This window comes from Streptomyces sp. NBC_01618 (assembly GCF_045209435.1).
Lineage (GTDB): Bacteria > Actinomycetota > Actinomycetes > Streptomycetales > Streptomycetaceae > Streptomyces.
In genome coordinates this window covers 5376285-5490990 of record NZ_CP109297.1, presented here as the reverse complement: position 1 = coordinate 5490990, position 114706 = coordinate 5376285, and the positions used below count along the sequence as shown (strand labels likewise).

The window sequence follows — 114706 nt, the reverse complement described above, 5'->3', positions numbered from 1 at the left end:
GACGCACGGTCACATGTGAACGAGCGCCCCCGACCGCTGGTACGGCTTCTGACCATTCCAGTGCTTTTGAGAGGGGGGCGCGCATCAACCACTCCGCCACCTGAACGAGTGAACATCACTCCCGAGTTGACGAACAAGTCTCCCCTCGGAGCGCGTCCGGCACACCTGGCCCGTCGGCTGGAACTTCCGCCCGGGCTTTGGCAGGATGCCCGCCCGCACGCCGTACGGAGCCATTCCTTCCACTCCTGGCATCCACCTGACCTGCCGGTACAGGCCAATACCGGACCGTGCAGGGCTCGTGAAGGCGTCGTGCAGACTGACTGCATGCGCATGGAACTCGCGACCGCCCCCGGCAGCCCCGACCGCCCGAACGAGGACTGGGCCGCGACCGCGCTGCCCGCTTCCGGCCAGGGTGGGACGCTGGTCCTGCTCGACGGAGTGACTCCGCCACCGGGTGACGACGGTTGTGTGCACTCGGTCCCCTGGTTCACCGCACGGCTGGGTGGCGCGTTGGTCGAACTGTCTGGATCGCGACGGGATCTGACCCTCCAGGAGATCCTGGCCGAGTCCATCCGACGCACCGCTGGCGCACACCGCTCCACGTGTGACCTTTCTCACGTGCGGACGCCGCAGGCGACGGTCGTCGTGGCGCGCTGGGACGAACGCGAGATCGAGCACCTGGTGCTTTCCGATTCCGTACTGCTGTTCGAGGCGCCCGACGGGACCGTGCGTCCCCTCCTCGACGACCGGCTGGACCGCCTGCCGCCGGGCTCGTTGGCCAGTGACGCGATCGCCGACACCACGGTGCGGAACAAGGAGGGCGGCTTCTTCACGGCCGCCGCCGATCCCGCCGTGGCGGCCCGCGCGGTCAACGGGCGCACCCCGCTCGACCGGGTGCGGGCGCTGGCCGCGATGACCGACGGGGCGGCCCGATGGACGGAGATGTTCCGCGAGGGCGACTGGGCGGACTGCCTCGGCATGCTCCACAAGGAGCGGCCCCAGGCGCTGATCGACCGGGTCAGGGCGCTGGAGGACGCGGACACGGAACGCGCGTTTCTGCGCCGCGGCAAGACGCATGACGACGCGACGGCGGTCTACGCGCTGCTGTGACGGGCCGCGGCCGGGACCCGGGTCGAACCGGGGCCGGGGTGGCGGCCGGAGCCCGAGCGGGGGACGGCGCCCGGGCCGGGGCCGGGGATCAGCCCTCCGCGCGGGCGTTCAAGTGGTGCAACAGCCGGGCCAGCTCGGCCACCTCGGCCCGGTCCCAGTCGGCGAGCTTGCGCGCATAGCGGTCGCGGCGGGCGTCGCGGACGCTGCGGTAGCGGGCCAGCCCCTCGGCGGTGAGGTGGACGAGAAAGGCCCGGCCGTCGGCCGGATCGGGCTCGCGCGCCACCAGTCCGAGGTTCTCCAGGGCCCGTAGTTGACGGCTCATCGTCGCCTTGCCGACCCCGAAGTAGGCCGCGAGCTCGGTGGCCCGCTGCCGCCCGGCCGACTCCAGCCGTACGAGAAGTCCGTAGGCGGCGGCCTCCAGTTCGGGGTGGACCTCGCGCGCCATTTCGCCGGAGTTGGCCCGCGCCCGGCGCAGAAAGACGGCCAACTCCCGCTCCAGGGCAAGGAATGCGTGGTCCACACCACTTTCTCCGGTGGCGCCGGGTTCACTACCGCTTTCGCTCCCGTGCACGTCAACACCCCTCGTGAGCTTTCCTGCCACTGAAAGTTTCTTCCGCCGCTGGTCATCGCCGCAGCTCGGCCAGTATTTCGCAGGCGTAGACCAACGGCAGCCCCCAGGCCCCCTTCCGCAGCACGGGTCTACGTGCGTAGCGTCATACATGGCATGTTCACACCATGTCATGCCGACAGGGGTACTCCCCGTGCCCCTGGGATCAGCACGTCCCCCCACCAAGGCCCTCGGAGGCACTCACATGCCGGTGCTCAGATCCGCTTCCAGAACATCCCGTCGCTCGCGCTTCGCGGCAGCCGGGACCCTGCTCGCAGCCCTCTCCCTCCTCCTCACCCTGCCCGGCGCGGCGAGCGCCGCGGGCACCCACGACGCCGCCGCGGCGGCCAAGAAGCCCGCCCGGGGCACGGCCACGATGGGCATGGGTGTCATCGCCCACGACGGCCAGGGCGCACTGCCGGGCGAAACCCTCGCCGTCCAGACCGAAGGCGTCGACGTCTCCGGCTGGCAGGGCAACGTCGACTGGGCGACCCTCTGGAACAGCGGCGTGAAGTGGGCCTACACCAAGGCCTCCGAGGGGACGTACTACACGAACCCCTACTTCGCCCAGCAGTACAACGGCTCATACAACGTCGGCATGATCCGGGGCGCGTACCACTTCGCGACCCCCGACACCACGAGCGGCGCCACCCAGGCCAACTACTTCGTGGACCACGGGGGCGGCTGGTCGCGGGACGGCAAGACGCTGCCCGGCGTGCTGGACATCGAGTGGAACCCGTACGGCGCCCAGTGCTACGGCAAGACCCAGGCCGGCATGGTGTCCTGGATCCGCGACTTCGTGAACACGTACAAGGCACGCACCGGACGTGACGCGGTCATCTACACCGCGACGAGCTGGTGGCAGACCTGCACCGGTAACAATTCGAGCTTCGGCACCACCAACCCGCTGTGGGTGGCCCGCTACAGCTCCACGGTCGGCGAACTCCCGGCCGGCTGGGGCTACTACACGATGTGGCAGTACACCTCGTCCGGCCCCTACGTCGGCGACCACAACCACTTCAACGGCGCCCTCGACCGCGTACAGGCGCTCGCCAACGGCTGAGCCCGCCGCGCCCGCACCGGTCACCCCCGTCGCACGGCCGAGCTCCCGGTGACGCACCCAGTCACCGGGGGCTCCACCCTGTTCACGCCCCCGACCAGGAACTTCGCCCTCCGGGCTGAACCAAGGACCCCTATGCACTCGGTGTATACCCCGTGTGTACAGTCCTCCTCTGCCGCACATCGCGTGCCTTGTTCAGCCACGGAGGAGTGACCCGCCTTGTCCATGAAGACGAAGTCGATCGGTACGGGGTTGGCCGCCGCCCTTGTGACAGCGCTCACCCTGACACTGAGCGGCTGCTCCATGCAGACCACCGCGCCGGCCTCGGCGCGCGGCGACGCGGGCTCCGACGCCAAGGGTTCCTTCGGTCCGGTGGACTGCCGCAAGGCGAAGTGCATAGCGCTGACCTTCGACGCGGGACCGGGCGAGGACACCCCGCATCTCCTGGACATCCTCAAGGAGAAGAAGGTGCACGCGACCTTCTTCCTGCTCGGCAAGAACCACGTCAAGAAGTACCCCGACACCGTGCGCAGGCTCGCCGCCGAGGGGCACGAGGTGGCCAACTACACCTGGACCCACCAGATCCTGACGGACAGGAAGCCCGCCGAGATACGCGCCGAGCTGGAGAAGACGCAGGACGCGATAGCGGAGATCACCGGCAAGAAGCCGCGTCTGATGCGTCCGCCGCAGGGCCGCACCGACGACACCGTCTCGGACATCAGCAAGGACCTGGGGCTCTCCCAGATCCTGTGGAGCGCCACCGCCAAGGACTACTCCACGAACGACTCGGCGCTGATCAAGAAGCGCATCCTGGACCAGGCGAGCAAGGACGGCGTCATCCTGCTGCACGACATCTACAAGGGCACGGTGCCCGCCGTGCCCGGCATCATCGACGCGCTGAAGAAGCAGGGCTACACCTTCGTCACCGTCCCCCAGCTGATGGCACCCGCCGAACCGGTCCCGGGGACCGTCTACCGCCCCTGATCGCGCTTTCCGGCCGGAACACGGAAATGGCCCGCCCCGGACCCGTAGGCCGGAACGCGAGAACGGCCCGCCCACCCGTTGCCGGGAAGGCGGGCCGTTCGTACCGGTCGCGCACGTGAGGCCACGTCCGTCACGCCGTGGCCGCTACGCCGCGGCCGGGATCCTCTCCTCGGGCCTGGCCGCGGCGGCCGGGGCGAGGGCGATCTCCAGCACCTGGCGCACATCCGTCACGGGGTGGACCTCCAGGGTGTCCAGGACCTCGGCCGGGACATCGTCCAGGTCCGCCTCGTTCCGCTTCGGGATCACCACGGTCGTGATTCCGGCCCGGTGCGCGGCCAGCAGCTTCTGCTTCAGGCCGCCGATCGGCAACACCCGCCCGGTCAGCGAGACTTCACCGGTCATCGCCACATCCGTACGGACCAGCCGCCCGGAGAGCAGCGAGGCCAGCGCCGTCGTCATCGTGATGCCGGCGCTCGGGCCGTCCTTCGGGACCGCGCCCGCCGGGAAGTGAATGTGCACGCCGCGGTCCTTCAGATCCGCGACCGGCAGCTCCAGTTCCGCGCCGTGCGACCGCAGGAAGCTCAGCGCGATCTGCGCGGACTCCTTCATGACGTCGCCGAGCTGACCGGTGAGGGTCAGTCCGGACCCCCCGGTCTCCGGGTCGGCCAGCGACGCCTCCACGAACAGCACGTCGCCGCCCGCGCCGGTCACCGCGAGCCCGGTGGCCACGCCCGGCACCGCGGTGCGGCGCTCGGCCGGGTCCTGGGCGGACTCGGGGACGTGGTGCGGCCGTCCGATCAGACCGCGCAGATCCGCCTCGGTGACCGTGAACGGCAGCTCCCGGTCGCCCAGTTCGTGCTGTGCCGCGACCTTGCGGAGCAGCCGGGCGACGGCCCGCTCCAGGTTCCGTACGCCCGCCTCGCGGGTGTACTCGCCGGCCAGCTTGCGCAGCGCGGACTCGTCGAGCGTCACCTCGTCCTTCGCCAGGCCGGCCCGCTCCAGCTGGCGCGGGAGCAGGTGGTCACGGGCGATGACGACCTTCTCGTCCTCGGTGTAGCCGTCGAGCCTGACCAGTTCCATCCGGTCGAGCAGGGCTTCCGGGATGGCTTCGAGCACATTGGCCGTGGCCAGGAAGACGACGTCGCTGAGGTCGAGTTCGACCTCCAGGTAGTGGTCGCGGAAGGTGTGGTTCTGCGCCGGGTCGAGGACTTCGAGCAGGGCGGCCGCCGGGTCGCCCCGGAAGTCGGAGCCGACCTTGTCGATCTCGTCGAGCAGGACGACCGGGTTCATCGAACCGGCCTCCTTGATGGCCCGGACGATACGCCCCGGCAGGGCGCCGACGTACGTACGCCGGTGACCGCGGATCTCCGCCTCGTCCCGCACCCCGCCGAGCGCGACGCGGACGAACTTGCGGCCCATGGCGTGCGCGACGGATTCACCGAGCGAGGTCTTGCCCACGCCCGGCGGCCCCACCAGCGCCAGCACGGCACCGCCGCGCCGCCCGCCGACGACGCCCAGGCCGCGGTCGGCACGCCGCTTGCGGACCGCCAGGTACTCGGTGATCCGCTCCTTCACGTCCTGCAGGCCCGCGTGCTCGGCGTCGAGGATCTGCTGGGCGCCGCGGATGTCGTAGGCGTCCTCGGTCCGCTCCGTCCACGGCAGTTCCAGGACGGTGTCGAGCCAGGTCCTGATCCAGGAGCCCTCGGGGCTCTGGTCGGAGGAACGCTCCAGCTTGTCGACCTCCTTGAGCGCGGCCTCGCGGACGTGCCCGGGAAGGTCGGCGGCCTCGACGCGCGCCCGGTAGTCGTCGGACTCGTCCTCCGGGTCGCCGTTGAGGTCGGCGAGCTCCTTGCGTACGGCGTCGAGCTGGCGCCGCAGCAGGAATTCGCGCTGCTGCTTGTCGACGCCCTCCTGGACGTCCTTGGCGATGGACTCGGCGACATCCTGCTCGGCGAGGTGTTCACCGAGCCACTGGATGGCGAGCTTCAGCCGGGCGACCGCGTCGACGGTCTCCAGGAGCTGCACCTTCTGGGCGGTGGTGAGGAAGGGTGAGTAACCGGAATTGTCGGCGAGCGCGGAGATGTCCTCGATCTGCTGGACCCGGTCCACGACCTGCCAGGCACCGCGCTTCTTCAGCCAGCTCGTGGCGAGTGCCTTGTACTCCTTGACCAGCTCGGCGGCGGCCCCGGGGAGTGGATCGGGGACAGCCTCGTCGACCCGCGTCCCCTCCACCCAGAGCGCCCCGCCCGGACCACTGGTCCCGGCCCCGATCCGCACCCGGCCACGGCCGCGGATGAGCGCGCCCGGATCCCCGTCCGAAAGCCGTCCGACCTGTTCGACGGTGCCGATGACACCAGTGCCGGTGTACGTACCGTCTACCCGTGGCACAAGCAGCACCTCGGGCTTGCCGCCGCCCTCGCGGGCTGCGGCCTGTGCGGCTTCCACGGCGGCGCGTACATCGGCGTCGGACAGGTCCAGAGGCACCACCATCCCGGGCAGCACGACCTCGTCGTCGAGCGGCAGCACGGGCAGGGCGAGCGGAGTGACCGCATTGGACTCGGTAGCCATGATCTCCCCTTCGGCAGTCAAGTTGAGCTATGCAGACTCAATGCTTGTGAGCCGCTCATTGTTCCCCGCGGTGTGTTCGCTGTGAGCGATCAGCTGAACGCTGTGCGCACGCCCGGCAGGCCGGGTCCGGTCCTGCGCACATGCACGCAGCGGTGAACCCTGCGCGCGTCCGTTTTGATCCGAGCCGCTCCGGCCTCCGTCGATCCGAGCCGCCCGGCCTGCGAAAACCGGTCGGCAACCGGCCGGAACGCGGGCAGAGTGACCGCATGAACGACTACGGCGACGACAGCGGCGGCCGGGGGCTGAATCCGGACGGGACGATCCGGCGGGAAGGCTCGCTGACCCGGGTGCCGGCGGTGTTCGCCCCCGTGGTGGACGCGGCCCGCGCCCGGATCGCCGAGACGTTCGGCGGCGCCAGGCTGCACAGCGCGTACATCTACGGCAGCATTCCGCGCGGCACGGCCGTTCCCGGCGTCTGCGACCTGGACCTGCTGCTCGTCCTGCGCGCCGAGCCCACCGAGGCCGACCTGGCGGCGGCCCGGACCATCGAGGCCGAGCTGGACGGCTCGTTCGGCCAGATCGACGGCGTCGGCATCCTCCTGGGAGCCGCCGACACCGTCACGAGCGAACTCGAACGCAACGACTTCGGCTTCTTCCTCGCCTGCCTGTGCACCCCACTGCTGGGCGAGGACCTCGCCGCGCGGCTGCCGCGCTACCGCCCCACCCCGCTGCTCGCCCGCGAGACCAACGGGGACCTGCATCTCTCGATCCCCCGCTGGCAGCGACGGGCCGCCGAGGCCACCACGGACGCCGAACGCCGAAGCCTCAGCCGCGGCGCCGCCCGGCGCATCGTCCGGTCGGGCTTCACGCTGGTCATGCCGCGGTGGGGCGGCTGGACCAGCGACCTGGCCGAGTCCGCCGAGGTGTTCGCCGGCTACTACCCGGACCACCCGGAGCGCGTCGAACAGATGCGGACGGCCGCGCGCACGGGCCGTACCCCGTCCGCCGACCCGGCCGTTCTCGCGATGCTCATCGACGACCTGGCTCCCTGGCTGGCGGCCGAGTACCTCGCGGTGCACGGCGAGAAGGCCCCACGTTCCTGACCACCGCACCCCCGGTCACCGGGCCCCGGCCCTGCGCAGCAGTGGCCAGCAGGCCACGCCGAGCACCAGCGCCAGGGAATGCCCCCAGCGCGGTCAGCACGAGAGCGAAACCGAAGACGTACGGGGAGCCGAGCCCGCCGACTACCCACAGGGCGCTGGCGGCTAGATCCTTCGACCATCTGGAGACGTTTGAGCCACCGGCCGATCCGATCCACGCCGCACCGCCCGTCCCTGTCCTCTATATCCGCTCCCGCGCCCTTCCCCTCACCGCCGTCGCCCTGACCGGCATCGTTCTCGTGGCCGCCGGCGCGGCCCACTGGCTGGAAACCAGGCCGTACTCCGACCACACCGCCCGCATCCCGGTCGTCGTACTGGCCCCGCTGCTCGCCTCCGCCGCGATCGGCACCAGCCTGCACGCGGACAGCGACGAGCTGGACCGGACCGCCGTACGCCGCTGGTGGCCGCGCCGGCTGCTGGCCCTGACCGTGCTGACGACCGTGGCGCTCGCGCTGGCGGTCCCGGGGCACCCGGAGGCGTTCGGCGGGCCGGCCATGGTGCGCAACGTGCTCGGCGCGACCGGGGTGGCCGTGGCCTCCGCCGCGCTGATCGGTGCCCGGCTGAGTTGGCTGCCGATGACGGTCTACGGCGGCGCCGTCCATCTGGCGGCACCCCGCACCCACGGCGGCGCGGCGGCGGTGTGGGCGTGGCCGATGCAGCCGGGCTCGCAGGCCGGGGCGTGGGCGGTGGCCCTGACGGCGTACGCGGTCGGCGCGGTCCTCCTCGCGGTGCGCGGCGCACGCCCGGAGGGCGCGTAACGCGCGACCTCGCGCGCCCCCGGACAGACGGGAACAGGTCGGACGGATCCGGCAGTCCGCCGGCCTCCGGCGGCACCGACCGGCCGTGTCGGACGGATCAGGCAATCCGGCGATCCACCGACCCCCGACCACGCCGACCGGCCAACCGCACGGATCAGGCAATCGATTGGCCTCCGGCCTCGTCGACCGGCCAGGATGGCGGGGGCCTTATCCGTCAACCGCATCCGTCATCCACCGGAGACCCGTACCATGCCCGAAATCCACGGCCCCACGTTCCACAGCCCCGTGATCCATGGCCTCGGCACCCTCGCCCCCGTCACCCTCGACCGCCGGGAAGGACCGTGCGGCGAGGTCGTCCTGCGGGAGCGGGGTGACGACTTCGAGATCATCGCCAACGGATGCTTCCTCATGGACACCTCGGACGGGCGGTCCGAGCGGCTACTGATCGACGCGGCGCTGGCCGCGCTGCCCGCGGGCCGGACGGCGCCGTCGGTGCTCATCGGGGGGCTCGGGGTCGGGTTCTCGCTCGTGCGGGCCGCCGCCGAGCCGCGGTGGGGGCGGATCGCCGTCGTCGAGCGGGAGCAGGCGATCGTGGACTGGCACCGGAAGGGGCCGCTGGCGCGGATCTCCGGTGCGGCGCTCGCCGATCCGCGGACCGCGATCCTGACGACGAATCTCGTCACGTACCTGCGCACGACTACGGACCGTTACGACGCCCTGTGCCTGGACATCGACAACGGGCCGGACTGGACCGTCACCGAGGACAACACGAGCCTGTACTCCCCCGCCGGTCTGGCGGACTGCCGGAAGCGGCTCACGCCGGGCGGCGTTCTCGCGGTCTGGTCCGCACAGCCGTCCGCCGACTTCGAACAGAGCCTGCGGAATGCCGGATTCGGCGGGGTAAGGACCGAAGAGATCCCCGTTGCCCGAGGTGTTCCCGACGTGGTGCATCTCGCACTTCGGACAGACTGAGAGCCCCCACCGGGTATCCACGGCCCCCGGACGCCCGGGGGCCAAGCGCCACAAGGCCGACACTCCGCCACTTCGTCGCACCCAAGCCGATACACCCTGCGTAGCCGAGAGCACTCCGCTGCCTTTACGCTGCTGACCGGTGACGGGATCACCCATGACATTCACAAGCGAAGACCGTGCGTCCGGGGGAATGGCCCCCGTGAGAACGGGCAGGGGCGGGGCGATGGAACAGACACACACCACCCACAACGGTGTCGCGGCCACCCCGGGCGCGCAGCGCCGGGTGCTGGTGGTCGAGGACGACGTCACGATCGTCGATGCCATTTCCGCCCGGCTGCGGGCCGAGGGCTTTCTGGTGCAGACCGCACTCGACGGCCCCGCGGCAGTGGACGCGGCCGAGGCGTGGCAGCCGGATCTGATGGTGCTCGACATCATGCTTCCCGGCTTCGACGGCCTGGAGGTCTGCCGCCGCGTGCAGGCCCAGCGGCCGGTGCCGGTGCTGATGCTGACCGCCAGGGACGACGAGACCGACATGCTGGTCGGCCTCGGGGTCGGCGCCGACGACTACATGACCAAGCCGTTCTCGATGCGCGAGCTGGCGGCCCGGGTGCATGTCCTGCTGCGCCGGGTCGAGCGTGCGGCGCTGGCCGCGGTCACTCCGCGCAGCGGCATACTGCGCCTCGGTGAGCTGGAGATCGATCACGCGCAGCGCCGGGTCCGGGTGCGCGCCGATGACGTCCACCTCACGCCGACCGAGTTCGATCTGCTGGTCTGCCTGGCCAATACGCCGCGTGCGGTGCTCTCCCGGGAGCAGCTGCTGGCCGAGGTCTGGGACTGGGCGGACGCCTCCGGCACCCGTACCGTCGACAGCCACATCAAGGCGCTGCGCCGGAAGATCGGTGCGGAGCGGATCCGTACCGTGCACGGGGTCGGCTACGCCCTGGAGACCCCGTCGCCATGACCCGGACCGGTTCCGGATTGCGTCCCTTTTCGGTCAAGGCCAAGCTGGGCACGCTCGTGGTGGTCTCGGTGTTCATCACCACCGGGCTGCTGATGGTGGCCCTGCGCACCAGGACGGAGCTGCGCTTCATCACGGTGTTCTCGGTGATCGCGACCCTGCTGATCACCCAGTTCGTGGCGCACGGCCTGACGGCGCCGCTGGACGAGATGACGACCGTGGCCCGGTCGATATCGCACGGCGACTACACCAGACGGGTGAGCGGCGCCGGGCGGCGTGACGAGCTCGGCGACCTGGCCCAGACGATCAACCTCATGGCGGACGATCTGGAGGCCGTGGACCGGCACCGCAAGGAGCTGGTGGCCAATGTGTCCCATGAGCTGCGGACACCCATCGCGGCGTTGAGAGCCGTGCTGGAGAACGTCGTGGACGGGGTGTCCTCGGCCGATCCGGAGACCATGCGCACGGCCCTGAGGCAGACCGAACGGCTCGGCAGGCTGGTGGAGACGCTGCTGGACCTGTCCCGTCTGGACAACGGTGTGGTCACGCTGAAGGCCCGCCGTTTCGAGGTGTGGCCGTATCTCTCGGGCGTGCTGAAGGAGGCGAACCTCGCCGCCTCGCACCGCCGGCTGCCCTCCGGTTCCGGGAACCACACCCGCAAGGACGTCCATCTGCATCTGGACGTGTCGCCGCCCGAGCTGACCGCGCACGCGGACGCGGAACGGCTGCACCAGGTGGTGGCCAACCTCATCGACAACGCCGTCAAGCACAGCCCACCGCACGGCCGGGTCACCGTCCTCGCCCGGCGCGGGGCCGGGCCGGAGTCCCTGGCGCTGGAGGTCCTGGACGAGGGGCCGGGCATTCCGGAGGCCGAGCGGCACCGGGTCTTCGAGCGTTTCAACCGCGGCGAGGTGCCGTCCCCGCACGGTCCCGGCAGCGACGGCGGTACGGGTCTGGGCCTGGCGATCGCCCGCTGGGCGGTGGATCTGCACGGCGGCCGCATCGGTGTGGCCGAATCCGCACGCGGCTGCCGCATCCAGGTCACTCTTCCGGGGATCCCGCAACCGCGAGGTTGACATAGGGTTCGAACCGGAAGGGCACGTTCTGCGTGTTCTCTTTCAGGGGTACGGTCCAAGGGGCCGTAGCTGCGGCCCTGCGTACCCGAAGTGCAGCGGAACCATGGTTATTTCCCGCCATTTCTTGCGCCGAAACCCGCCTTCTGATGTGACTTGCACGACGAAGACCGGCCCGGCCTGCATGGAACGGCTCGGGAGGCGTAGCCTTGATTTCCGCTGTCCATCACCTTGTGAAGCGGAAGAGGGCGGTTGCCGCCGTGTCGTCTCAGTCCCCCAGTAACTCGAGCATCTCGACCGACCAAGCCAGCCCGGGTTCCGACCCGGCTGCGGCTTTCGGCCCCAATGAGTGGCTCGTCGACGAGATCTACCAGCAGTACCTCCAGGACCCCAATTCGGTCGATCGCGCCTGGTGGGACTTCTTCGCCGACTACAAGCCGGGTACGTCCGGCACGGCGGACAAGCCCGTTCCCGGCGCCGCAGCCGCTGGGGCTGCGGTGACCCCGGCCCCGGCCGCCACCGCACCGACCACCACGCCCCAGGCCCCTGGGGCGCAGGTCCCGGCGCCCGCGGCTCCGGCGCCCGCACAGGCCGCCCCCGCCGTCGCTGCCCCGGCAGCACCGGCGAAGGCCGCGCCGGCCGCGAAGCCCGCCGAGGCCCCGGTGAAGGCTGCGGCGGCTCCGGCCACCGAGGCCCCGGCCGGCCCGGAGTACGTGACGCTGCGCGGCCCGTCGGCCGCCGTCGCGAAGAACATGAACGCCTCGCTGGAGCTGCCGACGGCCACGTCCGTCCGCGCCGTTCCGGTGAAGCTGCTCTTCGACAACCGCATCGTCATCAACAACCACCTCAAGCGTGCCCGCGGCGGGAAGATCTCCTTCACGCACCTCATCGGGTACGCGATGGTGCAGGCCCTCAAGGCCATGCCGGCGATGAACCACTCCTTCGCGGTGAAGGACGGCAAGCCGACCCTCGTCAAGCCGGAGCACGTCAACCTCGGTCTGGCCATCGACCTCGTGAAGCCGAACGGCGACCGCCAGCTGGTCGTCGCGGCCATCAAGAAGGCCGAGACGCTCAACTTCTTCGAGTTCTGGCAGGCCTACGAGGACATCGTCCGCCGCGCCCGCAACGGCAAGCTCGGCATGGACGACTTCACCGGCGTCACCGCCTCGCTGACCAACCCCGGCGGCATCGGCACCGTGCACTCCGTGCCCCGCCTGATGCCCGGCCAGGGCCTCATCATGGGCGTCGGCGCGATGGACTACCCCGCCGAGTTCCAGGGCACCTCCCAGGACACCCTGAACAAGCTGGGCATCTCCAAGGTCATGACGCTGACCTCGACGTACGACCACCGGGTCATCCAGGGCGCCGCCTCCGGCGAGTTCCTGCGGATCGTCGCCCAGCTCCTGCTCGGCGAGAACGAGTTCTACGACGAGATCTTCAAGTCGCTGCGCATCCCGTACGAGCCGGTCCGCTGGCTCACGGACATCGACGCCTCGCACGACAACGACGTGACCAAGGCCGCACGGGTCTTCGAGCTGATCCACTCCTACCGGGTCCGCGGCCACGTCATGGCCGACACCGACCCGCTGGAGTACCGCCAGCGCAAGCACCCCGACCTGGACATCACCGAGCACGGCCTCACCCTGTGGGACCTGGAGCGGGACTTCGCGGTCGGCGGTTTCGCCGGCAAGTCGATGATGAAGCTCCGCGACATCCTCGGTGTGCTGCGTGAGTCGTACTGCCGCACCACCGGCATCGAGTTCATGCACATCCAGGACCCGAAGCAGCGCAAGTGGCTCCAGGACCGGGTGGAGCGCCCGCGCGCCCAGCAGCCCGAGCGCGAGGAGCAGCTGCGCATCCTGCGCCGGCTGAACGCCGCCGAGGCGTTCGAGACGTTCCTGCAGACCAAGTACGTCGGCCAGAAGCGGTTCTCGCTGGAGGGCGGCGAGTCCGTCATCCCGCTGCTCGACGCGGTCATCGACTCCGCCGCCGAGGCCCGCCTCGACGAGGTCGTCATCGGCATGGCCCACCGCGGCCGGCTGAACGTGCTGGCGAACATCGTCGGCAAGTCGTACGCGCAGATCTTCCGCGAGTTCGAGGGCAACCTCGACCCCCGGTCGATGCACGGCTCCGGCGACGTGAAGTACCACCTGGGCGCCGAGGGCACCTTCACCGGTCTGGACGGCGAGCAGATCAAGGTCTCGCTGGCCGCCAACCCCTCGCACCTGGAGGCGGTCGACCCGGTCCTGGAGGGCATCGCCCGCGCCAAGCAGGACATCATCAACAAGGGCGGCACGGACTTCACCGTCCTGCCCGTCGCGCTCCACGGCGACGCGGCCTTCGCGGGCCAGGGCGTCGTCGCCGAGACGCTCAACATGTCGCAGCTGCGCGGCTACCGCACCGGCGGCACGGTGCACGTGGTGATCAACAACCAGGTCGGCTTCACCGCCGCCCCGGAGTCCTCGCGCTCCTCGATGTACGCCACCGACGTGGCGCGCATGATCGAGGCGCCGATCATCCACGTCAACGGCGACGACCCCGAGGCCGTCGTCCGGGTCGCCCGGCTCGCCTTCGAGTTCCGGCAGGCGTTCAACAAGGACGTCGTGATCGACCTCATCTGCTACCGCCGCCGCGGTCACAACGAGGGCGACAACCCGGAGTTCACCAACCCGCAGATGTACACCCTGATCGACAAGAAGCGCTCGGTGCGCAAGCTCTACACCGAGTCGCTCATCGGTCGCGGCGACATCACGCTGGAAGAGGCCGAGCAGGCGCTCCAGGACTTCCAGGGCCAGCTGGAGAAGGTCTTCGCGGAGGTCCGCGAGGCCACCTCGCTGCCCGCTCCGGCACAGACCCCCGAGGTCCAGCCCGAGTTCCCGGTCGCCGTGACCACCGCGATCTCCCAGGAGGTCGTGAAGGTCATCGCGGAGTCGCAGGTCAACATCCCCGACCGGATCACCGTCCACCCCCGTCTGATGCCGCAGATGCAGCGTCGCGCGGCCTCGGTGGAGAACGGCACGATCGACTGGGGCATGGGCGAGACCCTGGCCATCGGTTCACTGCTGATGGAGGGCACCCCGGTCCGGCTCGCCGGCCAGGACACCCGCCGCGGCACCTTCGGCCAGCGGCACGCGGTCCTCGTCGACCAGGTGGACGGGGAGGACTACACCCCGCTGCTCTACCTCGCCGACGACCAGGCCCGTTACAACGTCTACGACTCGCTGCTCAGCGAGTACGCGGCGATGGGCTTCGAGTACGGCTACTCGCTGGCCCGTCCGGAGTCGCTGGTCATCTGGGAGGCCCAGTTCGGTGACTTCGTCAACGGCGCGCAGACCGTCGTCGACGAGTTCATCTCCTCGGCCGAGCAGAAGTGGGGCCAGACCTCCGGCGTCACGCTGCTGCTGCCGCACGGCTACGAGGGCCAGGGCCCGGACCACTCGTCCGCCCGCCCGGAGCGCTTCCTCACGCTGTGCGCGCAGAACAACATGACGGTCGCGATGCCGACCCTGCCGTCGAACTACTTCCACCTCCTGCGGTGGCAGGTGCACAACCCGCACCACAAGCCGCTGATCGTCTTCACCCCGAAGTCGATGCTTCGCCTCAAGGCGGCCGCGTCGAAGGTGGAGGAGTTCACCACCGGCGGCTTCCGCCCGGTGATCGGCGACGACTCGGTGAACCCGAACGACGTCCGCAAGGTCGTCTTCTGCGCCGGCAAGGTCTACTACGACCTGGAGGCCGAGCGTACGAAGCGCGGCGTCACGGACACGGCGATCATCCGCCTGGAGCGCCTGTACCCGCTGCCGGGTGCCGAGCTGCAGGCCGAGATCGCCAAGTACCCGAACGCCGAGAAGTACCTCTGGACCCAGGAGGAGCCGGCCAACCAGGGTGCGTGGCCGTTCATCGCCCTGAACCTGATCGACCACCTGGACCTGGCCGTCGGCGCCGACGTCCCGCACGGTGAGCGCCTGCGCCGCATCTCGCGGCCGCACAGCTCGTCCCCGGCGGTCGGCTCGGCCAAGCGCCACCAGGCCGAGCAGGCCCAGCTGGTCGCCGAGGTCTTCGACGCCTGACCGGTCGCCGTACGCACGCCCAGGGTCTTTCGTCAGGCACGATCCGGACGAAAGACCCGAAGGGCCCGGCCCCGCGAACAACTCGCGGGGCCGGGCCCTTCGGCGTGTGCGGTCGGTCTCAGATCATCTGCGGTTCGAAGTCCCAGTACGGACGGTTGCGGGAGCGCGCCGAGACCGTGTGGACGTGCTGGTCGCCCAGGGTCGCCTTCAGGTCTTCCAACGCCTCCGTCTCGACCTTGTCCGCGCGCTGCCGGTCGCGCATGCCACGCAGGTCCGCGGCGTGCGCGATCCGGGCGGAGAGCGTCAGCGGATGGGTCCGGCCGAGAACCTCGGTGGCGCGGACGACGACCGATTCCGTCAGCGCGGCCGCGGATTCCGGGTCGCCCACCAGGTTGCGCAGCGCCGAGGCGTTGACCGCGCAGCCGAGGGTCCAGGGGTGGTTCTCGCCCACGGCCTCCGTCATGTCGGCGAGCGCCTCCTCCAGGAGGGTGTGCGCGTGGTCCCGCTCCCCCACGTTACGGAGGATCAGCGCATGGTTGGCGCGGGTCCCCGCCACGTAGGGGTGTCCCTCGCCGAGCATGTCCACGTAGCCTGCGACCACCTTTTCGCTTATGTCCCTGGCCTGGTCGATGTCGGCGTTCTCCCGGGCGAAGAAGCTCTGGCTGGCGGCGAACATCATCGTCAGCGGGTCGTTCTCGCCCAGCACCCGCTCGGAGCGTTCCAGAACCCGGGTGAACAGGTCCGCCGCCTTGGCGCGCTCCCCCGAGCGGTACTGGCACAGCGCGAGGTTGTGCTCGGCGCGCAGGGTCTGCGGGTTGTCCTGGCCCATGACCCGCCGGTGCAGCACGACGCTCGGGTTCTGGAGCGACAGGGCTTCGCCGTACCGTCCGAGCAGGCGCAGGTCGGTGGCGTAGTTGATCTCGGAGTAGAGCGTCCAGCTGTGCCGCGGGCGCAACAGCTTGCGCCGGGCGTCCAGGGTGCGCCGGTCGAGTTCTAGGGCCTCCTCGTACCGGCCCAGCAGACGCAGCGAAACGCCCAGGTTGTTCTGCGCGTTGAGCGCGCGCGAGTCCTGGTCGCCCAGCAGTTCGCGGTAGGTGCCGAGGATCCAGCCGGACATCTCCAGCGCCTCGTCGTACCGGCCGAGGCCCCGCAGGTCTGCGGCGAGGCCACTGGCGGCACGCAGGTGTTCCAGGTCCTGCGGGCCGCGTTCGGCGCGCAGATGCTCGACCGCGGCCCGTTCGATGGCTTCCGTGCCGACGTAGTCGCCGACGGCCCGCAGCAGGTTGGCGTAGTGGTACCTGAGGTCCCAGACCCTGGAGTAGTCGTCGCCCAGGAGTTCCTGCCACGCCTTCATGGCGCGTGCGCCCAGTTTGATGCCGGCCCGGTACTCCCCGGAGAGGTACATGTAGCGCAGGCAGTGGAGCACCAGGGTCTGCACCGCCGGGTCGGTGCTGTTGAGGACGTCCGCCCATTTCAGGTGCGGGGTGATCTCGGCGTAGGCGGGCCACAGACGGGTGTCGGTGGGCCGGCCGGGGTCCGCGGCCGCGAGGGCCCGGCGGACCACGTCGATGAACTCCTGGCGGTCCCGTTCCGGCATGTCCTTACCGATGATCTGGTGGACCATGCGGTGCATGTAGAGCGATTCGCCGGACGACGCCTCGTCGGCGACCGATTCGTGGGACTCCAGGCGGACCACGGAGTACTGCCGGAGCTGGCCGATGGCCTTGTTCCACAGCAACGGGTCGTTCATCAGGCCGGAGAGCTGTTCCGGCAGTTCGCCGGGGGGCATTTCCTTCAGCAGCCGTACGGGGATGGAGCCGGGTGCGAAGAAGCTGCACAGGCGCAGCAGGTCGACGGATTCGGGGACGGTGTCCTTGAGCTTGTTCAGCAGTATCGACCAGGCGGTCTGGAAGGCGAGCGGGAAGTCCGCGGAGACCTTGACGACGTCCTGGTCGATGCCGCCTTCGAGGAGATCGATGTACTCCTCGACCGACATGTCGGAGTCGTTGAGCCAGCCGGCGGTCTGGTCGAGGAGCAGCGGGAGGTCTTCGAGGGCTTCGGCGAGCTGGTCGGCCTCGGGCGGGGTCAGGCGCGGGGCCCGGCGGCGGATGAAGGCGACCGATTCCTCGCGGGCGTAGACCGGGACCTCGACGAGGTTGCTGTTGTGCTCGCTCCACTCCGGGTTGCGGGAGGTGATCAGGACGTGTCCGGGGCCGGTCGGCACCAGGTCCCAGATGTGTTCGGGTTCGTCGGCGCCGTCGAGGACGAGGAGCCAGTGGGAGTACGGTTCGCCGCGGCGCAGCGCGTCCCGTACCGCGCGCAGCCGTTCGCCGTACTCGGCGCCGGTGGACAGGCCCAGTTCGGGGGCGAGTTCGGCGAGTTTCTGACGGTAGAGGGCGCGGCGGTCGGCCGGCACCCACCAGACGACGTCGTACTCGGAGCCGAAGCGGTAGACGTACTCGGCGGCCAGCTGGGTCTTGCCCACGCCGGACATGCCGTGCAGAGTCACGACCCCGGCTCCCGGTCCGGCGTCCTGGAGCGCCCGGTACGCCTTGCTGAGCAGCTCCTCGCGGCCCGTGAACCGGGTGTTGCGCCGGGGCACCCCGCCCCACACCTCGGGGGTGTCGGCCGGATACCGCAGTCCCGGCCCGGTCTCCGCGGAATGGGGCAGCGGGTCGGCGTCCAGGCCCAGGCGGACGAGGAGCCGCCGCTCGGCCTCGTCGGCGCCCACGTTGGTCAGGTCGGCGGCGCCGAGGACCGAGGTCGCACCGGGCAGCGCGGACGTGGTGACGGACACGGCGGCGAAGCGGTCGGGGTCGGGGGCGACGACCTCGCGCAGCGCCCTGCTCCACTCGTCGTGGCTGCGGGGGCCGAGCTGGAAGTACCAGTCGCTGAGGACCACCAGGACCCGGCCGCGCGACAGCGTCAGATCCCGCAGGGCCTCCTCCAGCGGGAGTTCCACCGGGGGGTCCCAGCGCTGCTGGACGACCGTCACGCCACGTCGCTCCAGACGGTCTGCGATCCACGCCGCCCAGGCGCGGTTGAAACCGGCGAAACTGATGGTGACGGTCTGCGCCCCGGTTGCCCCAACTTGCTTACGCGTTCCGGGCATTCAACCATCTCCCTGCTTCGGTACGAGCCTTGTCAACATACACCGGAGCATGGTCGCTCCGATCGATATCGCGGGGTCACTCACTGCCTTCGCGAGCCGTTCCTCTGCTGCCATATCACCTTCGCGGTGGACACGTACGCCTGCGCGCGCGCGAGATGCCCCGTGGGGGGCGGACAATCGTCCAGACGGTGGTAGACCGTGATCATCTCGTCGACGAGGACCCGGCCTTCGCGGGTGAGTGCAGCCGATCCGGCCAGCACCGGCAGTACGGCCCCGACCTGTTCGCGGCAGCGGGCGTGTTCGGACCAGGCCAGGTCGCGGTGGGTGACACGCCACGCGCCGAGCGCGGATCGCTGCCAGTGGTCGGCGAGCGCGAGGTGCGAGTAGGCGCCCTGGAGCAGGCCGTCGAAGGGCCGGGGGTCGGGGCGCCAGGGGGCGAAGTGACGTGGTGTCGTGTCCTCGTGGTGCAGTGGTACGAGGGAGCCGAGCGCGGCCAGTTTGGTGTGCTGGAGTTCGTGGACGAACGTGGCGGCGAAGTGGGCGGCGGCGGCCGGTCTGCTGCTGAGGACGGCGCCGAACGCCTCGCGCCTGGTGCCGCTGCAGTGGGCCGCGCTCTCTCCGGTGGGCCCGGAGCCGGGTGGTGGGCCGAGCGGTACCAGGCAGCGCAGGAGGACGGCCGTTTCGGTGAGGCGGTGTTCGCCGCCGATGCGGAGCAGGGGCTCCGTTGCGGACCAGAGCTCGGCCCAGATCTTGCGTTCGTGGTCGTCGAGGTGGATGGCGGCGCTCAGCCCGTGGCGCCGGAGGCCGCCGCCCTCGGTGCGGTACGGGTCGACGTCGTCCAGGGGTACGGGACCGGCGCCGGGCCGTACGGCGGGCAGGGCCAGCACGGGCAGCCAGCGCGGGTCGGCCGAACCGGCCGTTCCGTCCGGTTGGATGCGTACGGTGAGGAGCGGCCGGCCGCCTGTCCCACGTACCGTCAACTCACCCTCGGTGAAGGCGATGTCGACCCGGCCCGGGACGGTGTGGAGGGCGCCCAGGGTGGGCAGCGGCACGAGCCCGTCGTGTGCGGTGAGCCGGGCCGCGAACGGGACTCCCGCACGGATCGCGGCCGCGGCGGCGACGGCGCTCAAGTGGTCGAGTCCGGCCAGGAGTTCGGGAGCGGAGACGGTACCGGACAAGGCGCGCAGGCAGCGTTGGGCCCAGGGGCCGGTGAAGGGGTGGAACAGGACGGTGCGCACGGCGGTCCGGTCGGTGCGCTCCGCCGTCTCCAGCAGCGCCCAGTCCTGGCGCAGCCGGTCGAGCGCGCGGGGCGGGCAGACGGTCGTGGGGGCGGCCTCCGCCGCGTCGAGCAGAGCGCGCAGGAGGAGGAGCCGGCGGGTGTCCTGGTCGCGTACGAGGACGCGGAGGGTGTCGGCGTCGCCTTCGGTGCGGCCGAGTTGGCGCAGCATGTGGTCCGGGAGCGGGGCGCGGGGCGGGGAGACGGGTGGGGAGACGGGTGGGGGGACGGGTGGGGGGATCATCGGTGTGCTCCTGCGGTTGCGTCGGACAGCCGGCCCGCGATGTGGCGCACCAGCCGTTCGAGATCGGCGCAGTAGACGGACGGGTTGGTGAAGCCGTTCTCTGCGCGGTAGCGGTGCGCGTAGTGGCCACCGCCGCAGACGGTCAGCAGTGGGCAGGCGCGGCAGACGGCGGCGAGCGCGTCGGCTCCTGCCTGGCGGGCGGCGACGCCGGGGTGGTGCAGGGCGTCGTCGAAGGTGTGGCGGAATATGTCGAGTCCGGTGGCGGCGGCCGTGTCGTAGGCGGACTTGAGGGAGTCCACCTGCTCGATCGTCCCGTCCGTCTCGACCACGATCGCGTTGAGGGGGTCGAGCCCGAGGGATTCGGTGGCGGCGGGCAGACCCAGCAGCAGGGCGATGCACTCCTCGAAGAGCCGGATCCGGGTCTCCCGTCGGCCGGCCTGCCACCAGCGGTCGAAGACGGTGGTCAGCCAGTCGCCGTACGGGGTCGGGCGCCCCGGTCCGGGCCCCGTGGGGGCCGGCTGCGCGGCGGCGAGTCCCGGCGGGGGGTTCGTCCAGTTGCCGTGCGGCAGCAGCAGGTCGAGGGCCGGTGGGCGCAGGGCGAGCAGCGACTCGTACAGCTCGACCGGGCCGGTCCGCGGGTCGACGACGGTGAGGATGCCCGCGTACGCGTCGGGGTGCCGTTCGGCGAGGAGCCGGGCGCCGCGTGAGGCGGCGGGCCAGGAGGGGCGTCCGGCGTGGTCGGTGCGCTGGGTGTTGTGGGCGGCCAGACCGCCGTCGAGGCTGATGCCGATGCGTATGCCGTGCCGGGCGAGGGTGGCGATACGGGTGTCGGTGAGCAGGGTGGCGTTGGTCTGCACGGTGGTGTGGAGGGTGCAGCCGTCGGGCAGCAGGCCGCGCACCCGGTCGGTGAAGGCGGCCAGCCGGGCGGCGCCCGCGAGGAGGGGTTCGCCGCCGTGCAGCACAAGGGCGACGTCCCGCAGTCCGTGGGCTGCCGCGTGTTCGGCGATCCGGGCGGCGGTGCGGTCCAGGACGGCCGGTGCGGCGGCGGCCGGGCGGGTCCGCCAGGTCCGGTCGGGGCCCTCGTAGAGGTAGCAGTAGCGGCAGGCGAGATTGCAGCGGCCGTGCGCCTTGACGATGAACTGCCCGAAGGGAACGGGAAGCCGGCCGTGGGCGCCGTCGCCGGGGCGCCGGGGTGTGCACGGCGTCGTCTGTCGAGACACTCCCGCACCCCCGTGCCGTACGTCCGCCGGGACGGCCCCCGCTGCCGGCCCGAGGCGAGTATCCCTGGGCTGCCGTGCGGGCAAACCCGTCCAGGGCCATGATGTCCTGTTCAACCGGGACCCGGACCGAAACCGTGCGGCTGCGACTCCGGATCCGGCCCCGTCCTGCGGAGCCGTGGGGCACCCCGCCTCAGAAGGCGCTTTGGAATCCCCACAGCATCTCCCGCGGCTGCTCGGCCCGGCCGCGCAGGTCCGCGACCACCTCGCTGAGCACCGGGTGGTCCATCGTCCGCAACGCCTCCAGATCGATTTCCAGCAGATCGGGCAACGCATCCGGCCCACCGGACGCCCCGCCGCCCGGACCGCCGTCGCGTATCGACTCGCTCATCACGCCTCCCCGTACCACGTACTGCCGCATCGAGCCCGCGGTGACTCGCTCGCCGTTGAGCGCATCCCGCCCGGCCCACGTCCCTGACACACGTATCTCCGCTCGCGCAGCCGTGCGGCCCGCGCGAGCCGCGCCGCCCGCACCGGTCGCCTCTGTACCGATGCCCCGCACAAGCCGACATACGCCTTCTTGAGCCCGTCGTCGACCGGCGTCGGTCGTACACCGGTCGTACACGGCGCGCACCGCCCGGTTCGCGGCACAGCCGGAGGCGCTCCGCCCGAATGCTCGCCGCCCGGTGTCAGCGCTCCAGCTCCGCCAGCCGCTCGGCGGTCGACTCACCCGCCGAGCCGCCGCCGTCCGGCAGTTTGCTCCATTGCCGGACGGCCGCCCGGTACGCCTCGCGTGCGGCCCGGGGGCGGCCCGCCCTCTCGTATGTCATACCCCGCCAGTGGTTGGCTGTAGCACCCAACTCCACGGCTTGCTGGAGTTGTTGTGGAGTGTCCAGCTCCGCTTCCGCCGTCCCGGCCGCCTCGGCCGCGTCCCGGAACGCCTCGGCCGCCTCGTCGAGCCGGGCCGGACGGTGCAGCACCCGGGAGGCGTCGAGGTGGGAGCGGCCCAGCTCCAGCCAGCAGCGCGCCTCGGTCAGCGGGTCGGTCGCCTCCTGGGCCGCGAGACCGAAGAGGTGCTCGGCCTCCCGCAGGTCGACCCGGTCCTCGGTGGCCCGGTGCCGCAGCATCAGCGCCCGGCCCAGCATCAGCAGCCGCTCGGCCTGGCGTCTGCCGCCCGCCGCCGTCTCCGTACGGCAGTCGCGCAGCACCCGCACCGCGGCACCGATGTGCGCGCGCCCGTCCGGCAGTTGGGCGCGGCGCAGCAGGGTGCCGCCCCACTCGGCGAGCAGATCGGCGTGGGCCTGCGAGTCGCGCGGGACGCCGCGCGCGGCGCGGGCGAACCAGTCGGCCGCCGCCACCAGTTCGTCCGGATTTCCGGTGTGCTCGTAGCGGGCGACACGGACCCGGGCCGCCCGGGTCTGGAGCGAGGCGCGCAGCCGCTGTTCCCGTACGGTCTCCAGGGCATGCTCGATCAGGGCGCCCGCCTCGTCCGGCTCCTCACCGGAACCGAGCAGGGCGTCCACCAGGTCCAGCAGGATGCGTACCTCGGTGCCCATGGTGTGCCGCCCGCCGCCCTGTTCGAAGGCAGTACGCAAGGAGCGCGCGGCCTGACCGGCGTAGACGCGGGACTGTTCGGCGTCGGCGGTGGCACCGGCCAGTTTCAGGAGCGTACGGCCGTGCGCCAGCGGCAGGGCGGCGGGGCGGTTCTCCTGGTCGGGCCAGACGTCGGCGAATGCCTCCAGCATGCCGCACGCGGCCTGCAGCAGGGCGGTGTCGCCGTCGAGCCGCCACTGCGCCTCCAGGGCCCGGACCCGTTCCAGGGTGAGCCGGAGGGCCTCGGCGGGTTCCAGCCCCGGGTCCGAGCAGGCGGCCGTGTACTCGCGGTCGGCGCGGCGCAGCAGTTCCAGCGCGCCGCGCCGGTCGCCGCGGCGCCGACGGTCGTCGGCCGCGGCGTGCAACACCTTGGCCAGTACGGCCCGTTCGCGTACCGCACCGGGGTGTGCGGCGGCCCGTTCGGCGGCGTACTCGGCCTCACGGAGCAGTTCGACATCGCCCTGGACCTCCCACAGGCGCAGGACGCAGCGCGAGTACTCCGCCCACAGCTCGGGGTCGGCGTCCGGCTGCTCCTCGCGCTCGGTGGCGCCCCGCAGCAGCTGCACGGCGTCCATCAGGTACTGCACCATGTGGTCCGATTCGAAGTGCCGCAGCAGGACGCGGGCGCTCTCCACCGCCGCGTTCGGTGTCTGGACGGGGCCGCGGTGTCCGTCCCGGTCGACCTGGACGACGAACTGCTCGGGCAGGGGCATGAATCGCTCCAGTACGCGGACCGCGACCTCGGCGAAGGGGTGGGGGACGCGCGGCCCGCCGCTTGCGCCGCCCTCCCCGTTCTCGTCACCCTCTTCGATGTCCTCGTCGGGTGCGCCGTTCGCCAGGGTGTCCGTGGTGGGGGTGGGCCGCGACGGCCCGTACCGGCCCTCGCCGAGCTGGGCGAAGGCCAGGGCCGGGAAATTCGGCCCGCCCTTCCCGAACCGCTGCTCGATGTACTGCGAGCAGTGTTTGAGTACGAGCAGTGCCTCGTCACGGCCCAGTGGGCCGAGCAGCGCCTCGCGGACGCCGGGCGCGAACTCGTACCACTGACCGCCGTCCTCGCCGGCGCCGCTGCCGTCCTGGCCCCTGCTCCGGGTCAGCAGTCCGCTCAGCAGCACCTCGGCGAGTTCGGACGGTCCCGAGTTCGGCAGCATCGTGCGCTGCACCAGCTGCATCACCGGCAGATACAGCGGGGCCGCCGCGAGGTAGACGGCCAGTTGCCCGGCGGCCGGGGAGGCCGCCGAACGGAAGCGGCTGACCAGCTGGAGCGAGGACAGCCCGTCGCCGGGGCGCTGTGCGGCCGCCGCCGGCTGATCGGCCCGTACCCAGCCGACGGCGCCGGAGATCTGCCCGGCGCCGGTGCCGGAGAGCAGTCTCGCCCAGGCCGCCAACGCGCCTTTTACCGGCGGGAGTACGGGGATCGCGAGCGCGCCCGGGTGCACGGCGGGCCCCGATCCGGCGTGCTCCGTGACCTTCAGCACGGCGGCTCCGCCGGGCCCCTCGCCCCGCGACAGCGAACCGTAGGTGACCGGCAGCCTGGTCCGGTTCCACATCCGCTGCGGCAGGGGCTGGAGCACGGCGGCCGGGGCCTGCCCGGCCAGCTGGTGCAGCAGCCGGTGGGCCCGGCCGCTGCGCCAGAGCGGACCGGCGCAGTCGCTGACCAGGACGGTGATCCGACGGCCGGTCGGATCGCTCAGCCGGTCCGCGGAGTTCAGCGGCGCGGCGGCCGGATCGGGGCTGCGGCTCACCGCTGCCGCGCCGTCGGGCCCCTGGTGCAGATAGCGGACCTGGACATCCCGGAAGGCACCCAACTGACCGAAGATCTGCTGAAGTTCACCGAACAGCCGGTCCCATACCAGCATCGAGGACGAGGCGTCCATGACGCACTGCAGGAGCGCCTCGCCCCGGGACGCGCCCCGGAACACCGGCATGATCATCCCGCCGGCCCGGGCGCTGAGCTCCGCGGTCGCCGTCTCGTCGAGGGTGCGGCGCAGTGGTGGTACGGCCGGTCGATAGCGCTGCAACGGACGCAGGGCCCGCTGGAGTTCGAGCGGTGCGGGCAGCGCGGGGGCGGCGGGCACGCCCAGGGTGAGGGCGCTCGCCCGGCCGCCCCGGCCGGTGCTCCGCCCCCGCCCGGCCGCGTCGTCCGGGCGGGGGACGCCGGACGGCGCGGTACGGGGTACGGGGTAGAGGGCGATCCGCCGGTCCGCGTCCCCGTGGTCCTGCTGCCGCACGGCGTCGTCGCCGTCCGGCGCGGGGTCCGGGACCTCGTCGCCCCCGGCCTCCGGCTGCGCGGGACGTCCGCCCGGCCGGCCCTCCTGCGCCGGGTCGGCGGGCAGCGGTGGCGCGGCCTCGGCGCTCTCGTCGTCCGGCGCGTCGGGGTCGCGGGTCCAACGGGCCAGCCAGAGGGCGTCGCAGAGCTGCTCGACGTCGGGGTCGAGCCCGGCCTCCCGTAACCGGGCGACGAACGCGGGCAGCAGACCGCCGTCGTACGGCGGTGCGCCTTCCGCAACCGGCGCGTCAACCGGTGCGTCGCCCGCAACCGGTACGACTCCCGCCGCCGATCCGTCGCCCGCAAACGGTTCGACTCCCGCCGCCGACCCGTCGCCCGCAACCGGTGCGCCTCCCACCGCCGATGCGTCGCCCGTCGCAGGTGTACCTCCCGTAACCGATGCGTCGCCCGACGTACCGGCTCCGTCCAGGACGTCGTGGTCGCGAGACTCCGGAGCCTCGCCCGCGCCGCTGTCGTGGCCGCCTTCCTCGTCCGGGCCGTGGCGTGGCGCGCCCCTGGACATCAGCGCATCACCTCGGCCGGTCGAGTCGCTGGATGAGCAGGTCGGCGAGGCGGTCGCGGCCGGCAGGGGCGGCGGCGTCGGTGAGGTAGATCGCGTTCAACAGCTGGTCGGTGGCGAGGAGTTCGCTCCGGGAGCGTTCCAGGAAGTGCGCGATGAGATCGTCCCCGGAGCGCGCCGCCTCGTCTCCGAGGTGGGCGCGTACGAAGGTCGCGAGCCGCTGGTGGTCGGGGCGTCCGAGCTCCAGGTGGATGCAGCGGCGCATCAGGGGCGCCGGGAAGTCCCGCTCGCCGTTGCTGGTGAGCACCACGAACGGGAAGGCCCGGCACTGCACCCGGCCGCCCCGCACCGTCACCTTGTTGCCGTCGTCGTCGAGGACCTCCGCCTCTCCGCCGGGCAGCCGGTCGGCGATCCGCTCCAGCTCGGGAATGCCGAACTCGCCCTCCTCCAGCACATTGAGCAGGTCGTTCGGCAGATCGATGTCACTCTTGTCGAGCTCGTCGATGAGCAGGACGCGCGGCCGGTCCGAGGGCAGCAGCGCGGTGCCGAGCGGCCCCAGCCGGATGTAACTGCCGACGCTCTGTGCCGATTCGACGCCACTCGCCCCGGCCGCCGCGCTGTGCGCGGCGATCTGCACGTCCTGGAGCCGGGCGATCGCGTCGTAGTGGTAGAGGCCGTCCTGGAGCTCCGAGCGGCTGACGATCGGCCAGCGCAGGACCCGGCCGAGCCCGAGCTCGTGGGCGACGGAGTGCGCCAGCGTGCTCTTTCCGGCGCCGGGGCTGCCGGTGACCAGCAGCGGACGCCGCAGATAGAGCGCGGCATTGATCATTTCGAGCTCTTCGGCGCCCGGCCGGTGGAGTTCGGCGATGTGCCGGTAGCCACCGAGACGGCGGTCGGCGGAGCCGTCCCCGTCCTGCTCGCCGGGGGCCGGGGCGCCACGGCCCGCGAAGTCCCGCCAGGGCGGCGGGGGCGGCAACTGCTCGATGCCTTCGTGCGGCTCGCCGGCCCCTCGGTAGATGAGCCACTCGCTGGGTTCACTCATAGCGTGTTCCTCGTCGTCACTCGTCCGCCAGGGGGCAGCAGTCGAACGCCATCACGGTAACGATCCGCCGTATGCCCCGTAAGGGGCCGGCCGGCCCGGTCGTTCACGGCGCCTCCAAGAACTCGTCGCCGGAGCCGGGCAGCGGATGATGTGGATCTTGGTACAGCAGGGCGACGCCGTCCGACCAGAACATCTCCGCACGCCCCGCGTGCACCCCCTGCCTCAGCCTGTGGATCTTCCGCGGCAGCTGATCGGCCGTGCCGGCCTCGGTGACGGATCGGGCGGCGCTCCGGTGGAACTCCGTGCAGACCGCGACCGGTTCGGCCGCCCGGCGCCGCCACAGGGCCACTCCGAAACCGGCGTCGAGCACCCGTCCGAGACCGGCTGCGGCCTCCGGATGGGCCGGGTCGCCAGGACGGCAGAGCACCGGGACGGTCTCGTACGCCAGTCCGCGCAGTTCCTCCACCACCGGTACGGGTACCCGCATTCCGTCCTCGCAATCGACGACGGCGGCCCGCATCGCGGCGGACACGGTCCGGTTCCAGCGCGCCTCGCGCTCGTCGGTCCCGTCGTCGGCCGGCCACCGACCGCGGTCCCGGCAGCGAATGACCACGGGGCGCAGCACCCCGAGCGGCCGCCCGTCGGGCGGTACCCGCCACGCGTCGACCTCCAGCTCCATCAGGCTCCGGTCGACGACGACCTGGAGCATCGCGCGGCTGTCGGGTTCGTCGCACCGCCGGAACGCCTCCGCCAACGGGCCGGCGAGCCGGGCGGGGAGGGCGTCCAGTGCGGTGCCCCGGCTGTCCTCGGCGACGGGCAGGACGTCGCCGGCGTGCCGGTCGACGCCGATCCGCCAGTCGTAGCGGTCCGGTTCCCAGCCGCGCGGCTCCAGCTCCAGCAGGACGAACGGGGCGCTGCGGGTCCTGGCGGGTTCGAGCGTCGGCGCCGGGGTGCGCGCGTGTTCCCGGCCGGGGGCGTGCCGGTCGTTGTACCGGAGCCCGGCGAGCTCGTGCCGGAACTTGCGGGAGAGCCGCTCCTCCGCCATCCGCTTCACCCAGTCCCACAGGGACGCCTCGGCGTCCTGGGTGGACGGCAGGACGTAGGGACGTTCGGCGGAGATGGCGCTCATGCAGTAGCGCAGGATCAGTTCCAGCGCGCCGTCGCCTCCGGGGGCGTCGTACAGCGCCCCCAGGCCGTCGCGCCAGCCGCGCGGGGCGGCGTGGTACTCGCTCGGGTGGGTGTCCGGCAGCCGGTCCAGGAGGCCGAGGAGGCTGCGGGTGCTGAGCGGGGGCGGGAGTTCGGCGAGCCGGCCGAGCAGGTCGGCCCGTTGCTGGGGGCTGAGGGCGAGCCCGGCTCCGGCACCCAGTTCACGCTGGACGTCGGCCCAGGTCCGCTCGGTACCGACGGAGCTGGTGTGCCGGTCGGCGTGGTAGCGGTCGTGGGCGTGGAACACCGCCTGGTACGGGTCGTCGGACTCGGCGGCGACCGCGCCGGGCGGCACGGGCAGCGTACGCAGCCGCTCGACGCCGATCGAGGTCCCGCCGGTCGCGCCGTCGGAACGCGACTTGAGTACGCCGACGACCTCGCCACGGGCCAGATCCACCACGGGTCCGCCGGACAGGCCGGGGTACATTCGGTCGCCGTCGAGCCGCATCTGTTCGTCGTCCTCGGCCCAGTCGCCGAAGGTGCCCATCACCTGGCACCGCCCGCTGAACCGGGTCAGCTGCCCCGACCCGCCGTCGGTCCAGCCGGCGTAGAGGACCGAGCCGCCGCCGAACATGCCCGCCGGGCGCTCGGTGACGTACACACAGGGGTGCGCGACGGGCCGCAGCAGCCGGATGAGCGCGAGGTCGGGCGCGGGCCAGCCGCCCGCCCCGGACGCACCGGACCGGCTCTCGGGCAGGGCGGCGACCACGGTGCCCTCGACCGCGGTCTCGGCGCTGCCGGGGTCCGGCTTGAAGACCACGTTCACGTGACGCCCCTCCCCCTCCATCGCCACGTGCGCGCACGTGAGGACCCAGCTCGGGGCGATGAAGAAGCCGCTCCCCAGAAAGCCTCTGTCGGATCCGTCCGGGACATACCCGCGCTCCGGCCGATGGATGCGTACGGTCGCCGCCATCACGAGGCCCACCAGCGCACGGTGGGCACCCTCCGAGCCGCCCCCTGCGCCCCTGCCCGGCGGCTGCGTCATGACCCGCTTCCGGCGCCGGTCCCGGCCCCGTCCGGACGCGCCGGTGCGCCGGTGGATGCCCCGGCGCCCGGAGTGCCCGCGGACGGGCCGGTGCCCGGAGTGCCCGCGGACGGGCCGGTGCCCGGAGTGCCCGCGGACGGGCCGCCCGGGGGCGCCGAGGAGGACGGGGGCGTCGTGGGGGCGGGCGGGTGCACGGGTGGCGAGGCGGGCGGGGGCGGCATGTGCGGAACGGGGCGCGGTGGCGTCGACCCCACCGGGTGCCCGGTGGCCCGCGCCCCGGAACCGTGCTCCGGCGCGGCCTGTCCCGCCCCGCGCGCCCCGCTCTGCGCCGGGATCGCCGGGTCGGCGGGCGGGCCCCCGCCGTTCCACGTCAGGGTGACCTTGATGCCGCCCTTGGCCTCGCCGTCGGCGAGGAGGCCGACGACCTTGCCCGCCTTCGCGGTGAGCTCGATGCCGAATTCGACGCTGACCTCGTCGGGCCGCACCGCCCGCAGCGGCTCGGCGAGCGAGCGCGCGACGCTGGTCACGACGGCCTGCAGGCTCTCGACCCGGGCCTGCACCTGCTCGGCGAAGTCCCCGTACCCGATGTCCGTGAACGCCGGACCCCGGGCGGGCTTCGCCAGCTCCTCCGCCCCGGAGATCCGCGCCCAGACCGGTGTGCCGTCCGGCATCTCGATGCGCGTGATGCGGGCCCCACTGTCGCCCATGAACTCCCCCATTCCCCCAACTACCCGCAGGCTAACGGCAGTACGCGGCCGATGCGAGATACATGGACCATGACGCCGCCACCCCGCCGGCCGGTTCTCGGCCGGTCGGCGCGTCCCTCACGGACCGCACCAGGACCTTGCCGGACCGCAGCACCGGCCACCGCAGTGCTGTCACCAGGCATTAGGCTTTCGGGCATGTACTTCACCGACCGCGGTATCGAGGAGCTGGAAAAGCGGCGAGGCGAGGAAGAGGTCACTTTCGAGTGGCTCGCCGAGCAGCTCCGTACGTTCGTCGATCTCAACCCCGACTTCGAGGTGCCGGTCGAGCGCCTCGCCACCTGGCTGGCCCGCCTCGACGACGAGGACGAGTAGTCACTCGCGCCCGCCCCGGTTCCGGCGCCCTGATCCGTTCGTAGGCAAGCCCGATCGCCCCGAGCGCCGGCAGCAGCCGTCCCCGCACGCACCCATCCGCCGCCGCTGCGCCGATCCCCCAACGCCGCGCCAGTGCCCACTGATCATGCGTGGCCTTCGTGATCGCACCGGCGATCCGCGACGACGACAGCGGCGTCAGGTCCCGCTTGCGCGACGCCCAGGTCTCCTTGTTGTGCTCCAGACCATCCGCACAACGAACCCTGAGGTCGCGGGAAGCCAGACGCCCCTGATGCTCACCGACCGCACGCAGAACCTTCTCGTCCTGGGGCATGAGGTGCTTGAGACGGTCCCGGACCGCCACCCCACAAGGCCCGGGCACCACGAACGGTGCCGCCAACTCCCGCACACCACCCAGCACAACACCCCCTCCCACGAGACCCGACAACCACTACCCAGCCCAACGAGCACCAGCCGCCAAGCTCACCCATTCGGCCCCAGAACCCCCGTTCCCACCCCATGAAGCCACCGACAGGACCCACTTCCTGCTCACTACAACTCACTTCAGCTCAGCAAACCGACAGCAGCTCACAACCCCTTGACTTCCCCGATCCGCGATATATCGTGTTCCGCAAGAGACGCGATATGTTGTGTCATTCCGTGCTCCCCTGGAGGTCAGATCCATGCCTGTGTCGACATGGGCCATCGCCGAGCCCCGGAAGCTGACCTTCGACGATCCTGTGACGTCGCTCAATGTGCGCATCGTCGGGGGCGCGGTCAATGTCGTCGGTACCGATGAACCGACCGCCCGACTGGAGGTCTCCGCGATCGAGGGCCCGCCGCTGATCGTCACCCAGGAGGGCGGTACCCTCACGGTCGCGTACGAGGGCCTGCCCTGGAACGGCTTCCTCAACTGGTTCGACCGCAAGAGCTGGCACCGCAGCGCGGTCGTCTCACTCGCCGTGCCCGCCGGGTCGGCGGTGGAGGTCGGCGTGGTCGGCGCCGAGGCCGTCGTGTCCGGAATCCGGGGGCGTACGGACGTTCGGGGCGTCAGCGGCGACTCCACGCTCGTCGGGCTCGCCGGTCCGGTCCGGGCCGAGACGGTCTCCGGCAGCGTGGAGGCCCAGGCCGTCACCGGCGACCTGCGCTTCCAGACGGCCTCGGGCGACCTGACGGTCGTCGAGGGCGCCGGGGCCTCGGTGCGCGCGGAGTCCATCAGCGGGAACATGGTGCTGGACCTGAACCCGAGCGGGAAGCCCACGGACATCCGGTTGACCACGGTGTCCGGCGAGGTCGCCATCCGGCTGCCGCACCCGGCGGACGCGACGGTCGAGGCGAACACCACGAGCGGCGCCGTCTCCAACGGCTTCGAGGATCTGCGGGTCAGCGGCCAGTGGGGGGCGAAGAAGATCACCGGCACGCTGGGCGCCGGGACCGGGCAGCTGCGGGCGACGACCGTCTCGGGCTCGATCGCCCTGCTGCGCCGCCCACCGGCCGAGGACGACGCGTACGAAGCCGAGCCGACCGGAAAGGTGCTCTGACATGCCCCCCGTATTCGCCCACGGCCGCCTCCGCCTCTATCTGCTGAAGCTGCTCGACGAGGCCCCTCGCCATGGCTACGAGGTGATCCGGCTCCTGGAGGAGCGTTTCCAGGGGCTGTACGCGCCCTCGGCGGGCACGGTCTATCCGCGGCTGGCCAAGCTGGAGGCCGAGGGCCTCGTCACCCATGTCACCGAGGGCGGTCGCAAGGTCTACTCGATCACCGACGCGGGCCGCGCCGAGCTGGCGGGCCGCACGGGCGAGCTGGCCGATCTGGAGCTGGAGATCAGGGAGTCCGTCTCCGAACTGGCCACCGAGATCCGGGACGACGTCCGCGGCGCCGCCGGGAAGCTGCGCAGCGAGATGCGGGCCGCGGCGCACGAGACCAGGCAGACCTCCGCCGGTTCCACCGGCGGCCGGGGCGACCGGGACTTCCCCTTCGGCGACTTCACGGACTTCGGCGACAAGGAGTCGTGGCGGGCCGCGAAGGAGGAGCTGCGCAAAGCCAAGCAGGAGTGGAAGGAGCAGGCCCGCCGAGCGAAGGACGAGTCCCGCCGCGCCCGCGAGGACGCCCAGCAGGCCCGCCGTCAGGCCAAGGAGGCCCAGGACACGGCGCGTGAGCAGATGCAGAACGCCGCCCGCCAGGTCCAGGAGCACTTCGCGCGGGGCGACTGGCCCTCGGGCGTACGGGAGGGGCTGGCCGAAATCACCGGCCAGCTGGGCAACTTCGCCAGGACGGGCAGCTGGCCCCCGTACATCAAGCCGGAGCCCGCCGACGCCGACCCGGAGTGGGGCAAGGACACCGCCCGCACCGGCGACCCGGCCCGCGACCTGGACCGCCTGCTCGACCGCTTCCGCGACGACATCCGCGACGCGGCCCGGGACCGGGGCGTCACGGAGGAGCAGCTGACGGAGGCCCGCCGTCAGCTGTCCACGGCGGCGGCCCACATCGGGGCACTGCTGAGGAAGGACGACGGCGGGGAGCGGTGAACCGGGGCCCCGCCCCGGCTCACCGGCTCTCGGCCCTCAGATGACGGACGGGGCGGTGTCGCCCCCGTCCCCGCCCCCGTCCCCGTACAGCGCGCGGTCCACCGCTTCGTACGTCGCGCCATGGGCGGCGAGTACGTCGGCGGCCACACCGGGGCAGGCGGTGAGCGCCAGCAGCAGATGCTCGTCGCCGATGAAGCGATCTCCGCGCCCCACCGCGATCCGCAGTGTCCTCGCCAGGACGTCCTTCGACCCGCGGGTGAACGGGCGACGTCCCGCCCCGCGCCGCCGGGCCCTGTCCAGCGCACCCACCCCATGGGCCTCCTCGACACGGGCGACGATCTCGGTGACGTCGATGCCGATACCGGCGAGTGCGTCCGTATCGGCTCGGGTCAGCCCGCCACGGCGGCGTGCGGTGGCCAGATCGGCCTCGACCGCCGCGCGCCGGTCGGCGAGGCCCAGCGCGGTGACGGCGAAGGAGGCCCTGCCGTCGTGCTGGTCCAGCACGGCGAGCAGCAGATGCTCCTCCGTGATCGATGCGGCGTCGGTCCGTTCGGCGTGGGTCGCGGCGCCGCTCAACAAGGGTGCCGCGAGGACCACCAAGAATGCCGCGAGGACCGCTCAGCCGCGCGCCGCCTGCGTCACCGTGACCGTGACGCGAGCCCCTTCGCGGGCCCGGACACTCACCTCTCCCCCATGCCTCCGGACCGTGGCACGGCCGTCCACCGAGACCCGCCACTCCCCGGGCGTCGGCGGCAGGGAGACCTCCGTGCTGCCGCGGCGGCCCGCCGTGTAGGAGAGCCGGTAGACGCCGGTGGTGTCGTCGTAGGTGTCCGAGTGGACGGTTCCGGCGACGGCGGGTGCGTACGGTGTGGCGGTCCGCTCCTTGTTCTTCGCGAACGCACCGTCCTTGTCCAGCGCGCAGTAACCGCCGCCGTAGCACCACGCCCAGCCGGCCCAGCCCGAGGTGTAGCGGCTCAGGGAGGCCATCGCGTCCTGGTAGAAACGGCCCATCTGGGGAAGTGTGTTGTTCAATGGGCCCCACTCGCCGACGACGACCGGAATGTGCCGCTGCTCCGGGTACGTGGTGACGGCGGCCTCGTACGACTCGATCCAGCCCGCCGACGGGTCGTAGTCGGCGCCCGCCTCCATCGCGGTGTTGTAGAAGTGCGGTGCGTAGACGGTCCGGTGGTCCTTGATCACGCCCAGCCCGGTGGGGACACCCTCGCCGACGGCGGGGGTGGGTTCGACGAACAGCCAGGTGGAGCGGTCCACCGAACGAATTGCGCGGGCCAGCCTGTTGTACATCGGGGTGAGCTGACGGGCCTCGATGCGCCGGGCAGCCGTCGGCAGGTCCTCCCCCTCCTGGAGCTCCCCCATCGGCTCGTTGATCAGGTCGTAGCCGAGGACGGCGGGGTGGTGCGCGTAGCGGTCGGCGACGACCTTCCACATCTGCGCCTGGGCGCGCTGGAGATCGGGGTCCTCGTAGAGATGGGTGAAGGCGCGTTGCACGGCGGGCTCGAAGTACTCGGAGAACCAGTCGTCGGGGTGCGGGGTGAAGGGCAGACCGTCGGTACGGGTCGCCCAGGCCGGGATGCCCCGACTGCCGAACGCCGGGCCGAAGACGTCCTGGTGGGCATCGAGCACCACCCGGATGTCGTATTTCCGCGCCCAGTCCAGGACCCGGTCGATCTTGCGCAGATACGCGGTGCTGTACTGGCCCCGGCGCGGCTCCAGGTCGTCCCAGAAGATGAGCAGCCGGGCGAAGTCGAAGCCCTTCGCGTGCAGATCGCGGAAGTGTTTCTCGGTGATGGCGGTCAGCGCCTGGTCACCGCTGTTCGCCTTGTCCGCGACGCTCCATCCGCGCAGGGTGAGGGTGCGGCCCTCGTCGTCGGTGAGGCGGGGGATGCCGGTCCGGTCCGGTGGTGCGGGCCGTGCGTCGGCGGCGGGGGCGAGGGCCCCCGCCGCGAGCACGGCCGAAGTGACGATCGAGGTGAGTACGCTGCCCATTCGCGTCCGCATTCGCATGGCGCAGATGAGAACAGCTCACCCCGAACACCTCAAGAGCAGGTGAGCACAATCTTTCCGAACTGGTCGCCCGCGGCCAGCCGTTCGAACCCCTCGCGGGCCCGGTCCAGCGGCAGCACCTCGTCGATCACGGGCCGTACGCCGGTCGTCGCGCAGAACGCCAGCAGGTCCTCCAGCTCGTCCTTGGACCCCATGGTCGAGCCGACGACCTTCAGCTCCAGGAAGAAGATCCGGGTCAGCTCGGCGTGCGAGGGCCGGTCGCCGCTGGTCGCACCGGAGATGACGAGCGTGCCGCCGGGACGCAGGGACTTCACGGAGTGGGACCAGGTGGCGGCGCCGACGGTCTCGATGACCGCGTCGACGCGCTCCGACAGCCGCGCGCCAGGCTCGTACGCCTCGATCGCGCCGAGTTCGATGGCGCGCTTGCGCTTGGCCTCGTCGCGGCTGGTGGCGTGGATCCGCAGCCCGGCGGCCCGGCCGAGCACGATCGCGGCGGTGGCGACGCCGCCGCCCGCGCCCTGGACGAGGACCGAATCGCCCGGGCGCACGCCGGCGTTTGTGAAGAGCATCCGGTACGCGGTGAGCCAGGCGGTCGGCAGGCAGGCGGCCTGTTCGAAGGTGAGCTCCTTCGGCTTGGGCAGCACATTCCAGCTGGGGACGGTGACCTGCTCGGCGAAGGTGCCCTGGTAGCGCTCGGTGAGGATGGACCGGGGTTCCTTCGGGCCGACCCCGTGCCCGGTCTGCCCGATGACGGAGTGCAGGACGACCTCGTTGCCGTCCTCGTCGATCCCCGCGGCGTCGCAGCCGAGAATCATCGGCAGTTTGTCCTCGGCGAGGCCGACGCCGCGCAGGGACCAGAGGTCGTGGTGGTTGAGTGAGGCGGCCCGGACGCTGACGGTGGTCCAGCCGGGACGCACCTCGGGGGCGGGGCGCTCACCCAGCTCAAGGCCGTTCAGGGGCTGGTCGCGGTCGATACGGGATGCGTAGGCGGCGAACATGGCCTCGACGATAGGCCGGGGCACGGACCGGCGTAACCGGCCACGGGTGTGACGCGCACCGCGCGCGGGCTCCGGCGATTGAGGAACGGGGGTCCGGGGGCAACGCCCCCGGACACGGGAAGGGGCGGGTAGGGGGACGAAGCCGGCCGCAGGCACCCCTCGCCCGTTCCTCACTCCGCCCCGCCCCGCCACCGGCTCAGCGCCGGGCCACGCCTTCCGCCCGCGCCGCCGCGGCCACGGCGGCCGTCACCGCAGGCGCGACGCGCTCGTCGAACGGCGACGGGATCACGTAGTCCGCCGCGAGCTCATCGCCCACGACATCCGCCAACGCGTTCGCCGCGGCGATCTTCATGCCCTCGGTGATCCGGGAGGCCCGGACCTGGAGGGCGCCCGCGAAGATGCCGGGGAAGGCCAGCACGTTGTTGATCTGGTTCGGGTAGTCCGACCGCCCGGTCGCCACGACGGCCGCGTACTTGTGCGCGATGTCGGGGTGGACCTCGGGGTTCGGGTTGGCCATGGCGAAGACGAACGCGCCGGGCGCCATCGACGCGACGGCCGCCTCGGGGACCGTACCGCCGGAGACGCCGATGAAGACGTCCGCACCGGCCAGCGCGCTCTCCAGCGGACCGGAGATCCCGGCCCGGTTGGTGAGTTCGGCCAGCTCGCGCTTGACGTCCGTCAGGTCCTTGCGGTCCCGGCTGACGACGCCCTTGCGGTCGGCCACGGCGACGTCGCCGAGCCCCGCCTCCAGCAGGAACTTGGCGATGGCGACCCCGGCCGCACCGGCGCCGGAGATCACGGCGCGCAGGTCGCCGAGGCTCCGGCCGGACAGCTTCGCGGCGTTGCGCAGGGCCGCGAGCGTCACGACGGCGGTGCCGTGCTGGTCGTCGTGGAAGACCGGGATGTCGAGCCGCTCCTGGAGCTTGCGCTCGATCTCGAAGCAGCGCGGCGCCGAGATGTCCTCCAGGTTCACGCCGCCGAAGGACGGCGCGAGCCGGACGACGGTCTCGACGATCTCGTCCGCGTCGGTGGTCGCGAGCGCGATCGGCACCGCGTCGACGCCACCGAACTGCTTGAACAGGATCGCCTTGCCCTCCATCACCGGGAGGGACGCCTCGGGGCCGATGTCACCGAGGCCGAGCACCGCGGTGCCGTCCGTCACGACGGCGACGACCTGCGACTTCCAGGTGTAGTCGTGGACCAGCTCGGGATTCTCGGCGATGGCGCTGCACACCTTGGCGACGCCGGGCGTGTACGCGAGGGACAGATCGTCCTTGTCACGGACGGGCACGGTGGCCTGCACAGCCATCTTGCCGCCGCGGTGGAGTGCGAAGGCCGGGTCGAACGGCGCTTCGGTGGTGCCTTCTGTGGTGCTGTCAGTCGTGCTGTCAGTCGTGCTGTCGCTGCGAGGATTGACGATCTCCGCTGCCATGGTGTTGACCCCTTAAGTCTTCATCGTTTGAGGGTGGCCACTCCTGGTTGAGGAGGGGTGGGCGGGCACCGCGTACGTCACCTGCGCCGGGCGGTTGGCCCGCCCCGGCAGGGGGAGATACGTACGCGCGGGCGCGCCGCACACGCGCCCTGAGCCCCGGATGAGGGGTGTAAAGGTCTTTCTTACCGGACGGACCGCATTACGGACGAGTTCAAATCGGCGCGGTGACGTGGCTCATAGTCGAATACCTGGACAAGTCGACCAAGCGACGAAAAACGCCCACCTGCCGAGACGCGCCGCAGATCCTCCGGCGCGAGGATGAATACCCCGCAGATGGTCCGGCCTTGGTGTACCGGCCCTCGAGGTTCGGGGATCGCCCGTTACCTGATTTTGACATGACCAGCCCCCTGAATGGGCCAGTCCGAATGGCAAGATGCCCTAATCGAACAGGGCGGCGGCATCCGACGTCGTGTGTCCGCACCGCCTCGCATCGCCACCCTCATCTGCCGGAGGAACCCGATCATGACCGCAAGCACCACTCGTCGTACGGCCGCGAAGTCCCGGATTGCAGCGGTCGGCGCCATCGCGGTCGCCGGCACCATGCTGCTGACCGCCTGCGGCGACCAGACGAAGAGCGACGACACGAAGAAGAGCACGGACTCCTCCAAGTCCGCCGCACCGCTCGCCAACCTGCTGCCGGCCGACATCAAGGCCAAGGGCAAGATCATGGTCGGCTCCGACATCGCGTACGCGCCGGTCGAGTCCACGGACGCCTCGGGCAAGACAGTGGGCATCGACCCGGACATCGCCGAGGCCCTCGGCAAGCAGCTCGGGGTGACGTTCGAGTTCCAGAACGGCAAGTTCGCCGACCTCATCGCCGGTCTCGCGGCAAAGCGGTACAACATCGCCATGTCGGCCATGACGGACACCAAGGACCGTCAGAACGGCATCGACGGCGACACCAAGAAGAAGGTCGGCGCGGGCGTCGACTTCGTCGACTACTTCACCGCCGGTGTCTCGATCTACACCAACAAGGGCGCCGACAACGGCATCAAGACGTGGGACGACCTCTGCGGCAAGGCGATCGGCGTGCAGACCGCCACCTTCTCGCAGGACCTCGCCAAGGCCCAGGCCAAGAAGTGCACCGCGGCCGGCAAGAAGACCGTGAAGATCGAGGACTTCCCGACCAACCCCGAGGCCGAGACGCGTATGCGCTCCAAGGGCGTCGACGCGGTGTCCGCGGACTTCCCGATCGCCGCGTACTCGGTGAAGCACTCCGGCGACGGCAAGTACTTCGAGATCGTGGGCGACCAGGTCGAGGCGGGCCCGTACGGGATCGCGCTCGCCAAGGGCAACGACAAGCTGCGGGACGCCATCCAGGCCGCTCTGCAGGCGATCATCAAGAACGGTGAGTACGACAAGATCATCGCCAAGTGGGGCGTCGAGGCCGGCGCCAACCACGACGCGAAGATCAACGGTGGCTCCTGACCCGCGTTCCGTACCGCTCATCAACGGGGGAACTGAAAGGCACCATCGGTGACTGTTGACGTCAGCAAGACGGACGGCCCCGCCGACACTCCGCCGCCCGCTGCCGGACCGGAGGCCATCAAGGCCGTCCCAGTCCGGCACCCGGGGCGCTATGTGTCCGCGGCCGTCGCGATCGCCCTCCTCGTGGGGATCGTGTACGCCTTCTCGCAGGGAAAGATCAACTGGGGCACCATCCCCGACTACTTCTTCAACGACCGGATCGTCACCGGCGTGTGGAAGACCCTCGAGCTGACCATGCTCTCCATGGCCATCGGCATCGCGGGCGGTCTGCTGCTCGCCGTGATGCGGATGTCCAAGAACCCGGTGACCAGCTCCATCGCCTGGTTCTACATCTGGTTCTTCCGCGGCACCCCGGTCCTGGTCCAGCTCTTCGTCTGGTTCAACCTGGGTCTGGTCTTCGAGTACATCAACCTCGGACCGCTCTACAAGGACTACTGGGCCAGCTTCATGACGCCGCTGCTGACGGCGCTGCTGGGGCTCGGGCTCAACGAGGCCGCGTACATGGCCGAGATCTGCCGCGCCGGTCTGCTCGCGGTCGACGACGGCCAGACCGAGGCCGCCCATGCGCTCGGCATGAGCCACTCCAAGACCCTGCGCCGGATTGTGGTCCCGCAGGCGATGCGGGTGATCGTGCCGCCCACGGGCAACGAGGTCATCAACATGCTGAAGACGACCTCGCTCGTCTCGGCAGTGCAATTCCTCGATCTGTTCAAGGTGGCGCAGGACATCGGGCAGACATCGGGGTCCCCGGTGGAGATGTACTTCCTCGCCGCCGCCTGGTACTTGGTGCTGACCTCGATCTTCAGCATCGGCCAGTACTACCTGGAGCGGTATTACGCACGCGGCTCGACCCGCGCCCTGCCGCCCACCCCGCTCCAGCGACTGCGCGCCACGCTCGGCCGCCGCTCCGCCCGCTCCAAGGGAGGCATCGCATGAGCACCCACGCGATGGTGAAGGCCGAGGACGTCCACAAGTCCTACGGCAGCGTCGAGGTCCTCAAGGGCATCGACCTGGAGGTCGCCCCCCAGGAGGTCTTCTGCCTGGTCGGCCCGTCCGGCTCCGGCAAGTCGACGTTCCTGCGGTGCATCAACCACCTGGAGCAGATCAACGCCGGCCGGCTGTACGTCGACGGCGAGCTGGTCGGCTACCGGCAGAAGGGCGACAAGCTCTACGAGCTCAAGGACAGCGAAGTCGCCCTGAAGCGCCGGGACATCGGCATGGTCTTCCAGCGTTTCAACCTCTTCCCCCACATGACGGCGATCGAGAACGTCATGGAAGCCCCGGTCCAGGTCAAGGGCGAGGCGAAGGCCGTGGCCAGGGCCCGGGCGGAGCGGCTGCTGGACCGGGTGGGCCTGGCCGACAAGGCGAAGAACTACCCCTCCCAGCTCTCCGGCGGCCAGCAGCAGCGGGTGGCCATCGCCCGCGCCCTGGCCATGGAGCCGAAGCTGATGCTCTTCGACGAGCCGACGTCGGCGCTCGACCCGGAGCTGGTGGGCGATGTCCTGGACGTCATGCGCGGGCTCGCGGAGGACGGCATGACGATGGTCGTCGTGACCCATGAGATGGGCTTCGCCCGTGAGGTCGGCGATGCGCTGGTCTTCATGGACGACGGCGTGGTGGTCGAGTCGGGCCACCCGCGCGACGTACTGACGAACCCGCAGCACGACCGGACGAAGTCGTTCCTGTCGAAGGTGCTGTAGGAACACCTGGGAAGGGGCGGTACGGACCAGGTCCGTACCGCCCCTTCTCCACACCCCCTTCTTTCGCCCTCGCAGCTACTTCAGGGCGAGCACCAAGCTGTCCGACGGGGACGCCCAGACGGCGCGTGCCTCGCCGAACCCCGCCTCGCGCAGGGTCTCGACGTGCCACCGCACGGACGGCATGTCGCCGTCCGCGTGCTCGCCGTAGATCGTGTATCGCTCGGCGGTCGGCCCGGCGAGGACCGGGTCCTTCGCGGCGAGCGCCCACCAGTCCGCCCAGTCGAGAGCGCCCGCGGCCTTGGCACGGTCCATGGCCGCGTGCCGGTGGGCGCGCTCGGCCGCGTTGATACGGGGCGTCTCGGTGTCGATCATGTGGTCGGCGTTCATGAACACGCCGCCGTCCCTGACGAGTCCGCCGATCCACCGGTAGAGCGCGGTGAGCGGTTCGGTGTGCAGCCAGTGCAGGGCGGTGGCGGTGAGGACCGCGTCGTACGACTCGTACGGCAACTGCCCTGCCCAGCCGGGGTCCTTGAGGTCGGCGGTGACGAAGGTGACGCGCTCGTCGCCGTCGAAGTGGCCACGGGCGATGGCGAGCAGCGCCGGGTCGAGGTCGACGCCTGTGCTGGTGGCCTCGGGGAACCGCTTGAGGAGCCGGTCCGTAATACTTCCCGTACCGCATGCGAGATCGAGCGCTCTCGGCCTGGGGCCCACCACGGCCTCGACCATGTCCAGCATCACCCGGAACCGTTCCTCACGGTCGGGCATGTACCACTCCTGCTGGCGGTCCCAGCTCTCCTGCCAGGCCGCCCAGTCGGTGCCGGTCGATGTCTCCGCCACAAGAAACCTCCCATGTAATACCCTGGAACCCGAAAAGCCCATTACATCATTCGCTGCATCACTTTAGACCGACGCCGTAAGGACTACAAGTGGAACTGGCCTATTACTCGGACTATGCCGTGCGTCTGGTCAACACCGAGGAGCCGACCCGGAACAAGGACTCCCTGACCTCCGTCGAGGCGGTCCGTGAGCTGTTCGGTCTCAACCAGCAGGCGGCCCGGCGGGCGACCGACGCGGATGTGACCCGCTTCCGGTCCGTACGGGCACGGCTGCGCGCGGTCTTCGAGGCGGCCGACGGCGGTGACGAGACGCTCGCCGTCGACCTGCTCAACTCACTGCTGCTGGAGTTCCCGGTAAGCCCGCAGATCTCCGGGCACGGCGTACGCGACGAGGACGCCAAGCCGGACTGGCACATGCACTTGGCCGACCACCCGTCGAACGCGACGGCCGGGTACGCCGCCATCGCGGCGATGGGCCTCGCCTTCCACCTCACCTCGTACGGAGTGGACCGGCTCGGCCTGTGCGAGGCGGCGCCGTGCCGTAACGCCTACCTCGACACCTCGACCAATCGCTCCCGCCGCTACTGCTCGGACCGCTGCGCGACCCGCGCCAACGTGGCCGCCTACCGGGCCCGCAAGCGCCTGGAAACGGAACGCGCCGCCGACACCGGCCGCAGCGCGGAGACCGCCCAGGTCACCACGCCCCACACCGACCGCTGATCCTTCTTCAGCGGCCGGTAGCGCGCCCGGACCCTGGCCAGTACGAGCTCCTCCGGCACCGTCCCGTAATCCGTGCTGTCGCCGCCGGCGAAGATGTTGTCGGCCAGCACCCACCAGCCGCCCCGGCGGCGTTCGGCGGCCCGCTTGACGACCAGCAGATCCTGCTGGAACGGATGACGCAGAATCACCACGTCCCCGGGGCGCACCGTCGCCCCGTACTGCACGAGCAGCCAGTCCCCGTGATGGAGCGTGGGCACCATCGACGGCCCCGTCACCTCCACCACCTGGAAGGGCACGCGCCCGGCCAGCCCTCGCCCCCGCTGCTCCTGCGTCAGCTCAGGCACCTCCGGCACCTCCCGCATCTCTCCGGCATCTCCCCGGTCCGTCCAGTACACCGTCCCGTACAGCGTTTCGTACATTCGGCCACCGGACCCATCCGCACCCTGGACTTTTGGCCTAAGCCCATGGGGGCAGCCGCTAAAACCCGTCACTCACGGAGTAATGTCCCACCTGAGAAGACGATCACGAGGAAGGACAGCTCAATGCTTTCCCGCCTGTTTGCCCCCAAGGTGAAGGTCAGCGCGCACTGCGACCTGCCCTGCGGCGTGTACGACCCGGCCCAGGCCCGCATCGAGGCGGAGTCCGTCAAGGCCGTCCAGGAGAAGTACCAGGCCAACGAGGACCCGCACTTCCGGGCCCGCGCGGTGGTCATCAAGGAGCAGCGCGCCGAGCTCGCCAAGCACCACGTCTCGGTGCTGTGGAGCGACTACTTCAAGCCCCCGCACTTCGAGAAGTACCCGGAGCTGCACCAGCTGGTCAACGACGCCCTGAAGGCGCTGTCGGCCGCGAAGGCCTCCACGGACCCGGCGACGGGCCAGAAGGCGCTGGACTACATCGCTCAGATCGACAAGATCTTCTGGGAGACCAAGAAGGCTTGATCCAGGCCCCGGGCCGCCTGACCCGCGCACTCGCGGGTCGCAGAGCCCACCTTTCCGCACCCGGTCCGAGGGCCGCCGAGAACGGCGTCCATGACGGACCGGGTGCGGTCTTCTTCTCCAGGCCACAAGTGGGCGTAGATCCCCAAGGTGATGACCGCGGACGCGTGGCCGAGGACGAGCTGTACCTGCTTGACGCTCGCCCCGCCGCCGATGAGCGCGGAGGCGTAGAAATGCCGCAGGTCATGGATCACCATGTGCGGCAGCTCGACGGGCCTGCGGCCCTCGCGCTCGGCCGCCTCGTTCTCCGCCGCCTGGAGCGACCGGGCGGTCGTCGTCCGCATGCAGAAGCGGAAGCCCGGTGAACGGATCACTCCCTTCCGTTCCCGCTACTCGGTGCCCGAACTGAACGCGCTGCGCGACCGGCTGACCGCTTGGCTGACCCCACTGCGAAGCACCGCCGCGGGCTTGGTGCCGCGGATGCCGGTCGAGGACCGCGCGGCGGACACGTGGGAGCCACTGGTCGTCGTCTCCGATCTGGCCGGCGGCCACTGGCCCGCGCAGGTGCGTGCCGCCTGCCTGGCGATGACGCGCAACGAGGTGGTCCAGGACGAGCAGACGACGCTGAAGACGCGGCTGCTGCGTGACATTCGCCGCGCCTTCGACCAGGAGGCAACAAAGCGCGACCAGGAAAAGACCATCCGCTTCACGCGGACCGCGGTCCACGTGATCAGTGCCGCTGCCCACCAGCGTGGTCAGAAGTTCGCCGGATTCGTCCGCGACGCCGCGCTCGCCGTTGCCCTCGGTAAGGCGGGGCCGGCCGGCCTCACCGGCTTCGCGCTCCACCTCCTTCGAGACCTCGACGCCGTCACAGCAGGACCCAGTCTGCAATGGAGTTCTGGTGGGACCGAAGGCTCCGTGAACCGCATCAAAAAGATCAAAAGGCAGCTCTACGGACGAGCCGGATTCGAACTACTCCGCAAGATGATCCTGCTTCAGCAACCCTCCGCGATCGCTCCCCAGGATCAGCGCCGAACCGGGAAACGCTTGCCCATCAGTTGGAAGAGTGCGGCCGCAGCTGCTCTATCTGTTGCTCGGCTTCAACTGCGGATCATCGACATCAGCAGCTGGTGGGTTTCGCCGTCCGCGGCCACTACAAGTCCGCGGCCTGCCTGTCCGATCGGGCCGCCGTCGATCCCGGTGACTACGCAGCCAGCGGCCTGGCACAGAGCGATGTCGGCAGCGAAATGCACGCTCCCGGACAGGTCGCCGCCATCCGTGACGTATGCGGCGCGCTTGCCAGCGGCGACCCAGGCCAACGCCAGAGTCGTGGACACGACCCGGGGCCGGAACCGTTCTACGAACCGGTGCTGGGCCAGCAAGTCCACAGCCCGGAAGTCGGGCGCACTGGGGAACGGCGGATCCAGATTGACAAGCCCCGGCCACAAAACTCAGTGGAACGGCTGGCAACCTTCCTTCTGACCCGGCCCCTTCCTGCAATGAGCCTCCGGCGCATGGTGCCGGGCGGTCCGTTGTCCGATCTGCTGCCTATGCTTCGCCACATGCCGAACGAACTTGCGCCACGTCATGGCGTCGACGGGCCAACCTCCTGGCCGGCTTCCGAGATGGTGGTCCACTACTCTGTCGCCGCTCCGAGTGAAGCGGACGCTCGTTCAGTGGCTTCGGCACTGACTCAACGCGGACACCGGTGGGTGACCGTGCGCCCGGTATATCTTCCGCATCTGGACCCCGGGAACCGCCTGTTCGGCAAGCCCGAGTTCTCCCGGCCTGAGCTGGAGGGTTGGTGGAGCGTCGACAGCCTCGTGGACGAAGAAGCCCCCAACCCGACCTCGGAGTTCCACCAGCACGACTGCGAGAAGGCAGCTGTCGAGGCCATCGGTAGAGCGCACGGTGGTTTCTGGAACGGCGGATCCCTCGCTAACCGAGAGACCATGCTGCCCAGATTCGACCACCAGGGGCTGGTCCATGAACTCGACCAGAAGCACGCCCATCGCATTCGGCGCGACGTGATCTCAAGCTTCCCTCCACCGACGGAGGAACCAGCTCCGGCCACCCCGCTCCAGTGCACCACCATCGAACGTCCATTCCCACCCGTGCTTGAGTGTGCGCGACAAGTTGCCCGCGATCAGGAAGCTCAGCAGGGCAAGCTGCCTGACGGAACTGCCTGGTGGCTCACCGGCGAGGCCGACGGCTTCTCCGACGATCGCGAAGTCATCTTCGAATTGGCCGACTCGGTCATGCATCAGGGCACCTGCTACCCGCACACCGCCGACGAGATTCCCTTGCTGGTCGGTCTCGCAGCCCTCGAGGACATTCGTCCCGCCCATCGAGCCGTCTTCACCACGTTCCTGTTCGAAGCAGCCACCATCGGGCAGCGCCTGGCTGCTTCCGGGGCCGACCGCAGAGTCGCCCTGGGCCTTCCACTGGAGGAGACAGCGGACGAACTCGCCGCCCGCCATGCGGTCGAAGCCGCAGCACCGTACCTCCTGGGCCGCTGGGACAGCGAGGACGAAGCCGTACAGTTCACCCTCGCCGCCCTCGCGGCAGCAACCCAGCACAGCGCCTCGAGAACACGCATCCGGCACTTGGCCGAGCGCTGGGCCACGGGGCCCCGGACGGATGCTCTACGTCTTGCAGCTGCCCTGGCCGAAACCGACGACGCCGAGGTGGCCACCGTTCTCCGCAGCATCGTCGAGAGCGGTGTCATTCCTCCCAGCAGGGTCCCGAGTCCCCTCGCGCCCACACGCGGCGCGGCGCTCAACCTGCTCAAACCCCTGGTCGAGCGGGAGATGTCTCCTCTGCTGGCCCAATGAGGCAGCGCTGCTGGCTTCGCCCTGATCCGCAGCCGCGCCGGCAGTCCGCCCGCAAACCTGCTCGGTGCGACAGAGAATCCCCAAAGCGTTCCGGCGAGCAACGCACCCATGACCCCCCTCCGCCCGGCCGACGGCCCCTCAGCCGCGCCAGTCCTCCGGAAGCTTCAACCGATCGCGATCAGCAGGCCAATGAGGGAAGACGGCACGCCGCAAGGCTCGGGGCGTGACGGCGAACAGGAGGCAGCCACCTGCCCCGACAAGCCCGGACCCGGCACCGACGACACAGGCGCGGCTCAGCCAGACGTGTCCGTGGTCCTCGGCCCAAGCACCGAGTACGGCCGAGCCGAGGAAGAGCGCCGTGCAGACGAGGCCGGCCAGGGCGAAGAGGAGACGCTGAACCATGCGGCGAGCATCGCACATGCGTGCGATGCTCTGTCCACATGGTGTGCCTGCGCGCACGCAGAGGGTGACGTCTCGCGGAGCTCGCGCAACTGTGCCGACCGAGACGCGGAGTGGTCCGGTCGCTTCGCTGACTTCAGAGGGTGCGGGTACGCGGAAGACTCTGCCTGTACAGGCGACTCTTGCCGCAGCGGAGACGGCGGCAGGCAGTAAAGACCACCTCGCCGACCGGCGAAACCATCACCAAGGCGTACGACAAGCTCGGCCGCCAGATTCTCCGACGCCGACGACGGCACCACCACCGAGTACGACCTGCGGCGCCGCTCGCCGGCACCAGCGCAACTGCGAGCACGGGCACACAACTGCGGGCGGGTTCGGCGAGGCCGACCAGGTAGGCACCGAGGCCGGCCGAGGCATACGGCTCACGAACCACGACGAGCCAAGACCTTGCGGTGCCTGATGCGCCGGCCCTGACTCGTACGCACGAGCTGATCCTCGTAGGTGAAGCAGACACATCGCCGTCCCGTCGCCGGACCGGCTCGGGTCAGTCCTCGGGCGTCACGTAGGCGCCGAACTGCCCCAGCAGCTCTTCCTCCTGCAGCAATGTGGACCGCGCCTCCAGGCCCCGCTCCTGGGCGACGCCGGTGGCCAATGCCTGGGCGAGAGAGGTGAAGGCGGTCATGGAACGCAGCACGGAAGGGCCGGCCGCATCGACGTAGAAGGTGTAGTGGGCCGTGGTCGCCAGGGGTGACGCGGGATTGTCCGTCAGGGCCAGACAGCGGGCGCCACGGCTTCGGGCCCATCGCAACGCCTTGACGGTTTCGGCGCTGTAGCGGTGGATGGAGACGGCCACGAAGCAGTCGTCGGGTCCGACACGGCGCAGTTCATCGGTGAGGTTCCCGGCCGCCGCGGTGACGGTATGGACCTCTTCGCGCAGCATCCCCAGGAGGTAGCCCAGGAGGTAGGCCGGAGCGTGGCACTTGCGCAGCCCCATCACGTGGACGCTCGACGACTTGGCCAGCGTGGATACGGCCTCCTGCCAAGTGGCGGACGGGATACGGGCGAAGGTCCGCGCGATGTTGGCCTGGTCGAACGCGACGGCCCGTTCGAGCGGGTCGCCGCCCTCTGCGGCGAGCTGCTCCAGGTTGTTGTAGCGGTGCAGCAGTTGGGCCTGTTCACGCAGTTGCTGCCTGCACAGGCGGGACAGGCCGGGGTAACCGTCCAGGCCGAGGCTGGAGGCGAACCGGACGACGGTCGCCTCGTTCACGCCTACGGAGTTTGCGAGTTCGGAGACGGTCATGAAGGCCACCCCTTCGGGGTCGGCCATGACCTGGTCGGCCAGACGCCGCTGCGAGGGGGTGAGCGAGGTCGCCCGGCTGCGAAGCTCGGCGAGAAGCTCGTCGAATGTCTGTGGAGCGGAGGGAGACGTGGAGGCCATAAGAGAATTCTCTCCCCATGTGCGCCCCCGCGGGTGTGACGGTGGATCCGTTCCTCGTGTGCACCGCGCGGTGGTGATGCGTCCGCGGACTCGGTCCGAGCCGCCGGGAGCCGATGCGTGGTGCCGGCTGGCGCGCACGGGACGGCCCCGGAACCGGACCGATCCCGGCTCCGGGGCGCGCAAAGTGACGTGGCCAGGCGACGAGCGCGTCCTGCGGGACGTGCACCCGTCTTGTCCATCGGGGAAATTCCTTCCGTTGACGTGGGCCGGCCGGTTCAGCCCCGACCGAGGCCGGTCAGGGCATCGCGCAGGTGGTTCAGGGAACCCGCGATCCATGGCAGCTCCATCGGGTCGTCGCTGCGCAGGGCGGTCCAGCGCTCGTCGGCCGACTCCCCGTACAAAAGGCTGGTGGCGACCCGGGCGCGTAGTCCGCGTGACTCGTCGCCGAAGGCTTCCCCGGCCAGGACCCCCACGCCGTACCGCTCCAGCAGGACGTTCGCCAGCTCGGCCCCCGTGGTGATGCCCCGGCGGGCGAGGTCGTCGCGAACCGGCTCGAAGTCGGGGTAGAGGTAGAAGCCGGCCCGGGGGAGGCGGCAGGCGGCACCGGCACGGGTGAACTCGCCGTGCACCGCGCGGGCCACCGTGGCATGCAGGCGGCGCGCGGCGGCGATGTGGCCGGTGACCTCGTCGGGGTCGGCCAGGATGTGCGCCGCGGCGGCCTGCATGGGGGCGGCCAGGCTGGACCACACCTCGCTCGCGATGCCGACCAGGTCGCGCATGAGGCCGGCGCCCCACCGGTTGTCCGGGACGCGGGCGAATCCGATGCGCCAGCCGCCCAAGGCCATCGACTTGCTCAGTCCGCTGGTCACCACGGTGCGCTCGGGCAGGTACGCGGCGGCGCTGGGGGCGGGCTGTCCGTCGTGACAGAGCTCGGCGTAGATCTCGTCGGACACGATCGCGAGGCCGTGGCGCTCGGCGATGGCGCACACCTCACGGACGTACTCCGGGGGCGCGATCGTGCCGGTGGGGTTGTCGGGCACGGTCAGCAGCAGCACGCCGGGGTTCGCGCCGGCGGTCCGGGCCCGGGTGAGGGCCTGCTCCAGGAGCGCGGGGTCCGGGACGCCGCCGCACTCGGCCGGAATCGGCACGTCGATGACCCGCTTGCCCACGATGGCCGCCTGGGCGGCGTAGCTGACCCAAGCGGGACAGGGCAGCACGAGGTCGCCGGGGAGCGCGGCCAGCAGCGCGAACAGCAGGGCCTTGCTGCCCGGGGCGAACAGCACCTGGTCCGGCTCGGTCGGGAGGCTGCGGCGGCCGAACCATCCGGCGGCGGCCTCCCGCGCTTCCGACGAGCCGACGACGGCGCCGTAGCTGTTGCGGCCGGCGGCCCGGGCCAGAAGGGCGGCAATGCCGTCGGGGACGGGCAGCCCGGCTTCGCCGAAGCCCAGGTGGAGCACCTTCTCGCCTGCCGTCTTGCGGGCCTGGATCGTCTCGTTGATCGCCAGGGTCGCTGAGTGCATGGCCACGGATTCCACTCTCCTTGGGTGAGTGATGGGGTGACTGACGAGCAATGCCAAGATACATTGCATCAGCCGATCTTCATGCAAATTTGTTTGCACGAGGGTGGCCGGGACAGCGCCCCGGATGTGGTCCGGGAGGCGGGACGCGCGACCGGCCGCGGAGGCGGCGGACTGCGCGATTCCGTTGCGGTCGGCGTAGGGTCGACGCCCGGCATGGGCCCCGCGTTCACCCGGCGCCAGGCCGTACGGCCCGACAGCACCTCCGGTACCGCCATGAACCTGCCGGTGCTCGACGGGTCCGGATCTCCGTTCGACAGGACGCCGCCGATACCTCTCAAATTGCGATCGATGAGTTTCCGGGACGGGATCAGTCGGTATGGGTGGACATGTGCAGACGACCGGCACGCGCTCACGACAGGAGACAGCGATGACCAACGAGGGCTTCACCACATGTCTGTGGTTCGACGGCCAGGCCGAGGAGGCGGCGGAGTACTACCTCTCGGTCTTCAAGAACTCCCGGCTCGGCAGGATCGGCCGCTACACCGAAGCGGGCCCCGGGCCTGCCGGATCGGCGATGGCGGTCGAGTTCGAGATCAACGGCCAGAAGTTCGTCGGGCTGAACGGCGGGCCGCAGTTCAAGTTCAACGAATCCATCTCGTTCCAGATCCACTGCTCGGACCAGGAAGAGGTGGACTACTACTGGAACCGTCTCGTCGACGGGGGCGAAGAGGGGCCCTGCGGCTGGCTGAAGGACAGGTACGGCGTCTCCTGGCAGGTCGTCCCGGAGCCGCTGATCGATCTGATCGGCGACCCGGACGCCGAGAAGGCCGCCCGGACCACCGCGGCGATGATGACCATGAAGAAGCTGGACATCGCCGCGCTGCAGAAAGCGCACGACGAAGGCTGACACCGGAGAGGCGCCGGAGGGACGACGGGGGGACGGGGACGGGGACGGGGACGGGGACAGGGACAGGGACAGGGACGGCCAGCCGGCCGGGTGGGCGCTCAGCAGGGCGAAGAGGCGGGCGGCCTCTTCCGGGATCGCCCGGCGGGAGGTCAGTCCGTCCCGAGCAGATGACGGTAGCTGTCCGGATGCTCCCTCAGATACGTGGCCAGGCCCATCGCCGGATGCCCGGTGAGGTTCGGTACGGTGTCCGAGACCGTGGACATCTCGCCGGTGGCGATGGCCTCGTACGACGTCACCCAGCCGGCCACCTCCCAGTCCTCCGCGCCGTAGTGCGCCCGTGAGGCGTAGGCCTCCTCGCGGGTCTCCGGTACGTAGGTGACGGTCCGGCCGGTGGCCCTGCCGAGCTCCTCGGCCGCTTCGGCGAGGGTGAACGCCTCGGGGCCCGTGAGGTCGTACGTGGCCCCGTCGTGACGCATGGTGTCGGTCTCGGTGTCGGCCAGCAGCACGGCGGTCGCGGCGTCCGCGATGTCCTCGTGCGCCACCGCCGCCACCCGGCCGTCGCCGCCCGGACCGCGCAGCACCCCGTCGGCGCCGGTCATCGCCGGGATCCCGGCGAGGTACAGGCTGTCGCGCAGGAAGGTGTAGCGGACCTCGGCGACCCGGATGTGCGCCTCGGTGTGCCAGTGGTCCCGGGCGAAGGTGAACGTGGCGTCCGGGGCCGCTCCGAGGAAGGAGAGGTACACGATCCGCTCGACGCCCGCGGCGACCGCCGCGTCCACGGCCGTCGTGTGCTGGCGCACCCGGTCGGGACTCTCGTGCGCCGAGACGAGGAACAGGGTGTGTGCCCCGGCGAGGGCGCGGCGCATGGCCTCCCCGTCGCCGTAGGGGGCGGGCGGTGCGGCGACGGCGCCCGGCAGTTCCGGCAGCAGGGACGGGTCGCGGCCCAGGAGCCGCACGGGTACTCCGGCGCGCACGAGGCGCTGCGCCACCCGGCCGCCGACCGCACCACCGGCGCCGGTGACGGCGACGATCGGGGCGGCCGGGTCCGTGGGGGGTGCGGGGTTCATGCGGGGTCGCCTTCCTTGCTCGGCCAGGGGCGCACCTCCACGACCGCGTCCACCGGGACGGGGCCGTAGACGTGCGGGAAATCCTCGCCGCCGGGCGCGACGGGCTCGTACCGTACGGGGACCGGGAGCCGGGCGGGATCGATGACGAGGACCACCAGATCCTGGTCGGGTGCCCCGGCCCGGCTCCCGGCGCCGTACAGCATCTCGGCAACGCCGTCGAGCTGGTGTGGCAGCGAGCAGTGGATGAAGCCCTCTTCGTGCAGGGTGCGGCCGCGGGTGGACATCTCGTACGTCCCGATCCCGCGGGCCGCCTCCCACAGGGGGCCTTCGGTGAGGTGCAGCAACAGTTCGGCCATGGGCCAACGCTAGCCGCGTCGACGCGTCCTACGGGCCATCAGCGTGGCCGCCGATCCGGCGGCGAGCAGAACCTCCGCGATACCACACCACGCCGGGTTGAGCCCGATACGCCCGGATACTCCGGGGCCGCGTCGGGGTACAGCATGCGCGCGGGCGCGCGTCAGGCCGTTTCCGCGAGCAGGCGGGCCTCCACCCGTGGGTCCAGGCCGACCGGGGGCCGGTCGGGCCGGTGCGGCGCTTCGCCGCCCAGTCCCTCCAGCCATTTCCAGGTGTCCGCGACCGTCTCCTCCACCGGCCGGCAGTACAGCCCGGCCGCGTACGCCTTGCCGACGTCACCCTGGTGCAGGGTGTCGTACAGCTCACCCGGCGGCAGCCAGACCGGCAGATCGCTCCAGGGCTCCACACCTGCCGCGAGGATCACCTCGGCGGGGATCCAGCGGAGCGCGGCGTCGGAGCCGGTGGTGCGTACGCAGGCGTCGAGCAGTTGCCCCATCGTGGCGTGACCCGGACGGCTGACCAGGTTGTACGGCCCGTACAGTCCGTCACGCGCCGCGTCCAGGAGCCAGTTGGCCAGGTCACGGGCGTCGATGTACTGAAGTTTCAGATCCGGAGTGCCCGGGGCCGCTACGGTCCCTCCGCAGGCGATCCGCGAGAGCCACCAGGGCAGCCTGCCGACGTTCTCCCAGGGGCCCAGGATCAGTCCCGCGCGGGCCAGGAGGGCCCGGTCGCCGAAGGCGTCGAGCGCGGCCAGTTCGCCGCCGCGTTTGGCGAGGGGGTACGGGACGTCCCCGTCCGCGTCGGGCGAGGCACCGGCCACCAGCGGGCCGTCCTCGGGCAGTCCGGCCGGGGCCGGATAGTCGTACACGGAGCGGCTGGAGACGTACGTGTACCGCCCGGCCCGGCCGGCCAGCAGACGGGCCGCGTCCCGTACGGCCGTGGGGGCGCCGCTCCAGGTGTCGACGACCAGGTCCCAGGCGTACCCGCCCGCGCGGCGGCCGGCGGCTGCCGCTGCCGCTTCGGCCGGCGTGGCAAGTCCTTCGCCGGTGGTGCGGTCGCCGAGGAGTTCCGTCACGCCCGGCGGGGGCGCGTGGTGGCCGCGGTGGAACACCGTGACTTCCCAGCCGCGCGCGAGCGCCGCCTCGGTGACGGCGCGGCCGACGAATTCCGTACCACCCAGCATCAGAAGCCTCATGGGGCCGACTCTGCCCGAGGGGCGACCGGGCCGGTACCGGCCCTCGCTCTCGGCGTAATGGGGCGGCGGCCGTCACTCCCGGCGTACGAGGACGACGGTCGTCACTCTTGGCGCAAGTCGGCGGCGGTCGTGACTCGTTCGCCGCGCAGCCGGATGCCGGTCCGTCACGGCGTGCGGGCGAGCGGGCCGCGGTTGCTGTGGCAGAACGGTTTCGCGGCCGCACTGGCAGGCAACGCCTCCAGACCGCACTCCCTCCCCCAGCACCACGGGGGGCCACCTCGTAGGACGGGGTGGCCCCTTGCGCCTTCGACGGGTGGCGGAACGCCCGCCGCACCGGGTCCGGGACGGCCCGCGCCGGTCTACGAGCTGCCCAGTGCGGTACGGACGAGGGCCAGCAGTTCGTCCTCCGTCAGCCCCAGCTCGCGCGCGTCCGCGACCACCTCGCGTACGCGCTCCTGAAGCCGGGCCCGGTGCGGGGACGCGCCGCCGGTGACGACCGCGCCGCGCCCCCGGCGCAGCTCGATCAGTCCCTCCTCGCGGAGCTGCTGGTAACCGCGCAGCACCGTATGGACGTTGACCCCGAGGGACTCGGCAAGCATGCGGGCGGCGGGCAGACGCTCGCCCGGCACCACCGCACCCTCGGCGACGGCGCGGCGCACGGACGCCGCGATCTGATCACCGAGCGGCACGGTGGAAGTGGGATCGACCCGGAAGAGCATGGTCAGCGCTCCGCCTGTCGCCGGTCGATCAGGGTGTTGAGGAGCGCGGCCCCGGTCGCCGAGTCGTCGACGGTCACCGCGAACACCCGGCCGCCGGCCAGTGTCGCCACGATTCCCTCACCGGAGCGGATCAAGAGACCGCTCCGCCCCGGGCGGATCCGGTAGCCCCAGCCGCCGTACTCCGCAAGGGGGTTGATGTCGCGACTGGTCGCGGTCTCGATCCGGTCGAGCGGCACCCTGAGACGCGGCCAGGGGAGCATCCCCGAGATGGTGATGCCGCGCCGGTCCACCACGACGTACGGCCGGGCGAACACGGCCAGCAGCACACCGAGGATCAGCGGAGGCAACGCGGCCACCCAGCCCGAGCCGAGCAGCAGCACCACCCCGCCGGCCACGAGCACGAGGGCGATCAGCGGCCGCCACCAGCCCCCGGCGCTGCGCGCCCATCCGGCGACCTCCCCGTCGGCGAGCGAGATCCGCGCTCCGTCGCCGGCCTGCCCGGTCACAGCCGGCTGCTCCGGTGCGGGACCGAGCGCGGCCAGGCCCAGCCCCAGTCCTCCGGCGAGCACGGCGACCCCCAGGGCGACGGCGAGCTGCCACATCGGGAACGACGCACCCTGCGTCTCCCCGTTCACGACGTCACCGGCATCCACATTGGCGAGCAGCACGGCGGCCATCACCCAGCCGAGGAATCCGGCAAAGGCATACCCACCGGCGATCAGCCAGCGGTAAGCCCGCCCGTAGAACATTCCCCGCACCACCGTGAGGGCCCACAGCGCACCGGTCACGGCGAACAGCAGGACGTTGGCCACGCCGAACCACACCTGACTCATGTGCCCGTTCTCCCGGCCATCGGCCTGGAAGTGGCTGGCCAGTTGTTCGGGCAGCCGGTCCCGGAAGACGGCGAACAGCACCAGATCGGCAACGAGCGCGAGCAGGAACGGCAGGGTGGCGAGGGCGGCTCTGCCCAGATTCTTACGCATCACGAAAACCTCCATTGTTCGCATGGTAGTAGAACAATAGAGTTACGGCAAAACCTTGTCGGCATGCTGACGCCTACCGGCCGACCGGTCAGTCAGTCAGTCGGCAGGCAGGCAGGCAGGCAGGCAGGCAGGCAGGCAGGCAGGCAACGCTCCGGCCGGCCGAGAACGTCAGGCCAGTTCGAGCGGGAACGCGCCCCGATGCCCCGTACCGGCACCATGGTCCGGGCGGGGTTCGTACTCGCGGCAGCTCCAGACCTCCTGGACGAATCCGGTCCGCCGGTCCCACAGGTCCAGGACATCGCCCTCACCGGCCGCCCCGCGGTAGGCGTCCTTGGCGCCCCGGAAGCACGCGAGGCCGCCGGAAAGGCCGCGGCCCGGGGCCGGGAAGTAATCGGAGAAGGCGCAGGCGATGCAGGTCTGGAGGCGCACCCCCGGTGGCAGGACGCGTTGGATCGTGGCGAGCGCGGAGGCGAAGTCGCTCTCGGCGCGGCGGGATCCGTACGCGGCCCCGCCGAACTGCAGCTCCAGGTAGAGATACGGATCGGGGCGGCGCAACGACAACAGGCAGCTGAGCGTGGCCTGATGAACGGCTCCGTCCCAGAGGACCGGGAGCGGCAGGTCCCACTCCAGGACACAGTCGCCCAACGCACCGTCCACCAGGGCGAACAGGCCGTCGGTCGGCGGCGCGCCGGCCACCGGGGCGAGACCGTCGAAGCTTTCGCCCTCGAAATCGATGCCCCTGATCCGGAGGCGGAGTTGCTGTCCGTCGGTGGTGAGGATGACGGCGTCGGAACCCTGTCGGTCCCGGTACCACCCTGCCCATGACTCGTCTGTCATGGGCACGGACTGTAGCCCGTGCCCATGACAGTCGCTCTGCCGCCCTCCTTTTCGTCTCACGAGCCTTGTGACCTCGGCACCTTGCCCTGTTCTCCTTTCTCCGCCCCCTTCGCCGTCATCGGCTCTCCGCCCCCTTCCTGGTGCCCCCCTCCGGTGCCATCGTGTGTGCCGATTCCTCCTTTCCGCGCTCAGTGCGTCCGGCGGGTGACGAACTCCGCCAGGGTCAGGAGATCGCCCGCCGGAGCCAGGTCGGGGACCGCCCGGGACAGGTGGTGGACGGCGCGGGCCATCCGGTCCGCCGCGCAGACCTGCGCCCAGTCCCGGCCGCCGGCCCGGTCGACGGCGTCGGCGGCGCGGCTCACGTCACCGGGGGTGTTCATGGCTCCCCGGTAGAGCGCGGCGAGTTCGGCCGCTGCCGGGGTGCCGGAGGTCAGCGCGGCGACCACGGGCAGGGACTTCTTGTGTGCGACGAGATCCGCCCCCACCGGCTTCCCGGTCTGTGCCGGATCCCCCCAGATGCCGATCAGATCGTCGATGAGCTGGAAGGCCAGGCCCGCTTCCCGGCCGAATCCGTCCATCGAGCCGACCGCCCGCTCCCCCGCTCCGGCGTACAGCCCTCCCAGCGCGCAGGCGCAGCCGAGCAGGGCGCCCGTCTTGGCGGTGGCCATGGTCAGGCACTCGTCGAGCGAGACCTCGTCCGGGTCGCGGTCCTCGAAGGCGCAGTCCGCCTGCTGGCCCGAGCAGAGCTCGATGACGCAGGTCGAGAGCCGCGCCGAAGCGCGGGCCGCGGCCGGACCGGTGTCCTCGGCCAGCAGTCGCTGGGCGAGGGCCAGCATGGCGTCGCCGGCGATGATCGCGTCCGGGATGCCGAAGACCGCCCAGGCCGTGGGCCGGTGCCGACGGGTCCGGTCCTCGTCGATGACGTCGTCGTGCAGCAGGGTGAAATTGTGGGCCAGCTCCACGGCGACGGCCGCCCTTACCGCCTGTCGCGGGTCGCCGCCCAGCGCGCGGGCGGCGGCGAGGACGAGGGCGGGTCTGATCGCCTTGCCCGCCTGTCCCGACGACGGGGTGCCGTCGGCCTGCTGCCAGCCGAAGTGGTACATCGCGACGCGGCGGATCGATCCGGGCAAGGAGTCGACGGCGGCCCGCAGTTCGGGATCGACGAGGGTCCGGGTCTGTTCCAGGAGGGCGGGGGCCTCGTCGCTCCGGGTCGCGAGGGCGGCCGGGTCGTCGTCGCCCGGGGCGCGGGGTGTCGGTGATTGGGGTGCGTGATGGGTCTTCACTGGGGCGTCCTCCCGATGCCGCCCCAGTGCACGGCTGCCCGGGGCGGAGGTTGGCGGGGGCCCGGACCCTGCCGTCCGGGCCCCCGAGCGGCTACCGCCAGCGGCTGACCTCGACGTTTTCCAGTACGCCGAGGGCGTCCGGCACGAGGATGGCCGCGGAGTAGTAGGCCGTCACCAGGTAGGAGATGATCGCCTGCTCGTCGATGCCCATGAAGCGGACCGACAGGCTGGGTTCGATCTCGTCGGGGATGCCGGTCTGCTGGAGCCCGATGACGCCCTGCTCGGCCTCACCCGTCCTCATGCAGATGATCGACGTGGTCCGGGCGTCGGTGACCGGGATCTTGTTGGACGGGAAGATCGGTACGCCCCGCCAGGCCGGCACGTGGTGTCCCCCGACGTCCACGCTCTCCGGCACCAGACCGCGCTTGTTGCATTCGCGGCCGAACGCGGCGATGGCCCGCGGGTGGGCGAGGAAGAGCTTGGAGCCGCGGCGGCGGGAGAGCAGCTCGTCCATGTCGTCGGGGCTGGGCACCCCGTCGTGCGGCTGGAGGCGCTGCCCGTAGTCGCAGTTGTTGAGCAGGCCGAACTCCCGGTTGTTGATCAGCTCGTGCTCCTGGCGCTCACGCAGCGCCTCGACCGTGAGCCGCAACTGCTGCTCGGTCTGGTTCATCGGCTGGTTGTAGAGGTCGGCGACCCTGCTGTGTACCTTCAGCACGGTCTGGGCGACGCTCAGTTCGTACTCGCGCGGCGCCGCCTCGTAGTCGACGTACGTGTGCGGGACGACGGCTTCGCCGACATGGCCGGCGGAGAGGTCGATCTCCGCCTCGCCGTACTTGTTGGTGCGCTGCTCCGGGATGCTGAGCAGCGCGGCAAGATGGGTGCGGAGCGAATCCGCGCGCTCGGCGAGGTTCAGGACATCGGTCCGGCGCAGCGTCAGCACCGTACAGGCGGTGACGGCACGGGCGGTGTACTCCCAGACGGCGTCGCCGTCGAGCAGGGCGTGGTCGCCGAAGTAGGCTCCGTCGGCGTGGACCCCGAGCACCGTCTCGCCCCCGTACGGACCGGTGCCGATTTTCTGGACCTTGCCGTGTGCCAGCAGGAAGACGCGGTCCGCCGCATCCCCGGAGTTGACCAGTACCTGGCCGGCGGCGACGTCGCGCTGCTCGCACCGGCGGGCCAGCTCACCGAGCACCTCCTCGTCGCCGAACTCCCGCAGGGCGGGAAGCTCTCCGAGCTCGGCAGGGATGACCGAGACCCGGTCACCGGTCTGCACGAAGGTCACCCGGCCGTCCCCCACCGAGTAGCTCAGCCTGCGGTTCACCCGATACGTGCCGCCCTGCACCTGCACCCATGGCAGCATCTTCAGCAGCCACCGTGAGGTGATCTCCTGCATCTGCGGAGCGGACTTGGTGGTCGTCGCGAGGTTCCGCGCCGCCGCCGTGCCCAGACTCTGCTGCGGCGGCACCGGCGCGTTCTGAACCTCTTCACCAACGGACATCTGACGTCCTCTCGATCATCGGCTGACCTGCACGAAGAAGCCTTTCAGCACGGAGAGTCGGCACGCCATTACACAAAAGAGTGTGACTATTCGGGCTTTGGGCTGGGCACGACGCTGAGCAATGCCCACCCGGTGCCCGTGAGCGCCTTTAATTTGCATCATTGATGCAAATTATCTAGCGTGGCCGCCATGCGGCTGACGAGATTCACCGACGTGGCGCTGCGCGTACTGATGCGCCTCGCCGTCGTGGAGAACGAGGACCCGCCGACCACCCGGGAGGTGGCGGCGACCATGCAGGTGCCGTACACCCACGCCGCGAAGGTCGTCGCCAAGCTCCAGCACCTCGGCCTCGTCGAGGCGCGCCGGGGTCGCGGCGGCGGGCTCAGCCTCACCGGAGCGGGCCGGTCCGCCTCGATCGGTGAACTCGTCCGGGAGCTGGAGGGGCCGGGCGACGTCGTCGAGTGCGAGGGCGCCACACCCTGCCCCCTGCGCTCGGCCTGCCGGCTGCGCGGCGCCCTGCGCCAGGCAGAGGATGCCTTCTACGCCTCGCTCGATCCGATCACCGTCGCCGAACTCGTCACCTCCCCCACCGGACCACTGCTGATCGGCATCAGCAGGGGCCGCCCGGGCACCGACTGAGCCGGGACCGGACCACCGCACGCACCACGCCCACGCCCACGCCACACCCACGCCGGACCACGGGCGTCACCACCCCGTTTCCCCCTGCCCAAAAATACGCATCTCACATACCAATTCAAGAATCAGGAGTCACCGATGCTCTCCGAGTCCTCGACCGCCACCGTCCGTGCCACCCTCCCCGCCGTGGGAGCGGCCATCGGAGACATCGCCGATCTCTTCTACCGCAAGCTCTTCGACGCCCACCCCGAGCTGCTGCGCGATCTCTTCAACCGCGGCAACCAGGCGTCCGGCGCCCAGCGCCAGGCCCTCGCGGGCTCCATCGCCGCCTTCGCAACCCATCTGGTCGAGCACCCGGACACCCGCCCCGACGTGATGCTCGGCCGGATCGCCCACAAGCACGCCTCGCTCGGCGTCACCGCCGCGCAGTACGACATCGTGCACACCCATCTGTTCGCCGCCATCGCCGAGGTGCTCGGCGACGCGGTCACCCCGGACGTCGCCGCCGCCTGGGACGAGGTCTACTGGCTGATGGCGGGCGCCCTGATCTCGATCGAGGAGCGGCTGTACGCGCAGCAGGGCGTCGTCGCAGGCGATGTGTGGCGCGAGTGGGAGGTGACCGCCCGGATCGAGGAGACGGCCGATGTCGCCACCTTCCAGCTCCGCCCGGCCGACAACGCCCCCGCCCCCGACTTCCGCCCCGGCCAGTACGTCTCCGTACAGGTGGAACTCCCCGACGGGGCCCGCCAGATACGCCAGTACAGCCTCTCCAGCGCCCCCGGCTCGCCGCTGCGCTCGATCACCGTCAAGCGGGTGCACGGCGACGGCTCGCCCGACGGCGAGGTCTCCCGTCACCTGCACACCGAGGTCGGGGCCGGTGACCGGCTGCGGGTCTCCGCCCCGTACGGCGATCTCGTGCTCCACTCCTCAAACGCCCCGCTCCTGCTCGCCTCGGCGGGCATCGGCTGCACCCCGATGCTCTCGATGCTGGAACACCTCGCGGCGACCGGCCACCGCGCCCCGGTCACCGTCGTGCACGGCGACCGCTCCCCCGCCGACCACCCGATGCGCACCGACCACGCCCAGCTCACCGGCAAACTCCCCGACGCCACCGCCCACTTCTGGTACGAGGCCCCGGAGCCCGGCCACCGGGCCGACCGCACCGGACGCGTCGACCTGAGCGGCCTCGCGATCGCCCCCGGCACCCACGCCTACCTCTGCGGCCCGCTGCCCTTCATGCGTGCCGTACGCACCCAGCTGCTGGCCCAGCGTGTCCCCGCGGCCGACATCCACTACGAGGTGTTCGGCCCCGACCTGTGGCTCGCCCAGGACTGAACCCCCTCATCGCTCGCGGAATTGACCGGATACGCTCGCACTCGGTTCGAACAACTCCTTGGGAAATGGCCCGGACATCGACATTCCGTACAAGCGGATGCAGGCCCGGTCCCCCACGCGCAAAAAAATCGGCCATGCCGGAGACTCAGCGAAAAGCAGGAACGTCCATGCCACGATGCTGGATGCGCCTCTGCCGAACGATCTGAAATTTGTCTCGAAGTGGAAAATCACCTGCCCCCTGAGGTCAAGTCACGGGACGCCCCAAGGCCTACTGTTGCCTCGGCCAACGATCTCAGGGGAAGGGCACACCATGGAAAGTTCTTCGACGGTTGACCGGATGCGGGCGAATGGCAGCTGGAACCCCCTGTGGGACCAGTTGTACGCATGGGATCCCACGTGGACCGAGGAGTTCATGAAAACGGCAACGATGCCCTGGAGGAACGGGGTCCTCGAGCCGAAGGTCGTCGAATTGCTGTGCATTGCGGTGGATGCGGCCTCGACCCATATGTACGCTCCCGGGGTCAGACGCCACATACGAGCCGCATTGGAGCTCGGCGTGACCCGGGAAGAGATCCTCGAAGTGCTGAAGCTGGCCACCGTGCTCGGCATACATGCCTGCAACATCGGCGTTCCGATCCTCGCCGAAGAACTCACAGCGTACGAGCAGCGGCCCTCCGGCCGTGAGCAACCGTCCCGTGAGTGACCCTCACTGGGGGATGGTCGGTTCAGTCCTCGGGGGCCTTCTGCTCGACGACGATCTCCCGCTTGAGGATCTTGCCCGTTGCTCCCTTGGGGAGCGCGTCGGTGAAGGTGACGATCCGCGGATACTTGTAGGCAGCCACCCGCTGTTTGACGTGGTCGCGGATCTGATCGGCCGTGGCCTGGGCGCCGTCCTGGAGGGTCACGACGGCGGCCACCTCCTCCCCGTGGATCTCGTGCGGCACGCCGACCACTGCGGCCTCGGCGACGGCCGGGTGTTCGTAGAGCACTTCCTCGATCTCACGTGGATAGACGTTGTATCCGCCACGGATGATGAGGTCCTTCTTCCGGTCGACGACGAAGTAGTAGCCGTCTTCGTCGACACGGGCCAGATCGCCGCTGTGGAACCACCCGTCCCGGACCGCTTCCGCGGTCTCGTTCGGACGGTTCCAGTAGCCCCTCATGACGTTCTCGCCGCGGATCGCGATCTCGCCCACGTCGCCCGGCCCCACCGAACTGCCGTCGGCCGCCACGAGCTTGAGGTCGACCCCGCGGATCGGGAGGCCGATCGAGCCGGCCTTGCGTGGCCGGTGCAGAGGGTTGAATGAAGCGATCGGCGAAGTCTCCGAGAGGCCGTAGCCCTCCAGTACCGTGACGGCGAATTGCTGTTCGAAACGGTGCAGTACCTCGACCGGCAGGGACGCACCGCCGGAAACGGCCAGACGCAGGCGTGAGAGTGCGCAGCCGTCGGGAACTCCGGTGGTGAGCAGGGCTGTGTACATCGTAGGGACGCCCAGGAAGACGGTGGCCCCGTCCCGGTGCATGATCTCCCGCGCTCTGGCCGGCTCGAACCGGGGCAGCAAGGTCAGGGTGGCACCCGCAGCGACGGCGGTGTTGAGAGCGCAGGTCTGCCCGAAGGCGTGGAACAGCGGCAGGCCCCCGAACAGTACGTCGTCCGGCCCGACGTCGAGCAGCGTCTCGGCAGCGGTGGCCGCGTTGGTCATCAGGTTGCGGTGGGTCAGCTCGGCACCCTTGGGGGTTCCTGTCGTGCCCGACGTGTAGAGGATCACGGCGGTGTCATCAGCCGCCCGGTCGGCGACCCGGTGCATGGGTTCGGTGCCCTTCTCCGGGGTGTCGAGCATCGTTGGGTCGGCAACCAGGCAGTCGGCCCCGACTTCGGCCGCGGCCGTTGCGACCTCGCTCATGAAGTGAGGGGATGTCACCACGAGCCGGGATCCGGAATCCCGGAGAGCGAAGGCGATTTCACGCGCCTTCAACAGCGGATTCATCGGCACCACCACACCACCGCAGCGGAGAATGCCATAGTACGCAACCGGGAAACAGGCGACGTTGGGCAGAACCAATGCGACGCGATCGCCCGTCCGGACACCCTTGGTCTGCAACAGTGCGGCGAACCGGGCGCTCGCGTCGTTGAGTTGGGCATAGGTAAGGGCGATGTCATCCTGGCGAACGGCGAGGCGGTCACCGTTGGACCGGGCGGATTTCGCCAGGAGTGTGGCGAGGTTGTTCATTCGGTTCCCTCTTCGATCCGGGCTGGTGGGGGTACGGGCGGTGGCGGTCACCGGTGGTGGCGGAATCCGCCGAGGCATGCGCTGCTCTGTGTCGCTATGACGTCGCGAGGTGAAACCCCGCCGCCTCCCTGCCGCAGGGCCAACCACAGGCGCAGGAGGTGGCGTTTCAGATCGGGTTCGGTGAAGTCCTCGTATTCCGTTCGGGAATGAAGAACGGTGTGGTTGTTCACGAACAGCAGGTCGCCGACCTCGAAGTCGACATCGAGCCGGAATTCCGATGATGCTGCCAGTGCGTCGACGAGGTCGAACAATTCCACGTCCGCCGGATCCAGGCGGGGAACGTCAGGAAAGCGCTGTGCGGATTCGAGATAGCAGCGGTTGTAGCGCATGCTGCCCCTGCCCCTGCTCCAGGACACGAGCGGGACCGCGGTGTACGGGAGCTCGTCGGGGGCCTGCTCCTCCCGACGGTCGAGGAAGTGGGTGCGGTACAGCCGATCGACCAGATCCGGCCGCCGTGCCAGGACGGCGTTGTGGACCGCTGCCGAGCTGACGACGGCGGTCCGTGCGCCGGAGCGGGCCGCGCGCAGGCACAGCAGCCCGAGGACATCGGACCCGTCGGTGTGGAACGGCAGTCTCGCCCGGGTCTGGTATCCGCGCGTCCCCGGGTCGGCAAGGCTACGGCCGGTGTCCCGGGCGTGGCCGAGCATATGGCCCGACGCGTTCTGCGAGACCGGCATACCCAGGTGTCGGCCCACTCCCCAGAAGATCGTGCTCGCCGCCGCCTGGCTGTATCGCTCGACCGGAATGCGTTTGACGAGGACAAAACCGCGTCCGTTCTCCAGTACGTCGGCGATGCGTGCCAGCTCGCCGGCCAGCGTCGGCAGCGGAAAGTCACCGGCGGTGACCTTCAGCAGTGGAACGCTCCGCTCGCGCACCGCGCGCAGAGCTGCTTCGAGTTCGTCGATCTGCGCAGGTGAGAGCCGCAGGACCCATTCCCCCGAGTCGATCAGGTCCGGGCCCTTCCACACGGCCGGCCCGGTACAGGGTCGGCGCAAAACGTTTCTCACGTCTGTCATGGCGGCCTCCCTCATTCTCCGCTCCTCGCGAAGTCCGATGTCTCGATCCGCCGCCGGTGCAGCGAATCCATCGATTTGCCGGTGATTTCTTCGACCTGCCGGTGATTCCATTGATCTGCCGGGGATTCCGGTGATTCGTCGGTCATTCCGTGCCGCTTTCTGGGTCTGGTCAACGGCGGGGCCATTTGCGATGGTGTCCTCCGCTGGATTTCCGACCGGCCGGGACGCCGCATCCAGGCGGAGAAGCTCCACCGCGGTGGTGCAACGCTAGGTCACGACGCGACCCATTACTTGACGTGACGTGACATCTCACTTATCACTTGGGGACAGAGCCCCCTGGAGTGCGCCCATGAAGCCTCTTGTCCGCAATGCAGCGCTGAACAGCTATGTCGAGGTCAGCCAGTCGCTCGGCATCGATCCGCGAGCTCTGATGAAGCGTGTGGGCCTGGACCCTGTCGGCCTCGCGGTCCAGGACAGATGGATCCCCGGCGCGGCGGTCATCCAGTTGCTCGAACTCTCGGCGACGGCCTCACATCGAGGGGACTTCGGCGTGCTCCTCGCCGAGCGACGCCGCTTCTCCAATCTCGGACCCATCAGCCTGGTCCTGCGCGACGAGCCCGACGTCCGCAGCGCCCTCGAACTTCTCGTCCGTCATGAGTACATGTACAACGAGATGCTCCACAGTCGGCTCTCCGAGGCGAGCGGCCTGGCCAACCTCAAGGTGAGCCTCGAAGTGGGTGAGGCCATGGCCACCCGCCAGGCCACCGAGCTGGCCGTGGGTGCCTTCCACGGGGTTCTCCGCAGTTTTCTTGGTGCCCGGTGGCAGCCGCTGTCCGTGTGCTTCACGCACGACGCGCCGGCGGATCCGGGTACCCACCGGCGCGTCTTCGGCCCCGTCGTGGAATTCGGCCGGGAGTTCAACGGGATCGTCTTCTACGCCAGCGATCTCAAAGCTCCCAATCCCATGTCGGACCCGCTGCTGCGGACCTACGCCCGGCAGTATTTCGAGTCCATCGCGGTTTCCAGGGACACCACCATGCTGGACCGCGTGCGCGAGCTGATCGAAGTCCTGCTGCCCACCGGGCGCTGTTCGATCGAGCAGGTCGCGGACAGTCTCGGCATCGACCGGAGAACCGTCCACCGGCACCTGGCGGCCTCGGGCGAGACGTTCTCCTCCGTCCTCAACGCGACACGTGTCCAGCTCGCGGAGCAGCTCGTCGCGAACCCGCGCCGCTCGTTCACGGACATCTCCGGGTTGCTGGGATTCTCCGCACCGAGCGCTTTCTCGCGCTGGTTCCGCGAGCGGTTCGGCTGCAGCCCGAGGGAGTCGCGGGTGCGCGGGACCAGGAAGCAGCTCTCCGGCGAGGGGTGACCACCGGTGACCGTGCGCGAGGCCGGGGCATGTCCCCAAGCGGCAAGTCTTCTGTCACCTTCGGTCAAGCGCGTGCCGTAACCCGCCCTTAACGTTGGCGTACCGCGAGGGACATGGCCGATCCCACGAGGGTGAGCAGGAACACTGTCCGCCGCCGCATGCGCCTCCCCCAGGCCCACTGATCCTATCCGAGCCACCAGCGAGCCTGGGAATCCCTTCCGCACTCTCGCGTCCGCTCCTCGCATGCCCTCCAGGCCCCGCATCGCCGGCAGCGCAACAAGTAAAGCCCCACCCGACTAAGGAGATGGACCATGCATTTCTTCGACGACTCCCTGTATCCGGAGAACCAGGAGAAGCTGGTCATCCAGGCCGCGCCCTACGGGCCGGAGTGGCTGCCCGGCGACGTCGACGACCTCCCGCTCACCATGGACGACCACGTACAGGCGGCCGTCGACTGCTACAACGCGGGCGCCACGGTGCTCCACATCCACGTACGCGAGCTGGACGGCCACGGCTCCAAGCGCATCTCCATGTTCAACGAACTGATGGCCCGGCTGCGCGAGGCCGTACCGGACATGGTCCTGCAGATCGGCGGATCGATCTCCTTCGCCCCCGAGGACGAGGGCGGCGACGCCAAGTGGCTCAGCTACGACACCCGCCACATGCTGGCCGAGATCACCCCCAGGCCCGACCAGGTGACGATCGCGATCAACACCAACCAGATGAACATCGTCGAGCTCTTCGACGACGAGGACATCGAGGGCACCTCGATCGCCAAGCCGGCGTACTACAAGGCCTACCGGGACATGGTGGTCGAGGCCGGGCCGGACTTCTATCTCGAACACCTCGAGCGGCTCCGGGCCAAGGACATCCAGCCGCACTTCCAACTCGCCAACATGGCACAGCTGGAGACCGTGGAGCGGCTGATCCGCAAGGGCGTCTACAACGGCCCGCTGGTGCTCAACTACGTCGCCATCGGGGGCGGGTTCGCCGGCCGGCACCCGGCCGACCTGATCGAGTTCATCCGTCGCGTCCCGGACGGCGCCGTGCTCACCATCGAGGCATCCATGCGCGCGGTGGCGCCGATGGGCGCGGTCGGGATCGCCCTGGGTGCGCATGTGCGGGTGGGCAACGAGGACAACCTGTGGCAGCACAAGGGCGAGCGGATGTCCTCCGTGCAGCAGGTCGAGCAGATGGTCCGGATCGCCGACGCGCTCGGCCGTGAGATCGCCACCGGGCAGGAGGCGAAGCAGATCTACAGGATCGGCGAATGGTACGCGGATGCCGACGAGACCCTGGCCCGGCTCGGCATGGTGCCCAACCGCCGCCCCGGCCGGCGCGGCTCCATGCTGCGCGACGTCACGAGCTGACCCGACCCCACGGGCGGCGGCCCGGGGACCCTGCCGCCGCCCCGCACCACCCCACTCAGCCCTGCACACGAGCAAACGGAGCACGTCATGGCACACGCCATTCGCTTCCATGAAACCGGTGGCCCCGACGTCATGCGGTGGGAAAAGGTCACCACCGGCGACCCGGGCCCGGGCGAGATACGGATCCGGCACGTCGCCGTCGGACTCAATTTCGCCGACACGTATTTCCGCACCGGCCTGTACCCGGCTCCGCTGCCCGCCGGGCTCGGCGTGGAGGCATCAGGTGTGATCGAGGCCGTGGGCGAGGGCGTGAAGCATGTCGCCGAGGGCGACCGGGTGACCTACACCGGCAGCCCGCTGGGCGCCTACAGCACGGAGCGGGTCATGCCCGCGGATTCACTCATCAAGCTGCCGGACGACATCAGCTGCGAGACCGCCGCAGCCATGACAATGCGCGGCCTCACCGCAGCCTACCTGCTGCGCCGGATCCACCCGCTGAAGTCCGGCGATACCGTACTGCTCCACGCGGCGGCCGGCGGCGTCGGCCTGATCGTCTCCCAGTGGGCGAAGCTGCTCGGCATCACCGTGATCGGCACGGTCTCGAGCGAGGAGAAGGCCGAGGTCGCGCGCGCCCACGGCTGCGAGCACATCGTCTACTACCGGCGCGAGAACGTGGCCGAGCGGGTGCGTGAACTGACCGACGGCAAGGGTGTCCCGGTCGTCTTCGACAGCATCGGCAAGGACACCGTCGCCGGATCCATGGCCTCGCTCCAGCGCCGCGGCCTGCTGGTGTGCTTCGGTACGGCCTCCGGAGTCCCGCCGCTCGACGCCATGCAACTGGCCATCCACGGCTCGCTGTTCGTGACCCGCCCCGCGCTGGCCGACTACATCGCCGAGCCGGGGGAACGGGCCGCACTGGCCGGTGAGCTGTTCGGACATGTCGCGTCCGGCCGCATCACGATCGAGACCAACCAGCGCTACGCCCTTCAGGACGCCGTGCAGGCACATCGCGATCTCGAAGGAGGGCGGACCACGGGATCTTCCGTCTTCGTCGTCTGAGTACGCCGTGTCCGAGCACCGAGCGCCCCCATGACACGTCCCCCGTGGCACGTCCCCCACGTCACGTTACCGAGGAGTGAGAACGATGCCCCAGACCATTCACCCGAGGGAAGGCGTGCCGGCCGTGGCGCGTACCGGCGTCCGCCGTACCTCGATCAGGGTCGAGCCGCTGACCTGCACCATCGGAGCCGAACTCTTCGGCGTGAACCTCGGCGACGCCTCGCGCGACGACGACCTGTTCGCACAGATCAAGGAACTGCTGCTGCAGTACAAGGTCCTCTTCCTGCGCGACCAGGACATCTCCCGCGCCGAACACGTCGCCTTCGCGGCGCGCTTCGGTCCGCTGGAGGACCACCCGGTGGCCGGCAGCGACCCCGACCACCCGGGCCTGGTCCGTATCTACAAGGATCTGGACAGCAAACCCGAGCACTACGAGAACGCCCTGCACTGCGACGCGACCTGGCGCGCGACCCCACCCATGGGCGCCGTGCTGCGCTGCGTGGAAACACCGGAGGTGGGCGGTGACACGATCTGGGTCAACATGGCCGAGGCCTACCGCAGGCTGCCCGAGCACATCAAGACCCAGATCGCGGACCTGCGCGCGCGGCACAGCATCGAGGCGACCTTCGGCGCCGCCATGCAGGCGGGGCAACGCCACGAACTGAAGGCCCGCTTCCCCGACCCGGAGCACCCGGTGGTGCGCACCCACCCGGAGACCGCCGAGCAGATCCTCTTCGTCAATGCCTTCACCACGCACTTCGTCAACTACCACACACCCGAGAACGTGCGCTTCGGCCAGGACTACGCGCCCGGCGCCGGCAACCTTCTGCACTACCTGATCAGCCAGGCGGCCGTCCCCGAGTACCAAGTGCGCTGGCGCTGGCAGAAGAACAGCGTCGCCATCTGGGACAACCGCTCCACCCAGCACTACGCCGTCCAGGACTACTGGCCCGGCGTCCGCAAGATGGAGCGCGCCGGGATCGTCGGCGACGCCACGTTCTGAGCCCTGACCAGAGACGAAAGGTGACGCCCATGGGACTTCACACCGTCGGCACATCGGTCCCGGACACGTCTTCTGCCGCGCCGGCCGTATCCCGTAGCTACGCCTGGCTGGTGTTCGCCCTGAGCTTCGGGCTGCTGCTGTCCGACTACATGTCGCGACAGGTCCTCAACGCCGCCTTTCCCCTGCTGAAGGCGGAATGGCTGATCTCCGACGCCGAGTTGGGCACACTCAGCGGCGTCGTTGCCCTGATGGTCGGTGTGCTCACGTTCCCCCTGTCGCTGTTGGCGGACCGCTGGGGCCGGGTCAGGATCCTCGTCCTCTCTGCGACAGCGTGGAGCCTGGCGACCCTGGGCTGCGCCATTGCCGCGAGCTACGGCCAGATGTTCCTGGGCCGGTTCATGGTGGGCGTCGGAGAGGCGGCCTACGGGAGTGTCGGCATCGCGGTGGTCCTGAGCGTGTTCCCTGTGGGCGTGCGGGCCACGCTCTCCGGAGCCTTCATCGCCGGCGGGTCGTTCGGATCCGTGCTCGGCGTGTCGATCGGCGGCGCCATCGCCCAGGAGTACGGCTGGCGTTGGGCATTCGGCACGATGGGATTCTTCGGGCTGGCGCTGGCCGCCGTCTACGGCCTCGTGGTCACGGAGAAAAGGCTGGGTTCGGCCTCGACGAGCCGTGACAACGCCACGTCCGGCGAACGTCCCCCCATCCGAACCCAGCTGCCGCGACTGTTCTCCTCGGTCTCCGTGGTCTGCGCGTACATCGGCAGCGGACTGCAGATGTTCATCGCCATGTCCCTGCTCGCCTGGATGCCCAGCTTCCTCAACCGGTACTACGCCATGCCTCCGGGTGAAGCCGGCCTCGTCGCCGGAGTCTTCGCGCTGATCGGTGGCACCGGCATGATCCTCTGCGGGATCGTCGCGGACCGCCTCAGCCGGAAGGCCTCGACCCGGAAGTGGCACGTAGCGATCGCCTGCAGCGTTGGGTCGCTCGTGTTGCTGATGGCGGGATTCCATCTGCCGACCGGCTTGCTGCAACTCGTACTGATCGCGGCCGGGACCCTGGTGGCCGCAGGCACCGCCGGTCCGGCGGCCGCCATGGTCGCCAACCTGACCCCCGCTGCCATCGCCGCGACGGCCTTCGCCACCCTCACCCTGGCCAACAGCCTGTTCGGGCTGGCCCCCGGGCCCGCCGTGACGGGCATGCTCGCGGACCACCTGGGCCTGCTCGGCGCACTGCAGGTGATCCCGCTCGTAGCCCTCGTGACCGGCGTGGTCTTCACGATCGGCAAGTTCTCCTACGAAAAAGATCTGTGCCGCCTGGGGCTGCTCCCCGACCTGGCGCCCAAGACCCCGGAGCTGCAGTCATGAGCCTCACCGCACGGCCGACAGTCGTCATCGTCCCCGGACTGCGCGATCACGTGCCGGACCACTGGCAGATCGCCCTCACCGGCAAGATCACCGACGCCCGGACCGTTCCCCCGCTGGAGAAGGACAGGCTGAGCCGCGACGCCCAGGTCGCCGCACTGGACGAGGTGCTGTCGGACATCTCCGGCCCGGTCGTACTCGTCGCCCACAGCGCCGGGGTGATGACCACCGTCCACTGGGCGCAACGACACCGGCGTCCGGTCAGGGGCGCACTGCTCGCGACGCCGCCCGATTTCGAGACCCCGCTGCCGGACGGCTATCCCACCCTGGACGCCCTGCGCGACAACGGCTGGACCCCGGTGCCACGGACACCCCTGCCGTTCCCCAGCATCGTCGCCGCGAGCACGAACGACCCCCTGGCCGACGCCGATCGCGTCGCCGGCCTCGCCCGGGCATGGGGCAGCCGCCTCGTCGACCTCGGCCCGGTCGGACACCTCAACCCGGCCTCCGGCTACGGCGAGTGGCCGCAGGCGGAGGCGTTCGTCCGCGAGCTCGGTCGATCCTCGTAGGCACGTCCTGCAGCCCGGCCGCTGTGCACCGTTCCCCACCCGCACGACCCCGCCCCCGGAGGCGCTGATGAGCACAGATACCGACCTGCTGTGGTCCCCCAGCCGCTCGGCTGCCGAAAGCTCCAACATCGCCGGCTTCATGCGCTGGCTGAGTGAAACGCGGGGACTGACGTTCTCCGACTACCCGGAGCTGTGGCGGTGGAGCACCACTGACCTGTCCGTCTTCTGGGCGGCGGTATGGGAGTTCTACGGCCTCGACGCCGTCAGCGGCTACGACGAGGTGCTGGCCGACGCGTCGATGCCCGGAGCCACCTGGTTCACGGGAGCGCGGATGAACTTCGCCGAGCAGTGCTTCGCCCGTACCACCGACGCGCGCCCGGCCCTGATCAGCGTCTTTGAGGGCGGCGTTCCCGTGGAGACGTCGTGGCGGCAGCTCGGACGCGACGTCGCCGCTGTCGCCGCTTCCCTTCGGGAGATGGGCGTGGGGCCTGGCGACCGCGTTGCCGGCTACCTCCCGAATACGTCACAGGCCGTGGTCGCGTTGCTGGCCAGTGCCGCTGTCGGCGCGGTGTGGACGGTGTGCTCGCCCGACTTCGGCACGCCCAGCGTGCTCGCTCGATTGCAGCAGGCGCAGCCGACGGTGTTGGTGGCCGCCGATGGCTACTCCTACGGAGGCAAGGAGTTCGACCGACGTCCGGCGGTCGCCGAGCTGGTGGACGGGCTGCCCACGGTCCGGCATCTGATCGCGGTCGACCACCTCCATACATCCGCCACGTCGACGTCGTGGTGCCGGCGGCCCGAGGTGGTGCAGCAACCATGGTCCGCGCTGCTCGACAACCAGGCCGAACTCAGCTTCGCCGACGTCCCCTTCGACCACCCGCTGTGGATCTTGTGGTCATCCGGCACCACGGGTGTACCGAAGGGCATCGTGCAGAGCCACGGCGGCATCGTCGTCGAACTGCTCAAGTCCCTGGGCCTCGGCGTCGACCTGCGGAGCGACGACCGCTACTTCTTCCATACGTCCACCAGCTGGATGGTGTGGAACTTCATGGTCGGCGGCCTGCTGCACGGCGCCACGATCGTCCTGTACGACGGCAGCCCCACGTACCCCGATGTCAACGGCGTGTGGAAGGTCGCCGAACAGACGCGCGCGACGATGGTCGGCGTGGGAGCGGCCTACCTGGTAGCTGCGGAGAAAGCGGATGCGCACCCAGCGGCCGAGAGCGACCTGAGCGCTCTGCGGTCCGTCCTGCAGACCGGTTCATCGCTTCCTGGCAGCACATGGCGCTGGGTCTACGACCGTCTCGCCCCCGACGCGTGGCTGCAGTCGATCTGCGGGGGAACCGACATCTGCTCGGTCCTCGCCGGGGGTTCCCCGCTCCTGCCGGTGCGGGCCGGCCGGATCCAGTGTCCCGCGCTCGGCGTTGCCCTCGCCGCCTGGGACGCCTCCGGACACTCGCTCGTCGGATCGCAGGGGGAACTGGTGGTGACGGCACCGCTTCCCTCGATGCCGCTGCACTTCGTCGACGACCCTGAGAACCAGCGCTATCTGGCGAGTTACTTCGATGTCTATCCCGGAGTGTGGCGGCACGGCGACTGGGTCACGATCGACCCCGACCTGTCGGTCGTGGTGGCCGGGCGCTCGGACTCAACCCTCAACCGCATGGGTGTGCGGATGGGGTCCGCCGACATCTACGCCGTCGTCGAGCAGCTTCCCCAGATCGTGGACAGTCTGGTCATCGGCGCCGAACTGCCGGACGGCCGGTACTTCATGCCCCTCTTCGTCGTCCTCGCCGAAGGAGAATCCTTCGACGCCACCTTCCGGGGCACTATCGCGGCGTCCATCAAACACAAGCTCTCACCCCGGCACGTCCCGGACGCCATCGTTCCAATAGCAGCCGTGCCCCGCACCTTGACCGGAAAAAAACTGGAGGTCCCCGTCAAGCGCATCATCCAGGGAGCCCGCGCCGCTGATGTGACCGCTGAGGGCGCGGTCACCCACCCCGAGGTGCTTGCCTGGTTCGAGGACTTCACGGCCAGGCTCCCGGCCGGCCCGCCGAGACAGCCAGTTTCGGCCACGTCCAGTTCCCCGCGGTCGAGTGCGGCTTAGGCGGCGATGTCGACTGCTTCCGGGCCGTGAAGGCCCAGCCGACGGTCACAGTGACAATGGCAGGGTGAGCCAGCCCGTAGATCTCGCCCTTGCACTCCAGCCCCGTCCGCCCTCCCCACTGGAAGAAGTCCACGACGACCGGTTCGCCCACCGGGGCCTTCGGCTGCTGCTGAAGCGGGACGATCTCATTCACACCGACATGGACTGGGACACTGCCGTACTCGGACCAGTGGACCTGTACCCTCCGGGCAACAAGTGGCGCAAGCTCTCCCCCAACCTGCGGGCCGCCGCCGGGCGCACCGTGCTGACCTTCGGCGGCGCGTACTCCAACCATCTGCGGGCCACCGCGGCCGCCGGCCGCCTGCTCGGGTTCCCCACCGTCGGGGTCGTGCGCGGTGACGAACTGGCCGACCGCCCCCTCAACCCCTCGCTCGCCCGATGCGCCGCCGACGGGATGACCCTGCGTTTCGTGGACCGCGCGACGTACCGCGCGAAGGCCGATCCAGAGGTCCTGGCGGGGCTGCTGAGCGCCTTCGGGGAGTGCTGCGTCATCCCGGAGGGCGGCAGCAACGCCCTGGCCGCACAGGGCTGTACGGAGCTTGGCCGCGAACTGCGCGGCCAAGCCGATGTGGTGGCGGTGGCGTGCGGCACCGGGGGCACGCTCGCCGGTCTCGCCGCCGGTCTCGCACCCGGGCAGCGCGCCCTCGGCATCCCGGTGCTGCGCGGCGGCTTCCTCGGCGACGCGGTACGGGAACTGCAGCAGGAGGCGTTCGGCGGACCGGCCGGGTCCTGGTCCCTGGACGAGCGCTTCCACTTCGGCGGCTACGCCCGTACGCCCCCGCAGCTGCACGCCTTCGCGGACGACTTCGAGCAGCGGCACGGGCTGCCCGTCGAGCGGCTCTATGTCGCCAAGCTGCTCTACGCGCTCACCGCACTGGCCGAGGAGGGCGCGTTCCCTACGGGAACCACGGTCGCGGCCGTCATCACCGGCCGGCCGTAGTCACCCCCTCATAGGTGCATGCGCTCCTTGTAAGCCCATGCCCTGAAGGCACATCCCTAAGGCGCGTCCGACTCCTCCCGGTAGGCCGCCGCCTCCTCCAGGTCGAGCCGTCTGAGCAGGGTGCGAAGCATCTCGTCGTCGATCTGCCGCTCGTCCCGCAGCCGTACGAAGACCTCGCGCTCGGCGTCGATCATTTCCCTGGCCAGGCGCCGGTACGTGTCGTCCGCCGACTCCCCGGTCACCGGATTGGCCGCGCCCAGCCGCTCCCACACGGCGTTGCGGCGGCGCTCCAGGACGGTGCGCAGCCGGTCGGTGAGCGGTCCGGGCAGAGAGTTGCGCCGGTCGGTGAGCAGCTCCTCCAGGCGCGTCTCGGCGGCCGTGGACGCCTCGCTCTGCGCCTGCGCCTCGGCCAGCGTCTCCGCCGTCGCGTCGCGCCCCGGCAGCTTCAGGACACGCACCAGCAGCGGCAGGCTGAGCCCCTGGATGACGAGGGTGCCGATAACGGTGGTGAAGGTCAGGAACAGCACCAGGTTGCGGGCCGGGAAGGCGTGCCCGTCGGAGGTGACGAACGGGATGGAGAAGGCGATGGCGAGCGACACGACCCCGCGCATCCCGGCCCAGCCGACGATCAACGGCGCCTTCCAGTTCGTCTCCGGCTCGCGGTTCCTGATCCGCCCGGACAGCCACCGGGGCAGGTACGTCGCCGGATAGACCCAGAGGAAGCGGACCAGGACGACGGCGAGGAACACGGCCACCGCGTACCAGAGGGCGTCCGCCACCGCGTATGTACCGAGCCCCTTCAGTACGAAGGGCAGCTGGAGCCCGATGAGCGCGAAGACCGCGGACTCCAGGATGAACGCGACCATCTTCCAGACGGCCGCCTCCTGGAGCCGGGTCGCGAAGTCGACCTGCCAGGACCGGTGGCCCAGATAGAGCGCGACGACGACCACGGCGAGCACCCCGGAGGCGTGCACGCGTTCGGCCGCCGCGTACGCCACGAAGGGAATGAGCAGCGACAGCGTGTTCTGCAGCAGGGCTTCCTTGAGGTGCGTACGGAGCCAGTGCAGCGGCACCATCAGCGCCAGGCCGACCACGACGCCGCCGACCGCCGCGAGGAGGAATTCGCCGATCCCGGCCGCCCAGCTCATGCCCTCGCCGACGGCGGCGGCGAGCGCCACCCGGTAGGCGGTGATCGCGGTGGCGTCGTTCACCAGGGACTCGCCCTGCAGGATCGTCGTGACGCGGCCGGGGAGCCCGACCCGGCGGGCGATCGCGGCAGCCGTGACCGCGTCCGGCGGGGCGACGACCGCGCCGAGCACCAGCGCCGCGGTGAGCGGCAGGTCGGGCACGAGGCGGTACGCCAGCCACCCGACCGCGACGGTCGCGAACAGGACGTAACCGACGGAGAGCAGCGCGACCGGCCGGAGATTGGCCCGCAGATCGAGGTACGAGCTGTCGACGGCCGCCGTGTAGAGCAACGGCGGCAGCAGCAGCGGCAGCACGACGTGCGGGTTGAGGGTGTACGTCGGCACCCCGGGCAGATACGAGGCGATCAGCCCCGCCGCGACCAGCAGCAGGGGGGCAGGTACGGGGGTGCGGCGGGCGGCCCCCGCCACAGCCGCACTGACAGCGACCAGTGCCACCAGCGGTAATACGTCCATTTCACGGTCCTCGCATCCGTCGTAACCTGACAATCATGAGTGAATGCCCGCACGTGTCCGAGCTGCCGCGACCTGAACCGGCTCCGCTCAGCGAGACCTGCCTCGGCTGCCTCGCGGCGGGCAGCCACCCGGTACAGCTGCGGCTCTGTCTGGCCTGCGGCCATGTCGGCTGCTGCGATTCGTCGCCGCTGCAGCACGCCACGGCGCACTTCAAGGAGACCGGCCATCCGGTGATGCGGAGCTTCGAACCCGGCGAGAGCTGGCGCTGGTGCTTCGAGGACGGTTCGATCGTCTGAGGTCTGGGTACGTCAAACCGGCGCCGGTTGTTCGTAATTGACCACCGCAGACCCCTACCCACTGTCTGTACTCATGGGCTTACCATGAGTGACAGTCGTGGGTTGGGGCCCGGCGACACGGCATCATGGATCGCGATAGCGTCGCCGGGCCAGAACCGAAGACGTACCGCATGGCTCCGGGGCACCCTTCCCGGATCCTCGAACGAGTTTGTGCCACCTTGGAGGTGAGGGTGTCCCAGATCGCAGGCGAGCCCGGGAATCAGGACTTCGTAGAGGTCCGGCTGCCCGCTGCGGGTGCCTACCTGTCGGTGCTGCGTACGGCCACGGCCGGTCTCGCAGCGCGCTTGGACTTCACTCTCGACGAGATCGAGGATCTTCGCATCGCGGTCGACGAGGCCTGCGCGATCCTGCTTCAACAGGCCGTGCCGGGCTCCGTCCTCAGCTGCGTCTTCCGGCTCGTCGAGGATTCTCTCGAGGTGACGGTGTCGGCGCCGACGACGGACGGCCGGGCGCCGGAGCGCGACACCTTCGCCTGGACGGTGCTCTCCGCACTGGCCGGAAAGGTCGACTCCTCGGTGGCCGATGACCGTACGGTCAGCATCAGCCTGTACAAACAGCGCGGCGCGGGACCCGGGCCGGCGTGAGCAACGGGAACGGGGACGGTCCTGTGCGGGACGAGACGATGCGACCAGGGGTGGTGCGCGCAGCAGGCATCCCGGAGCAGCAGGCCCTGCCCCATCCGGAGGACGGGGCGGACGGGCCTGCGGGCCGTACGATCGCGGTGGAGCAGTCGCAGGCGGAGCGGGCAGGCCAGATGAGCGAGCACGGGCACCACGATCCACACGACCGCAGCAGGGCGCGGGCGCTGTTCATCGAACTGCGCGAGCTTCCCGACGGGTCGGCCGAGAAGGCGGAGCTGCGCAATCGGCTGGTGCGGATGCATCTGCCGCTCGTGGAGCATCTGGCCCGCCGGTTCCGCAATCGCGGCGAGCCGCTGGACGATCTGACCCAGGTCGCCACGATCGGCCTGATCAAGTCGGTCGACCGGTTCGACCCGGACCGCGGCGTCGAGTTCTCGACGTACGCGACGCCCACGGTCGTCGGCGAGATCAAGCGCCACTTCCGCGACAAGGGCTGGGCGGTCCGGGTGCCGCGCCGGCTCCAGGAGCTGCGGCTCTCGCTCACCACGGCGACCGCCGAGCTCTCCCAGCAGCACGGCCGCTCGCCGACGGTGCACGAGCTGGCGGAGCGACTGGGCATTTCCGAGGAAGAGGTCCTGGAGGGCCTGGAATCGGCCAATGCGTACAGCACGCTCTCGCTGGACGTGCCGGACACGGACGACGAGTCCCCGGCGGTCGCGGACACGCTGGGCTCCGAGGACGAGGCGCTGGAGGGCGTCGAGTACCGGGAGTCCCTCAAGCCGCTGCTGGAGGACCTGCCGCCGCGCGAGAAGCGGATTCTGCTGCTGCGCTTCTTCGGCAACATGACCCAGTCGCAGATCGCGCAGGAGGTCGGCATCTCGCAGATGCACGTCTCGCGGCTGCTGGCCCGCACACTGGCGCAGCTGCGCGAGCGGCTGCTCGTCGAGGAGTAGCGCCAGGACCGATGCGAGCGGGCGCGGGAGAAGCGGGAGCGTCGACGCTCGTGCGGCCCGGACGGCGGCCGGCGGCTGTGGGCCGCCTCACCCGGGTCCCGCCTCACCCAGGTCCCGGCTCAGGCGTCCGGTGCGGTGCCGCCGGACGCGGCCTCCGAGGAGGTGCCCGGGCGGCGGATGCCGAGCGCGTCGATCGTCGTCGGCCTGACCAGCTGGTAGAGCGCCGTCAGGACCATCGCGGCGAGGACGATCCCGGCCGGGATCAGCGCGCCGTGGGACCTCAGCAGCGTCCAGGCCACCGGGAGCGCGATGATCTGCGTGATGAGCGCGGGGCCACGGCTCCAGCTGCGCCGCCGCAGCAGGCCACGCGCGGCGATCAGCGGGATCAGGCCGAGCGCGATCAGCGTGAGGCCGCCCATCTCCGCCTGCTGCGGGCTCTCGGGGCGGCCGAGCAGTCCCATGACCAGCATGTAGATCCCGCCGAGGACGAGCGCCGCCCCTTCCAGGGCGGTGAGTCCGGCCACGAGCGTGATCCTGCTCGGCTTCGCCGGTTCGGCCGACGGCAACGGCGACGACGAGGAGGGCGTGTTCTGCTGAGTACTCACCCTTGCAGGTTGGCATCCCAGCGCCGCGAAAGCGAAGCCGGGGTGGGAACGCGCCCGGGCCGTCACCGAGCGTGAAGGTCATGGGACAGGACTTCAGAGCGATACCGCGCGGTAGGTAGTCTGGCCGTCATGCGCGCACTCCTTGTGGTCAATCCAGCTGCTACCACCACCAGTGCGCGGACGCGCGACGTGCTCATCCACGCGCTGGCCAGCGAGATGAAGCTGGAGGCCGTGACCACGGAGTACCGGGGCCACGCCCGGGACCTGGGGCGGCAGGCCGCGGACTCCGGAGAGATCGATCTGGTGGTCGCCCTGGGCGGCGACGGCACGGTCAACGAGGTGGTCAACGGTCTGCTCCACAACGGCCCCGACCTGGACAGGCTGCCGAGCCTCGCGGTGGTTCCCGGCGGCTCCACCAATGTCTTCGCGCGCGCCCTGGGTCTGCCCAACGACGCCGTGGAGGCGACCGGCGCGATCCTGGACGCGCTCGCCAACCGCACCGAACGCACGGTCGGTCTCGGACTGGCGGCCGGTACCCCGGGCACCGAGGACGAGTCGGTTCCCGAGCGCTGGTTCACTTTCTGCGCCGGGCTCGGATTCGACGCGGGCGTGGTCGGCCGGGTCGAACAGCAGCGCGAACGCGGCAAGCGCTCGACGCATGCGCTGTACGTACGCCAGGTGGTCCGGCAATTCCTGGAGGAGCCGCACCGGCGGCACGGGCTGATGACACTGGAGACGCCCGGGCAGGAACCGGTCACCGACCTCGCGCTGTCGATAATCTCCAACACCGCCCCCTGGACCTACCTGGGGAATCGCCCCATGTACGCGTCCCCCAAGGCCACCTTCGACACCGGCCTCGACGTGCTCGGACTGAAGCGGCTGTCCACTGCGGCGGTCGCCCGCTACGGCACCCAGCTGCTCACTTCGAGCCCCGACAAGGGCCCTCGCGGCAAGCATGCCGTTTCACTTCATGACCTCACGGACTTCACCTTGCATTCAAAGGCGCCACTGCCCTTCCAGATGGACGGTGACCACCTGGGAGTGCGTACCAGCGTGACGTTCACAGGCGTACGCCGTGCACTGCGTGTGATTGTGTGAGTGGAAGGGGCCAAAGTCCTTTAACTCGAACGTTTGGGCTGGACTCCACCCCATAGAAGTACGGCTGTGACCTAGTCGACACCGAGGAATCAAAAAAAACTTCCAGAAGGGGTTGTATCCGCCGCTGAGGTTTGCGAATCTCTACATGGCGATCGGGACGGCCCGCAACAACGGCCTCCACTGAGAGCCAGAACCCCTCCTCACTTCACAGGACCACAACCAGTTCATCTGGGCGTCGGCCCTACACCTGCGGGGGGATTCGTGAAAGCGTTCACATTCACAAGCAACTGATGTAATACCAAGGAGAGGTAGCAGCCATGGACTGGCGTCACAACGCCGTTTGTCGTGAGGAAGACCCCGAGCTGTTCTTCCCCATCGGCAACACCGGTCCTGCGCTGCTGCAGATCGAGGAAGCCAAGGCCGTCTGTCGTCGCTGCCCCGTCATGGAGCAGTGCCTGCAGTGGGCGCTCGAGTCCGGTCAGGACTCCGGCGTCTGGGGTGGCCTCAGTGAGGACGAGCGCCGCGCAATGAAGCGCCGTGCGGCTCGCAACCGGGCGCGTAACGCCAGCGCCTGATCCGACGCCACCGCTACGAGCCTCAGCCAGGCGGCGCGTACAGAGCGTACGCACAACCCCGCCCCCCGAGTCGCAGCGCGCAGTACCCCCGAAGCGCATGCATGAACAGTGAGCCCGGACCGTGATCGACGGTCCGGGCTCACTGCTGTGTTCGCGCCGGCCGGCCGCCGGGGCTACTTCTCGGCGCGGACCGGGATGTCGAGGACGACTTGAGTGCCGCGCTCGGATGCCGGGACCATCCCGAAGGTCCCGCCCAGCTCGCCTTCCACCAGCGTCCTGACGATCTGGAGCCCCAGATTGCCCGCGTGCTGCGGGTCGAAACCCTCGGGCAGACCGCAGCCGTCGTCCTGAACGGTGATCAGCAGCCGCGTCTCGGCGGAGGAGCCGCCGCGTACCGCCGACACCTCCACCGTGCCGGACTCGGCGAGGGTGAACGCGTGCTCCAGGGCGTTCTGCAGAACTTCGGTGAGCACCATCGCGAGCGGTGTGGCCACCTCGGCGTCGAGTATGCCGAAGCGGCCCGTACGTCGGCAGGTGACCTTGCCCGGGGAGATCTCGGCGACCATCGCGATGACCCGGTCGGCGATCTCGTCGAACTCCACCCGCTCGTCCAGATTCTGGGACAGCGTCTCATGGACGATGGCGATCGAACCGACGCGCCGCACCGCCTCGTTGAGCGCCTCGCGGCCCTGCGCCGAGTCCATCCGGCGGGCCTGGAGCCGCAACAGGGCCGCGACGGTCTGGAGGTTGTTCTTCACCCGGTGGTGGATCTCCCGGATGGTGGCGTCCTTGGTGATCAACTCCCGCTCGCGGCGGCGCAGTTCGGTGACGTCCCGGAGGAGGACCAGGGAGCCGATCCGGACCCCCTTGGGCTTGAGCGGGATCGCCCGGAGCTGGATCACTCCGCCCGCGCACTCGACCTCGAACTCGCGGGGCGCGTAGCCGCTGGCGAGTTTGACCAGGGCCTCGTCGACCGGGCCGCGGGACGGGGCCAGTTCGGCGGTGATGCCGCCGAGGTGCTGGCCGACCAGGTCGGAGGCGAGGCCGAGGCGGTGGTACGCGGAGAGGCCGTTGGGGCTGGCGTACTGGACGACCCCATCGGCGTCGAGCCTGATCAGCCCGTCGCCGACGCGCGGCGACGCGTCCATGTCGACCTGCTGGTCGGGGAACGGAAAGGTCCCGGCGGCGATCATCTGGGCCAGGTCGGAGGCCGACTGGAGGTAGGTGAGTTCCAGCCGGGACGGCGTGCGTACGGTCAGGAGGTTGGTGTTGCGGGCGATGACGCCGAGGACCCGGCCCTCACGGCGTACGGGGATCGACTCGACGCGCACGGGAACCTCTTCGCGCCACTCCGGGTCGCCCTCGCGCACGATCCGGCCCTCGTCCAGCGCCGCGTCGAGCAGCGGACGACGGCCGCGCGGCACCAAGTGGCCGACCATGTCGTCCTGATAGGAGGTGGGGCCGGTGTTGGGCCGCATCTGGGCCACGGAGACGTAGCGGGTGCCGTCGCGGGTGGGGACCCACAGCACAAGGTCGGCGAAGGAGAGGTCGGAGAGCAGCTGCCACTCCGAGACCAGCAGATGCAGCCACTCCAGGTCGGTGTCACTGAGGGCTGTGTGCTGGCGGACGAGGTCGTTCATGGAGGGCACGTGTGCGAGCGTACCCGCGGATGGGTACGGGTTTCGAACCGAGCGGCCCGGCCGCACGTGCAAGGAGTAGGAGCACCGGAAATTGCGGCGCTCCTGCGGATGGACACGGACGAATGGTCTAGTCCACAATGCTCAAGACAGAGCTTCCGCTCTCCCCGCACAGGAGAGTGGATCGAGGTACCCGCGCTCTCTGCCCTGACCGCGCAGGTGCCTCTCCCCGGCCGGGGGCACCGCACACCGCCGGCCAGTGCTACTCCGGGCTGCGGTGCCGAACGGGCTGAGGGTCCCGTCCCGGCGCCGCGGCCCGCGGGTGTTTCCACGGCCGGACAGGGCCGATGCCGGAGCTGCCGGCCGCGCTGACCAGGGCGTCCCGGACGTCCGGTTCGACGCCACTGCGCGATCCCGGCGACCACCTAGCGGAGCCCGGGCGCGCCCCGGCCGAGGATGCGGCGCGGCCCCGCATGCTGTACGGACATCCCGCCGGACATGATCCGGCCCGACCGCTCGCTCCCCCCGGCAAAAGGCGGCGGACAGGCACCCGTCGGCGGGGTGCGGCCGGACGGGCCAGGCTGACGTGTCCGTGTTACCTGCTTCTGCTAGATTGGACCGCGATTGGTCTATACCACATTGACTCGACTCCTCAGATCGGCAGGCCCCGCGTGGAAGTTGTCATCGTCCCGGACGCCAAGGCAGGCGGCGAACTCATCGCAGAGGCCATCGGCGCACTGCTGAGCCGCAAGCCCGACGCCCTTCTCGGCGTTGCCACCGGCTCTACCCCGCTGCCCATCTACCAGGCGCTGGCGGCCAAGGTCCGCTCCGGCGCCGTGGACGCCTCGCGCGCCCGTATCTGCCAGCTCGACGAGTACGTCGGGCTGCCGGCGGGCCACCCCGAGTCCTACCGCTCCGTGGTGCTGCGCGAGGTCGTTGAACCGCTCGGCCTGTCCGAGGCGTCCTTCATGGGCCCCGACGGCTCCGCCGAGGACGTCCTGACCGCCTGCCAGACGTACGACAAGGCGCTCGCCGAGGCCGGCGGGGTGGACCTGCAGCTCCTCGGCATCGGTACCGACGGGCACATCGGCTTCAACGAGCCGTGCTCCTCGCTCGCGTCCCGTACCCGGATCAAGACGCTCACCGAGCAGACCCGGATCGACAACGCGCGCTTCTTCGACAATGACATCACGCAGGTGCCGCACCACGTGATCACCCAGGGCATCGGCACCATCCTGGAGTCCCGCCACCCGATCCTGCTCGCCACCGGCGAGGGCAAGGCGGACGCCGTGGCGCAGACGGTGGAGGGGCCGGTGGCCTCGATCGTGCCCGCGTCCGCGCTGCAGCTGCATCCGCACGCGACGGTGGTGGTGGACGAGGCCGCGGCGTCGAAGCTGAGGCTGGCGGACTACTTCCGCGCCACGTATGCGACGAAGCCGCTGTGGCAGGGCCTGTAGGCGTCCCGGACGCGGCGAGAGGGCCGGGGTACCCGTGGTGGGTGCCCCGGCCCTCTCGTATGCCCTGTCCCGTCCTGGGACGGGCTCTGTCCTCAATCGCCGGACGGGCTTGATTCCGCTTCGGGGTCTCGGAGCTCAGGCCCCGTGGGCTTGCGTGCCGCCGGCGATGATCTCGGCTGCCGCCAAGCCGCAGACGCGGGCCGCGCCATGAGTGGCGATGTGCAGGGCGCCCCTGGGGGGTGCCTGCGGGACGCCCATTTCGACCACGACCGTGTCGGGGCGCGCCGCCACCAGGGCGTCGATCGCCCCGGCCATCCAGGCGTGACGGTGGGCGTCGCGGAGGACCACGACGATGCGCCGCTCCCTCGCCGCCCGCAGCACCTCGGCCACGGGTTCCGCGGTCTCGCCGCTGTACGTGTCGGTCGACGTGCCCGGCACCAGACGGCCCAGCTCCGCGGCGACGCCCCACGGGGTCTCGTCGCCGACCGCGATGTTCGAGGCGGAGGTGAACGCCGCGACGTACGCCGGTTCGGTCAGCGGTCCCGCGGAGCCGGTGACCCGCACCGCGCGGCGGGCGGCGACCAGGCCGATGTCCGAGCCGATTCCGGTGCCGGGTGCGGTCCCCTCCTGCTCTGCCGCGCCCGGCCCCGAACCGGCCTCCTTGGCCCCCTGCGTCCAGGACGCGAGGGCACGTACCCGTGCGGCCGCGTCCGCGAGCCGCTCCTCGGCGAGTTCACCGCTGCGCACCGCCGCGACCAGCGCGTCGCGCAGCCGCTGCACCGTGCCGTCGTCCTCCAGTCCGCCACCGACGCACAGGGCGTCGGCCCCCGCGGCGATCGCGAGGACGGAGCCGCGCTCGATGCCGTACGTCCCGGCGATGGCCTGCATCTCCACGGCGTCGGTGACGATCAGGCCGTCGTAGCCCATCTCCTCGCGCAGCAGACCGGTCAGGATCCGCGGACTGACCGTTCCGGGGCGGTCCGGATCGAGGGCCGGCAGCAGGATGTGCGCGCTCATCACGCACTTGGAACCCGCCGCGATGGCCGCCCGGAAGGGCACCAGTTCCCGGGCGTGCAGCGTCTCCAGGTCCACGTCGATGCGCGGCAGCGCGTGGTGCGAGTCGATCGCGGTGTCGCCGTGCCCCGGGAAGTGCTTGGTGCAGGCGGCGACTCCGGCGGCCTGGAGGCCCTCGATGTACGCGGCGGTGTGCCGGGCCACGAGCGCGGCGTCGGCGCCGAAGGACCGTACGCCGATGATCGGGTTGCCCGGGTTGGAGTTGACGTCCGCGGACGGCGCCCAGTCGAGGTTGACGCCGCACTCCGCGAGCCGGCGCCCCAGCTCCTGGGCGACCGCGCGGGTCAGCGCCACGTCGTCGACGTGGCCGAGCGCGAGGTTGCCGGGGAAGGAGGAGCCGGTACGCACCTCAAGGCGGGTGACGTCGCCGCCCTCCTCGTCGATCGCCACGAGGATGTCCGCGCGCTCGGCCCTGAGCTGGGCGGTGAGCGCGGCGACCTGCTCGGCCGTCCGGATGTTGCGGCCGAACAGCGCGACAGAGGCGAGACCTTCGTCGACCCGGCGCAGCACCCAGTCCGGGACGGTGGTGCCGGTGAATCCGGGCTGCAGGACGGCGAGGGCGTCGCGGGTGACGGTGTCCGTGGTGGATATCAGGGTGGTCATGGAGGTGCGTTATCCCTTCACGGCGCCGTCGGTGAGGCCGCTGACGGCCTTGCGCTGCAGGTAGATGAAGAGGACCAGGATCGGGATCGCGAAGAGCGAGGAGGCGGCCATGGTGGCGCCCCAGTCGTCACCGAACGCGGTCTGGAACTGAGAGAGCCAGAGCGGCAGGGTCTGTGACTCGATGTTCTTGTTGAGGATGAGGACGAGCGGGAATTCGTTCCAGGCGGTGATGAAGCCGAAGAGCGAGGTCGCCATGAGGCCGGGGCCGAGCAAAGGCAGGAGTGGAGCCACCAAGGAAGACGCCCTCGGGCTTGTCGGCGGTCTCACCCGGGATGGTGAAGTAGCCGATGTCGCTCTCGATGTCCTTGTTGGCGGCGATGGCCGTGCCGGCCTCCCAGCCCATGCCGATGAAGGCACCGACGTCGGCGCGGCCACCGGTGGCCGCGTAGGCGGGGGTCTGGGTGTTGCCGACCTCGATGACGTCCGGCGGGGTCGACTCGGAGAGAGCGGTGGTGATCTTCTGCTGAATGCCGTCCCACTTCTGGGTCTCGAACTTCAGCGTGGCGCCGGTCTTCTTCTTGAAGGCCGCGGTCAGGTCCTTGGTCCAGCCGGGAGGCGTGGAGCCGTCCATGGCCCAGACGGTGAGCGTCTGACCCTCTTTTGCTGTCCGGGCCGGTCCTCTTACCGCTGTCGCTGCCACCGTCGTCGGACCCGCACGCCGCCAGGCCGATCATCATGCCCGCGACGCCGATCGCCGCGATGAGCTTGCGCTTCACGCCAAACCCTCCTCAGGGATACTGCAACCCCGCCCACCGCGAAGACATTCGACGAGTACTGCTGGGGCTGGACCTGGTCTTTAATGGTTTAGACCAGCACCGGGAGCTTGGCCTAGACCTTTAGGGGTGTCAAGGGTGTATAAGAAGTGCACTCGCGTCCGTTACAGGACCGACATCTGAGGGAGGGCGACGACCCGTGACCGGGCCGTGCCACCATGTGAGCCGCGACAGACGGAGGAGCCGGTGACGGCAGCAACGCAGCAGTCGGGAAGGCGGGCCATGGGTGCCGACGGGGGCAGTACGGAGAACGAGACGGGCGCGACCACGCGGACGGCGCGCGTCCCGAAGTACTACCGGCTGAAGCGACATCTCCTGGAGATGACGGACACCATGCCGCCGGGCACTCCCGTGCCCCCCGAGCGGACCCTGGCCGCCGAGTTCGACACCTCGCGCACCACCGTGCGCCAGGCCCTCCAGGAACTGGTCGTCGAGGGACGGCTGGAGCGCATCCAGGGCAAGGGGACCTTCGTCGCCAAACCGAAGGTCTCCCAGGCCCTCCAGCTCACCTCGTACACCGAGGACATGCGCGCGCAGGGACTCGAACCGACCTCCCAGCTGCTGGACATCGGCTACGTCACGGCCGACGACACGCTCGCCGGGCTGCTCGACATCACGACCGGCGGCCGCGTACTGCGGATCGAGCGCCTCCGGCTGGCCAGCGGTGAGCCGATGGCGATCGAGACCACGCACCTTTCGGCCAAACGCTTCCCTGCGCTGCGCCGTTCGCTGGTGAAGTACACGTCCCTCTACACCGCGCTCGCCGAGGTGTACGACGTCAGGCTGGCCGAGGCCGAGGAGACCATCGAGACCTCACTCGCCACACCGCGCGAGGCCGGGCTGCTCGGTACCGATGTGGGCCTTCCGATGCTGATGCTTTCGCGGCATTCACTGGACGGACGGGGCGAACCGGTGGAGTGGGTGCGCTCGGTCTACCGCGGCGACCGGTACAAGTTCGTGGCCCGTCTGAAGCGGCCGACGGACTGAACCCGTCACGGCGACCGGCTGCTTCCGGTCACCGCACCCCGTACGCACAGCCACGCCGGCCCCCGTGGAATCCACCACTCCACGGGGGCCGTTCGCACGTCCTGTTCCGGACCAACTCTCGTACGTTTGGCGATATTCCGAACATTCGCGCCCTGCTCACGGGACCGTTGCCGGACCGCAATGCGGACAGGGGGTGACGGTGACCGGAAGCCTCCCCTAGATTTCCTGCGCATTACATCAGGTGATCAACGAGGGGACGGAGTCGCCGCATGCCAGCAGACCCAGAAGGAAATCCACCGACCGTCACACCGGTGCGGGTGGTCATCGCCCTCTGTCTCATCGCGCCGTTCGTGGCGATGCTCTGGGTGAGTTCGTACGCGAAGGTGGACCCCACCTTCATCGGCATTCCGTTCTTCTACTGGTACCAGATGCTCTGGGTGCTGATCTCCACCGCGCTCACGATGATCGCGTACAAGCTGTGGCAGCGTGACCAGCGCGCCCGCAAGGGGGGTGCGTCGGCATGAAGGACGGCGTGAACGGCGTCGCGCTCGGCGTCTTCATCTTCTTCTTCGCGGCCGTCACGGTCATGGGCTTCCTGGCGGCTCGCTGGCGCAAGGCCGAGAACGAGGCCAGCCTCGACGAATGGGGCCTGGGCGGACGGTCGTTCGGCACCTGGGTCACCTGGTTCCTGCTCGGCGGCGACCTGTACACCGCGTACACCTTCGTCGCCGTGCCCGCGGCGATCTACGCGGCGGGCGCGGCCGGCTTCTTCGCCGTGCCGTACACGATCCTCGTGTACCCGCTGATCTTCACCTTCCTGCCGCGACTCTGGTCGGTCTCGCACAAGCACGGCTACGTGACCACCTCGGACTTCGTCCGCGGCCGCTTCGGCTCGAAGGGGCTGTCGCTGGCGGTCGCCGTCACGGGCATCCTCGCCACGATGCCGTACATCGCGCTCCAACTCGTCGGCATCCAGGCGGTGCTGGACGTGATGGGCGTCGGCGGCGGCGAGAACACCCACTGGTTCATCAAGGACCTGCCGCTGCTGATCGCGTTCGCGGTGCTCGCCGCGTACACCTACTCGTCCGGTCTGCGGGCGCCCGCGCTGATCGCGTTCGTCAAGGACGGGCTGATCTACCTGGTCATCGCGGTGGCGATCATCTACATCCCGATCAAGCTCGGCGGCTTCGACAACATCTTCGCCGGGGCGAGCGAGAAGTTCGCCGCCGTCAACGAGGCAGCCGGCAAACCGGTGGCAGGCCTCGCGCCCGGGGCAACGGGCCAGTGGACGTACGCCACCCTGGCGTTGGGCTCGGCGCTGGCGCTGTTCATGTATCCGCACTCGATCACGGCGACGCTCTCCAGCCGCAGCCGCAATGTGATCCGGCGCAACACCACGATCCTGCCGCTGTACTCGCTGATGCTGGGCCTGCTGGCGCTGCTCGGCTTCATGGCGATCGCCGCCGGAATCAAGGTGGACAACGGCCAGTTGGCCATCCCGCAGTTGTTCGAGACCATGTTCCCGGACTGGTTCGCGGGTGTCGCGTTCGCCGCCATCGGCATCGGCGCGCTGGTGCCCGCCGCGATCATGTCGATCGCCGCGGCGAACCTGTTCACCCGCAACATCTACAAGGACTTCCTGAAGCCCGACGCGACACCCGCGCAGGAGACCCGGGTCTCCAAACTGGTCTCACTGCTGGTGAAGGTCGGCGCGCTCGCCTTCGTCCTCACTATGGACAAGACGGTCGCGATCAACTTCCAGCTGCTCGGCGGGATCTGGATCCTCCAGACGATGCCGGCCCTGGTCGGCGGCCTGTTCACCCGTTGGTTCCACCGCTGGGCGCTGCTCGCGGGCTGGGCGGTCGGCATGGTGTACGGGACGGTGGCCGCGTACGGCGTCGCCAGCCCGACCCAGGCGCACTTCGGCGGGTCGTCCAAGGAGATCCCGGGCATCGGCGAGATCGGCTACATCGGCCTCACGGCGTTCGTACTGAACGCGGTGGTGACGGTGGCGCTCACCTTCGTCCTGAACGCCGTGAAGGCACCCGTCGGGGTCGACGAGACCTCACCGGCCGACTACACGGCCGACGCGGGCGACAAGGGCGTCCAGGTGGAGCTCCCGCCGGCCACGGCGGGGGCACCGGGCGGCGGCCACTGACGGCCGCTCCCACAGCCGTACGACGGCCCGTCGAGCCCCCTCCAGCGGGGCGCGGCGGGCCGTCCGTGCGCTCGGCGGCGGGCCGTACACGCGTCCCGAGTTCTGTTGCACGACACAACATGTGGGGGCTGCCTCATCGGGCGGCCCCCACATGTATGCTCATGCTCGCTGTCGCCGCAGGGGAATCCGGTGCGAATCCGGAACTGTCCCGCAACGGTGTGTTCGGTGCGCTTTTGCGCACCCCGAGTAAGTCCGAGGACCTGCCGACAGTGCATCCGGCTCGACCGAACCGGATGCCAGACGTCCGGGCCTCGCGGTTGGGCCGGTGGACGCCGTACGGAGTGCTGCCCCGTCCCGGGCCCGCCTCTGCCCGGCTGCCCCGTTCCCCGCCGGCCCCGAGCCGAGCGAGGGAGAGCACCACGTGACCATCGCGCCAGCCGATCCGGCTTCAGCCGCCGTGTCCGAAGCGGCCGAGTCCGCGGCAACCGCACACGACGGACCGGGAACCGCACTGCTGCGGACCCTGACCGACCTCACCGTCGATCTGCCCGACACCGACCCCGGTCGCGTCGCCGCCGCCGCGCTGCGCGGCCGCAGCGCCCGGGCGGACGAGGCCGAACTGCGCGCGCTGGCCACCGAGGCCGCCGCCGGGCTGATCTCCGAGGACCCCGCCTACTCCCGGCTCGCCGCCCGGCTCCTGACCCTCGCCATCGCCGAAGAGGCGGCCGGCCAGGGCGCCGTCTCCTTCTCCGCCTCGGTCGCCGTCGGGCACCGCGAGGGCCTGATCGCGGACCGCACCGCCGAGTTCGTCGCGCTGCACGCGGCCGCCCTCGACGCGCTGGTGGAACGTTCGCTGGCCGACGGCGCCGACGACCGCTTCGGCTACTTCGGGCTGCGGACCCTGCACAGCCGCTATCTGCTGCGCCACCCGCACACCCGCCAGGTCATCGAGACGCCCCAGCACTTCATGCTGCGGGTCGCGTCCGGGCTCGCCGAGAACGCTGGGCCCGATTCAGAAGCGGGGCAGCGCGCCCTGGACGAAGTCGCGGCGCTGTACGGGCTGATGAGCCGGCTCGACTACCTGCCGTCCTCGCCGACCCTGTTCAACTCCGGCACCCGGCACCCGCAGATGTCCTCCTGCTACCTGCTGGACTCCCCGCTCGACGAACTCGACTCGATCTACGACCGCTACCACCAGGTGGCGCGGCTCTCGAAGCACGCGGGCGGCATCGGTCTCTCGTACTCCCGCATCCGCGCCCGCGGTTCGCTGATCCGTGGCACCAACGGGCACTCCAACGGCATCGTGCCGTTCCTGAAGACGCTCGACGCCTCCGTCGCCGCGGTCAACCAGGGCGGCCGTCGCAAGGGCGCCGCCGCCGTCTACCTGGAGACCTGGCACGCGGACATCGAGGAGTTCCTGGAACTGCGCGACAACACGGGCGAGGACCAGCGGCGTACGCACAACCTCAACCTGGCGCACTGGATCCCGGACGAGTTCATGCGCCGGGTCGACGCGGACGGCGACTGGTCGCTGTTCTCGCCCGCCGACGTGCCCGAGCTGGTCGACCTGTGGGGCGACGCGTTCGACGCCGCGTACCGGGCCGCCGAGGCCAAGGGGCTGGCCCGCAAGTCGATGCCGGCCCGTGAGCTGTACGGCCGGATGATGCGGACCCTGGCACAGACCGGCCAGGGCTGGATGACGTTCAAGGACGCCGCCAACCGGACCGCGAACCAGACCGCCGAGCCGGGCCGCGTCGTCCACTCGTCGAATCTGTGCACCGAGATCCTCGAAGTCACCGACGACGGCGAGACGGCCGTCTGCAACCTGGGTTCGGTCAACCTCGGCGCGTTCGTCGCCGACGGTGACATCGACTGGGAGCGGCTGGACGCCACCGTCCGTACCGCCGTGACGTTCCTCGACCGGGTCGTCGACATCAACTTCTACCCCACCGAGCAGGCCGGCCGCTCCAACGCGAAGTGGCGCCCCGTCGGCCTGGGTGCGATGGGTCTGCAGGACGTCTTCTTCCGGCTGCGGCTGCCGTTCGACTCCCCCGAGGCCCGGGCGCTCTCCACGCGGATCTCCGAGCGGATCATGCTCGCGGCGTACGAGGCGTCCTGCGACCTCGCCGAGCGGTCCGGTCCGCTGCCGGCCTGGTCCGAGACGCGGGCCGCGCGCGGTGTGCTGCACCCCGACCACTACGCCACCGAGTTGAACTGGCCGGAGCGCTGGGACGCGCTGCGCGCCCGGATCGCGAAGACCGGGATGCGCAACTCGCTGCTGCTCGCCATCGCGCCGACGGCGACGATCGCCTCGATCGCGGGTGTGTACGAGTGCATCGAGCCACAGGTCTCCAACCTCTTCAAGCGCGAGACGCTCAGCGGTGAGTTCCTCCAGGTCAACGCGTATCTGGTGGAGGAGCTGAAGCAGCTCGGCGTGTGGGACGCGCGAACCCGCGAGGCGCTGCGCGAGGCGAGCGGTTCGGTGCAGGGCTTCACCTGGATCCCGGCGGACGTGCGGGCCCTGTACCGCACGGCGTGGGAGATCCCGCAACGCGGACTGATCGACATGGCGGCGGCCCGTACCCCGTTCCTCGACCAGAGCCAGTCGCTGAACCTCTTCATGGAGACGCCGACGATCGGCAAGCTCTCCTCGATGTACGCGTACGCCTGGAAGCAGGGGCTGAAGACGACGTACTACCTGCGCTCGCGCCCCGCTACTCGGATCGCCCGCGCCGCCTCCGGCCAGGCCGCGGCCACCGCACCTATTCCCGTACAGCAGGCCTCGGCGCCCGACGCGGACGCGATCGCCTGCTCCCTCGAAAACCCCGAGTCCTGCGAGGCCTGCCAGTGATGAGCTCCACCGACTCCGAGAAGACCACGCGCGACAAGAACCTGCTCGACCCGGGCTTCGAACTGACCCTGCGCCCCATGCGCTACCCGGACTTCTACGAGCGCTACCGCGACGCGATCAAGAACACCTGGACGGTGGAGGAGGTCGACCTGCACTCCGACGTCGCCGACCTCGCCAAGCTGTCCCCCGGCGAGCAGCACATGATCGGCCGGCTCGTCGCGTTCTTCGCGACGGGTGACTCGATCGTCTCCAACAACCTCGTGCTGACGCTGTACAAGCACATCAACTCCCCCGAGGCGCGGCTGTACCTCTCGCGGCAGCTCTTCGAGGAGGCCGTGCACGTCCAGTTCTATCTGACGCTGCTGGACACCTATCTGCCCGATCCGGACGACCGCGCCGCCGCGTTCGACGCGGTCGAGGAGATTCCGTCCATCCGCGAGAAGGCGCAGTTCTGCTTCAAGTGGATGGATTCGGTCGAGAAGATCGAGCGCCTTGAGACAAGGGCCGACCGCCGTCGCTTCCTGCTCAACCTGATCTGTTTCGCGGCGTGCATCGAGGGGCTGTTCTTCTACGGCGCGTTCGCGTACGTCTACTGGTTCCGCTCGCGGGGTCTGCTACACGGTCTCGCCACGGGGACGAACTGGGTCTTCCGGGATGAAACCTGCCACATGAACTTCGCGTTCGAGGTCGTGGACACCGTCCGCAAGGAGGAGCCGGACCTCTTCGACGACGAGCTCCAGCAGCAGGTCACCGACATGCTGAAGGAGGCCGTGGCCGCCGAGCTGCAGTTCGGCCGCGATCTGTGCGGTGACGGTCTGCCGGGCATGAACACGGAGTCGATGCGCGAGTACCTCCAGTGCGTCGCCGACCAGCGCCTGACCCGCCTGGGCTTCGCCCCGGTGTACGGCTCCGAGAACCCGTTCGCGTTCATGGAGCTCCAGGGCGTCCAGGAACTGACGAACTTCTTCGAGCGCCGCCCGTCCGCCTACCAGGTGGCGGTCGAGGGCTCGGTGGACCTCGACGAGGATTTCTGATCGCACTACCACGTCGGGCTGTTCTTCGAATATCCCGGAGGACAGTCCGGCGGGTTCAGCCTTCGCTCCGGAGTACCAGTTCGACAAGCACGGGATCGAACGGTGCTTTCCTGCCGCGCCCTTGGGGCAGAGGACGGATCATTCGTCCAACCGCTCGCCACGACTGTCCATGGACCACAGCCACCGTGTCCAAGAGGGTCGCTCGCATGACGATGCGGATGGCAGGACGAAAAACCATCGGGGCCGTGGTGGCCGCGCTCGCAGCCGCGCTGCTGCCCTGGCAGAGCGCCTCGGCCGACGACGCCCCCGCCGCCGCGGCGCCGCCGGAAGTGCTGCCCTCGTTGCGGCAATGGCAGGCCGGCGAGGGCGAGTTCACGCTGCCCGACCGGGCGAGGATCGTACTGGACGGGGCTCGGGACAGCCGTACGGCCGCCGACGCGCGCCGGTTCGCCGGTGAGCTGCGGGGAACGGCGTCGGTGTCGCAGGGCCGGGCAGCCGCCCGTTCCGGTGACATCGTGCTGCGTCAGGACCCGTCCCTGAAGGGCTCGTTGGGCGCGGAGGGCTACCGGCTCGACGTCGGCGACCGGGTCACCGTCACTGCCGCGACCTCCACCGGCGTCTTCTACGGTTCGCGGACCGTGCTCCAGCTGCTGAACGACGACGGCCGGGCCGCGCGCGGTTCGGCGACCGATGTGCCGGCGTACCGGGAGCGCGGGGTCGGGGTGTGCGCCTGCTACATCAACGTCTCGATCCCGTGGTTCGAGCGGCTGATGAAGGACATGGCCGCCCAGAAGCTCAACCAGCTGTGGATCGAGGTCAAGGTCAAGAGCGACACCGACCCGGCGTCGGCGTTCTGGGGCTACTACACGAAGCCCCAGGTCCGCACCCTGGTCGCGCTGGCGAAGAAATACCACATCGAGCTGGTGCCGGAGATCAACTCCCCCGGCCACATGGACACCTATCTGGAGAACCACCCGGAGCTCCAGCTCAAGGACAGGAACGGGGTCGCTTCCCCGCCCCGGCTCGACATCTCCCGGCCCGAGGCCCTGACGTACTACACCTCGATGGTCGACGAGGCGCTGAGCGTGTGGAACACCCGCTCCTGTGGCACATGGGCGCCGACGAGTACATGATCGGCTCCTCGTACCCGAACTATCCGCAGCTGCAGACCGCGGCGACTGCGAAGTTCGGCGCGAGCGCGACCCCCGACGACCTCTTCGTCGACTTCATCAACCAGGTCGACGCGCACGTGCGGGCCGACGGCCGGTCGCTGCGGATCTGGAACGACGGTCTGGCGGGCAGGAACGGCGTCGTCCCGCTGAACCGTGACATCACTGTGGAGCACTGGCTGGGCGGCGGCGCCATCCAGAAGCCGTCCGCGCTGCTCGCCGAGGGCCGTCAGGTCATGAACTCCGCGTACGCGCTCTACCTCGTGCGCGGCGGCTACACGACGCAGACGCAGAAGCTCTACGAGAGCGACTGGACGCCCCTGCGCTTCGAGGGCGAGACGCTTCCCGCGACGGCGGCGAACCTCACCGGGGCCAAGATCAGCCTGTGGCCGGACAGCGCCGCGGCCGAGACCGAGAACGAGGTCGAGGCGAAGACGTTCATGCCGTTGCGCTTCCTGGCGCAGGCCACCTGGGGCGGCCCGAAGCCGAGCCCGACGTACGCCGGGTTCGAGGCGCTGGCCCGCAAGATCGGCCACGCGCCGGGCTGGTCGAACACCGACCGCACCCCGCTCGCCGACGGTACGTACCGGCTGACCGCGGGCGACCGGGCGCTAGCCCCCGCCGCGGACGCGGGCGTGTCCCTGGTCCGCGGCGCCGCGGCCTCCTGGACGCTGACGGCCACCGCCGACGGGTACTACACGGTGCGCTCCGCCGAGACCGGCCAGTGCCTGGACGCGGTGCGCGGAAAGAAGTACCTGGGCGCGCCCCTGGAGGTCGGGGCCGAACTGTCGCTCGGAACCTGCTCGGCAACGGCGCGCACCCAGCGCTGGCAGCTGGACACCGGGGCGGGCGCGGTGACCCTGCGCAACGCGATCTCGCAGCTCCGTCTGACGGCGCCGCGGTCCAGACGACGGGCGCGACGCGGCTCGCGGCGAAGACCGCCTGACGCGCGACACGGAAGGGCCCCGTACGCCGGTTCGGACGGACCGGCGCACGGGGCCCTCGTGCGTCAGATTCCACAGTTCGGCGCCGACCAGAAGTGGCTGGGGCCCTGGTTGACGTGGACGTGGTCGCCGTGGTCGGGGTAGCCCGGGCCGAGGATCCCGTTGAAGCCGTGGTTGCGGGCCTCCTTGGCGAGGGTGCACAGGGCGTGCGGTCCGGCTCCGAGGTCGGCCGCATCGCCGTACAGATGGCGGCTGTTGGACGCGCCGCCGACCGCGCTGTTGCAGGAGGTGGAACGGAACCCGCTGGTGATCCGGATCGACTGGTCACCGAGCGCGTGCCGCAGTGCCTCCAGCTTCCACATGGTGCTCAGGGCGTTGGCCTTCGCCGTGCCCGCCGCGACCGCACCACCCGCCCAGGTCGTATTGCACTGGTTGAGCTCGGCATAGCTGAAGTGGGCCGGGGTGCAGTCCTCGTCCTGGAGCTCGTAGATCTTGGCCTGGGTGGCGGGGCCCGCGATGCCGTCGGCGGCGAGTCCGTAGGCGGCCTGGAAGCGCTTGACGGCGGCGGTCGTGGCCGGTCCGTAGGAGCCGTCCACGGCGAGCACGGAGTTGTAGCCGGGGTAGCCGGCCACCCGGATCTGGAGCTGGACGACGTCGTTGCCGGTGGCGCCCGGGGACAGGGTGCGGGTCCAGGTGTAGCAGCCGTCGGCCTGTGCGGTGCCGGCGGTGACCACGGCACCACCCAAGGCGAAAGCCATGGTCATGACAAGACCGAGCAGGAGTCGTGCGGTGCGTCTGAGCATGGGGGCTCCCTATCATGACGGAGATGTGGTGAGAGAGCTTGTCGGACAAGTCAACGCGCGTCAACAACACATGGACGAAAGGCGGTTGATGACCCGTCGAGGAGAAGAAGCCGGGCGGGCCCGGTCTCCCTCGCGAGGGAGACCGGGCCCGCCCGGCGGCAGCGGCCGACGTCTCAGTCGTTCGGCACGGTCTCGTAGCGCGGCGTGTTCTCCGCCATCTGCCGCAGCGCGTCCTTGCGGTCCCGCTTCGAGAGCCGGTCGATGTACAGGTATCCGTACAGGTGGTCCGTCTCGTGCTGGAGGCAGCGGGCGAAGTAGCCGTTGCCCCGGACCCTGACGGGATTGCCCTTGGCGTCCTGGCCGCGGACCACCGCGTAGTCCGGGCGGGCCAGGGAGGCGTACGCCGTCGGGACGGAGAGGCAGCCCTCGTTGGAGTCGTCCAGGATCCGGTCCTCGGGGGCCAGCTCCTCCAGCACCGGGTTGCAGACGGCGCCCACGTGCCGCACACCGTCGTCGTCCGGGCAGTCGTAGACAAAAACCTTCAGGTCGACACCGATCTGGTTGGCGGCCAGGCCCACGCCCTCCGCCGTCCGCTGGCTCGCGAACATGTCGTCGATCAGCCGGCCCAGCTCGTCGTCGAACTCGGTGACGTCGCGGCACTCCTTGTGCAGCACCGGGTTGCCCACGACCGTGATCGGACGGGAGGTGCCGCGCTCGCGATATGCCGCCTCGCGCGCCTCACAGTCCTCCGTGTCCACGACGAAACCCTCGTCGTCGACCCTGATCTGCTCGTCCGTCTCCTGCTGCGCCATGTCCGCCGTACGCCTTCCTCAAAACCTGAAACCCGGGCATCCGAAGGTCCGGGACCCGGGCACCCGTGCACCGCGATCGGTGCCCGTACAGCCTACGGGCACCGGTCAGCAGACTTCTTCGAGATCCCGCCACTCACGGCTGTCCGGGCTGTCCGCGACCCAGCCGTCCAGCAGTCCGCGCACCAGCCCGGCCGGTGCCGCTATCCCGCACTCGCGCTCGGGCACCCACAGCTCACCGGCGGTGCGATGCCTCAGCGGGCCCGGATGCCCGGGCTCGCTGTGGTCGTGCGGATCGAGGTGCTCGCCGTCGCCCTCGTCGCTCTCCATCCGGCTCTCCGAACAGGCCCGGCAGAGCAGCCGCACGGAGGACGACCAGTCCTCGGCGGCGAACCCGGCGTCGGACGCCAGCTGCTCCAGCGCGTCCCGGTCCGCCTCGGTGGCCGCTTCGAGCAGCACCACCCAAGTGGGGACGGGGGACGGGGCCCACAGCTCGATCTCGTCGAAGACGGGGTACGAGGGCCCGGCCGCGGTGACCCGCTCGCCGTGCGGCACCCCGTCGTGCAGAACGACCTCGCCCCAGCGGCGGCCGGACGACGGCAGCGGGATGGAGAGCACTTCCATCCGGGCCGGATCGAGCCTGCGCCCCCAGACCACCTCGGCCTCGCCCTCCGGCGACAGCCGTACCGCGGCGCTGCCCAGCTCCATGCCGACGGGCTCGCTGTTGGCCGCCGAGGTGTGCTGGCCGGTGCCCGGCACCTTCAGGCCGTACGCCTGCCAGGCGCGGCGCGCCAGCGGCCAGTCCTGCAACGCGGTGGCGGCGATCCCGACGTTCCACCAGTCGGGAGCGCCGGATTCCTTGTCGAGCAGCGCGACGGCCCGGAGGCCGGCGGCTCTCGCCTGTTCCCAGTCATGCCGGAATTTGTGCAGCAGCGCAAGGTTGAACCATGACTCGGAGAGCCAGGGCTCCAGGTCCGCCGCACGTGTCAGCAGCGCGCCCGCGTCCTCGTACCGGCCGTCGCCGATCAGCGTGAACGCGCGGTCCGTGGCCTGCCGCCAAGAGGCGGAGGGCCGATGCCGTACCTTCCCGAAGATCCTCACGATTCCCGCCTGTCCCGACTGGACACCCTCGTTTTCCGCTCTTCTTCGCATCCAACCATGCCGGGCCGGACGCCCGCTCATTACCCATGGGTTACCCAGGCGGGACGGGGGTCAGACCGCCCCGGGCCAGGACTCGGGCCAGTGATTCCACGACCTCGGGCTGGTAGTCGTGACCGGTCCCGAGCCTGAGTTGTTCCAGCGCACCCAGCGGCCCGATGAGACTTTCCCCGCACAGGTCGTCGTATGCGTTGACGGCCCTGACGATCCTGGCGGACAGCGGCTGCTCGCGGTAGGGGTCGGCCTGCCGCTCCACCACGACCGCGATCTCGGTGTCCACCCCGGTCTGCCGCACCACGAACCCGCCGAGCAGCGCGATCCGGCGTTGCTCGGCGGTGGGCAGGGCGGCCGTCGCCCCGTCCGGGACCGGGTCGACGAGGGAGAGCTGACCGATGTCGTGCATCAGGGCCGCGTACTCCAGCACGGTCAGCTCGTTCCCGGAGAGCCCCAGTTCACGGCCGACGGCCGTGCAGAGCGTCGCGACCCGGCGGGCATGTCCGGGCGGGGTGTACCCGGCGATCTCGGTGGACCGGGCGAGCGAGGTGATCGTCTGCCGGTAGGTGGTGCGCACGGCGACGAACCGGCGGAACGAGACCTGGGTCAGCAGCAGCGGTACGCACAGCACGGGCAGCGCCCACAGTCCGGCGACGGCGACCCCGAGGGCCATCACGACGCCGGTCGCGCAGACCGCCGAGCCGATGCCGATGAGCGCGCGCAGCTCGTCGCGGAGCAGTGGCCCGTACGGATGGCCGGTGCGCGAGCGCAGCAGCAGGGCGGCGAGCACGGCGTCGCACAGGGCGGTCAGGGCGAGGAGCAGGAGCATGAGGAGCACGTAGTACGGGCCTTCGCCGAACCTGTCCGGGAAGCGGCCGGAGTTGTACAGCGGCTGGAAGCACGCGGCGGCGAAGGTGACGGTCAGGATGCGGCGGGCCACCCGGTCGGGCGCGGGTCCGCTGCCGCGCGCCACCTGGGGGACGCAGGCGACGAGCTGCGCCGCGGCGAGCACGGCGATCACCTGGAGGACGCCGTGGGTGGTGGGCGCGCCGCCGCTGCGGCCGATGAGGGCGTACGCGAGTGCTCCGGCGGCCCCGAGGGGTGCGGGCTCTCGCTCGCCGGGCAGCGCCCCCCAGCGGGCCAGTTCGCCGACGGTGATCAGCACTCCGAAGGCGAGGGCGTGGCCGGGTTCGTGGACGCCCTCCCAGAGGGTGTGGCCGAGCCCGGCGGCGGCGAGCACGGCGGCGGCGCCGTGGACGGCGAGGACGGCGGGGGGCAGCGCCGTCCGCCGGCCGCGGGCGGACCGGGTCATCGGGGACGGTCCGCGGCCGGCCGCGGACCCGGGGCGGCCTGGTCGAGCCCGCCGGCGGGAGCCGCGGGGCCGGGCTCGCCTTCCCGCCGGGGCCGCGGAATCGCCTCGTCCGCCGTGACCACGGTCGTCGCCGCCGACCAGCCGTGCCGGTCCAGCGCCCGCACCAGCGCCCGCACCATCCGCGGATCGAACTGCGTGCCCGCGCACCGCTTCAGCTCCTCCAGCGCCACGGGCACCGGCCGCCCCCGCCGGTAGGACCGGGTCGACGTCATGGCGTCGAAGGCGTCCGCCACCGCGACGACCCGGGCGTACTCGGGGATCTCCCGCCCACTGAGGCCGTACGGGTAGCCGCTGCCGTCGAGCCGTTCGTGGTGGTGCAGGATCGCGGCCCGCGCCTCGCCGAGGAAGCCGATGCCGCGGACGATCTCGTGCCCGTACTCCGGATGCAGTTCGATCACCCGCCGTTCCTCCGGGGTGAGGGGTCCGTCCTTGCGGAGCACCCGGGTCGGGACGCCGAGCTTGCCGACGTCGTGCAGGATCCCGGCGAACCGGAGGACCTCCAGGCGGCCCTGGTCCATGCCCAGTTCGCGGGCGATGAGGACGCAGGCGTGGCCGACCCGTTCGCTGTGCCCACGGGTGTACGTGTCCTTGATGTCGACGGCCTGCACCAGGGCCCTGATGGTGGCGCGGTGGGCGGCGTGCTCGCGGTGGTACTGGGCGAAGGCCCAGCAGGAGATGTACATCGGCAGCAGGACGATGAGCGCGGACAGCGGTCCGTACGGGCCGCGCCACAGGACGGCCATCATCAGCCCGGCGAGTCCGTGCACCAGATGCGGTCCCAGCGAGCGGGCCGGCAGTCCGTTCCAGGCGCGCCGGACGGGCAGCCGCTCTGCGGCGACCAGGATCGAGCCGTCCAGCGCGGTCAGGACGAGGCTGAACACCAGGGCGGCGGCGCAGGCGGGCAGCAGCGCGTACGGGAGGTCGGGGAGCCGGTCGGAGCCACGGCCCGCGGCGCCGAGCGTGGCGGTCCCGCCGAGCAGACCGTGGACGGACGAGGCCGCCCAGACAGTGACGGCGAGCTGCGCGGCCCGCCAGACACGCCGTGCGGTGGCGGGCGGGGTCTCCACCCGGCCGGCCAGCGAGCCGGGTATCGCGACCAGGGCGGCCGCGGCGGGCGGCAGCAGGAAGGCGGCGGCCAGCAGCAGCGGAAAGAACGATCCGGCACGGATCGGCACGGAGCTGCCGAAGAAGGGGCAGCGCCCGGGGAGTTCGCAGGCCAGGTAGAGGCCGGTGAGCAGTCCGACGGTGACCCACGGGGTCCCGGCGCCGGGGCGCAGCGCGGGGAGCACACAGAACAGGGCACCGGCCGCGGCCGCCAGGATGTACCCGCGCGCCGCCCCGCGTGTGGCTCTCACCCGCCCCGCCCGCCTCCCCCACATGCCCAATGGAGGCGCCACGCTAGCGAGTTGTGCGTCCGGCCGACGGGCAACGAGCCCGATTAGCACGTTCGGGTGATAGGGCGCGGACGCGGTTGATACGGGGGCGCCACTACAGGTGGCACCCGCCGGGCATCACTCCGTGGCGGCGGTCGGCTGACCGGACTCCGACGCCGTCACGTCCTGCTCGGGCACCGCCTGCCCCGAGCGGATCAGGTCGATCCGGCCCATCACCTTGGAACGCAGATCGCTCGGCACGTCGTCCTGGCCGCAGCAGCGCTTCACCAGCTTCTTCACGGCCTGTTCCAGGCCGTACTTCTCCAGGCACGGGGAGCACTCCTCGAAGTGCACCTCGAACTTGGTGCAGTCGCTGTCGGGCATCTCGTGGTCGAGAAACTCATACAGATGATCGAGGACCTCTGAGCAGTCCGTCTCGTGCGGCTCTCCGCAGCTCATGAGCCCGAGCCTTTCCGATCGTCCGACTCTCCGGCACCGGCCGGGACGAGCCCGCGCTCACGGGCGTAGTCCTCCAGCATGCCGCGCAGTTGGCGGCGGCCCCGGTGCAGTCGGGACATCACCGTACCGATGGGAGTCCCCATGATGTCCGCGATCTCCTTGTAGGCAAAGCCCTCGACATCGGCGAGATACACGGCGATGCGGAACTCTTCTGGGATCGCCTGCAGAGCGGACTTGACATCCGAGTCGGGCAGGTGGTCGAGCGCCTGCGACTCGGCGGAGCGCAGACCGGTCGACATGTGCGACTCGGCGCGCGCCAGCTGCCAGTCCTCGATCTCCTCGGCGGCGCTGCGCTGGGGTTCGCGCTGCTTCTTGCGGTACGAGTTGATGAACGTGTTGGTGAGGATGCGGTACATCCACGCCTTGAGGTTCGTGCCCTCACGGAACTGGTGGAAGGAGCCGTATGCCTTGGCATAGGTCTCCTGGACCAGGTCCTCGGCATCTGCGGGGTTGCGCGTCATACGCAGCGCGGCCGAGTACATCTGGTCGAGGAAGCCCAGAGCGTCCCGCTCGAAGCGCGCGTTGCGCTCGGCGGTCGTCTCCTGCGCGCGGCCGTCGTCGGTCCCTGTGTCGGTCCCAGTGACCGGACCCACCTCCTCCAACGCTGTGGCGGAGCCGAAACCGGACCCGCTCGAATCGGAGAATAGTCGACCTTGCTTCGAGGCGGGCTGTCGATCCGATCCGCTCAGTGCCCGCTCGGGAGTGGTCTTGGCCGCATGCAGGACCGTCCACTCCAGGTCAGCGGCGTTCGAGCGACGCGGGCAGATGGTCGAACCCATGCGACGGACTCCCTCTCCACATACGACGTTGATGTACCGATGACACCCACAACAGTGGCCACTGGCTCAACATTCCCGGGGGGGGTCAGGGGTACGTCACGCGAGGGCGGACAGCCATCCGGTCACGGCGGTGGTCAGGATCTCCATGGCCTGATCCTCGGTCAGACCGGACTTCTTCGGTACGGCGAACCCGTGGTCGGCGTACGGCACCTCGGTGAGCTCGTACTCGCCCGGAGGGAATTCGGCGGGCCGCCCGAACGGGTCGTTGCCGCCCTGGACGACGAGCGTGGGTACGCCGGACCCGAGGAGCTCGTCCTTGCGGGACTTCTCCGGCTTGCCCGGCAGGTGCAGCGGGAAGCTGAGCGCGAGGACGGCGTGGGCGCCGAGCTCCGTCGCCGTCCGGCAGGCCACCCGGGCTCCGGCGCTGCGCCCTCCCGCGACGACGGGCAGCCCCGCGGCGGTCAGCGCGGGCCACAGGCCCCGCCACCCGGCGTCCAGGGTCTTCGGGGCGGGCGCGACCTTCTTGCCGGCGACCCGCCACGGCTGCTCCACCAGGGCTACGGTCACCCCGTGGGCGGGCAGCGCGGCGGCCAGGGCCCGGAGGTCACGGGTCTCGACGCCGCCGCCCGCGCCGTGGCTGACGGCGAGCACCAGCCGGGCACTCGCGTTCTCGGCGGGCGTGGCGCTGTTCGCCGCCTTCGCGGGCGTGGCACTGTTCGCCGTCCTCGCGGGCAGCCAGGTGATCCTGGCCGGCCCGGCCTCGGTGTCGACCGTCTCGGTCTGCCGCTCACGGCCTGTCTCTGCGGTACTCACGCGCCCCATCCTTCCCGGTGAGCGGTCAGAAGAGTGTGCTCGCCTCCGGCGCGGCCAGCTCCTCCAGCAGTTCGGGGCCGTTGTTGCGGACGTTGCTGACGGCCGTGGCGACCGGGTAGGCCCGCATCAGCCCGCCCGGCGGCGGTGCGAGCAGCCCCTTCAGCTCCTCGACGTCGGTGCACGACGGGTCGAGCCAGGCGTCCCACCGGTCCGGGGTCAGCATCAGCGGCATCCGGGGGTGAATGTCGGCGAGCGCGGCCGGGCCCTCGGCGGGGGCGACGGCGAGCGGGGTGGTCTCCGCTTCGGTCGTGATCACCGAGCAGGTCACCCACCAGGCCATCGGGTGGTCGTCCGGCAGGGTCCGGTCGCGCCAGAACTCGTACAGCCCGGCCATCGCGAAGACCGATCCGTCGGCGGGTGTCACGAAGTACGGCTGCTTCCGAGGCCGCTTCTTCTTCCCCTTCTCCTCCAGCTGCCGCTCATCCACGCCGGTGACCCACTCGTAGTAGCCGTCGGCGGGCAGGATGCAGCGCCGGGAGACGAAGGGGCGGCGGAAGGACGGCTTCTCGTGGACGGTCTCCGCACGGGCGTTGATCATGCGTGCGGCGCCCTCGGGGGATTTCGCCCAGGACGGCACGAGCCCCCACTTCAGGGCACGCAACTGGCGAACCGGACGTTGATCGTCTGCGTCTTTCAATGGGCGTTCCAGTACGGCGTAGACCTCCTTGGTCGGCGCCACGTTCCAATCGGGCGCCAGGGTCTTTGCCGGTTCCCACTTCTCGACCCGGAAGAGTCCGGTCAGGTCCTCGGGCCGCCGACTCGCTGCATACCGTCCGCACATAAGTGCCAGACTGCCACGACCGTCACACCGGCAGGACGCCGATACCGCAAGGAGCCGCCCCCACCATGGACAGCACCGATCTGGGCAATCTGTGGGACCGCGTCTTCGGCACACAGCCCCTCCCCGAGCAGTGGCTGGTGGTGGTGACCGGCACGCTCGCGCTGATCGCCGTCGTGCCGAATTTCATATGGCGGCTGACCCGCAACACGATCACCATCGCGCACGAGGGCGGCCACGGACTGATCGCGCTGTGCACCGGGCGGCAGCTGTCCGGCATCCGGCTGCACTCGGACACCAGCGGGCTGACGGTCAGCCGCGGCAAGCCGACCGGCCTCGGGATGATCCTGACCGCGGCGGCGGGCTACACCGCCCCGCCGCTGCTGGGCCTGGGCGGGGCGTGGCTGCTGGTCAACGGCAGGATCACGCTGTTCCTGTGGCTGGCCACCGCGCTGCTCGCGGTGATGCTGGTGATGATCCGCAATGTGTACGGGGCGCTGGCGGTGATCTTCACCGGATCGGCCTTCCTGCTGGTGTCCTGGCTGGCCTCGCCGGCCGTGCAGTCGCTGTTCGCGTACACCGTGGTGTGGTTCCTGCTGCTCGGCGGCGTACGCCCGGCCTTCGAGCTCCAGTCGAAGCGGCGGCACGGCGGTGCGCCGGACTCGGACGCGGACCAGTTGTCGCGACTGACGGACGTACCGGCCGCGCTCTGGCTGTTCCTCTTCCACGCGGTGTCGCTGTGCTCGCTGATCGGCGGCGGGCGCTGGCTGCTGGGCATGTGAGGGCCGTAATCGGCCGGTGGCACCTACCACGCTTGCGTTACATACCGGTTTCGTCTTATTTGATCGAGATTCGGGTTTGCGGTGAACCACTAAAGTGAGGTTCATGACCGAAAGTGCCGTGCACCCCGCCCTCTGGCCCGCCCCGCATGCGAGTGGAGCTGTCGACGCGACCGTCACCGTGCCCGGATCGAAATCGGTCACCAATCGCGCGCTCGTCCTCGCCGCTCTCGCCGCCGAGCCCGGCTGGCTGCGCCGCCCGCTGCGCTCCCGCGACACCCTGCTGATGGCCGAGGCGCTGCGCGCCCTGGGCGTCGGCATCGAGGAGACGGTGTCGTCCAGCTCCTCCGTCGCGGGCGGCCCGGACGGAGCCGGCGAGGCCTGGCGGATCATCCCGGCCGGGCTGCACGGCCCGACCACGATCGACGTCGGCAACGCCGGGACGGTCATGCGCTTCCTGCCGCCGGTCGCGGCCCTCGCCGACGGCTCGGTCCGCTTCGACGGCGACCCCCGTTCGTACGAGCGCCCGCTGAACGGCGTGATCGACGCGCTGCGGGTGCTCGGCGCCCGGATCGACGACGACGGACGCGGCTCGCTCCCGATGACGGTCCACGGCGGCGGTGCGCTGGACGGCGGAGCGGTGTCGATCGACGCCTCCTCGTCCTCCCAGTTCGTCTCGGCGCTGCTCCTGTCGGCGCCGCGCTACAACCAGGGCGTGGAGGTGCGCCACACCGGCGCCAGGCTCCCGTCCATGCCGCACATCCGGATGACCGTCGACATGCTGCGGGCCGTCGGCGCCCAGGTCGACGAGCCGGAGACGGGCGGCGAGCCGAACGTCTGGCGGGTCTCCCACTCCGCCCTGCTCGGCCGTGATCTGACCGTCGAGCCCGATCTCTCCAACGCCCAGCCGTTCCTCGCGGCCGCGCTGGTCACCGGCGGCCGGGTCACCATCCCCGACTGGCCCGAGCGCACCACCCAGCCGGGCGACGCGCTGCGGGAGATCTTCACCGCGATGGGCGGCAGCTGCGAGCTGACCGAGCACGGGCTCACCTTCACCGGTTCGGGCCGGATCCACGGCATCGACGTCGACCTCGGCGAGGTCGGCGAGCTCACCCCGGGCATCGCGGCGGTCGCGGCCCTCGCCGACGGCCCGTCCACCCTGAGCGGCGTCGCCCACCTGCGGCTGCACGAGACGGACCGGCTCGCCGCGCTCACCAAGGAGATCAACGAGCTCGGCGGCGACGTCACCGAGACCGCCGACGGGCTGCACATCCGCCCGCGACCGCTGCACGGCGGTACCTTCCATACGTACGACGACCACCGGATGGCCACCGCGGGGTCGATCATCGGCCTTGCCGTCCCCGGAGTGGAGATCGAGAACGTGGCGACGACTGCCAAGACCCTGCCGGACTTCCCGCAGATGTGGACCGGAATGCTCGGGGCCTGAGAAATGCGCCGCTACGGCAAGAACCCCGACGAGGACGACATCCGGACCCGCCCCAACCCGAAGGGCAACCGTCCTCGTACGCACACCCGCCCGAAGCACGAGGACGCCGAGGAGGGCATGGTCCTCACCGTCGACCGCGGCCGCCTCACCTGCCTCGTCGACGGTCGTACGGTCATGGCGATGAAGGCCCGCGAGCTGGGCCGGAAGGCCGCCGTGGTGGGCGACACCGTCTCCCTCGTCGGCGATCTGTCCGGCGCCAAGGACACCCTCGCCCGCATCGTCCGCATCGGTGAGCGCCGCTCGGTGCTGCGCCGGACCGCGGACGACGACGATCCGTTCGAGCGGGTGGTCGTCGCCAACGCCGACCAGCTCGCGATCGTCACCGCGCTGGCCGATCCGGAACCCCGCCCGCGGATGATCGACCGGTGTCTGGTCGCCGCGTACGACGGCGGACTCTCCCCGCTCCTCGTGCTCACCAAGTCCGACCTCGCCTCCCCGGACAAGCTGCTGGAGGCGTACACCCCGCTGGGCGTCCCGTTCATCGTCACCAGCCGCGAGGAGCTGGAGAACGGCGACGCGGCGGAGCGGGTCCGCGAGCAGCTGCACGACCGGGTCACCGCCTTCGTCGGGCACTCCGGCGTCGGAAAGACGACGCTGGTCAACGCGCTCGTACCGAAGGACCGGCGGCGTACGACGGGGGTCGTCAACGCGGTCACCGGCCGCGGCCGGCACACCACCACATCGGCACTGGCGCTCCCCCTGCCCGACTACCGCGGCTGGGTGATCGACACCCCGGGCGTGCGCTCCTTCGGGCTCAACCACATCGACCCGTCCCGGGTGATCCACGCTTTCCCGGACCTGGAGCCCGGCACCGAGGAGTGCCCGCGCGGCTGCACCCACGACGGCCACGAACCGGAATGCGCCCTGGACGCCTGGGTGGCGGACGGCCACGCCGATCCGGCGCGGCTGGACTCGCTGCGGCGGCTGCTCTCCACCCGGGAGCGACGCGAAGGCGACTGACCCGGGCACGTTTGCCGTCCGCTGCCACCGGTAAGTGCATAATCGCACCCAGCGAGGCAAGGCGGTCACCGACGTGGGAGGGCACTGACGATGGCGTGGCTGCTGGTCGTGGTCGCGGGGTTGCTGGAGACCGGCTTCGCCGTCTGCCTGAAGCTCTCGCACGGGTTCACCCGGCTCTGGCCGACCATCGCGTTCTGCGTCTTCGCCCTCGGCAGCTTCGGTCTGCTGACGCTCTCACTGAAAAAGCTCGACGTGGGCCCCGCCTACGCCGTGTGGACGGGCATCGGTGCCGCGGGCACCGCGATCTACGGCATGGTCTTCCTCGACGACGTGGTCTCCACCCTCAAGCTGATCTCGATCTCCCTGGTGATCATCGGTGTGATCGGGCTGCAGCTCTCGGGCTCGTCCCACTGACCTCGTACGCAGGCCCGGCCCGTGCTCAGGCCCTGGCCCGTACTCAGGCCCTGCGCCCGACCGCCCTCCACCCCACGGGCAGCCGCTCCACCAGCTCGCGCACCAGCGGCGCCGGATCCCCCTCCCGCCCCCTCCCGGTCTCCGGCCCCCTCCCGGTCTCCCGCCCCGTCCCGGTCTCCCGCCCCGGGAGGGCCGGCACCAACGCGTAGCTCAGTGCCAGCCGGAGCGCGGTCTCGCAGGTCGCCGTCAGTGCCTCGATGTCGGGCGGGGGCCGTCCCTCGTCGAGGGCGGCCACCGCGCGTTCCCGGGCCTCGCCGAGCAGTTCGGCGGGCGTCGGTGTCCCGGCGTCGGCGCGCCGCTGGGCGGGCACGCGCGAGGCGGTCGGCGTGGCCGGGCGTACGGGATGGGGTAATCGGTCGCCCCAGCAGCCCGTGAGCAATCCCCTGACGAGGGCGTTCGCGCGGACGGCGCGGACGGTCCAGGCGGCGGTGGCGGCCAGCCTGTCCCCCGTACCGCCCGCCGAACCCAGCGCCCGGTCGACACCGGCCAGATAGCCGTCGGCCGCGCTCCGGACGAGGGCCCGGGCCAGGCCGTCCTTGGTGCCGAACTCGTTGTAGAGGGTCTGCCGGGAGACCCCGGCGGCGGACGCGACATCGACCATGCGCACCGCCGACCAGGGCAGGGTGGCCAGCGCCGCGAGGGCGGCGTCCAGCAATGCGTCTCGCGCCGTGGGCATCGTCGCCTCCCGCGCCAAGGGCTCCGCGTCCCAGAGTTGATGCGCTCCCGTGGACTGTCAATGGTCCGCGCGGCCCGAGGTCCGGTAGCTCTGTTCACCTGCGGTCGATACTGTGACGGCATGCCCGATTACCACGATGATCTGCGCCTCGCCCATGTACTGGCGGACGCCGCCGACGCGGCGACGATGGACCGGTTCAAGGCTCTGGACCTCAAGGTCGAGACCAAGCCGGACATGACGCCCGTGAGCGAGGCCGACAAGGCCGCCGAGGAACTGATCCGTGGTCACCTCCATCGGGCCCGCCCGCGCGACGCGATCCTGGGCGAGGAGTTCGGGATCGAGGGCACCGGCCCGCGGCGCTGGGTCGTCGACCCGATCGACGGCACCAAGAACTACGTGCGCGGCGTACCTGTCTGGGCGACGCTGATCTCGCTCATGGAGGCCGGTGAGGAAGGGTTCCAGCCGGTGGTCGGCGTGGTGTCGGCGCCCGCGCTGAACCGGCGCTGGTGGGCGGCGAAGGGCGCGGGCGCGTTCTCCGGCCGCAGCCTGACCTCCGCGACCCGGCTGCGGGTGTCGAAGGTGGAGCGGATCGCGGACGCCTCGTTCGCGTACGCGTCGCTGAGCGGTTGGGAGGAGCAGGGCCGGCTCGACGGGTTCCTGGATCTGACCAGGGCCTGCTGGCGCACGCGCGGGTACGGGGATTTCTGGCCGTACATGATGGTCGCCGAGGGATCGGTCGACATCTGCGCGGAGCCGGAGCTCTCGCTCTGGGACATGGCCGCCAACGCGATCATCGTGCAGGAGGCGGGCGGGGAGTTCACCAGCCTGGACGGGGTGTCCGGCCCCGGCGGCGGTAACGCGGCGGCCTCGAACGGGCTGCTCCACCACGAACTGCTGGGCTATCTGAACCAGCGCTACTGATCCGGATCACGCCCCGGGGGGCGCGCACCACCGCACGCCCCTCGGATGATCCCGTCCCCCCTTGTCGCGGTCCCGCATCGATGCAACTCTGAGAGTCCCCCCGCTTGTGAACTTGTGAATCGGCTCACACAGTCGCTTCACGAAGGAGGTGGCTCATTTCATGCTCGTCCGTGACGCCATGAGCACGCTGGTCCTCACCATCGGACCCGCCCATACGCTCCGCGAGGCCGCCCGGCTGATGTCGGTCCGGCGCGTCGGAGCCGCGGTCGTCCTCGACCGGGACACCAGCGGGCTCGGCATTCTCACCGAGCGCGACATCCTCAACGCGGTCGGCTCGGGCCGGGATCCCGATATCGAGACCGCCTCCGCCCACACCACCACCGACGTGGTCTTCGCCGCCCCCACCTGGACCCTGGCAGAGGCCGCGGAGGCCATGACGCACGGCGGGTTCCGCCACCTGATCGTGCTGGACGACCACGGGCCGGTCGGCATCGTCTCGGTCCGTGACATCCTGCGCTGCTGGACACCCGCCAAGCGCCGCCCTCACGCCGAACTCGTCGGCTGACCCCCGTGAACGACCGGTGGGCCGGTCCCCTCCGAAGAGGGAACCGGCCCACCGCCGACGACAGGCGTCCTTGTCAGCCGCGCAGGGCCTGGACCGCGGCCTCCAGACGCTTGCCGAAGTCGCCGTCCGCCTGGCGGAAGTTGTTGATCGCACGCTCGGCGATGTCATCGCGCGACACCTTGGCGATGAACCCGGCGAGGTTGTCGATCAGCCGCGCCTTCTCGTCCTCGGAGAACAGCCGGTAGAGGTTTCCGGCCTGCACGAAGTCGTTGTCCTCGGCGTGGCTCGGGGCCTCGTGCGTACCGATCTCACCCGCGACCGGGGTGGCCTCCCACAGCGGCCGGTCCGTCTGGGCCGGGCCGCCGAAGCTGTTCGGCTCGTAGTTCTTCGCACCCTTGTGGCGGCCGTCGTACAGGTAGCCGTCACGGCTGTAGGTGCGCGCCTCGGTGGCGTGCGGGCGGTTCACCGGCAGGTGGTCGGCGTTGATGCCGACGCGGTAGCGGTGGGCGTCGCCGTACGCGAAGAGGCGGCCCTGGAGCATCTTGTCGGGGGACGGACCGATGCCCGGCACAAAGTGCGCGGGGCTGAAGATCGACTGCTCGACCTCGGCGAAGATGTTCTCCGGGTTGCGGTTGAGCTCCAGCTTCCCGATCTCGATCGGCGGATAGTCCGCGTGCGGCCACACCTTGGTGAGGTCGAACGGGTTGAAGCGGTACGTGGCCGCCTCGGCCGCCGGCATGATCTGGACCTGCACCGTCCAGGACGGGAAGTCGCCGCGCTCGATCGCCTCGCGCAGGTCGCGCTGGTGGCTGTCGGGGTCCTCACCGGCGAGCTTGTTGGCCTCGTCCTGGGGGAGGTTCTTGATGCCCTGGTCGGTCTTGAAGTGGTACTTGACCCAGAAGACCTCGCCGGCCTCGTTGTTCCACTGGTACGTGTGCGAGCCGTACCCGTTCATGTGACGCAGCGTGGCCGGGATGCCGCGGTCACCGAAGAGCCAGGTCACCTGATGGGTGGACTCGGGCGACAGACCCCAGAAGTCCCAGACGTTGTCCGCCTCCTGCGAGCCGGTGTACGGGTCGCGCTTCTGGGTGTGGATGAAGTCCGGGAACTTGATGGCGTCCTTGATGAAGAACACCGGGGTGTTGTTGCCGACGAGGTCGTAGTTGCCCTCTTCGGTGTAGAACTTCAGCGCGAAGCCGCGGGGGTCACGCACCGCGTCGGCCGAGCCGAGGTTGCCCGCGACGGTCGAGAAGCGGAGGAACGTCTCGGTCTTCTTGCCGACCTCGGAGAGGAACTTCGCCCGCGTCCACTGCGAGACGTCGCGGGTCAGCGTGAACGTGCCGTACGCACCGGCGCCGCGGGCGTGCACGATGCGCTCCGGAATGCGCTCACGGTTGAAGTGCGCGAGCTTCTCCAGCAGCGACTGGTCCTGCACCAGCACGGGACCGCCGACGCCAGCGGTCTGGCTGTTCTGGTTGTCGGCGACCGGCGCGCCGGCCTCCGTGGTGAGCGGTCCCTGCGTCACGTGCGCCTCCTGCGTCGTTCCTGCACATTCGTCATGTCCTGCACAGCCTGTCCCTTGGCCTATGCCAGTCCCGATCCTACAATGGACATAGTCCAAGTCAAGCGAACATCCAAAGTCACATCGGTTCGGGACCTGGTCCCCCCACTGTTAGGCTTGTGCTTATGAGTGACCTGCTGGAACGACTTCGCGGACGCGGCTGGCGCATGACCGCCCAGCGGCGCGTCGTGGCCGAGGTCCTCGACGGGGACCATGTGCACCTGACGGCGGACGAGGTCCATGCCCGCGCCGTTGCGAAGCTGCCCGAGATCTCCCGCGCCACCGTCTACAACACCCTGGGCGAGATGGTGACGCTCGGTGAGGTCATCGAGGTCTCCACGGATCGCCGGGCCAAGCGCTACGACCCGAACGCGCACCGCCCCCACCACCACCTCGTCTGCGCGCGCTGCGGCACCATCCGCGACGTACACCCGGCCGGCGACCCGTTGGCGGATCTGCCGAGCGACGAGCGGTTCGGATTCACGGTCTCCAACGTCGAGGTGACCTACCGCGGAATCTGCCCGAACTGCGCCGCGACGAGCTGAGTTCTGCCACGGAAGGCCCCGGTGCAAGCATCACGCGCACCGGGGCCTTCCGCATGAACAGCCACCGGGGGGTGACACCCGCCCCGGACCCACCACGCGCGCACCCTCTTCCCGAATCTGATGGGTCGTCATATCGTCGTCGGCGATCACGTCCGCCCCGCGGCGGATCCGCACCTCGATACGCGCGAGGAGAGACCCGTGGGAGATCCGCACCCGACCCCACCCACACCCCCGGCCCCGGCCTCAGCCCTTGGCCGGGTTCCTGCTCCTGCTCCTGCTCCGGCTCCAGCTCCTGCTCCGGCTCCAGCTCCAGCTCCAGCTCCGGCTCCGGCTCCGGCTCCAGCTCCGGCTCCAGCTCCAGCTCCAGCTCCAGCTCCAGCGTCCACCTCGGCCACCCGACCCAAACTCCGCGCCGACGCGCTCACCCGCTCCTTCGGGCGCGGCGCCAAGGCCCTGCCCGCCCTCGGCCCCGTCGATCTCTCCATCGCACCGGGCGAGTTCACCTGCATCGTCGGCCCGTCCGGCTGCGGCAAGTCCACGCTGCTCAGGATCGCCGCCGGACTGCTCCGCCCCAGCTCCGGCGAGCTGTCCATCCGTACGGCATCGCCCCGCCCGGCGGCGATGATCTTCCAGGACTACGGGATCTACGACTGGAAGACCGTGCTGGCCAACGTCCGGTTCGGCCTCGACATCCAACGCGTACCGCGCAAGGAGGCCGACGCCAGGGCGCGCGACTGGCTGGCCCGGATGGGGCTCTCCGACTTCGCGGGGGCTTATCCGGCCGCCCTCTCCGGCGGAATGCGGCAACGCGTCGCGATCGCCCGCGCCCTCGCCGTCGAGCCCGAGATGCTGCTGATGGACGAACCGTTCGCGGCGCTCGACGCCCAGCTGCGCACGATCCTCCAGGACGAGCTGCTCGACCTCACCCAGACCACCCGTACCACCACCCTCTTCATCACCCACAGCCTCGAAGAGGCGATCGTGCTCGGGGACCGGGTGCTGGTGATGTCCGCCAGACCGGGGCGGATCATCGCCGAGCGCCGCCCGCCGTTCGGCCGGCCCCGCACCGGCGAGGTCCGGTCGGCGCCCGAATTCACCGCGCTGAAGAGCGAGTTGTGGGAACTGCTGCGCGGCGAGGTACGGCGGGAGGCGGTTCCGGCATGAGCACCACCGTGCACGCCACGAAACCCGATGACGGGGTGCTGATCCGCAGGCCGGGCCCGCAGGAGCTGCATCCGGTACGCACCCACCGCAGGCGCCGCGCCCTGGAGATCGCGCTCGCCGTCGCCGTACCGCTGCTGCTCGTGCTGCTCTGGCAGCTGGCCGCGACACAGTCCTGGATCGACGCACGGGTCTACCCCGCCCCCTCGACCATCCTGGCGGACGGCTGGGACCGGGCGGGCGCCGGTGAGCTGTGGCCGGATGTGTGGGCCACGCTCAAGCGGGTCCTCGGCGGCTATGCGATCGGCACCATCGCGGGATACGCGCTCGGGCTGCTGATGGGCTCGCTCTCTCTCGTACGGGCGGCGCTGGAACCGTTGCTCGATGCCCTGTACGTCGTACCGAAGCTGGCCCTGCTGCCGGTCTTCCTCAATATGTTCGGCCTCGGCGAAGGGCCGCAGATCGCTCTGGTCGCCGCGACCGTCTTCTTCTTCGTCTGGATCTCCACCATGGCGGCCGTGCTGGCCGTCCCGGTCGGCCACCGTGACGCCGGTCAGGTCTTCGGCGCCTCGCCCTGGCAAATGTTCCGGCACGTACTGCTGCCCGCGTCGCTGCCCGCGGTCCTGGTCGGGGCGCGGATCGCGGCGGGGGTGGCCGTACTGGTCATCGTCGCCTCCGAACAGATCGCGGCGGCCGACGGGCTGGGCCATCTGATCTTCGACTCACGGGCGCTGTTCCAGAACGACGTGATGTTCGTCGGCATCGTGTGCGTGGCGGTCCTCGGTGTCGTCTTCTCCGAAGTGGTGCGGATCGCCGGACGGCTGCTCACCCCATGGGCCCCCCGCGACCGCGGCCGCGGCCAGTCCTGAACAGCTCACCCCACGTTCTTCGTACGGAGGCACTGTGCGTACACGTACCCCCTGGACCTGCACCGTCGCACTCATCACGGCGTCCCTGCTCGGCGCGGCAGGCTGCGCCGGGAAGGATTCCACCGACGACCGCGCCGCCGCGCCGCGCACCGTCGCTCCCGTCGCGGGCTGCGGCGCCGGCAGCTGGAGCGACCCGGCCGACCTCGCCCCCGACCGGAAACCGGCCCGCTGCGACAAGGGGGCCCCGGCGGCCCGGCCCCTGGCGAAGAAGCGGAAGCTCACCGTCGCCACCGGCACCCTGAGCGCGGAGTACGTCGCTCCGCTCCAGGTCGCGGTGGCGAAGGGTGAATTCGCGAAGGAAGGGCTGGACGTCCAGCTGAAGGTGCTGCCCACCCCGGACGCCCTGCCGCTGCTCGCCAAGGGCGATGTGGACGCCCAGTGGGCGGCACCCGAGGCGGCCGTGATGAACGGCATCAACGGCGGTTTCGACATCAGGTGGGTGGCCGCGAACTTCTCGCCCGACCCCACCTCCAAGAGCGGCCTGTGGGTGCGCCTCAAGGACGGCGAGAGCGCCGATCACGTCGATATGGCGGGCCGGAAGATGGGCACGATGATCGGCAAGGGCTCGGTCATCGCCTACCCGATGGACACCTCCCTGAAGAAGCACGGCGGCGGCCTCGGCGAGATCGGCTTCCAGCAGCTCGGCTCCGCGGACGTGCTGACCGCGCTGGAGAACGGTGGCGTGGACTCCGCCTGGCTGCTCGACCCGGTCTGGCGCAAGGTGGACGGCGACAAGAAGTACGCGTTCCTGGGCGGCCAGCCGCTCGGTGAACCGCTCGGCGGCCTGCTCTTCGGACCGACGCTGCTGAACAAGGACCCGGACGCCGGCGTCGCCTTCCTCCGCGCCTACATCCGCACAGTGAACACCTACTTCGCCGGCGACTACAAGGCCGACCCCGCGTTCGTCGCCGAACTGGCGAAGCTGATGAAGACCGACGAGGCCACGCTGCGGTCGACCCCGTCGATGCGGATGGACTGGGAGATACGGAAGGGCACGACGGACCGGCTGCAGCAGGCGTACGCGGACGCGGGCGTCTCGAAGGGTGCCCCGGTGCCGGAGGAGAAGGTCGTGGACCGGGCGATGTACGCGGAGGCGGTGGGCCACTCGCTCTGACTCGCGCACACGGGCATACGCAGAAGGCCGGATCCTCTGGAGGATCCGGCCTTCTGCATTCAGTAGCGGGGACAGGATTTGAACCTGCGACCTCTGGGTTATGAGCCCAGCGAGCTACCGAGCTGCTCCACCCCGCGTCGTTGTGGTCCCCACAGTACGTCAGCGCTCCGGACCAGCGCAAATCAGTTCCTGCGCCGGGTGGGGACGTACCGGAACTGCCGCTTCCACGGCGCGCCGCCGCCGAGTACCGCCACTCACCCCACCCGACCTGCTCACCGCACCCGACTGCCCCCAGCCGGCTGCCCCACCCAGAGCCGTACCGGCTCGCGTCACCCGGCCTTGCCGCTCGGCCTCGCGCCGCCTCGACCGCTCGGTCCTACGCGGTGAGCTCCTGGTGCAGCGCTTCGCGCAGCCGGGCGGCGCGCTCGGCGACCTCTGCCGGGCCCAATTCGACTGCCCGCGCACACCAGCGCTGCCCCTCGGTGAGCTCGCCGCGACGGGCGGCCAGCAGGGCGAGGCGCAGGGCGGCCCGCCCATGCCCGTCGCGGGCGGCGCGGCTCCACCACAGCGCGGCCTCGCGCTCGCTGCCCTCGCGGGCGAGCAGCAGCCCGAGGTTGAAAGCGCCGTTGCGGCTGCCCGCCTCGGCGGCCTCGCGGTACCAGCGGGCCGCGCTGTCCACGTCGCCACGGGCCGCCGCGAGCATGCCGACCCGCACCTGGGCACGGCGGTGCCCCTGTTCGGCGGCCCGCTCGTACCACTCCTCGCACTCGGTCTTCTCCGGCATCGGCTCGCCGAGCGCGGGAGGGCCGGGCGGCGGCTGCCGTGAGTCCAGCACCCCGGCCAGCCGGAAGGCCGCCTCGGCGCTGCCACCGCCCGCCGCGCAGCGCAGATGGCGCTCGGCCTCCTGCTCCTCGCCGTGGTGCAGCAGGGCCATGCCCACCTGGAGCGCGGCCTCGGTGTGGCCGGCCGCCGCGGCACGCTCGTACCAGACCAGCGCCGCACGGTCCTCGTCGCGTCCGGCATGCAGGATGCCGAGGTTGAAGGCCGCATCCACACTGCCCGCCTCGGCGGCCTTGGAGAACCAGGGTTCGGCGCCGGTCGCGTCGCCCGCCTGGAGCAGGAGTACGGCCAGCGCGTTGGCGGCCTCGCGGTGGCCCGCGTAGGCGGCGCGGCGGTACCACTGCTCGGCCTGCGGCGTACGGTCCTGCGCAGCGCAGAGCAGCCCCAGGTTGTAGGCGCCGTTGACGTCGCCCGCGTCCATCGCGGCGCGGTACCAGCGCTCGGCGGTCTGCTGCTCGCCCCGGGCCGCGTGCAGGGCGCCCAGGGCATTGGCGGCGTTCCCGTCGCCGTCCTGGGCGGCGCGCAGCCACCACACGGCGGCGCTCTCCTCGTCGCCCGCGTCCCGGAGCAGGAAGCCGAGCGCGCAGGCGGCCCGTGCCTCGCCCGCCTTCGCGGAGATGAGGTACCAGCGGCCGGCCTCCTTGAGCTCGCCGCGCTGCTCGAGGATGGCGCCGAGGTGCAGGGCGGCACGCCGGTGGCCGCGCGCGGCGGCCTGCCGGTACCACTGCTCGGCCTCGCCCACGCGCCCGGTCGCCGGACCTGCCACGGGGCCGTCGTCCCGGCGCGCCGCGGAGCGGCCGGTGACACCCGGACGACCGGTAGTACCGGTACCTGCCCCGGAACCGAGGCCGGGACCGGGGCCGGGACCGGGGCCGGGACCGGGGGCCAGCCCCGGGCGGCCGAA

The 114706-nt window shown here is 70.5% G+C and carries 99 protein-coding genes, 1 tRNA gene, 6 pseudogenes and 1 riboswitch (1 of these 107 running past the window's edge); of the genes and pseudogenes, 54 read left to right on the top strand and 52 right to left on the bottom strand.

The genetic code is table 11. The features are described from left to right. The first annotated feature begins 324 nt into the window (after positions 1-324). On the top strand, positions 325-1110 hold the full coding sequence (locus tag OH735_RS25620; RefSeq protein WP_406383890.1) for a hypothetical protein: 786 nt from the start codon (positions 325-327) through the stop codon (positions 1108-1110). 88 nt (positions 1111-1198) lie between these two features. Here the strand turns inward: OH735_RS25620 and OH735_RS25615 are convergent, their stop codons facing one another. Beyond that, on the bottom strand, positions 1199-1681 hold the full coding sequence (locus tag OH735_RS25615; RefSeq protein WP_406383888.1) for a MarR family winged helix-turn-helix transcriptional regulator: 483 nt from the start codon (positions 1679-1681) through the stop codon (positions 1199-1201). Positions 1682-1922: 241 nt separating this feature from the next. Here OH735_RS25615 and OH735_RS25610 point away from each other — a divergent pair, with 241 nt between their 5' ends. After that, positions 1923-2780, top strand: a complete 858-nt coding sequence (locus tag OH735_RS25610; protein ID WP_406383887.1) for a lysozyme — start codon at positions 1923-1925, stop codon at positions 2778-2780. A gap of 222 nt (positions 2781-3002) precedes the next feature. Beyond that, positions 3003-3761, top strand: a complete 759-nt coding sequence (locus tag OH735_RS25605) for a polysaccharide deacetylase family protein (RefSeq protein ID WP_406386730.1) — start codon at positions 3003-3005, stop codon at positions 3759-3761. 144 nt (positions 3762-3905) lie between these two features. Here OH735_RS25605 and lon read toward each other — a convergent pair whose 3' ends face one another. Then, on the bottom strand, positions 3906-6329 hold the full coding sequence (gene lon / locus OH735_RS25600; RefSeq protein ID WP_406383886.1) for an endopeptidase La: 2424 nt from the start codon (positions 6327-6329) through the stop codon (positions 3906-3908). A 266-nt stretch (positions 6330-6595) separates the two neighbouring features. Here lon and OH735_RS25595 point away from each other — a divergent pair, with 266 nt between their 5' ends. From OH735_RS25595 to OH735_RS25570, 6 genes are all read left to right on the top strand, one after another. Beyond that, a complete protein-coding gene (locus OH735_RS25595) occupies positions 6596-7432 on the top strand; it encodes a nucleotidyltransferase (protein ID WP_406383885.1) in 837 nt (278 codons plus the stop codon). A gap of 287 nt (positions 7433-7719) precedes the next feature. After that, positions 7720-8247, top strand: a complete 528-nt coding sequence (locus OH735_RS25590) for a hypothetical protein (RefSeq protein ID WP_406386729.1) — start codon at positions 7720-7722, stop codon at positions 8245-8247. Between the two features lie 249 nt (positions 8248-8496). Next, positions 8497-9219: a spermidine synthase gene (locus OH735_RS25585; protein ID WP_406383884.1), complete on the top strand. Its 723-nt coding sequence runs from the start codon at positions 8497-8499 to the stop codon at positions 9217-9219. Positions 9220-9442: 223 nt separating this feature from the next. After that, positions 9443-10180, top strand: coding sequence for a response regulator transcription factor (locus tag OH735_RS25580; protein ID WP_406383882.1), 738 nt, complete (start codon positions 9443-9445; stop codon positions 10178-10180). Then, positions 10177-11253, top strand: coding sequence for an ATP-binding protein (locus tag OH735_RS25575; RefSeq protein ID WP_406383880.1), 1077 nt, complete (start codon positions 10177-10179; stop codon positions 11251-11253). The genes OH735_RS25580 and OH735_RS25575 overlap by 4 nt, the downstream gene beginning before the upstream one ends. Before the next feature lie 257 nt (positions 11254-11510). Further along, a complete protein-coding gene (locus OH735_RS25570; protein ID WP_406383879.1) occupies positions 11511-15320 on the top strand; it encodes a multifunctional oxoglutarate decarboxylase/oxoglutarate dehydrogenase thiamine pyrophosphate-binding subunit/dihydrolipoyllysine-residue succinyltransferase subunit in 3810 nt (1269 codons plus the stop codon). Between the two features lie 118 nt (positions 15321-15438). Here the strand turns inward: OH735_RS25570 and fxsT are convergent, their stop codons facing one another. From fxsT to OH735_RS25530, 8 genes are all read right to left on the bottom strand, one after another. Next, a complete protein-coding gene (gene fxsT / locus OH735_RS25565) occupies positions 15439-18432 on the bottom strand; it encodes an FxSxx-COOH system tetratricopeptide repeat protein (RefSeq protein ID WP_406383877.1) in 2994 nt (997 codons plus the stop codon). A gap of 80 nt (positions 18433-18512) precedes the next feature. After that, positions 18513-19952, bottom strand: coding sequence for an aKG-HExxH-type peptide beta-hydroxylase (locus OH735_RS25560; RefSeq protein ID WP_406383875.1), 1440 nt, complete (start codon positions 19950-19952; stop codon positions 18513-18515). After that, positions 19949-21172 (bottom strand): FxsB family cyclophane-forming radical SAM/SPASM peptide maturase, encoded by a 1224-nt coding sequence (locus OH735_RS25555; protein ID WP_406383873.1) that lies wholly within the window; start codon positions 21170-21172, stop codon positions 19949-19951. The genes OH735_RS25560 and OH735_RS25555 overlap by 4 nt, the downstream gene beginning before the upstream one ends. A gap of 190 nt (positions 21173-21362) precedes the next feature. Beyond that, positions 21363-21650 carry an FxSxx-COOH cyclophane-containing RiPP peptide gene (gene fxsA, locus OH735_RS25550; RefSeq protein WP_406383871.1) on the bottom strand — a complete coding sequence of 96 codons (288 nt, stop codon included), beginning with the start codon at positions 21648-21650 and terminating at the stop codon, positions 21363-21365. 208 nt (positions 21651-21858) lie between these two features. After that, positions 21859-25551 (bottom strand): SAV_2336 N-terminal domain-related protein, encoded by a 3693-nt coding sequence (locus OH735_RS25545; RefSeq protein ID WP_406383869.1) that lies wholly within the window; start codon positions 25549-25551, stop codon positions 21859-21861. A 7-nt stretch (positions 25552-25558) separates the two neighbouring features. Further along, on the bottom strand, positions 25559-26590 hold the full coding sequence (locus tag OH735_RS25540) for an AAA family ATPase (protein WP_406383867.1): 1032 nt from the start codon (positions 26588-26590) through the stop codon (positions 25559-25561). Between the two features lie 103 nt (positions 26591-26693). Beyond that, positions 26694-28781, bottom strand: coding sequence for a trypsin-like peptidase domain-containing protein (locus OH735_RS25535; protein WP_406383865.1), 2088 nt, complete (start codon positions 28779-28781; stop codon positions 26694-26696). Further along, positions 28778-29488, bottom strand: a complete 711-nt coding sequence (locus tag OH735_RS25530; protein WP_406383863.1) for a CU044_2847 family protein — start codon at positions 29486-29488, stop codon at positions 28778-28780. Before OH735_RS25530 ends, OH735_RS25535 begins: the two co-directional genes overlap by 4 nt. A gap of 195 nt (positions 29489-29683) precedes the next feature. On the opposite strand from OH735_RS25530, the gene OH735_RS25525 reads away from it, so the two are divergent. After that, positions 29684-29860: a DUF6104 family protein gene (locus OH735_RS25525; RefSeq protein ID WP_097878907.1), complete on the top strand. Its 177-nt coding sequence runs from the start codon at positions 29684-29686 to the stop codon at positions 29858-29860. A 121-nt stretch (positions 29861-29981) separates the two neighbouring features. Here the strand turns inward: OH735_RS25525 and OH735_RS25520 are convergent. Beyond that, positions 29982-30275: pseudogene (locus OH735_RS25520) on the bottom strand (IS200/IS605 family accessory protein TnpB-related protein); the annotation flags it as partial. A gap of 265 nt (positions 30276-30540) precedes the next feature. Between OH735_RS25520 and OH735_RS25515 the strand changes: the two are divergent. Both OH735_RS25515 and OH735_RS25510 read left to right on the top strand, forming a co-directional pair. Beyond that, positions 30541-31398, top strand: a complete 858-nt coding sequence (locus tag OH735_RS25515; RefSeq protein WP_406383861.1) for a DUF4097 family beta strand repeat-containing protein — start codon at positions 30541-30543, stop codon at positions 31396-31398. Position 31399: 1 nt separating this feature from the next. Then, positions 31400-32386, top strand: coding sequence for a helix-turn-helix transcriptional regulator (locus tag OH735_RS25510; RefSeq protein WP_406383859.1), 987 nt, complete (start codon positions 31400-31402; stop codon positions 32384-32386). Positions 32387-32422: 36 nt separating this feature from the next. Here OH735_RS25510 and OH735_RS25505 read toward each other — a convergent pair whose 3' ends face one another. From OH735_RS25505 to OH735_RS25490, 4 genes are all read right to left on the bottom strand, one after another. Then, positions 32423-32962, bottom strand: coding sequence for a Clp protease N-terminal domain-containing protein (locus OH735_RS25505; RefSeq protein WP_406383857.1), 540 nt, complete (start codon positions 32960-32962; stop codon positions 32423-32425). A 42-nt stretch (positions 32963-33004) separates the two neighbouring features. Further along, entirely contained in the window at positions 33005-34393 is a 1389-nt protein-coding gene (locus tag OH735_RS25500; protein WP_406383855.1) for a cellulase family glycosylhydrolase, read from the bottom strand. A 50-nt stretch (positions 34394-34443) separates the two neighbouring features. After that, entirely contained in the window at positions 34444-35409 is a 966-nt protein-coding gene (locus OH735_RS25495; protein WP_406383853.1) for a zinc-binding dehydrogenase, read from the bottom strand. Positions 35410-35605: 196 nt separating this feature from the next. Next, on the bottom strand, positions 35606-36841 hold the full coding sequence (locus OH735_RS25490; protein ID WP_406383852.1) for an NADP-dependent malic enzyme: 1236 nt from the start codon (positions 36839-36841) through the stop codon (positions 35606-35608). A 522-nt stretch (positions 36842-37363) separates the two neighbouring features. Between OH735_RS25490 and OH735_RS25485 the strand changes: the two genes are divergently transcribed. The 3 genes from OH735_RS25485 to OH735_RS25475 are packed head-to-tail and all read left to right on the top strand — an operon-like array spanning position 37364 to position 40089. After that, positions 37364-38329 carry an ABC transporter substrate-binding protein gene (locus OH735_RS25485; RefSeq protein ID WP_406383851.1) on the top strand — a complete coding sequence of 322 codons (966 nt, stop codon included), beginning with the start codon at positions 37364-37366 and terminating at the stop codon, positions 38327-38329. 48 nt (positions 38330-38377) lie between these two features. After that, a complete protein-coding gene (locus tag OH735_RS25480) occupies positions 38378-39325 on the top strand; it encodes an amino acid ABC transporter permease (RefSeq protein WP_406383850.1) in 948 nt (315 codons plus the stop codon). Continuing rightward, positions 39322-40089 (top strand): amino acid ABC transporter ATP-binding protein, encoded by a 768-nt coding sequence (locus OH735_RS25475; RefSeq protein WP_406383849.1) that lies wholly within the window; start codon positions 39322-39324, stop codon positions 40087-40089. Before OH735_RS25480 ends, OH735_RS25475 begins: the two co-directional genes overlap by 4 nt. Before the next feature lie 75 nt (positions 40090-40164). Here the strand turns inward: OH735_RS25475 and OH735_RS25470 are convergent, their stop codons facing one another. Then, positions 40165-40968, bottom strand: coding sequence for a class I SAM-dependent methyltransferase (locus OH735_RS25470; RefSeq protein WP_406383848.1), 804 nt, complete (start codon positions 40966-40968; stop codon positions 40165-40167). Between the two features lie 47 nt (positions 40969-41015). Between OH735_RS25470 and OH735_RS25465 the strand changes: the two genes are divergently transcribed. Then, positions 41016-41645 carry a CGNR zinc finger domain-containing protein gene (locus tag OH735_RS25465; RefSeq protein ID WP_406383847.1) on the top strand — a complete coding sequence of 210 codons (630 nt, stop codon included), beginning with the start codon at positions 41016-41018 and terminating at the stop codon, positions 41643-41645. On the opposite strand, the gene sodX is transcribed toward OH735_RS25465, so the two are convergent. Continuing rightward, a complete protein-coding gene (gene sodX, locus OH735_RS25460) occupies positions 41549-42064 on the bottom strand; it encodes a nickel-type superoxide dismutase maturation protease (RefSeq protein ID WP_406383846.1) in 516 nt (171 codons plus the stop codon). The genes OH735_RS25465 and sodX overlap by 97 nt on opposite strands. Before the next feature lie 123 nt (positions 42065-42187). Between sodX and sodN the strand changes: the two genes are divergently transcribed. Continuing rightward, on the top strand, positions 42188-42583 hold the full coding sequence (sodN, locus tag OH735_RS25455) for a superoxide dismutase, Ni (protein ID WP_093899557.1): 396 nt from the start codon (positions 42188-42190) through the stop codon (positions 42581-42583). On the opposite strand, the pseudogene OH735_RS25450 reads toward sodN, so the two are convergent. Continuing rightward, positions 42544-42906 (bottom strand): annotated as a pseudogene (locus tag OH735_RS25450) (tyrosine-type recombinase/integrase); the annotation flags it as partial. The gene sodN and the pseudogene OH735_RS25450 overlap by 40 nt on opposite strands. On the opposite strand from OH735_RS25450, the pseudogene OH735_RS25445 reads away from it, so the two are divergent. Continuing rightward, positions 42902-43261 (top strand): annotated as a pseudogene (locus tag OH735_RS25445) (DUF3631 domain-containing protein); the annotation flags it as partial. The pseudogenes OH735_RS25450 and OH735_RS25445 overlap by 5 nt on opposite strands. A gap of 419 nt (positions 43262-43680) precedes the next feature. Here the strand turns inward: OH735_RS25445 and OH735_RS25440 are convergent. Beyond that, positions 43681-44013: pseudogene (locus tag OH735_RS25440) on the bottom strand (inositol monophosphatase family protein); the annotation flags it as partial. Positions 44014-44142: 129 nt separating this feature from the next. Between OH735_RS25440 and OH735_RS25435 the strand changes: the two are divergent. Further along, entirely contained in the window at positions 44143-45414 is a 1272-nt protein-coding gene (locus tag OH735_RS25435; protein ID WP_406383845.1) for a hypothetical protein, read from the top strand. Between the two features lie 138 nt (positions 45415-45552). Here OH735_RS25435 and OH735_RS25430 read toward each other — a convergent pair whose 3' ends face one another. The 3 genes from OH735_RS25430 to OH735_RS25420 form a co-directional block, all read right to left on the bottom strand. Beyond that, on the bottom strand, positions 45553-45816 hold the full coding sequence (locus tag OH735_RS25430) for a hypothetical protein (RefSeq protein WP_406383844.1): 264 nt from the start codon (positions 45814-45816) through the stop codon (positions 45553-45555). Positions 45817-46357: 541 nt separating this feature from the next. Beyond that, complete coding sequence (locus tag OH735_RS25425) at positions 46358-47251, bottom strand: MurR/RpiR family transcriptional regulator (RefSeq protein ID WP_406383842.1); 894 nt, start codon at positions 47249-47251, stop codon at positions 46358-46360. Between the two features lie 275 nt (positions 47252-47526). Then, positions 47527-48777 (bottom strand): pyridoxal phosphate-dependent aminotransferase, encoded by a 1251-nt coding sequence (locus tag OH735_RS25420; protein WP_406383841.1) that lies wholly within the window; start codon positions 48775-48777, stop codon positions 47527-47529. A 421-nt stretch (positions 48778-49198) separates the two neighbouring features. Here OH735_RS25420 and OH735_RS25415 point away from each other — a divergent pair, with 421 nt between their 5' ends. Continuing rightward, positions 49199-49678: a VOC family protein gene (locus OH735_RS25415; protein ID WP_406383840.1), complete on the top strand. Its 480-nt coding sequence runs from the start codon at positions 49199-49201 to the stop codon at positions 49676-49678. Between the two features lie 149 nt (positions 49679-49827). Here OH735_RS25415 and OH735_RS25410 read toward each other — a convergent pair whose 3' ends face one another. The 8 genes from OH735_RS25410 to OH735_RS25375 all read right to left on the bottom strand — a co-directional run bounded on the left by OH735_RS25410 (position 49828) and on the right by OH735_RS25375 (position 57614). After that, positions 49828-50745, bottom strand: a complete 918-nt coding sequence (locus tag OH735_RS25410; RefSeq protein ID WP_406383839.1) for an NAD(P)H-binding protein — start codon at positions 50743-50745, stop codon at positions 49828-49830. After that, positions 50742-51101 carry a DUF952 domain-containing protein gene (locus OH735_RS25405; protein ID WP_406383838.1) on the bottom strand — a complete coding sequence of 120 codons (360 nt, stop codon included), beginning with the start codon at positions 51099-51101 and terminating at the stop codon, positions 50742-50744. Before OH735_RS25405 ends, OH735_RS25410 begins: the two co-directional genes overlap by 4 nt. 161 nt (positions 51102-51262) lie before the next feature. Continuing rightward, positions 51263-52282 (bottom strand): NAD-dependent epimerase/dehydratase family protein, encoded by a 1020-nt coding sequence (locus tag OH735_RS25400; RefSeq protein WP_406386728.1) that lies wholly within the window; start codon positions 52280-52282, stop codon positions 51263-51265. Between the two features lie 371 nt (positions 52283-52653). Beyond that, the gene (locus OH735_RS25395; protein WP_406383836.1) at positions 52654-53013 is read right to left on the bottom strand and encodes a GntR family transcriptional regulator; all 360 of its coding nucleotides are present in this window, start codon (positions 53011-53013) and stop codon (positions 52654-52656) included. Between the two features lie 2 nt (positions 53014-53015). After that, entirely contained in the window at positions 53016-53999 is a 984-nt protein-coding gene (locus OH735_RS25390) for a DUF1648 domain-containing protein (RefSeq protein WP_406386727.1), read from the bottom strand. A 165-nt stretch (positions 54000-54164) separates the two neighbouring features. Next, on the bottom strand, positions 54165-54833 hold the full coding sequence (locus tag OH735_RS25385) for a DUF6304 family protein (RefSeq protein WP_406383835.1): 669 nt from the start codon (positions 54831-54833) through the stop codon (positions 54165-54167). A 188-nt stretch (positions 54834-55021) separates the two neighbouring features. Continuing rightward, on the bottom strand, positions 55022-56017 hold the full coding sequence (locus OH735_RS25380) for a family 2 encapsulin nanocompartment cargo protein polyprenyl transferase (protein WP_406386726.1): 996 nt from the start codon (positions 56015-56017) through the stop codon (positions 55022-55024). A gap of 190 nt (positions 56018-56207) precedes the next feature. After that, positions 56208-57614, bottom strand: a complete 1407-nt coding sequence (locus OH735_RS25375) for a family 2B encapsulin nanocompartment shell protein (protein WP_406383834.1) — start codon at positions 57612-57614, stop codon at positions 56208-56210. Between the two features lie 189 nt (positions 57615-57803). Here OH735_RS25375 and OH735_RS25370 point away from each other — a divergent pair, with 189 nt between their 5' ends. The 3 genes from OH735_RS25370 to OH735_RS25360 all read left to right on the top strand — a co-directional run bounded on the left by OH735_RS25370 (position 57804) and on the right by OH735_RS25360 (position 60288). Beyond that, positions 57804-58253: an RrF2 family transcriptional regulator gene (locus tag OH735_RS25370; protein ID WP_406383832.1), complete on the top strand. Its 450-nt coding sequence runs from the start codon at positions 57804-57806 to the stop codon at positions 58251-58253. Between the two features lie 135 nt (positions 58254-58388). Further along, positions 58389-59585: a globin domain-containing protein gene (locus tag OH735_RS25365; protein WP_406383831.1), complete on the top strand. Its 1197-nt coding sequence runs from the start codon at positions 58389-58391 to the stop codon at positions 59583-59585. A gap of 58 nt (positions 59586-59643) precedes the next feature. After that, on the top strand, positions 59644-60288 hold the full coding sequence (locus OH735_RS25360; RefSeq protein ID WP_406383829.1) for a carboxymuconolactone decarboxylase family protein: 645 nt from the start codon (positions 59644-59646) through the stop codon (positions 60286-60288). Between the two features lie 22 nt (positions 60289-60310). Here the strand turns inward: OH735_RS25360 and OH735_RS25355 are convergent, their stop codons facing one another. From OH735_RS25355 to OH735_RS25345, 3 genes are read right to left on the bottom strand one after another with little or no spacing between them, the layout of a single operon-like run. Beyond that, complete coding sequence (locus OH735_RS25355) at positions 60311-61816, bottom strand: long-chain-fatty-acid--CoA ligase (protein ID WP_406383827.1); 1506 nt, start codon at positions 61814-61816, stop codon at positions 60311-60313. 47 nt (positions 61817-61863) lie between these two features. Beyond that, positions 61864-62892, bottom strand: coding sequence for a TauD/TfdA family dioxygenase (locus tag OH735_RS25350; protein ID WP_406383826.1), 1029 nt, complete (start codon positions 62890-62892; stop codon positions 61864-61866). 11 nt (positions 62893-62903) lie between these two features. Continuing rightward, positions 62904-63038 carry a hypothetical protein gene (locus OH735_RS25345; protein WP_406383825.1) on the bottom strand — a complete coding sequence of 45 codons (135 nt, stop codon included), beginning with the start codon at positions 63036-63038 and terminating at the stop codon, positions 62904-62906. Positions 63039-63241: 203 nt separating this feature from the next. On the opposite strand from OH735_RS25345, the gene OH735_RS25340 reads away from it, so the two are divergent. The 8 genes from OH735_RS25340 (at position 63242) to OH735_RS25305 (ending at position 72736) form a co-directional block, all read left to right on the top strand. Beyond that, the gene (locus OH735_RS25340; RefSeq protein ID WP_406383824.1) at positions 63242-64264 is read left to right on the top strand and encodes an AraC family transcriptional regulator; all 1023 of its coding nucleotides are present in this window, start codon (positions 63242-63244) and stop codon (positions 64262-64264) included. Positions 64265-64575: 311 nt separating this feature from the next. Then, entirely contained in the window at positions 64576-65634 is a 1059-nt protein-coding gene (locus OH735_RS25335; RefSeq protein WP_406383822.1) for a 3-keto-5-aminohexanoate cleavage protein, read from the top strand. Positions 65635-65721: 87 nt separating this feature from the next. After that, entirely contained in the window at positions 65722-66693 is a 972-nt protein-coding gene (locus OH735_RS25330; RefSeq protein WP_406383821.1) for a quinone oxidoreductase family protein, read from the top strand. An 85-nt stretch (positions 66694-66778) separates the two neighbouring features. Further along, on the top strand, positions 66779-67696 hold the full coding sequence (locus OH735_RS25325; protein ID WP_406383820.1) for a TauD/TfdA dioxygenase family protein: 918 nt from the start codon (positions 66779-66781) through the stop codon (positions 67694-67696). A gap of 29 nt (positions 67697-67725) precedes the next feature. After that, positions 67726-69060, top strand: a complete 1335-nt coding sequence (locus OH735_RS25320) for an MFS transporter (protein ID WP_406383819.1) — start codon at positions 67726-67728, stop codon at positions 69058-69060. After that, on the top strand, positions 69057-69626 hold the full coding sequence (locus OH735_RS25315) for an RBBP9/YdeN family alpha/beta hydrolase (protein WP_406383818.1): 570 nt from the start codon (positions 69057-69059) through the stop codon (positions 69624-69626). Before OH735_RS25320 ends, OH735_RS25315 begins: the two co-directional genes overlap by 4 nt. 67 nt (positions 69627-69693) lie before the next feature. Beyond that, entirely contained in the window at positions 69694-71736 is a 2043-nt protein-coding gene (locus tag OH735_RS25310; RefSeq protein WP_406383817.1) for an acetoacetate--CoA ligase, read from the top strand. A 64-nt stretch (positions 71737-71800) separates the two neighbouring features. After that, the gene (locus OH735_RS25305; protein ID WP_406383816.1) at positions 71801-72736 is read left to right on the top strand and encodes a 1-aminocyclopropane-1-carboxylate deaminase/D-cysteine desulfhydrase; all 936 of its coding nucleotides are present in this window, start codon (positions 71801-71803) and stop codon (positions 72734-72736) included. A 56-nt stretch (positions 72737-72792) separates the two neighbouring features. Here OH735_RS25305 and OH735_RS25300 read toward each other — a convergent pair whose 3' ends face one another. Beyond that, positions 72793-74397 (bottom strand): Na+/H+ antiporter, encoded by a 1605-nt coding sequence (locus OH735_RS25300; protein WP_406383815.1) that lies wholly within the window; start codon positions 74395-74397, stop codon positions 72793-72795. Positions 74398-74432: 35 nt separating this feature from the next. On the opposite strand from OH735_RS25300, the gene OH735_RS25295 reads away from it, so the two are divergent. The 3 genes from OH735_RS25295 to OH735_RS25285 all read left to right on the top strand — a co-directional run bounded on the left by OH735_RS25295 (position 74433) and on the right by OH735_RS25285 (position 76287). Then, positions 74433-74693, top strand: coding sequence for a UBP-type zinc finger domain-containing protein (locus OH735_RS25295; protein ID WP_384456628.1), 261 nt, complete (start codon positions 74433-74435; stop codon positions 74691-74693). 230 nt (positions 74694-74923) lie between these two features. Beyond that, the gene (locus OH735_RS25290) at positions 74924-75337 is read left to right on the top strand and encodes an anti-sigma regulatory factor (protein ID WP_148839137.1); all 414 of its coding nucleotides are present in this window, start codon (positions 74924-74926) and stop codon (positions 75335-75337) included. Then, positions 75334-76287, top strand: coding sequence for an RNA polymerase sigma factor SigF (locus OH735_RS25285; protein WP_406383814.1), 954 nt, complete (start codon positions 75334-75336; stop codon positions 76285-76287). The genes OH735_RS25290 and OH735_RS25285 overlap by 4 nt, the downstream gene beginning before the upstream one ends. A gap of 119 nt (positions 76288-76406) precedes the next feature. Here OH735_RS25285 and OH735_RS25280 read toward each other — a convergent pair whose 3' ends face one another. Further along, positions 76407-76811, bottom strand: a complete 405-nt coding sequence (locus OH735_RS25280) for a hypothetical protein (RefSeq protein WP_406386725.1) — start codon at positions 76809-76811, stop codon at positions 76407-76409. Between the two features lie 210 nt (positions 76812-77021). Between OH735_RS25280 and OH735_RS25275 the strand changes: the two genes are divergently transcribed. Both OH735_RS25275 and OH735_RS25270 read left to right on the top strand, forming a co-directional pair. Beyond that, positions 77022-77990, top strand: coding sequence for a diacylglycerol/lipid kinase family protein (locus OH735_RS25275; protein WP_406383813.1), 969 nt, complete (start codon positions 77022-77024; stop codon positions 77988-77990). Positions 77991-78307: 317 nt separating this feature from the next. Continuing rightward, positions 78308-78565 (top strand): WhiB family transcriptional regulator, encoded by a 258-nt coding sequence (locus OH735_RS25270; RefSeq protein WP_003953983.1) that lies wholly within the window; start codon positions 78308-78310, stop codon positions 78563-78565. Positions 78566-78738: 173 nt separating this feature from the next. Here the strand turns inward: OH735_RS25270 and OH735_RS25265 are convergent, their stop codons facing one another. Then, on the bottom strand, positions 78739-80205 hold the full coding sequence (locus OH735_RS25265; protein ID WP_406386724.1) for a histidine kinase N-terminal domain-containing protein: 1467 nt from the start codon (positions 80203-80205) through the stop codon (positions 78739-78741). Between the two features lie 668 nt (positions 80206-80873). Between OH735_RS25265 and nagB the strand changes: the two genes are divergently transcribed. After that, a complete protein-coding gene (nagB, locus tag OH735_RS25260) occupies positions 80874-81659 on the top strand; it encodes a glucosamine-6-phosphate deaminase (RefSeq protein WP_406383812.1) in 786 nt (261 codons plus the stop codon). A gap of 135 nt (positions 81660-81794) precedes the next feature. Here nagB and OH735_RS25255 read toward each other — a convergent pair whose 3' ends face one another. The 3 genes and pseudogenes from OH735_RS25255 to OH735_RS25245 all read right to left on the bottom strand — a co-directional run. After that, complete coding sequence (locus OH735_RS25255; protein WP_406383811.1) at positions 81795-83336, bottom strand: glycoside hydrolase family 3 protein; 1542 nt, start codon at positions 83334-83336, stop codon at positions 81795-81797. Positions 83337-83345: 9 nt separating this feature from the next. Continuing rightward, a pseudogene (locus OH735_RS25250) lies at positions 83346-83618 on the bottom strand (carbohydrate ABC transporter permease); the annotation flags it as partial. Then, a pseudogene (locus OH735_RS25245) lies at positions 83578-84112 on the bottom strand (extracellular solute-binding protein); the annotation flags it as partial. The pseudogenes OH735_RS25245 and OH735_RS25250, both read right to left, overlap by 41 nt. Before the next feature lie 279 nt (positions 84113-84391). Between OH735_RS25245 and OH735_RS25240 the strand changes: the two are divergent. The 7 genes from OH735_RS25240 (at position 84392) to OH735_RS25210 (ending at position 93456) form a co-directional block, all read left to right on the top strand. Continuing rightward, on the top strand, positions 84392-85156 hold the full coding sequence (locus tag OH735_RS25240; protein WP_327278037.1) for a GntR family transcriptional regulator: 765 nt from the start codon (positions 84392-84394) through the stop codon (positions 85154-85156). A 269-nt stretch (positions 85157-85425) separates the two neighbouring features. Beyond that, positions 85426-85680 carry a DUF3311 domain-containing protein gene (locus OH735_RS25235; RefSeq protein ID WP_383755704.1) on the top strand — a complete coding sequence of 85 codons (255 nt, stop codon included), beginning with the start codon at positions 85426-85428 and terminating at the stop codon, positions 85678-85680. After that, positions 85677-87314 (top strand): monocarboxylate uptake permease MctP, encoded by a 1638-nt coding sequence (gene mctP / locus OH735_RS25230; protein ID WP_406383810.1) that lies wholly within the window; start codon positions 85677-85679, stop codon positions 87312-87314. The genes OH735_RS25235 and mctP overlap by 4 nt, the downstream gene beginning before the upstream one ends. A 148-nt stretch (positions 87315-87462) precedes the next feature. After that, positions 87463-87597, top strand: a riboswitch (cobalamin riboswitch). Between the two features lie 138 nt (positions 87598-87735). Beyond that, positions 87736-90165, top strand: a complete 2430-nt coding sequence (locus OH735_RS25225; protein ID WP_406383808.1) for a ribonucleoside-diphosphate reductase subunit alpha — start codon at positions 87736-87738, stop codon at positions 90163-90165. Continuing rightward, positions 90165-91199 carry a ribonucleotide-diphosphate reductase subunit beta gene (locus OH735_RS25220; protein ID WP_406383806.1) on the top strand — a complete coding sequence of 345 codons (1035 nt, stop codon included), beginning with the start codon at positions 90165-90167 and terminating at the stop codon, positions 91197-91199. Before OH735_RS25225 ends, OH735_RS25220 begins: the two co-directional genes overlap by 1 nt. 218 nt (positions 91200-91417) lie before the next feature. Continuing rightward, positions 91418-92332 (top strand): glycoside hydrolase family 20 zincin-like fold domain-containing protein, encoded by a 915-nt coding sequence (locus OH735_RS25215; RefSeq protein WP_406383805.1) that lies wholly within the window; start codon positions 91418-91420, stop codon positions 92330-92332. Further along, positions 92287-93456, top strand: coding sequence for a family 20 glycosylhydrolase (locus tag OH735_RS25210; protein WP_406383804.1), 1170 nt, complete (start codon positions 92287-92289; stop codon positions 93454-93456). Before OH735_RS25215 ends, OH735_RS25210 begins: the two co-directional genes overlap by 46 nt. Here the strand turns inward: OH735_RS25210 and OH735_RS25205 are convergent. The 9 genes from OH735_RS25205 to OH735_RS25165 all read right to left on the bottom strand — a co-directional run bounded on the left by OH735_RS25205 (position 93378) and on the right by OH735_RS25165 (position 101773). After that, positions 93378-94115: a D-Ala-D-Ala carboxypeptidase family metallohydrolase gene (locus OH735_RS25205; protein ID WP_406383803.1), complete on the bottom strand. Its 738-nt coding sequence runs from the start codon at positions 94113-94115 to the stop codon at positions 93378-93380. The two genes, OH735_RS25210 and OH735_RS25205, sit on opposite strands and share 79 nt — an antisense overlap. Positions 94116-94288: 173 nt before the next feature. Beyond that, positions 94289-94927 (bottom strand): peptide deformylase, encoded by a 639-nt coding sequence (gene def / locus OH735_RS25200; RefSeq protein ID WP_406383802.1) that lies wholly within the window; start codon positions 94925-94927, stop codon positions 94289-94291. 105 nt (positions 94928-95032) lie between these two features. Then, entirely contained in the window at positions 95033-96025 is a 993-nt protein-coding gene (locus OH735_RS25195) for a tetratricopeptide repeat protein (protein WP_406383800.1), read from the bottom strand. 91 nt (positions 96026-96116) lie between these two features. After that, positions 96117-97388, bottom strand: a complete 1272-nt coding sequence (locus OH735_RS25190) for an HD-GYP domain-containing protein (RefSeq protein WP_406383798.1) — start codon at positions 97386-97388, stop codon at positions 96117-96119. Then, positions 97385-98803, bottom strand: coding sequence for an HD-GYP domain-containing protein (locus OH735_RS25185; RefSeq protein ID WP_406383796.1), 1419 nt, complete (start codon positions 98801-98803; stop codon positions 97385-97387). Before OH735_RS25185 ends, OH735_RS25190 begins: the two co-directional genes overlap by 4 nt. 156 nt (positions 98804-98959) lie before the next feature. Then, entirely contained in the window at positions 98960-99280 is a 321-nt protein-coding gene (rsrA, locus tag OH735_RS25180; protein WP_406383795.1) for a mycothiol system anti-sigma-R factor, read from the bottom strand. Then, positions 99277-99933 carry a sigma-70 family RNA polymerase sigma factor gene (locus OH735_RS25175; protein WP_189273941.1) on the bottom strand — a complete coding sequence of 219 codons (657 nt, stop codon included), beginning with the start codon at positions 99931-99933 and terminating at the stop codon, positions 99277-99279. The genes rsrA and OH735_RS25175 overlap by 4 nt, the downstream gene beginning before the upstream one ends. A gap of 282 nt (positions 99934-100215) precedes the next feature. Next, complete coding sequence (locus OH735_RS25170; RefSeq protein ID WP_406383794.1) at positions 100216-100941, bottom strand: alpha/beta family hydrolase; 726 nt, start codon at positions 100939-100941, stop codon at positions 100216-100218. Between the two features lie 16 nt (positions 100942-100957). Next, a complete protein-coding gene (locus OH735_RS25165; RefSeq protein WP_406383793.1) occupies positions 100958-101773 on the bottom strand; it encodes an SOS response-associated peptidase in 816 nt (271 codons plus the stop codon). Between the two features lie 65 nt (positions 101774-101838). On the opposite strand from OH735_RS25165, the gene OH735_RS25160 reads away from it, so the two are divergent. The 4 genes from OH735_RS25160 to OH735_RS25145 all read left to right on the top strand — a co-directional run bounded on the left by OH735_RS25160 (position 101839) and on the right by OH735_RS25145 (position 105430). After that, positions 101839-102552 (top strand): M50 family metallopeptidase, encoded by a 714-nt coding sequence (locus OH735_RS25160; RefSeq protein WP_406383792.1) that lies wholly within the window; start codon positions 101839-101841, stop codon positions 102550-102552. Positions 102553-102655: 103 nt separating this feature from the next. Further along, entirely contained in the window at positions 102656-103996 is a 1341-nt protein-coding gene (gene aroA, locus OH735_RS25155; RefSeq protein WP_406383791.1) for a 3-phosphoshikimate 1-carboxyvinyltransferase, read from the top strand. 3 nt (positions 103997-103999) lie between these two features. Beyond that, positions 104000-105016, top strand: coding sequence for a ribosome small subunit-dependent GTPase A (rsgA, locus tag OH735_RS25150; protein ID WP_389983127.1), 1017 nt, complete (start codon positions 104000-104002; stop codon positions 105014-105016). 90 nt (positions 105017-105106) lie between these two features. Continuing rightward, positions 105107-105430 carry a DMT family transporter gene (locus OH735_RS25145; RefSeq protein ID WP_384457309.1) on the top strand — a complete coding sequence of 108 codons (324 nt, stop codon included), beginning with the start codon at positions 105107-105109 and terminating at the stop codon, positions 105428-105430. A 43-nt stretch (positions 105431-105473) separates the two neighbouring features. Here OH735_RS25145 and OH735_RS25140 read toward each other — a convergent pair whose 3' ends face one another. Beyond that, positions 105474-106166 carry a TetR/AcrR family transcriptional regulator gene (locus tag OH735_RS25140; RefSeq protein ID WP_406383789.1) on the bottom strand — a complete coding sequence of 231 codons (693 nt, stop codon included), beginning with the start codon at positions 106164-106166 and terminating at the stop codon, positions 105474-105476. A gap of 120 nt (positions 106167-106286) precedes the next feature. On the opposite strand from OH735_RS25140, the gene hisN reads away from it, so the two are divergent. Together hisN and OH735_RS25130 are read left to right on the top strand one after the other, a co-directional pair. Then, complete coding sequence (gene hisN, locus OH735_RS25135) at positions 106287-107087, top strand: histidinol-phosphatase (RefSeq protein ID WP_406383787.1); 801 nt, start codon at positions 106287-106289, stop codon at positions 107085-107087. A 160-nt stretch (positions 107088-107247) separates the two neighbouring features. After that, positions 107248-107652 (top strand): cyclic nucleotide-binding/CBS domain-containing protein, encoded by a 405-nt coding sequence (locus tag OH735_RS25130; RefSeq protein ID WP_406383786.1) that lies wholly within the window; start codon positions 107248-107250, stop codon positions 107650-107652. A gap of 73 nt (positions 107653-107725) precedes the next feature. On the opposite strand, the gene OH735_RS25125 is transcribed toward OH735_RS25130, so the two are convergent. Next, positions 107726-109177: a catalase gene (locus OH735_RS25125; RefSeq protein WP_406383785.1), complete on the bottom strand. Its 1452-nt coding sequence runs from the start codon at positions 109175-109177 to the stop codon at positions 107726-107728. Between the two features lie 161 nt (positions 109178-109338). Here OH735_RS25125 and OH735_RS25120 point away from each other — a divergent pair, with 161 nt between their 5' ends. The 4 genes from OH735_RS25120 to OH735_RS25105 all read left to right on the top strand — a co-directional run bounded on the left by OH735_RS25120 (position 109339) and on the right by OH735_RS25105 (position 112962). After that, positions 109339-109758, top strand: coding sequence for a Fur family transcriptional regulator (locus OH735_RS25120; protein WP_266748423.1), 420 nt, complete (start codon positions 109339-109341; stop codon positions 109756-109758). 198 nt (positions 109759-109956) lie between these two features. Beyond that, positions 109957-110922, top strand: coding sequence for an ABC transporter ATP-binding protein (locus OH735_RS25115; protein WP_406383784.1), 966 nt, complete (start codon positions 109957-109959; stop codon positions 110920-110922). Further along, complete coding sequence (locus tag OH735_RS25110) at positions 110919-111788, top strand: ABC transporter permease (RefSeq protein ID WP_406383783.1); 870 nt, start codon at positions 110919-110921, stop codon at positions 111786-111788. Before OH735_RS25115 ends, OH735_RS25110 begins: the two co-directional genes overlap by 4 nt. Positions 111789-111822: 34 nt before the next feature. After that, positions 111823-112962: an ABC transporter substrate-binding protein gene (locus OH735_RS25105; protein WP_406383782.1), complete on the top strand. Its 1140-nt coding sequence runs from the start codon at positions 111823-111825 to the stop codon at positions 112960-112962. A 63-nt stretch (positions 112963-113025) separates the two neighbouring features. Here OH735_RS25105 and OH735_RS25100 read toward each other — a convergent pair. Both OH735_RS25100 and OH735_RS25095 read right to left on the bottom strand, forming a co-directional pair. Then, positions 113026-113099 (bottom strand) — tRNA-Met (locus OH735_RS25100). Between the two features lie 239 nt (positions 113100-113338). Next, on the bottom strand, positions 113339-114706 hold the 3' portion of the coding sequence (locus OH735_RS25095; protein ID WP_406383781.1) for a tetratricopeptide repeat protein. Its footprint extends 906 nt past the window's final position; the window shows 1368 of its 2274 coding nt (coding positions 907-2274); its start codon lies off the right edge, out of view — the gene reads right to left on this strand; the stop codon is at positions 113339-113341.

What these genes read in the sequence shown, in the direction of transcription:
- OH735_RS25620 (WP_406383890.1), top strand. Translation starts at nt 325, where the DNA reads ATGCGCATGGAACTCGCGACCGCCCCCGGCAGCCCCGACCGCCCGAAC.
- OH735_RS25610 (WP_406383887.1), top strand. Translation starts at nt 1,923, where the DNA reads ATGCCGGTGCTCAGATCCGCTTCCAGAACATCCCGTCGCTCGCGCTTC.
- OH735_RS25605 (WP_406386730.1), top strand. Translation starts at nt 3,003, where the DNA reads ATGAAGACGAAGTCGATCGGTACGGGGTTGGCCGCCGCCCTTGTGACA.
- lon (WP_406383886.1), bottom strand. Translation starts at nt 6,329, where the DNA reads ATGGCTACCGAGTCCAATGCGGTCACTCCGCTCGCCCTGCCCGTGCTG.
- OH735_RS25595 (WP_406383885.1), top strand. Translation starts at nt 6,596, where the DNA reads ATGAACGACTACGGCGACGACAGCGGCGGCCGGGGGCTGAATCCGGAC.
- OH735_RS25585 (WP_406383884.1), top strand. Translation starts at nt 8,497, where the DNA reads ATGCCCGAAATCCACGGCCCCACGTTCCACAGCCCCGTGATCCATGGC.
- OH735_RS25580 (WP_406383882.1), top strand. Translation starts at nt 9,443, where the DNA reads ATGGAACAGACACACACCACCCACAACGGTGTCGCGGCCACCCCGGGC.
- OH735_RS25575 (WP_406383880.1), top strand. Translation starts at nt 10,177, where the DNA reads ATGACCCGGACCGGTTCCGGATTGCGTCCCTTTTCGGTCAAGGCCAAG.
- fxsT (WP_406383877.1), bottom strand. Translation starts at nt 18,432, where the DNA reads ATGCCCGGAACGCGTAAGCAAGTTGGGGCAACCGGGGCGCAGACCGTC.
- OH735_RS25560 (WP_406383875.1), bottom strand. Translation starts at nt 19,952, where the DNA reads ATGATCCCCCCACCCGTCCCCCCACCCGTCTCCCCACCCGTCTCCCCG.
- OH735_RS25545 (WP_406383869.1), bottom strand. Translation starts at nt 25,551, where the DNA reads ATGTCCAGGGGCGCGCCACGCCACGGCCCGGACGAGGAAGGCGGCCAC.
- OH735_RS25540 (WP_406383867.1), bottom strand. Translation starts at nt 26,590, where the DNA reads ATGAGTGAACCCAGCGAGTGGCTCATCTACCGAGGGGCCGGCGAGCCG.
- OH735_RS25535 (WP_406383865.1), bottom strand. Translation starts at nt 28,781, where the DNA reads ATGACGCAGCCGCCGGGCAGGGGCGCAGGGGGCGGCTCGGAGGGTGCC.
- OH735_RS25530 (WP_406383863.1), bottom strand. Translation starts at nt 29,488, where the DNA reads ATGGGCGACAGTGGGGCCCGCATCACGCGCATCGAGATGCCGGACGGC.
- OH735_RS25525 (WP_097878907.1), top strand. Translation starts at nt 29,684, where the DNA reads ATGTACTTCACCGACCGCGGTATCGAGGAGCTGGAAAAGCGGCGAGGC.
- OH735_RS25515 (WP_406383861.1), top strand. Translation starts at nt 30,541, where the DNA reads ATGCCTGTGTCGACATGGGCCATCGCCGAGCCCCGGAAGCTGACCTTC.
- OH735_RS25510 (WP_406383859.1), top strand. Translation starts at nt 31,400, where the DNA reads ATGCCCCCCGTATTCGCCCACGGCCGCCTCCGCCTCTATCTGCTGAAG.
- OH735_RS25500 (WP_406383855.1), bottom strand. Translation starts at nt 34,393, where the DNA reads ATGGGCAGCGTACTCACCTCGATCGTCACTTCGGCCGTGCTCGCGGCG.
- OH735_RS25495 (WP_406383853.1), bottom strand. Translation starts at nt 35,409, where the DNA reads ATGTTCGCCGCCTACGCATCCCGTATCGACCGCGACCAGCCCCTGAAC.
- OH735_RS25490 (WP_406383852.1), bottom strand. Translation starts at nt 36,841, where the DNA reads ATGGCAGCGGAGATCGTCAATCCTCGCAGCGACAGCACGACTGACAGC.
- OH735_RS25485 (WP_406383851.1), top strand. Translation starts at nt 37,364, where the DNA reads ATGACCGCAAGCACCACTCGTCGTACGGCCGCGAAGTCCCGGATTGCA.
- OH735_RS25475 (WP_406383849.1), top strand. Translation starts at nt 39,322, where the DNA reads ATGAGCACCCACGCGATGGTGAAGGCCGAGGACGTCCACAAGTCCTAC.
- OH735_RS25470 (WP_406383848.1), bottom strand. Translation starts at nt 40,968, where the DNA reads ATGGGCTTTTCGGGTTCCAGGGTATTACATGGGAGGTTTCTTGTGGCG.
- sodX (WP_406383846.1), bottom strand. Translation starts at nt 42,064, where the DNA reads ATGTACGAAACGCTGTACGGGACGGTGTACTGGACGGACCGGGGAGAT.
- sodN (WP_093899557.1), top strand. Translation starts at nt 42,188, where the DNA reads ATGCTTTCCCGCCTGTTTGCCCCCAAGGTGAAGGTCAGCGCGCACTGC.
- OH735_RS25435 (WP_406383845.1), top strand. Translation starts at nt 44,143, where the DNA reads ATGCCGAACGAACTTGCGCCACGTCATGGCGTCGACGGGCCAACCTCC.
- OH735_RS25430 (WP_406383844.1), bottom strand. Translation starts at nt 45,816, where the DNA reads ATGGTTCAGCGTCTCCTCTTCGCCCTGGCCGGCCTCGTCTGCACGGCG.
- OH735_RS25425 (WP_406383842.1), bottom strand. Translation starts at nt 47,251, where the DNA reads ATGGCCTCCACGTCTCCCTCCGCTCCACAGACATTCGACGAGCTTCTC.
- OH735_RS25415 (WP_406383840.1), top strand. Translation starts at nt 49,199, where the DNA reads ATGACCAACGAGGGCTTCACCACATGTCTGTGGTTCGACGGCCAGGCC.
- OH735_RS25410 (WP_406383839.1), bottom strand. Translation starts at nt 50,745, where the DNA reads ATGAACCCCGCACCCCCCACGGACCCGGCCGCCCCGATCGTCGCCGTC.
- OH735_RS25405 (WP_406383838.1), bottom strand. Translation starts at nt 51,101, where the DNA reads ATGGCCGAACTGTTGCTGCACCTCACCGAAGGCCCCCTGTGGGAGGCG.
- OH735_RS25400 (WP_406386728.1), bottom strand. Translation starts at nt 52,282, where the DNA reads ATGCTGGGTGGTACGGAATTCGTCGGCCGCGCCGTCACCGAGGCGGCG.
- OH735_RS25395 (WP_406383836.1), bottom strand. Translation starts at nt 53,013, where the DNA reads ATGCTCTTCCGGGTCGATCCCACTTCCACCGTGCCGCTCGGTGATCAG.
- OH735_RS25385 (WP_406383835.1), bottom strand. Translation starts at nt 54,833, where the DNA reads ATGACAGACGAGTCATGGGCAGGGTGGTACCGGGACCGACAGGGTTCC.
- OH735_RS25375 (WP_406383834.1), bottom strand. Translation starts at nt 57,614, where the DNA reads ATGTCCGTTGGTGAAGAGGTTCAGAACGCGCCGGTGCCGCCGCAGCAG.
- OH735_RS25370 (WP_406383832.1), top strand. Translation starts at nt 57,804, where the DNA reads ATGCGGCTGACGAGATTCACCGACGTGGCGCTGCGCGTACTGATGCGC.
- OH735_RS25365 (WP_406383831.1), top strand. Translation starts at nt 58,389, where the DNA reads ATGCTCTCCGAGTCCTCGACCGCCACCGTCCGTGCCACCCTCCCCGCC.
- OH735_RS25355 (WP_406383827.1), bottom strand. Translation starts at nt 61,816, where the DNA reads ATGAACAACCTCGCCACACTCCTGGCGAAATCCGCCCGGTCCAACGGT.
- OH735_RS25350 (WP_406383826.1), bottom strand. Translation starts at nt 62,892, where the DNA reads ATGACAGACGTGAGAAACGTTTTGCGCCGACCCTGTACCGGGCCGGCC.
- OH735_RS25345 (WP_406383825.1), bottom strand. Translation starts at nt 63,038, where the DNA reads ATGACCGACGAATCACCGGAATCCCCGGCAGATCAATGGAATCACCGG.
- OH735_RS25340 (WP_406383824.1), top strand. Translation starts at nt 63,242, where the DNA reads ATGAAGCCTCTTGTCCGCAATGCAGCGCTGAACAGCTATGTCGAGGTC.
- OH735_RS25335 (WP_406383822.1), top strand. Translation starts at nt 64,576, where the DNA reads ATGCATTTCTTCGACGACTCCCTGTATCCGGAGAACCAGGAGAAGCTG.
- OH735_RS25330 (WP_406383821.1), top strand. Translation starts at nt 65,722, where the DNA reads ATGGCACACGCCATTCGCTTCCATGAAACCGGTGGCCCCGACGTCATG.
- OH735_RS25325 (WP_406383820.1), top strand. Translation starts at nt 66,779, where the DNA reads ATGCCCCAGACCATTCACCCGAGGGAAGGCGTGCCGGCCGTGGCGCGT.
- OH735_RS25320 (WP_406383819.1), top strand. Translation starts at nt 67,726, where the DNA reads ATGGGACTTCACACCGTCGGCACATCGGTCCCGGACACGTCTTCTGCC.
- OH735_RS25315 (WP_406383818.1), top strand. Translation starts at nt 69,057, where the DNA reads ATGAGCCTCACCGCACGGCCGACAGTCGTCATCGTCCCCGGACTGCGC.
- OH735_RS25310 (WP_406383817.1), top strand. Translation starts at nt 69,694, where the DNA reads ATGAGCACAGATACCGACCTGCTGTGGTCCCCCAGCCGCTCGGCTGCC.
- OH735_RS25300 (WP_406383815.1), bottom strand. Translation starts at nt 74,397, where the DNA reads ATGGACGTATTACCGCTGGTGGCACTGGTCGCTGTCAGTGCGGCTGTG.
- OH735_RS25295 (WP_384456628.1), top strand. Translation starts at nt 74,433, where the DNA reads ATGAGTGAATGCCCGCACGTGTCCGAGCTGCCGCGACCTGAACCGGCT.
- OH735_RS25275 (WP_406383813.1), top strand. Translation starts at nt 77,022, where the DNA reads ATGCGCGCACTCCTTGTGGTCAATCCAGCTGCTACCACCACCAGTGCG.
- OH735_RS25270 (WP_003953983.1), top strand. Translation starts at nt 78,308, where the DNA reads ATGGACTGGCGTCACAACGCCGTTTGTCGTGAGGAAGACCCCGAGCTG.
- OH735_RS25265 (WP_406386724.1), bottom strand. Translation starts at nt 80,205, where the DNA reads ATGAACGACCTCGTCCGCCAGCACACAGCCCTCAGTGACACCGACCTG.
- OH735_RS25255 (WP_406383811.1), bottom strand. Translation starts at nt 83,336, where the DNA reads ATGACCACCCTGATATCCACCACGGACACCGTCACCCGCGACGCCCTC.
- OH735_RS25240 (WP_327278037.1), top strand. Translation starts at nt 84,392, where the DNA reads ATGGGTGCCGACGGGGGCAGTACGGAGAACGAGACGGGCGCGACCACG.
- OH735_RS25235 (WP_383755704.1), top strand. Translation starts at nt 85,426, where the DNA reads ATGCCAGCAGACCCAGAAGGAAATCCACCGACCGTCACACCGGTGCGG.
- mctP (WP_406383810.1), top strand. Translation starts at nt 85,677, where the DNA reads ATGAAGGACGGCGTGAACGGCGTCGCGCTCGGCGTCTTCATCTTCTTC.
- OH735_RS25220 (WP_406383806.1), top strand. Translation starts at nt 90,165, where the DNA reads ATGAGCTCCACCGACTCCGAGAAGACCACGCGCGACAAGAACCTGCTC.
- OH735_RS25215 (WP_406383805.1), top strand. Translation starts at nt 91,418, where the DNA reads ATGGCAGGACGAAAAACCATCGGGGCCGTGGTGGCCGCGCTCGCAGCC.
- OH735_RS25205 (WP_406383803.1), bottom strand. Translation starts at nt 94,115, where the DNA reads ATGCTCAGACGCACCGCACGACTCCTGCTCGGTCTTGTCATGACCATG.
- def (WP_406383802.1), bottom strand. Translation starts at nt 94,927, where the DNA reads ATGGCGCAGCAGGAGACGGACGAGCAGATCAGGGTCGACGACGAGGGT.
- OH735_RS25190 (WP_406383798.1), bottom strand. Translation starts at nt 97,388, where the DNA reads ATGACCCGGTCCGCCCGCGGCCGGCGGACGGCGCTGCCCCCCGCCGTC.
- rsrA (WP_406383795.1), bottom strand. Translation starts at nt 99,280, where the DNA reads ATGAGCTGCGGAGAGCCGCACGAGACGGACTGCTCAGAGGTCCTCGAT.
- OH735_RS25170 (WP_406383794.1), bottom strand. Translation starts at nt 100,941, where the DNA reads ATGGGGCGCGTGAGTACCGCAGAGACAGGCCGTGAGCGGCAGACCGAG.
- OH735_RS25165 (WP_406383793.1), bottom strand. Translation starts at nt 101,773, where the DNA reads ATGTGCGGACGGTATGCAGCGAGTCGGCGGCCCGAGGACCTGACCGGA.
- OH735_RS25160 (WP_406383792.1), top strand. Translation starts at nt 101,839, where the DNA reads ATGGACAGCACCGATCTGGGCAATCTGTGGGACCGCGTCTTCGGCACA.
- aroA (WP_406383791.1), top strand. Translation starts at nt 102,656, where the DNA reads ATGACCGAAAGTGCCGTGCACCCCGCCCTCTGGCCCGCCCCGCATGCG.
- rsgA (WP_389983127.1), top strand. Translation starts at nt 104,000, where the DNA reads ATGCGCCGCTACGGCAAGAACCCCGACGAGGACGACATCCGGACCCGC.
- OH735_RS25145 (WP_384457309.1), top strand. Translation starts at nt 105,107, where the DNA reads ATGGCGTGGCTGCTGGTCGTGGTCGCGGGGTTGCTGGAGACCGGCTTC.
- OH735_RS25140 (WP_406383789.1), bottom strand. Translation starts at nt 106,166, where the DNA reads ATGCCCACGGCGCGAGACGCATTGCTGGACGCCGCCCTCGCGGCGCTG.
- hisN (WP_406383787.1), top strand. Translation starts at nt 106,287, where the DNA reads ATGCCCGATTACCACGATGATCTGCGCCTCGCCCATGTACTGGCGGAC.
- OH735_RS25130 (WP_406383786.1), top strand. Translation starts at nt 107,248, where the DNA reads ATGCTCGTCCGTGACGCCATGAGCACGCTGGTCCTCACCATCGGACCC.
- OH735_RS25120 (WP_266748423.1), top strand. Translation starts at nt 109,339, where the DNA reads ATGAGTGACCTGCTGGAACGACTTCGCGGACGCGGCTGGCGCATGACC.
- OH735_RS25110 (WP_406383783.1), top strand. Translation starts at nt 110,919, where the DNA reads ATGAGCACCACCGTGCACGCCACGAAACCCGATGACGGGGTGCTGATC.